The sequence below is a fragment of the Rodentibacter heidelbergensis genome (genome assembly GCF_002000125.1).
Classification (GTDB): domain Bacteria; phylum Pseudomonadota; class Gammaproteobacteria; order Enterobacterales; family Pasteurellaceae; genus Rodentibacter; species Rodentibacter heidelbergensis.
Genome location: NZ_MLHH01000009.1, coordinates 1 through 105814 on the forward strand (window position 1 = coordinate 1; position 105814 = coordinate 105814).

Sequence of the window (105814 nt, forward strand, 5' to 3'; positions counted from 1 at the left end):
AGTGCTGAAAGCATCTAAGCACGAAACTTGCCTTAAGATGAGTTCTCCCACATGAAAGTGTGTAAGGGTTGTTTAAGACTAAGACGTAGATAGGTGGGGTGTGTAAGTGTAGTGATATATTGAGCTAACCCATACTAATTGCCCGAGAGGCTTAACTATACAACGCTCAAGTGTTTTTACGGAAGTGTGAAGGAAGTGGAATAACACAAGCGTAGACAAAGCGAAGTAAGACGAAAAAGTCAAATGAAGCATAAAGCTAAACAAAGTAAAACTAAACAAAGCAAAGAAAAGAAAAGAGACAGATATCAGCTTGTGAAGGGTAGAGAATAAGAGAAGACAAACGAGCAAATAAAGAAGAACGATTTGTGAGTATCAGTTATCGAAGAATTATCCCGGCGGCGAGAGTGCGGTGGTCCCACCTGAATCCATTCCGAACTCAGAAGTGAAACGCTGTAATGCCGATGGTAGTGTGGGGAATCCCCATGTGAGAGTAGGGCACCGCCGGGTACAAATTGAGATTAGAATTAAGATTAAGAAGAATTGAAATTAAGATTAAAATTAGAAGAGTAGACAAGACATCCCCTGAGCAGAGTGCTTGGGGGATTTTTTATTGGTTGGAACAAAAATAAAAGACAAAAGATAAAAGACAAAAGATAAAAGACAAAAGGTAAAAAATAAAAGTGGTATAGGTGTAATAGGGACTAAAAGCATTACAAATATTGCAAGCATCATAAACATCACAAAATAACTACCATAAGTGCTATAACTATCATATAAGCATTGTCAGCACTGTAAGAACCATAAATATCGATACCAATAGCAGGGTTCTCTCTCATAGTTTTAATCAATCAGTCAATCGATCTTCCGCACTTACTCTTCAATTTACTGAATCTATCAATGCAAAAACTCTAGAAAAACTGACTGCACTTTATCCTTTTTCTGCCTTTGCCAAAACTTCTTTGTGGGCTTTAATCAAATTTATAAAAGGTTGGGCGAAGCGTTCTAATTTTATAGCTCCCACGCCGTTAATTTGTAACATTTCAATATTTGAGGTGGGCATATATTGTGCCATTTCTTGCAATGTTGCATCATTGAATACGATATAAGGGGGGATATTTTCTTTGTCGGCAATTTGTTTGCGTAAAAAACGCAGGCGGGCAAAGAGATCTTTATCATAATTGATAATATGGTGTCGTTGAGGATTGTGAGCGATTTTACTGATTGAGGAAATGCGTGGCATGGCAAGCTCTAGGGGAATTTCTCCTTTGAGTACGGGTTTGGCATTTTCTGTGAGTTGTAATGTGCTGTTAAATTCGCCAATGACTTGTTGTATCAAACCAAGGTGAATGAGTTGACGGATCACCGATTGCCAATGTTCCTTGCTCTTATCTTTACCAATACCATACACACTGAGTTTATCATGCTGCCGTTCGAGAATTTTTTGATTGTGCATACCCCGCAGAACGCCAATCACATATTGCGTACCGAAACATTGTCCCACACGGTAAATAGTGGACATCACTTTTTGCGCATCCACTAAACCGTCATATTTTTTCGGTGGATCTAAACAAATATCACAGTTATTACAGGGTGTTTGGCGACGCTCACCGAAATAATTCAGCAACACCAAACGGCGACAGGTTTGGCTTTCGGCAAACTCACCGATAGCTTCTAATTTGTGTTGTTCGATTTGTCGTTGAGGGGTTTCCGGTTTCTCAAATAAGATTTTTTGTAACCAAGCATAGTCTGCTGGTTCATAGAATAATACGGCTTCGGCAGGTAAATCATCCCGCCCGGCACGCCCGGTTTCCTGATAGTAAGATTCAATACTGCGTGGTAAATCAAAATGTGCCACGAACCGTACATTAGATTTGTTGATTCCCATACCAAAGGCAATGGTGGCGACGACCACTTGCACATTATCACGTTGAAAATCTTGTTGTACACGCTCACGTTGTGCGGTCTCCATTCCTGCATGGTAAGCAGCAGCCGCGATCCCTTTATGGCGTAAACTTTCGGCTATTCGTTCAACTTTATTACGACTGTTGCAATAAACGATACCGCTTTTGCCTTTTTGAGCCTGCACAAAGCGGGCAAGTTGCTCCATTGGTTTAAATTTTTCTTCTAACGTATAGCGGATATTGGGACGATCAAAACTTCCAATGTATTGGTAGGGAGATTGTAGTTTTAGATGAGTGAGAATATCTTGCCGAGTGGTATGATCGGCCGTGGCGGTGAGTGCCATAATAGGCGCATTGGGGAAACTGGATTTTAGCCCACCAAGTTGGGTATATTCGGGGCGAAAATCATGTCCCCATTGGGAAATGCAATGTGCCTCATCAATAGCGATAAAACTGACTTGGCAATAGGAAATCAGCTGGAAAAAGCTGTTTGTCATTACTTTTTCCGGTGAGATATAAAGCAGTTTAAGGCTTCCTGAAATCAGCTTATTTTGGACTTGTTGTTGCTGTTCTAATGTTTGACTGGAATTGAGAAAATCGGCTTCAATTCCGTTGGCCTGTAATTGATCCACCTGATCTTTCATCAATGAAATGAGGGGGGAGATCACAAGCGTCAGTCCATCAAAACAAAGCGCCGGAATTTGATAACAGAGTGATTTACCGTTCCCCGTTGCCATCACTACCAGCGCATCTTGTCCATTCAGTGCTGCATTGATAACGTCTTCCTGTCCTTTGCGGAAAGATTGATAGCCAAACACCGAATTTAGCACCGAAAGTGCGGTCGGTTTTTCCGGTGTTTTTGTAAGGGGGGAACGGTGGGGCATATTAGAATTGGACAACTTCACCGTGTGCAGCACAGGCTTGCGTTAAGCTCTCCCAAAATGTTTTTCCATCATTGGAAATCCATTCGCCATTTTTGAAAGCAAAATGAAAACCACCTAATTTACTGGCAAGCCAGAGTTCAAATAAAGGTTCTTGTTTGTTGACAACAATTTGCGTGCGATTGCCAAAGGTCATTGTAAATACCGCACCTTGGGTTTCACAATCCACATCAGCACCTTGTTCTTCTAATTCTTCCTCAATTTTTTGCCAAATTTGTTCAATATTTTGATGAAATTCTGCAACATTCATAAAGTTTTCCCTGTAAATCTGATAGAATGCGGCAAATTATAAAGCCTTTTGCCCCCTAGTGAAAGGCGGATTTAACGATGAGTGAGAGAGAAAAAATGAAAAAATTATTATCCATTTTAATCTTAAGTGCAGTTTGTGCGTTAGCAACCGGCTGTGGTGTGAAAGGCCCTTTGTATTTTCCGGAAAAAGAGCAACCACAACAAAATCAATAATTGGTGAGATACAAAATGAATTTTTTCCAATATCAAAATAATCAACTCTATGCGGAACAGCTGCCGGTACAACAGCTTGCAGAACAATTTGGCACACCGCTTTATATTTATTCCCGAGCAACACTAGAACGCCATTGGCATGCCTTTAATGATGCTTTAGGTTCACATCCCCATTTAATTTGTTTTGCCGTGAAATCTTGCCCTAACATTGGAATATTAAGTGTCATGGCAAAACTTGGGTCAGGTTTTGATATTGTTTCCCAAGGGGAGTTAGAACGTGTATTGGCAGCAGGTGGTGAGCCATCAAAAGTGGTGTTTTCCGGCGTGGCAAAATCTCGTGAAGAAATTAAGCGTGCCTTGGAAGTGGGAATTCGTTGTTTTAATGTGGAATCGGTGTCTGAACTTCATCACATTAATCTCATTGCCGGTGAAATGGGGAAAATTGCACCGATTTCCTTGCGTGTAAACCCTGATGTCGATGCACACACACACCCCTACATTTCTACCGGTTTAAAAGAAAATAAATTCGGCGTTAGTGTGGATGAAGCCCGTGAAGTTTATAAGCTGGCTGCAAGCCTACCGAATGTGAAGATTACAGGAATGGATTGCCATATCGGCTCACAACTTACCGAATTACAACCCTTTTTAGATGCGACAGATCGTCTTATTGTGTTAATGGAACAACTTAAACAAGATGGCATCACCCTCTCGCATTTAGATTTAGGGGGCGGTTTAGGGGTGACTTATACCGATGAAAATCCACCGCACCCAAGTGAATATGCCAAAGCGTTATTAGATAAATTAAAGGATTACGCCGATCTGGAGATCATTCTTGAACCGGGGCGGGCCATTACCGCGAATGCAGGCATTTTGGTGGCAAAAGTCCAGTATTTAAAAAGTAACGAAAGCCGCAATTTTGCCATTACGGATACGGGGATGAACGATATGATCCGTCCGGCCTTGTATGAAGCCTATATGAATATTGTGGAAATTGACCGCACTTTGGCTCGCCCAAAAGCGGTTTATGATGTGGTGGGGCCGGTGTGTGAAACCTCAGATTTTTTAGGCAAACAGCGTGAACTGGCGATTGCAGAAGGCGATTATATTGCACAATGTTCCGCTGGTGCTTATGGGGCGAGTATGTCTTCCAACTATAACTCCCGCCCACGCACTGCAGAAGTGCTCGTAGATGGTGATAAAGCACATTTAATCCGCCGCCGTGAAAGTTTACAAGAACTTTGGGCATTGGAATCGGTGGTTTAATCCTCCCTTGAAAAGAAAGTGCGGTTGAAAACTGAGAGATTTTCAACCGCACTTTTCACAGATAGAGCACTATCTCAGCCTATTTCACAATATCTCCTTTTAAGGCCACACCACTAATTAGATGACCTGCATGACATTCGTATTCCGTACGGCTTTTAAAGGTGTTCTTTTTATAATAGCTCACGATATTTCCAACTTTTGTTGCTCCTTTTGATGCGGCTTTATCTTGTAGTTGTTTGACTGCAGATAAAAAGACCCATTGACAGGCTTCTTTGTCAGTTTTATTCGCCGCATTGGTTTTTTTATTCGTAACGGCATTGGCTAACACGACTTTTCCTGGAGCAGGTGTGCCGAAATAAAGTTTGATGTTGGGATTGAGTACTTCTGCCGCTTCTGGTGATTTTAACGCTTCATTAATCGAAAAATGATGGGTCGTATCGCGGGGTGCACAAGCTGCAAGAGTGAAAGCAGATATCATAATGACAAGTTTGGTTCTTAATTTCATAGGAATTCTCCAGTGTTGATGAGTGAAAAGGAGATCTTTACAGCAGATCACTGCTAAGTATAACATTTTTATAACTATTTAAAATTATCCACATTGCTTTCAATGAATTAGCTAGGTAGAATTAGCCAGCTTTAAAACGTTAATTAAAGGAGAAAAGATGAAAAAACTTATTTTAGGCGTCACTGTACTTTTCTTATCCGCCTGTTCTGCCGGTGGGGTTGATGAAGATAATTTAAAACCTGTGGATCGTGCTTTAAACGTCAAACATGTTTGTGTTAAAGGAAGCACTCGTGGCGCGCCGGATCAATTTGTGGCAAGTTTAAAAACGAGTTTACAAAAGAAAAACATTACCTCTGAGTCCATTGTTAATCCTAAGGATTCGAACTGTGATTATATCTTGGCCTTTGGTGCTAAGGGTAACCGTAATATTTTGGCAAAAGCAAAACTGCGCTTAATCGAAGTTAAAAATCAAAATGAAGTGGGGTTTGTGCTTTATGTTCGTAAAGGTGATGAAAAAGAGCGTGTAGCAACAGTGGGATTACAGGGACAAACCGACACAATAATTGGACAATTATTCAAAGATTATTAATCATGCCAATTTGCCGTTTTTCATTCAACATTAAAAACTGGGCGATAGCTTGTAATAAACAACTTGATGCAGATGATTGGAAAAAAGGAGAGGCTTTTTGGTTTAAAAATGCGGTTAATTTTGCAGAAGTATCGCCTAAATTAGCATTTTTACCGCCATTAAAACGTCGCCGATTAAGCCCTTCTGCACGTTTATTTTTTGAATCAGCCTGGGAATTATTAGGCGAAAATAAAAATATTCCTGTTGTTTATGCTTCTTCCAATGGGGAAATTGATCGTAATTTCGATCTTTGGCATCGTTTATTGACAGAGGGAGAAACCTCTCCTACCTCTTTTAGCCTTTCGGTACATAACGCCTTAGTGGGGCAATGGTCTGAGCTTGGCGGCGTAAAGGCTGAAATTACAGCACTCACTGCGCAACAAGATAATTTAGAGATTGCTTTATTAGAAGCCTATTTATTGTTGAATGAAGGAATAAATCAGGTATTAGTTGTTGTGGCAGAATCCCCTTTAAGCGAGTCTTATAATGCCTCACCTTGTTATCGTCAGCCTTTTTCCTATGCATTAAGTTTAGTTGTAGAAAAAGGCAATGATTACACATTGTTACTCGATGAGAATAACGGTGAATCTTTAGGCTTAGACAATGCGTTAGCTTGGGTTCAACATCAGTATCTTGATGCGAAAAAATGGCAAACGAAAAGTAGTGCAAAAGGAACATGGCAATGGGAAAGAAATTAGATTGGCTACGTCGTTTTATTGCCACTGCATTTGGTTTTCTTTTTTGGGGTGTGGCAGGCACCTTATTTCAGCTCTATCTTTATCCTTATGCGAAAAATAGCAAAGAAAATACTTTGGCAACCCAGCTCAAGATTCGCCGCCTTGTCAGTAAAATTTGGGCCTATTTCATCCGATATTTATCCGTTTCAGGTGTACTGGAGGTGAAATATCAAGGTTTTGAACGTTTAGGCCGTCAGGGGCAACTGGTATTGGTTAATCATCCTTCATTACTTGATGTGGTATTGATTCTCGCTAAATCCCCTGATCTGAATTGCATTGTCAAGAAAGAGCTATTAAATAATCCCACCATGAGAAACCAAATTTTAGCCTGTGGTTTTCTGCCAAATACGGAATCACTGGAACTTTTGGAAGAATGTGATGAAGTGCTAAAAGAACAAGCGCTCTTGCTTTTTCCGGAAGGAACAAGAACCGGTTGGGATGGAGAGGTCAAACTCAATAGAGGGGCGGTTTCTATTGGTTTGCGTAGCGCAAGTGTGATTACCCCGATAGTGATTAAAATGAATCCTCTTAATTTTAAAAAAGGGCAACCCTGGTATCAGCTACCGAAAAAACGTATTCAATATGAGCTAGTGGTAGGAGAGGATATCGATCCGAAAGAATGGCTAGCGGAAAAACCACTACCGATCGCTTCTCGGCGATTAACCGAACATTTACAACATTATTTTAATTCTCAAACTAAGGATAATAAAAATGACGCTTGAACAACAACTTAAACAATTGATTATTGATAGCCTTGCCTTGGAAGATATGTCTATCGATGATATTGAAGATAATGCCGTACTTTTTTCTGATGAGGGATTAGGGCTTGATTCGGTTGATGCACTTGAACTTGGCTTGGCCGTTCAAAAAAACTTTGGTTTACAACTCGATAGCGAACAGAATCAATTGCGTGAGCATTTTGAAAGTGTTGCAACATTGGCGCAATTTATTCGTAGTAAAAAAGGGGAAATGTGATTGTGACTGAACAAGAAATTAGAGATTTACTGAGCGAAGCGCTGCAATCCTTGTTTGAGATTGAGCCGGAACGGATTAAACCGGAAACGAATCTTTATGAAGAATTGGAAATTGACAGCATTGATGCTATTGATTTGATTGACCATATCAAACGAAAAACGGGGCATAAATTGCAGGCGGAAGATTTTCGCAATGTACGCACCGTAAATGATGTGGTGCAAGCCGTGTTAAAACAACAAAGCGCTGTGTAATGTTTGCTTATTTACCTTCAGATCTCGTTGCTCATCAACCTGCATGGACTTATGCAGACTTTGAGCAACGGGCTTTTCAAATTTCGGCTGAGCTTCGCCATCGCCAGTTTCATTCTATTGCTGTTTGGATGGAGGATGGGGCTAAGTTAGCCTGTCTGTTACTCGCAGCATGGCATGCCAATGTGCGTGTATTATTTCCCCCTAATTTTACGGAAGAAAGTATTCAGTGGGTAAATCATCATGCTCAATGTTGGATTACTGACTGTGACATCGATTTAGAAAACGCTTTTCAATTTGATGAATTCGCTTCTTCGCCGACACAAAAAACAGCACAAAATCGACCGCTCTTTGAACTTAACAATCAAACAGAAATCTGGTTAAAAACCTCAGGGAGTACTGGTGAACCAAAGACGATTGTTAAAACTGCGCAACAAATGTGGTTAGGCGCCCATGTGCTTGCACAAGCTTTGCCTTTTACGAATGGTAATGCAATTACCGCTATTAGCACGGTGAGTATTCAGCATATTTATGGTTTAACTGTGCATATTATGATGTCATTGGTGAAAGGCTGGCAGATTGGACGTATCCAACAGTTTTATCCGGAATGTATTCTTTCCCAATCCAAGCAATGCCAATCGGCTGTGGTGGTGAGCAGTCCATCAATGTTGGCGAGTATGGAATGGCAACAAGCCAAATTGCCACAAACAATGTGCGGGATGATTTCATCGGGTGGAATGTTGGCAGAGGATTTATCACAAACTATCCGTCAGTATATCCCTCTTGTTGAAATTTACGGGAGTACTGAGACAGGGCCGATAGCGGTTCGTGAAGATATCGGCTTATGGCAGCCTTTACCTGAAAGCCGAATTGGTACCAATGAGCAAGGCGAATTATGGATTGAGGGAAGTTGGCTTTCCCAACGAGAGCAAACGGCTGATGTCGTACAGTTTGAAGAGAGGGGTTTTCGCTTACTTGGGCGTTCAGATCGTATTGTGAAAGTTGGGGATAAGCGAATTTCTTTGGTGAGCGTGGAAAACACATTAACCCAGCATCCGTGGGTTAATGATTGCTATATTGCCAAGCATCCGGAGAAAAAACGTTTAGCCTCTTGGGTGGCTCTCAATCAAGAGGGCATTACGTTCCTACGGGAAAAGGGTCATCGCGCATTAATTCAAGTCTTAAAATCAACGCTTAAATATGCGCAAGAAGAAGCGGCAATCCCACGCTTTTGGCGTTTTACCGATAGTTTACCCCGTAATACCCAATCAAAAATAAATAAACTGGAATTTAACCGCACTTTCTTGGAAGATTGTAAAACGCCGCTTTGGTTGGAAGAAAAAAGTGAAGAGGAGCGCTTTCAGGCCTTGGGAAAAGTCCCCCTAGATTTGGTTTATTTGAAAGATCATTTTGCTGAATTTCCTCTTGTGCCGGGGGTTGTCGAGTTACAATGGATTTTTGAAAAAATGACAACATTGATACCTGCCCCTTTTTATTGCTCTCACATTGATAAACTCAAATTTCAGAAATTCCTTCGGCCTGCCGACCAGTTTGTTTTAACACTCAAATGGGATGAGGCAAAAGGCAAAGTGACTTTCCGGCTGACAACTGACAATGACGTTTGTTGCAGTGGTGTTGCTGTGATTGCGTGTTAGGTTGTGCTAATGAAAGCCCTTATCAATGTCGCTTTATTTTTTGTCAGTCTTGCTTATCCCATTTATTGGTTATGGGGTGGGGATTTACAAATTTTAGTTGCTCTCCCTTTTATTATTGGTTTTTTTTGGGGGCTAAAAGGGCTTTATGAACAATCCCTGATGCGCTATTTCTCGTGGGGGATGGCGTTATTACTTGCAATCATCAGCATGACTAAAAGTAGCGAGATGATGTATGGCTATCCAATAATGATAAACGGCCTGATGCTAATTATTTTCGGTGCAAGTTTATGGCAAAAACAAACAATTATTGAGCGCTTTGCCCGTGTGCAAACCCCAAATCTGAGTGAAAAGGGGGTAGGGTATACGCGTAAAGTGACTTGGTTTTGGTGTGGCTTTTTTCTCTTCAATATTGTTATTTCTGGCCTAACGATTTATGCGGATTTACTTGATTATTGGGCACTATATAACGGTTTTATTTCATATCTTTTAATGGGAATATTGATGGTGGGAGAGTGGATTGTTCGCCAATATATGAAGAAACATCATGAAGAATAATTTTACCGATGATCAATTTATTGCATTAAATCCTGAGTGGAAATGGGCGGATTTTGTCGCTCGTTCACAACAAATCACCCAACAACTTAAGCAAGATGGCGTAAATTCTGTTGCCTTTTGGTTTGATGATGCTGCCAGTTTTGCTTGTACGATGTTGGCTTGTTTTAATGCCCATGTTCGTATTTTGCTGCCACCTAATTTGTTAGCAGAAAACCAACATTGGATTGCCAAACACAGCGATTTTTTATTTGATGATAAGCGATTTGAAACCTATGGCATATTGCAAAAAGTGAGCGAAAATCGACCGCTCTTTGATTTCAATAATCAAACCGAAATTTGCTTGAAGACTTCCGGTAGCAGCGGTGAACCCAAAGTTCTTTGCAAAACCGCTCAGCAAATGTGGATGGAATCACAAGCCATTATTTCTTCGATCCCTTTTAATACACCGGATTTCCATGTGGTCTCAAGTGTTTCAGCTCAGCATCATTATGGATTGTCTTATCGTATTATGTTGCCTTTGGCTATGGGGTGGTCTATTGGTCGTCAACAATTACCTTATCCTGAGTATATGATAGCGGAAAGCCGCTATGCCCCAAAATCCCTTTGGATCAGCAGTCCTGCATTATTGAGCCACTTAAATACAGCCGATTTACGTTTTGCAGATATTTATCTTGGTGGCATTATTTCAGCCGGTGGGGTACTACCTGATCACATTGGTAATGGGTTGCGGGAAAAATTGAATACACTTGTTGTGGAATGCTATGGTAGTACAGAAACCGGCGCTATTGCTTTTCGAGCAAATGATGGGCTTTGGACACCCACCCGCCAGACGAAAGTTGGATTGAATGAACAAGGTGCATTGTGGGTAAATTCGCCATGGCTTAATCAGCCGGAACAAACCGCTGATGCAGCAGAATTACAGGGACAACAATTTAAGCTGTTAGGACGGATTGATCGTATCGTCAAGTTTGGGGATAAGCGAATTTCACTCGTCAATATTGAACAACACTTGTTGCAACACCCTTGGGTGTCAGATTGTTATATTGCTCCGCATCCCGAGAAAGCCCGTCCGGCTGCATGGGTCGCTTTAACAGAGAAAGGGATTTCTATTTATCATCAACAAGGGCGGGTTGCATTCATTGAACAACTTCGCTATTTTTTGATGAAATCACAAGAGGTAGCGGGCATACCCCGTTTTTGGCGTTTTGTGCCGTATTTGCCTCGTAACAGCCAATCTAAAATTAGTCGGGCTGATTTTAACCAAACTTTTCTCAATCAACAGGACGATAACTTGTGAGCAATAAGGTACTTGCCGTCATTCCTCATTACAATCATGCCGATACTTTGGGTGATGTCGTGCAACAGTTTTTAGATCTTGGTTTACCTGTATTGGTGGTGGACGATGGATCTTCCCCTGCACAACAAAGACTATTGGAAACCTTAGAAAATCAAGAAGGCGTGACGGTCTATTTTCGCTCACAAAATGGGGGGAAAGGGGCTGCAATGAAAAGTGGCTTTGAGCAGGCCTATAAAATGAATGTTGATTATGTGGTGCAAGCTGATGCGGATGGACAACACCATTTAGCGGATGTGAAAACGATGATCGATAAAATGCAAGAAAATCCGACTGCACTGATTTGCGGAAAGCCGATTTATCGAGAAGATGCACCTAAATCCCGTCTTTATGGACGTAAGATTACTGATTTTTGGAATGCGATTCACACTCACTCTTTTGATATTAAAGATGGTATGTGTGGTTTTCGCCTTTATCCTCTCAAACCTTTAAAAAAGCTATTGGAAAATGAATCCCTTGGCGATCGAATGGATTTCGATATTGAGATTTTGATTAAGGCCCATTGGTATCAAATTCCTTTGATTTGGGTGGAAACCCCGGTGCGTTATAATCCCGGCGGGGTATCGCATTTTCGAGCTTGGCAAGATAATTGGCTCATTAGTAAAATGCATACTAAACTCTTTTTTGGCATGTTGGCTCGTTGGCTTTCCGGAAAAAAACTATGAGCGAACAACAATCCCCACAAAATATGACCCATTGGGCAAAACAACAAGAGCGAGGCAATCGTTTTTTCTTAAATCTCACTCGATTGATTGTACAATATTTGCCCTTGTTTGCGATTCGTGTTGTGACGTTTTTTGTGGTTTGCTATTTCTTCATTACCTCAAAAACGGCACGCCAAAATATTCGCACTTATCAGCACTATCTTCAGCAAACTTATCCCAAGGTAAAACTGCCGGCCTTTTCGGTTTTTCGCCAGTTTCTAGCTTTTGGTGAATCCATTACGGATCGTTTTGCTGTGTGGCAGCATAAAATCACTTATCAAGATTTAATTGTTGATGATGCTGATAATCTCTATCGGGATATTCGAGAAAGTCAGCAACATCGAGGGCAGCTGCTACTTTGCTCACACTTTGGCAATATTGAAGTTTGTCGTGCTTTAGTAGACGATGGCCACCACCCGAATTTTCATTTAAATGTGTTAGTACATAGTCGCCATGCAGAAGCATTCAATCAAGCTTTAGTCAAAGCCGGAGCCAGTGAGTTGTCACTAATTCAAGTAGAAGATTTAGATGCCCCAAAAATGCTCGAGTTACATGAACGCCTAGAGCGTGGAGAATGGATTGCGATTGCCGCTGATCGTATTCCTGTGCGAGGCGATAAAATGACAAAAATTGATTTTCTTGGGCAAGAGGCGGATTTCCCGCAAGGGGCATGGTTTCTTGCAGCCTTGTTAAAAGCACCGATCAATACGGTCTTTTGTTTAAAAGAAAACGGACATTATCGCTTAAAATTACGTCGTTTTTGCACGCCAATCTCAGGGCGCGGTAAAGTGCGTGAAGAAAATATTCGTCAAGCGATGCAACAATATGCCGATAGACTTGCCAAAGAGTGTGAAAACAATCCATTACTTTGGTTTAATTTTTACGATTTTTGGAAAAAATCTGAATGAAAAAACATATTTTCTGTCATCATGTGTCTGAATATGACATCCAATTCTTTGATGTGGATTCCATGGATATTATGTGGCATGGCCACTATGTGAAATACCTTGAAATGGCACGTTGTGCCTTTTTGGAAGAAATTCATTACACCTATGATGTGATGAAAAAGCAAGGTTACGGTTGGCCAATTGTCCAGTTGAATGTGAAATATGTTCGTCCCGCTTTGTTCCGCCAAAAAATTCGTATTGAACTGAATTTGGTGGAATATGAAAGCAGTCTTCGAATTGATTATGTGATAAGTGATGCCCTTTCCGGTAAAAAACTCACCACCGCAAGTACAACACAAGTAGCCGTGGCGATTGCCAGTGGAGAAATGCAATTTCAAACACCGAAGTGTTGGCAAAGTGCGGTCGAAAATCACCATAGTTTTAAAGCGGAGTAAGGTTATGAAAAAAATGATTTTTCTGTTCACTTTATTAATGAGCACATGGGCGTACGGTTTTTCAGAACAGGCATTGATTAGCCAGTTACAAAGGCCGCAAAGCGTACAAGGGGATTTTGTGCAAGCACGCCATTTAAAAGCCCTTAATCGCCCCATTATGACGGAGGGTAAATTTACTCTCGTAGCCAATAAAGGCTTATTGTGGCAAATGGAAAAACCCTTTAATACACAGCTTCGTGTCACTGAAAAAGGCATTATGCAGTGGAATGGAACACAATGGGTGAATAATGGTAAATTAGGGCAAGCCGAACAAATTCAGCTTTTTTTAGGCCTACTTTCAGGCGATGTGAGTGGGCTAAAAAAACAGTTTAAATTAACGTTAACGGGTAGCTCACAACAGTGGCAAGTAACGCTTGTACCTGATTCTTTATTAATGAAACAGATTTTTAATCAAATCATTATTCAAGGTGATGAGGTGGTGAAAATGATGACACTCGATGAAGCGCAAGGTGACAAAACAGACATCACATTTAAGAATAATCAGATCAACTCACCACTCACTGATTTTGCTCGTCAGGCGTTGCAAGTGCAATGAAAAAATCCACCGTACTTTCTCTTTTTTCAAGTTTCCTTTTATGTGCTGTTTGCGCTTTGTTTGCCTTTTTGGTTCAGCAAGGTAATTGGTTGCAAACGGATCTACAAGCGTTGTTACCGGAAGAACAGGGCTGGCAGCCTCTCCAAGTTCAAGCCGATCAAAAACAAGAGGCTCGATTTAATCAACAGTTGGTTGCCATGGTGGGTCATCAAGATGCACAACAAGCCTTTCAACTTGCGGAAGCAATTGCGCAACAATGGCAAAAAAGCGGTCTTTTTTCACAAATTACTGACAAAATCTCGCCGGATTTAGTCAGATTACAAAGCGAGATTAATACCTTAAAATTCGCCACTTTACCAGCGAAGGTCTCTCGCCAATTACTTGAACAGCCTGAACGCTATTTTCAGCATTATGCTGAACAAATTGTCAATCCTTTTGAAAAAGCTAATTTATTATCTATTGAACAAGATTGGCTTGGTTTTGGGCGTTTTGTATTGGGTACAGCAACCACGGCAATGCAATGGAATGTGGATAATGGGATGCTTTACACAGAAAAAGAGGGGATCACTTGGGTATTGCTGCGGGGGCAGCTGGCTCAAGCCGATAGCATAAAACCTACTTTTTCTTTGCTCGAGGTGGTCGATGAAACCCGCGTTTTGGCAAAGGCGAAGCAAGCAGGGTTTTTGGTGACAGGGGCGGCGCTTTTTGCGGCAGATGCTAAGCAAAAAGCGGAATCGGAAAGTCATATCATGACAGTGTTAGGGATGACATTGATTCTCTTTTTGTTAGCGTTTGTGTTTCGAACATGGCGAATTGTATGGCTATTTTTACCGATCTTGATGGGAATGTTGAGTGGACTTTGTGCCGTTATTTTAGTTTTCGGACAGGTACATATTCTGACTATTGTGATTGGTACAAGTCTTGTGGGCGTGTTGATTGATTTTCCTTTGCATTGGCTAGCTTCTTCGTTATTTGCCAAACAATGGCAGGCTAAACAAGCTATGCAATCTTTAGGTTTCACTTTTCTCATTAGCTTATTGATTACCCTTGTTGGTTATGCCTTATTAGGGTTCACTCATTTACCCATTTTGAAACAAACGGCTTTGTTTTCTATTGTGGCGTTAGTTGGTGCAATGCTCACGACAATGTTTATCCTGCCAAGTTTTTTTCAGCGTTGGCAAGCGAAATCCCCTTCCCTTTTATTATTAAAAGTGCGGTCAATTTTGACCATGTTTTTCAATAAGCCCGCTCATAAGCTAAGTGGCTTCCTCTTAGCCATTTTTACCGTAACAGGCATTTATCAAACCCAATGGCGGGATGATATTCGTCAATGGATTGCTTTACCTGAGCAGAGGTTAAATGAGGCACAGAAGATCGCTCAGTTAGCAGGGATTAATTTAAGCAGTCAATATTTGTTAGTGACCGCAGAAAATAACGAAGCATTGTTGCAAAAAGAGAGGGAACTCACCGACCAATTATTTCAACAAGGCTTTGATTTTCAAGCATTGTCCCAATGGCTCATGCCTGAAAAACAACAGCGCGCGTTGGGTGAAAAATTGAGCGAATTACCCCCTGCAAGTTATGAAGTGATGGCTCAAATTGGTATGCCGGTTGAGGAAATCACACAGGCGATTGAAGGGCTTAAAACATTTCAACCCCTTTCCTTAGAAAATGCCTTGCAGACCCACATTGGGCAAGGGTGGCAAACCTTTTATTTAGGTAAACTCGCAGAGAATCAGGTGGCAAGTTTAGTACAAGTTAAACCCAAAAATGGACAATCAGCGAGCGAATTTGCCAATGGCAAAGATATTTTTTGGCAAGATAAACGAGATCATCTTAATGAAGCGTTTGAACATACTCGAGATCAGGCGGCTTGGTTAAAATTGCTTTCTTTTATTTTAGTGGGGGGATTATTGTGGAAGTTTTGGGGACTAAGAAATAGCCTGATGATGTTGTTGCCCCCATTATTCGCCATTTTAATGAGCTTGGCGGTTTTTGGTTGGCTTGGTTTTCCAGTCGGGCTATTTTCATTGTTCGGATTGTTACTGGTTTCCGCCATTGGCGTGGATTACACCGCTTATATGCAAACGGCGAAAGAGCCTTTATCTAACAAGCGGATTGCGATATTATTGAGTGCATTAACCACATTGATTTCTTTTATGTTATTGGGCATGAGCTCCACGCCGGCGGTGGCGATGTTTGGGTTTAGCGTAAGTTTGGGCGTATTGTTTAGCGTAGCAATCACATTTAAATTATTTCGTTAATTTTTGGAGAAAATCATGGAATTATTCGATGTTGCGATTATTGGTGCAGGCCCATCCGGCTCGGTGGCGGCGGCCTTATTACACAAACAAGGCTTAAAGGTTTGTGTGATTGAAAAACAGCACTTCCCTCGCTTTGTGATTGGCGAGAGCTTATTACCTTATTGTATGGAAATGTTAGAGGAGGCGGGGCTCGTTGATGCCGTTTGTGCCGAACCCAGTTTCCAATTTAAAAATGGCGCTGCATTTACTTGGGGTAATCGCTATACCTATTTCGACTTCACGGATAAGTTTACGCCCGGACCGGGAACGACCTATCAAGTTCGCCGTGGTATTTTCGATAAAATTTTAATTGATGAAGTGGCAAAACGAGGCGTAGATGTGCGTTTTGGTGAAGAAGTACAGGCTTTTGATAATACACAAGAAAATGCCTTACTTTCTATTCGTAAGGAAAATGGGGATGTGTATCCTTTGTCAGCCCGTTTTGTATTAGATGCGAGTGGTTATGGACGTGTTTTACCCCGTTTACTGGATTTAGAAATCCCTTCTTGTCTGCCTGCCCGTGTCGCACGCTTTACACATATTGATGACAATATTACCGATCCGGATTTTGATCGTAACAAAATTTTGATTACGACTCACCCGGTACACCGAGATGTGTGGTTATGGCTGATTCCATTTGCCGATAACCGCTGTTCTATCGGTGTGGTTGGGTTACCTGAAACCCTTGAAGGCGATAATGAAAGTGTATTGAAAAAATTTGCGTTGGAATGTCCAATGTTAAAGCGTATTTTAGCCAATGCAAATTGGGATAACGAATTCCCATTCCGCCAAATTCAAGGTTATTCAGCAAATGTAAAAACCTTATTCGGCAAACAGTTTGCTTTATTAGGTAATGCGGCAGAGTTTTTAGACCCTGTCTTTTCTTCAGGCGTTACCATTGCATTACATTCCGCGCGTTTGGCAACAGGATTAATTGTTCGTCAATTAAAAGGTGAAAGTGTGGATTGGAAGGCAGAATTTGCCGATGAATTGATGGTGGGGGTGAATGCGTTTAGAACCTATGTCACTGGTTGGTATGAGGGTTCATTCCAAGATGTCGTTTATGCACGCCACCCACAACCTGAAATTCGCCAAATGATTTCCTCGATTTTAGCCGGTTATGCGTGGGATAAAAACAATCCTTATGTGGCAAAATCGGATACCCGACTAAAAGCTTTGGCAGAAGTTTGTGGTGTCGCTACACAAGATTGATGATGAGAGCCATTTTTTTAGTGAGCTTGACGTGCCTGTTTTTGATGGCATGTTCAAGCCTACCTCGAGTACAAAGTCTTCCGCCGCAACAGAAAACAGAGCGATTCTTTAAGGTCGAGCAGCATGAGAATGGTAAATTAAAACAAGCCACTCTATTGGTTTTATCAGCTCAACCTCAAGCTTGGCGTTGGGTGCAAAGTGATCCTTTAGGTGCGCCTATTGCGCGCGTAATTTTAGATAAAAATGGCTGGCAAAATGACGGTTTTGTGATGCCTAATCAACAAGCAAAACAGTTATTTTCTGCGATTGCTACGGCGTTGAATACCAAGCAGCCGTTGTTTGTATTTAGCCATATTGAGCAAAATTCACAAGGGATCACTTATTTTGTGAATAAAAAACCAGTTTGGCGGATTATCCCTCAAGTATCGGGTATGGAGATTGAACTGCCTGATATGAGTTATTGGTATATTGAAGAACTAAATTAAAAATGACCGCACTTTATTTAAGCCGTCCGGCTATTTTAAGCAGCTTAGGTGAGGGTATTTGTCACCATATCAAAAGTTTATTGGAAGAGGTTGATTCGCCATTAAGCTTATCCGATCACCTATTTCAATCAGAAAATCTTGAAGGCCCGGCTTATATGCTTGGTGCCATTAAAAGCGATTTATGTCCTTTTTCTGTCGATTTGCCCGAGGTGCATCGGAGTCGAAACAACCAAGTGCTGTGGCATTGCCTACAACAAATTGAATCTCTGATTGAGTCTGCTATCAACCAATTTGGTGAAACTCGAATTGCCGTCGTAATAGGTTCTTCTACCACGGGTGTGGACGAAAATATTCCAGTATTTAAATATGAATCTGAACATCCAAATGATTGGTCTGGTGCAACTTTCAAACAGCAACAGCAGTATTTTTCTGCCCCTGCTGATTTTATTGCCCATCAATATGGTTTAAGTGGTTTGGTTTATGGTATTTCGACCGCCTGTACCTCTGGGGCAAAGGCGCTTATCACGGCAGCTCGTTTGCTTAAGGCTCAGTTATGTGATGCAGTGATTTGTGGAGGGGTCGATACCCTTTCCTTACTCACGGTAAAAGGATTTGATTCACTTTCTGTGTTGTCAAATCAACGAACAAATCCGTTTTCTGCTTATCGTGAAGGTATTAATATTGGTGAAGGGGCGGCGGTATTTATGATGAGCCGTGAGCCACTTGATGATAGTACTATACAGCTTTTAGGCTATGGAGCCAGCAGTGATGCCTATCATATGTCCTCACCGCATCCGGAAGGTGAGGGTGCTGTGGCCGCTTTTAATGGGGCGTTAGCTTCAGCGAAAGTCGCCCCCCATGAAATCGGCTGGATCAACTTACATGGCACAGGAACTCTTCATAATGATCAAATGGAATCGCTTGCTGTCAGCTCGGTATTTGGTCATCAAACGCCTTGTACCAGTACAAAGCCTTATACCGGCCATACTTTAGGTGCTGCGGGGGCGATTGAAGCAGCTATTTTATGGGGGATGATTAACCGCTCATTAAACCCAAATGGCCGATTGCCAGCCCAATTATGGGATGAGCAACGAGACCCAAATTTACCGCCAATTGCATTAACGGATTCCTACAGTTATTGGCCAAATAGCAAACGAGTGGGCGCAAGTAGCTCTTTCGCTTTTGGTGGTAACAATACTGTCCTCATTTTAGGAGAAAGCGATGATTGATTTAACTTGTCCGATAACCCATCTTTCTCCTTTACTGCCACATAGTGGAAAAATGGTCATGTTGGAAAAAATTACCGATTTTGGTGAGGACTTTCTGATTGCTGAAATGACGCCGACTGAAGCCTGTTTATTAGTTAAAAATGGAAAATTGCCTACCTATATGGCTGCAGAGATTATGGCACAAGGGATTGCCGCATGGGCAGGCTGTCAATGTGTGAAAGCAGGGTTGCCTATTAGCTTGGGGTATTGGATTGGTTCTCGAAAACTCAAATTTCATGCCCCGTTGGTGACGTTAGGACATCGGTTGCAAATTCATATTCGGCTTTCTATTGAAGATGCCACAGGTTTTGGGGTATTTGATTGTTCCATGACAGATTTAGAAACCAAACAAACTTTAATTGAGGGAGCATTAAACGTGTATCGCCCTCAACCCAACCTTGATGAAAAACACTGAGAAAATTAACCGCACTTTTTAAAGGACAAAGAGAATACCATGCACCAAACTATTTTGATTACCGGCTCTAGCCGTGGCATTGGCAAAGCCATTGCCTTGCGTTTAGCGCAATCGGGATTTGATATTGTCGTACATTGTAGAAGCCGTATTGAAGAGGCTCAAGAGGTTGTTCAAGCCATCAGAAATTTAGGAAGAGAGGCTAGAATACTACAATTTGATGTCGGCAATCGAGAGCAATGTAGTGAAAAATTATTGGCAGATGTCGAAGAACACGGTGCATATTATGGTGTAGTGCTTAATGCGGGCTTAACCCGTGATAACGCTTTCCCTGCCTTGACGGATGAAGATTGGGATACGGTTTTACGCACAAATTTAGATGGCTTTTACAATGTGCTTCACCCGATTATGATGCCGATGATTCGCCGGAGAAAAGCGGGACGCATTGTTTGCATTACCTCTGTTTCCGGTATTATTGGTAACCGAGGGCAGGTAAATTATAGTGCCTCAAAAGCAGGAATTATTGGTGCGGCAAAAGCCCTTGCGGTGGAGTTGGCAAAACGCAAAATTACGGTCAATTGTGTAGCGCCCGGCTTGATTGATACGGAAATTTTAGATGAAAATTTACCGATTGATGAAATTTTAAAAATGATTCCAACAGGGCGAATGGGCGAGCCTGATGAAGTTGCCCATGCTGTTGATTTCTTAATGGATGAAAGAGCAGCCTACATTACCCGACAAGTGATTGGTGTGAATGGTGGCTTGTGTTAGCCCCTTTGTATTAAACCGCTTTGTATTAAACAATTAAGGGCAGAGTGATTTCCGCTCACTTGATAATGAGAGAAAAGATGAAACGAGTTGTTGTAACAGGTATTGGTGCGATTACTGCTTTTGGAAAAGAGTGGAAAGAGGTAAAAGCTGCTTTTCAACGCAAACAAAATGCCGTACAGGCTAAGACAGATTGGTTGGAACGCTACCCTGAATTAGAAGCCCGTTTGGGGGCAGAAATTCACCATTACCAACCACCAACGCATTGGACTCGTAAACAGTTGCGCAGTCTTGGACGGGTTTCACAGTTTGTTGTGGAAGCGAGTGAGCGTGCGTTGGCTAATGCGAATTTATTGGATGAGAACGGTGAGATTTTAGCTTGGCTCAAAGATGGGCGAATGGGGGTGGCTTGTGGTTCATCGACCGGCTCAACCAATGATATTCGAGATGCCGCCGAACTTTTAATGACAGGTAAATCGGATGGTTTTAATGCTAATACCTATGTCAGAATGATGCCTCATACAACGGCGGCAAACATTGGTATTTTCTTTGGTTTAACAGGCCGTATCATTCCTACTTCCAGTGCCTGTTCTTCAGGTAGTCAAGGTATTGGCTATGCCTATGAGGCGATTAAATATGGTCTTATCCCTATGATGTTAGCGGGAGGCGGTGAGGAGTTTTGCCCTTCAGAAGTTTATGTTTTTGACTCCCTTTATGCTGCAAGCCGGAATGTGAATAATCCAAATCAAACCCCTCGTCCTTATGATAAAGATCGTGATGGACTTGTGATTGGGGAGGGTGCAGGAATGTTTGTATTAGAAGAATTAGAGCATGCGCTCGCACGAGGTGCAAATATTATTGCCGAAGTGGTCGGTTACGGGGCAAACAGTGACGGCGCCCATGTTACCCGACCGCAAAAAGACACCATGCAACGTTGTATGGAATTGGCGTTGAAGGATGCTGATTTATCCCCTGAAAAAATTGGTTATGTCAATGGACATGGTACAGCAACAGAGCAAGGTGATATTGCCGAAACACTCGCCACTGAAGCCCTTTTTGGTCATATTCCGATTAGTTCTCAGAAAAGTTATTTAGGGCATACACTTGGTGCCTGCGGTGCGTTGGAATCGTGGTTCTCTATTGAAATGATGCGAGATGGTTGGTTTGCTCCAACCTTAAATTTGGATAACATTGACGAACGCTGTGGCAAGTTGGATTACATTCAAGGAAATGGACGAGAAATTCACACCGATTATGTTATGAATAATAATTTTGCTTTTGGCGGAGTGAATACCTCATTGATTTTTAAGCGTTGGAACGTCTAATTAATAGGTCGGGAAAGCCCGGCCTATTAAATTACCTGTTGTACTATGGATAAAAAATCTCCATTTTCCATGTTTTCTCGATCTTGGCATGGAAAAACAGTCAGTTTTTCGACCGCACTTTCCTTCTCTTTGGCGATCAACCAAAACACCGCCCCCTCTGTTTGATTTTCTCGATTTCCTTCTAACACCCAGCCAACCAACGCTTGTTCGATATCACCGTTGATGAAATCTAACTCAGCGAATTGAAGGGGGTGCCAGATTGTTGTTTGATTAATCGGTAGGAAGATTGAATTACCGACTGTTTGAAAATATTGGGCAAGTTGAAAGGTTGCGGCATTGTTGATATTCGCCATAAAGTCGAGTGGGCTTGGCATGTTGTACTGATTCAGTTGATGAAACATTTTGTCAAATTTACTCGGGGAGTTAAAAGGCGAACCAAGATAAATACCACAATGCGTGTGGATATGGTTTTTGAGTGGTAATGCGCCTAGTAAAGCGAGCTGAGTGAAACGGCTCAATCGCCGACTCTCAATACCTTCGGTTTGGAGTTGGTGGCGGAGGGTTTTATCTGCTATCCCATTGGCAATAAAGGTATTTTTCTGTAATAAATACATCATTCCTCCACGTTGACTATCCAGGCAATATGGCTGCCTCCAAAACCTAAAAAATAATGCAAATAATAACCGCACTTTAGGGCTTTTCCATGAGCAAGCAGTTGATTTGAATCTTTCACTTCCCAAGGTAATTTGGGAAGATATTTCCCATGGAATGCTTGATGAAAAAAGATACTTTCTAACACCCCGCTCGCACCGAGTGTATGGCCCATATAAGGTTTGATTAAAATCCACGCTTTTTGTGGGAAAAGTTCGTTCAACACCTGTTTTTCCATTTCATCACTTTTTCCGCCTACCCCGTGAATTTTGATGCCTTGGATTTGTTCTGCCGATATATTGGCCTTTTTAAGACATTGTTGAAGTAAGGTTTTCAATGAGCTTTCTTGGCTATTAGTCAGATTTTCGTTATCTGTTATACCGCAGACCCCTAAGATCTCGTAGCGGAAAGCCTGATGAGGTTGGGTGGACAATGCCATACATCCGATTCCTTCTCCTAAAACTAGCCCATGAGAGGCAACCATCGGTAAATAAGATAAATCTTGAGAAAGTAAATTCATCGCTTGAAAGTGCTCAAAAGTGAGTCGGTTAAACATTTCAAAACCAATGACTAAGGTTTTTTCTACCTGATGATTTTCCAGCATTTTATAGGCATAGCCAATGGCCTGGGCGGAGGAAGTGCAAGAGGTCGCAATGCTAAAAACTTGAGTTTGATACTGTTCACGCAAATGATCAGCAATTGCCGCTAAACTGTATTCTGTCGGTAAAGCTTGTTGACAAGCAAAACGTGCTTCACAATCACTCATGACATAGGCGGTAGAGCCAAGTAAAATCGGAATCTTTGTCATTTCAGACTTATCCCAACCTGCTTGCTTTAAAGTGCAGTCGATTTGTTGATCAAAATAAGCATAAAGCTGTTCAAGGGAAAGTAACGGTTCTTTAAATGTATTGAAATAAGGCAAGGTGGTTTCTTGCCCTAACATTTTACTCGTGCGTTGCCCTATTTTTTCTGCAAATTGAGCAGATACCCCATTGATATAGACGGTCATTTTTGATGTTGTTCACGAATAAAAGCCGCAAGATCGCGTACGTTCATCATATGTTTACGCACCATTCGATCGCCTTGCAGACGTACTTGAAAATGGGCTTGTAGGGAAACTGCGATTTGCAAGGCATCTAAGGAATCAAGCTGAATACGACTTTGCTCGCCAAATAATGGGTCATTATCATGGAGATCTTCCGGTGAAAATTCATCTTTCTCACTCTCCTGAATAATCAGTTTTTTTAGTTCATACTCAAGTTTTTGAGGTTCTAGGGTAAATTGATAAGCCATCTGTTTTATTTCTTCTGGTTAAAATTTTGCTTGTGTCGTTAATTGTCGTTGATAAATCATTGCAGCGAAGCCTAATGCTACCAAACCAAAAGTGGCTGATTTCCATAGCACTGGTGCAATTTGGTTCAGCTCGTAATGATTCAACAACAAATTTTGAAAACCGTTTAATGCCCAGCCCATTGGGGAGAATTGTGCAACAGTTTGCATCACTTGCGGCATCACATAGACCGGTACCATAATGCCACCAATTGCCGCCATGATGATAATGCCGCCTCCACCTAATACCACGGCATGTTCTGTCGTGCGTGCCACGACACTCACGAATAAACCATAACCCAGTGCAGCAAGGCTTACTGTGCAGGATAATATTGCATAGGGTAGCCAATCGCCAGATAGAGAAAAGGTTGGCATATCTAAGGCGGGGAGGACAAAATAGCCAAGGGCAATCATTCCCACAAATTGTAACTGGTTAATTAAAAAGTAGGGAATCAGCTTTGCGATGATCAAGCTGAATGCAGAAGCACGAGCCATTCTCAATCGGGTAAGCGTGTTGGTTTGCCGTTCCATCGCCATCACATTGGAAAGGGGGATCATAATAAAAAACATGCCAAAAATTAGCCATGCAGGCACACTATGTTGTACCGAATTGGGTTGGGATACCGCTTTTCCTTGACGGTTAAGATAGATTTCTTGCCATAAATCCTTTGCTAAATAATCGTTGATTTGGGCAAATTTTTTATCTAATTCTTTGTTTACTTTGGTTTGAATCTCTTTAATTGGCTTACGTTGATTGTTTTCCAACGTGATGTGATTATCTGCCAAATAATCATTTAATCTCAATTGGGTATAATGCTTTTGTAATATTCCTTTCACCCCTAAAAGCCAACTACGATCGACACTGGGATTGATCCATAATTGCAGATTTTGTTCTTGCTCAAGTTTGGTATTATCAGGGTTAGGATTGACAATTAATAAATCAAATTCACCAGTTTGTAAGGCCTGTTGATAGTGTTCCAATTCGGCGTTATCGGCTTTTTTGATCGCAAGTTTTTCGCTTTCAAGTGCGGTCAAAAATTGACGATTTATCGCATTATCCTCACTGAGTAAGATAATTTCCGAACGGTTGCTTAAGGTATTATCATTGCTGAGTGCGGCGGACATAATCAGCATAAATAAAATAGGCATAATAAACAGCACAGCCACACCGTGAAGATCACGACTTAATAACCGCATTTCTTTAAAAATTGATGTTATTAGCACGTTTTCCCAGCCTTGTTTAAAAAATCCAAATAAAAACGCTCAAGGCTCTGCTCGCCCTTTAAAATATTTTGTATAGAACCTTCATAAATTAATTGCCCTTCATTGAGTAACACTAATTTATCGCATAATTGCTCAATTTCCTGCAAATAGTGGGAGGTATAAATTACTGTTACCCCTTGTTGTTTCAATGCACGAACATTATCTAAAATAAATTGGCGGGATTGTGGATCGATACCCACCGTAATTTCATCGAGAAAAATCACTTTCGGGCGATTAATTAACCCAATGGCAAAATTTAAACGGCGCTTTAACCCGCCTGATAAATGTTTGGCAAGCTTGTTTTTATGCGTGATTAAATCCACTTGTTCCAATAATGTGAGTAAGTAGCCTTGATCTTTCACATCATAAAGTGCCGCAAAAAATTTTAGATTTTCCCATACCGTTAATAAGGGATAAAAGGCAAAATCCTGTGGAACTAAAGAAATTTGTTGGCGTTGCTGCTTATTGAGTTTGGAAGACTGCACACCGTCAAAATAAATCTCCCCTTGTTGTACCGATTGAAGCCCTGCGAGCAATGACATCAATGTGGTTTTACCTGCGCCATTAGGGCCGAGTAGGCCAAGGGTTGACGCTGAATCAATATGAAAATTCACGGCGTTTAGGGCGTTCTTTTCAGCCTTGGGGTAGCGATGCGAGATATCTTTTAATACGATCATGATTTATGTAAGCCTTGCCACAGTATTTCTTCTTTCTGCGCAATTTCTCTCAAAGAATTTGCGATGGTTTTATATTTTTCCATCGTTGGTTTTTTGCATTGCTTCACACAAAGAGTCGCAAATTCTCGCCACATGTCACCGATTTCCGTCATTTGTTCAGAGGCTTGTTTGAATTTTGTCTCTTGGCAGATTTCAGCGGCTTGTTCAAGGAAATAGGCGTAGAGATAACGAAATCCTGCTCCACCTGTGCCGATTTCTTCTTGCATTCGTACGATATGTCCAAGATATAAGCGGTTATATTTTTCACCTTTTTTACAAAGGGCGAGATTTTCGATGGATTTTGCGACTGTCCGAATACCCTTTACCCCCACAAAAAAGAGGGGAGCGAGCATTTGTTTAGCTTGTTTTCGAATAGCTTTGCGCACTAATGTGGGTAAGTCAACTTGAGAAAAATTAGGTGTTTGTTCAAAATAATACATTAACCCTTTTGCCGCTAATGCACCTTTAGCAAAGCGGGCTTTTTGTAAATCTTTCGCAGTACAACGTTGCACGGTTTCAAACACAGGATCGCTGATTAAATATTCATTTTGTGCTTTGCCATAGACCAATAAATTATGGGCATTAAAATGAAAACGCATTTCGGGTGGAAAGTAAGGTAACCAAAATACGGAGGTTTGTAAGCCGACTAACTTGCCATTTTGTAAGGCTTGATCCAATGCCTCCATGCCTTCCGTTTCTGAGCGAAACTTTTGAATTTTTAACCGCACTTTCAGTATTTTCGACACATTTTTAATAATACTTCTCGGTGGCATACGATAAGAAATTAACGGCATTCCGTTGACTTTGATAACCGGTAGATAAACAAACGTCAACGCAGAAGCTAAACCAAAAACCATGGCTTCATTGAGTTTTGCACCGTGAGAGGTTAATAATGTTGACATAACCCCACTTTCACAGTGGGCAGTGTGTTGGTGGTTAAACTGATTCATTTGTAAGGTATTGTAAAAATGAGTATTTATTTCTTTAATTTTAAGAGTTGCTTTATATAAATTTCGCCTTCTTTTTCTTTCTTTAAACGGCGAGCTTCAGCAAATTGCTCATACTCTAAAAAGGCTTTTTCATCTGCTTGTTTTTTAGTGATTGAACCTTTATTTTCTAAGACATGACGATCATTGAAGGCGAGAAAATCATCTAATTTTTGTTCCCAGTCTTTTAAAAAAAACTGTTTTTTACGAGATGCTTGATCTTCTGCAAAATCTAGCCACATAGAAACAATGCGGTTTAACTCAGTAATTTCTGTTTCATTAAGATAGTTTTTTGCAACAATGACATCTTTTTTTGCTACTTCTATGCCTCGGAAATTTGTTAATCCCATATTGGGTAAGTTGGCGTTGGCTCGCTGGAAAATAATTTCTGCTGCGGTTTGATTTGTACAGGCAAAATGTAATTTGTTTTGAATTTTTTGAAAAAATTGTGTGGTTTCTTTAAATGATGGCTGATAGTCTGCAGCCAAAGTAAAAATTTCTCGTACGCGCAGATACATGCGGCGTTCACTGGCACGAATATCTCGAATTTTTTCTAATAAGAGATCGAAATAATCGTCCGCTTGATTTGTCCCGATTGGTGGATTTTTTAATCGTTCTTCATTGAGGACAAAGCCTTTTTGAATATATTCCGTAAGCGTTCGAGTGGCCCATTGGCGGAATTGTGTGCCTCTAACAGAACGAATGCGGTAACCAACAGCAATAATAAGTGGTAAAGGGTAATAGGCTATTTGGCGTTTTATTTTTCTTAGCCCCTCATTTTTAACTGTCAACTGAAAGTTGACGGTTGATATTTCATCAAATTCTTGTTCATTAAAAATAGCCTTAATATGCTTGCTGATATTTTGTTTTGTTGTTTGGTATAACTCGGCTAATTCCTGTTGATTCAGCCATAATTGTTGTCCTAACTCGCGTAAGGTGAATTGAGATAAACCGTCCTCGGTGGTGTAAATAATAATGTCATTATCAGCCATTTTTAATGTCCTCAATACTTATCCCAAACACTTCAGCGTATCGCCCTAATGTTTTATCCGATAATTTCTCAAACAGATTGGGTTTAAAGTGCCGTTTGATTTGCCATTGCCAGAATCCCGTGGCTTGAGCGAGGCTGGTGAGATCGAAGCGGTTGAGGTACATATAATAAAAGAGCGGTGATTTTTCACCACGTTTTACCGCATTGAGTGCATCCTTTGCCAGTTGTTGCAATTCTTCTACCGCCTGTTCTGTGGCGAAGGTTTCCGTATCCCAACCGTTAGAAGTGGCAGTTTGGTAACAGCCGTTTTGTGTCGCGTAAATTACTTTTCGTTGCCCTTTGAAAATTTTACTGTCGTCTTGCGGGATATCATTCACCTCCATCGACTACCTCCAGTAACATAAAACAGGAGGAAAAACGACCGCTCTCCGGAATGTAACAAAGCACTTTTTGTCCGGCAATAAGCGGAAATTTCTCCAAAAATTCTTGCAAAATAATGTAGATGGAGGCTGAGCCTGTATTGCCTTTGGTTTCTAAATTAGTGAACCATTTTTCCTGTGGGATCACAAAGTTGATGTTTTTTAATCCATCAAGCAATTTATCACGGAAGAAGCCTGATGAATAATGTGGCAAAAAGTAGTCGATATCATCCGGATTCAAATGGTATTTATTAATTAAACGAAGTAGGGCGTTTTCTACGGTGCAACGGACAATATTTTCATTAAGCAGTTTGACATCTTGTTTTACTGCCATAAAACTGTGGGTGTCACGGGTTTGTTTATCCACGGTTTTCCAGCTGATAAAACGCTCCCCTTGTAAATCGGCGCCTGCATACATACACACGGGCATTTCGTTAGCATAAGAAATTAACTCAATCCAATGAATTTTGAGGCTCAAACCTTGTAGATTCGGTTGAGCACTGAGATGTACCGCCCCTGCGCCGTCAGAAAGCATCCACCGCAGGAAATCTTTTTCAAAGCCAATTTCAGGTCGAGCGTTGTTGAGTTTTTTTTGGTCGATCTCGGCTTCAAAATGTTCACTACGCATAATGGCAGAGGCCGATTCAGAGGCTACGGCAATGGCATGTTGATGTTCACCGGTACGAATGGCGTTGTAAGCATGTTTCATCGCCGCCATTCCTGCCACACAAACACCAGCAGTGGTGAGTACTTCATAAGCAGGAGCATTGGGGATTAAGCCGTGTACCATCACACCCTGTCCGGGCATAATTTGGTCGGGATAAGAAGTGCCGCAAGCTAAACAGCTGACATCCTCTGCCTTTAAGCCTTGGGCAAATAATCCTTTAATGGCCTCCACTGCTAATTCTGTCCCTGTGTGAGTGGTTTCACGGGTTTGGGGATCAATCGCATAATAGCGGCTTTTAATGGCATTGGAGCGTAAAATCATTTTACGCACACGAGAAGGTAATTCGCCAATTTGGCCTAACACCTGTTCAATTTGGTCATTTTCTATAGGCCCATTAGGCAAAAATGTGGCAATGTGGTTAATGTAAACATCCGTTAAAGCGGTCAAAATTATTCCCCTGAAGGTTTAGCAAAATCGTTTTTTTGTTTGGTTAATTTTTCTTTTAATAAGGGTTTGAGTAAGACTTTAATCAGTGCAGAAATCGGCACGACAGTCAAAATCAGTATAATCAAAAAGGCGATATAAAAATAGAGCATACCCTGGCGAAAACGAGGTGAAATTTGACCGCACTTTATGAGGAGTTTCCCCCATAAATAAAAACTGCGATGCCCCACTTTTTCGCTCATCATTAATTTTTCATCAATTTTCACTGCGCCCATTTTTTGAAATAGGGTATGATCAAGTGGTCTATTATCTGATAAAACCTGTGATAATTTTTTGCCAAAACGTTGCATATCTTGCATTTCTGCTTCGCTAATTCCTGCACTGGGTAACCAAGAAAAATAACGTTTTTTACCGCTTAACATCCAAGCAGGCGTAGTAATAAAACTTTGCCAAGCATTGGACTGATCAGTTTTTACGACATTGGCAATCAATTTGCCACCTTTCTGGGCGATCATTTTTTTCATTTTTTCTTGTGCCATCAACCACATATTACGGCAACCAATTAATGTGATGACCGGCGTATCTTTTAACAGGTTTGCTTGTGTTGATTGCAAAAAGGCAGAAATCGGTTGAGCGGGAGATAAAAACCATACTGTATAGGCAATCACGACTAAATCATATTTTTCACGCTGTAATGGTAGTGGCTCAATAGGAGCAGGCTGTAAATGCACTGATTCAGGAAATTGATTAAAAAAATGCATAAATTTCCAAGGAAAAGGATAAGGCTCACAGGGTTTTATGAGGTGATGTTCTAAATGAATATCATCCTGTTGTAAGGGGGCAAGAAAATGTTCAACAAGACGAGAAAGTTGCCCTGTTTGGGAATAGGAAATGATGAGGATGTTTTGAGATTTTTTTTGCATAGACATGGCGATATCCCATTTAAAAGAGATTCAACTTAATTCTTGATGCTTAAACTTCAACAAATCCCGACGTTCTTTTTTGTTCGGGCGGCGTTCGGGGTGGGGCATCGATAGGGCGTTGTTTTTTCTAGCCCATGCCATTTCTTCCCGTTTTTTCACACTTTGATCTGTTTCACGATAAAGTAATTGTGCCTCGGGTGCGCCACGGCGTTGATCGCTTAACACTAAAACTTCAATTTCTTTTTCTTCATTACCTTGGCGTAATTTTAAAACCGCACCCACTTCCACAATTTTACTAACTTTTGCCCGTTGTCCGTTGTAATGCACTTTTCCCCCTTCAATCATGGCTTTGGCAAGACTGCGGGTTTTATAAAAGCGGGCAGCCCATAACCATTTATCAAGGCGAACGTCTTTTTCTTCCATTTGGGATCTCTCTTTGCTCAATTTGTGATACAGTTTTTGCCCAATGGTATCACAGAATAAAGGAAAAATTATGAAGTCGGATGATCAAAATATGTTGCCCCAAATTTTATCAACACGTACTGTTGCAAAATCCCGTTTATTTGAGATAGAAGCGGTGGATTTACGCTTTAGTAATGGTGAAAAGCGCACTTATGAACGCTTTAAACCGGGGGCGCATCAGGCGGTGATGATGGTGCCGATTGAAGGTGATGCGCTTTTAATGATTCGAGAATATGCGGTAGGGACGGAGCGTTATGAGCTGAGTTTTCCTAAAGGAGGTGTGGATGTGGGGGAAACACCAAAGGAAGCTGCTAATCGTGAATTAAAAGAAGAAATCGGCGTGGGGGCAAAACGCATTGATTTTTTACGCACTGTGATGACAAGCCCAAGTTATATGCGTAACCCGATGCATATTTTTATTGTGCAGGATTTCTACCCTTGCAAACTCGAAGGAGATGAACCCGAACCCTTAGAAGTCGTTCGTTTTCCGTTGGCAAAATTGGATGAATTAATTGCCAATCCGGATTTCAATGAAGCTAGAAATTTGACCGCACTTTATGCTTTGAGAGATTATTTGCGTCATCAAAGGCTGTAAAAGGTAGATGATTATTTCTAATAAAATAGGTGGTTTATTAAACATTTTCTAATTTAATAAAACAAATATTAAACAATGCTTGAGATTTTGGACATTTTTTGCAAAATTGAAGGCCTTATTATTTAACCTAGGGAAAATAGGATGCCTCATTCAAATTTAAAAGAGCTCACTTTTCGTGGGATGATTCTCGGGGCGTTAATTACGGTGATTTTTACCGCATCTAACGTCTATTTAGGCTTAAAAGTCGGGATGACTTTTGCCTCTTCCATTCCGGCTGCCGTGATTTCTATGGCAGTGTTAAAATTCTTTAAAGATTCCAGCATCTTGGAAAATAACATGGTACAAACGCAGGCTTCTGCGGCGGGGACGTTATCCTCTGTGATTTTCGTTTTACCGGGCTTATTGATGATGGGTTACTGGAATGATTTTCCATTTTGGCAAACCATGTTGATTTGTGCCGCCGGTGGTACATTAGGGGTATTGTTCACCATTCCATTACGTCGTGCGATGGTGGTGAATAGTGATTTACCTTATCCGGAAGGTGTGGCAGCGGCTGAAATTTTGAAAGCGGGTAATCACGATAAAGGCGATACCGGGGTAAAAGATATTGCCTATGGCGGGGTATTAGCCGGCGTGGTAGCCTTTTTAACCAATGGCTTACGGGTAATGGCAGATGGTGCGAGTGCATGGTTCCAAACCGGTAAAGCCGCCTTCCAGTTACCAATGGGCTTCTCTTTGGCGTTATTAGGCGCAGGTTATTTGATCGGTATCGTCGGCGGTATTGCAATACTAGTCGGTTTGGTGCTGACTTGGGGTGTTGCCGTGCCATTCTTTACGATGTCCGGTGATATGCCAACGGAGATGAGTTTGATCGACTTTGCCATGAGTACATGGAAAACCAAAGTCCGTTTTATTGGGGTGGGAACGATTGGTATTGCCGCAATTTGGACATTGTTGGTTTTAATGAAACCGATGGTCGAAGGCATGGTGCATTCTTTCCGTATGTTAAAAAGCGGTCAATCAGAATCCGATCACCGTATTGATATCGACCTTTCGCCAAAAACCATGATCTATATCCTGATTGCGACCGTGGTATTGATTGTGATTTCATTGCATCACTTTATCGCTGCAGCGCCGATTTCACCGGAACTGGCGATTTTATTAGTGGTAGTTTGTACTTTCTTGGCGGTATTTATCGGCTTTTTTGTGGCCGCGGCTTCCGGTTATATGGCGGGATTAGTTGGGTCTTCATCCAGCCCCATTTCCGGTATCGGGATTATCTCGGTCATTGTCATTTCGCTTGTGCTAGTGTCTATCGGTAATGCGACTGGCTTGTTTGAAACTACCGACGGTCAGAAATTTTTAACTGCACTGACACTCTTTACCGCCTCTATCGTGCTGACCACGGCAACGATTTCTAATGATAATTTGCAGGATTTAAAAACCGGTTTGTTAGTTGAAGCCACACCATGGCGTCAGCAAGTGGCATTGATCATTGGTTGTTTTGTCGGCGCACTAGTGATTGCACCGGTATTGGAGATTTTATATCACGCTTATGGTTTTAGTGGGGCATTGCCTCGGGCGGATATGGATCCAACCCAAGCGCTTTCTGCACCACAAGCCACGATTATGACAACTATCTCACAAGGGATTTTTACCAACCAATTAGAATGGACATACATTTTAACCGGTGTGGGGTTAGGGGCGGTGTTAATTGTTATTGATGCCTTCTTGAAAAAAGTGAGTAATAAAGCCTTTGCATTACCGGTATTAGCGGTGGGGATTGGTATTTATTTGCCCCCATCCATTAATACACCGGTAGTGATTGGGGCTTTCTTAGCCTGGTTCATTAACCGCCATATTGCCAACTATGCTGCACGCACCGGCAATCAACAAATCTCCGCTAAAGCAGAACGTTTTGGAACGCTTTTCTCCGCAGGTTTGATCGTAGGGGAAAGCCTTATGGGCGTGATCCTAGCCTTTGTGATTGCCGCTTCCGTCACCTCCGGCGGTTCTGAAGCGCCACTTGCACTTCATCTTGAAAATTGGGACCGCATCGGTGAAATATTGGGTTTAACCGTATTTGTTGCAGGGATCATTATTTTTGCTTCTCGTGTATTGCGTGCGAAAAAATCTGATTAATCCCTAAAATTCCTTTAAAATAGGCTATCCTTTCACGATAGCCTATTTTTTTATGAAACCTTATTTTAGAACATTAATTTTATTTCCTCTTATTTTACAAGGATTAGCCACAGCGCTATTTTGGTTTTTGGGCTGGGATCTTGAACCTGTTCCTTTTTATCGATACCTCACGGTCGCCTTTTTTCTTGCAACGATCCCGGCTTTTTTGATTGCGTTCGTCGCTACAACATTTCGGTATGTCCGCCATAATATCGTTTCCATTGTCTTATGTTCATCATTAATTAGCTTTTTTTATTGTAATATCGCCTCTTATTTTTATTTATTCATGATGAATGAAACAGAGGCATCCATTTGGGAATGGGTCATTCAAGATGGATTAGTGTTGGGATTATTAGGTATGTGCGGTATGGTGTTTTATTCTCTCTTTGTTCTACCATTTTTATTACCCAAAACGAAATCGTGATGAAAAATATTATCGGGAGGTTTTATGTTGCCACTCAATGAACATTTACTCAATCAGGTTTTACTGATTGCTTATCAAGCGGGTAGTCATCTGCAACGTTTTTATCAACAGCATGTTGATGTTCAAATTAAAGAAGATAATACACCGGTTACCGAAGCGGATCTTTTTGTCAGTCAATTTTTAACGGAAAAACTGACCGCACTTTTCCCTCATACACCGGTGCTTTCCGAAGAACATGGCCATATTTCTTTTGAAGAACGCCAAACATGGAAAGAATATTGGCTTATCGATCCCCTCGATGGTACACAACAATTTATTAATCGTACCGATCAATTTTCTGTGCTAATTACCCTCGTTCGCCACAACAAGCCTGTATTAAGTGTTATTCACGCCCCCATATTATCCCTTACTTATTATGCCATGGCGGATTTTGGTGCTTTTAAAAGGCAAGGTGAGCAGGTGAAAAAACTGGGTAAAAACACCGTGGATTTTAACCGCACTTCTTCTTTTCCCACATTACGCATTGCGGTGGGCGCCACCACTTCGCAAGAAAAAGTGCGGTCAATGTTATCGAAGGATTTTGCTTGTGAGTTTGTCGTGCTAGGCTCTAGTAGTTTGAAAAGTGCTTTAGTAGCCGAAGGTGAGGTGGATTGCTACATTCGTTTAGGGCAAACCGGTGAATGGGATACGGCAGGGGCAGAAGTGTTGCTGAGAGAAACAAATGGACAGATTTTTGATCCTCATTTTGCCCCGCTCACTTATAACCAACGAGAAACAATGATTAATCCGCATTTTGTGATGGTGGCAGATCGCAACATAAATTGGGCTTCTGTCTTTCAATTTAATTGATTGGTTTGAGGGGGGATTTTCGCTAGAATACGGCATTACTTCTTTATTACTCGGTATTTTACAAGGAATCATTATGCAAACTGAAAACAGCTGTATCGTCATTTTTGGCGCATCCGGTGATTTAACCCATCGAAAACTTATTCCGGCACTTTATAATCTTTTTAAAATCGGGCGCTTGGGCGAGCATTTCTCCGTACTGGGTGTGGCGCGTTCTGAACTCAATGATGAAACCTTTCGCCAAAAAATGCGTGAAGCGTTGATTAAAAATGAAGATACCACTGATGAAACCCTCGATGAATTTTGTCGTCATCTTTATTATCAGGCTGTGAACACAGCTGATGCCGCTGATTATGCTAAATTGGTTCCCCGTTTGGCGGATTTACACCACCAATATCAAACCGATGGCAATACGCTCTATTATATGTCCACCCCACCAAGCCTCTATGGTGTGATTCCCGAATGTTTGGCTGCACATGGTTTGAATACGGAAGAAAATGGTTGGAAGCGTATTATCGTTGAGAAACCTTTTGGTTACGATGAAAAAACCGCACAGGTGTTAGATGTGCAAATTCACCGTTTCTTTGAAGAGCATCAAATTTATCGTATCGATCATTACTTAGGCAAAGAAACCGTTCAAAATTTACTAGTGTTACGTTTCTCTAATGGCTGGTTTGAACCGCTTTGGAACCGTAACTTTATTGATTATGTGGAAATCACCGGAGCGGAATCCATTGGTGTGGAAGAGCGGGGTGGCTATTATGATGGTTCCGGTGCTATGCGGGATATGTTCCAAAATCACTTATTACAAGTGCTTGCTATGGTTGCCATGGAACCACCTGCCATTATTAATGCCGATTCCATGCGTGATGAAGTGGCAAAAGTGATGCACTGTTTACGTCCGCTTACCCAAGAAGATGTCGAACACAATTTAGTATTAGGGCAATACATTGCCGGTGATGTGAATGGCGAAAGGGTGAAGGGGTATTTAGAAGAAAAAGGCGTACCGGCAGATTCACGCACAGAGACCTATATGGCGCTGCGTTGTGAAATCGAAAACTGGCGTTGGGCGGGCGTGCCTTTTTATGTGCGTACCGGTAAACGCTTACCTGCTCGTGTCACAGAAATTGTGATCCATTTTAAAACCACACCTCACCCTGTATTCAGCCAAAATGCCCCGGAAAACAAACTCATTATCCGTATTCAACCGGACGAAGGCATTTCCATGCGTTTTGGTTTGAAAAAACCGGGGGCGGGTTTTGAGGCAAAAGAAGTTTCGATGGATTTCCGCTATGCCGATCTTGCTGGTGCACAAGTATTGACCGCTTATGAACGTCTATTGCTAGATGCAATGAAAGGCGATGCGACACTCTTTGCCCGTACCGATGCCGTTCATGCAGCTTGGCAATTTGTTCAACCAATTTTGGATTACAAAGCCAATGGTGGACGAATTCATGAATATGAGGCAGGTACTTGGGGGCCGGTGGCAGCCGATAAACTAATTGCCCGACAAGGCAAAGTATGGCGAAAACCCAGTGGTTTGATGAAGAAAAAAGTTTAATTTATTATTTCTTCCCCCCTCTCATGGTGAGCGGGGGATCATTTAAGAGAAAATCCAATGAATACGATCACTTTCCCCTCCGCTCAACATGCCGTGGAAAAAATAGCACAAGAATTTGTGATTTATAGTCAATTATCCCACCCCGTGCACATTTCGCTTTCCGGTGGTTCTACTCCCAAACTTTTATTCAAGGCTCTGGCACAATCCCCTTATGCGGCGCAAATCCGTTGGCAAAATCTCCATTTTTGGTGGGGGGATGAGCGTATGGTTTCGCCGCAAGATCCTGAAAGTAATTATGGCGAAGTGCAAAAATTGTTATTTGATCATATCCCAATTCCTGCTGAGAATATTCATCGAATTCGTGGTGAAAATGAACCGAATGTTGAGCTAAAACGTTTCCAAGAGGAACTCAGTGCGGTCATTCCTGATGGTGTTTTTGACTGGATTATTTTAGGCATGGGGGCAGACGGACACACCGCTTCCTTATTTCCACATCAAACTCATTTTGATGATAAAAACCTCGCAGTGATAGCAAAACACCCAGAAAGCGGGCAAATCCGTATTTCTAAAACTGCAAAATTCATTGAACAGGCAAAACGCATTACTTATCTTGTAACAGGCGAAGGCAAAGCGGAAATTTTAAAAGAAATCCAAACCACACCGGCGGAGGACCTCCCTTATCCGGCAGCGAAAATTAAAGCGAAAAATGGGGTGACGGAGTGGTATTTGGATAAAGCGGCGGCGAAGTTATTATAGTGGAAATTTTAGCCCATATTTTGACCGCACTTGTGGCAGTTGAACATTTTTACATTCTCTATTTAGAAATGTTCGCCATTGAAGGAAAAAGCGCCAAACGCATTTTCGGTTTAACGGATGAGTTTATCGCCCAAAAGAAAGTGAAGGTGATGTTTGCCAACCAAGGCCTATACAACGGCTTTCTGGCGGCAGGAATTCTCTTCGGTTATGTGATAAACCAAATGTTGGTGATTTATTTCTTTTTAGTTTGTGTGATAATTGCCGCCATTTTTGGTGCAATCACAGCAAATAAAGGCATTTTGGTAAAGCAAGGGTTACCGGCGGTGTTAGCGTTGGTTTTGCAGATTGTTGCAAACAGTTAATCAAGTGAATGAGGAAAAATGGAAAAGTTAAATATCTCTACATTGGAAAATGCATTTATTTCATTAGAAGCGACTTTACTTAAATTAGCTGATGAGAAATGGTTTAATCAGCAAGATGATATTGTTCAGGATACACTTGTTGCAGGAGCGATTCAGAAATTTGAATTTGTCTATGAACTGAGTATTAAAATAATGAAACGTCAGCTGAAATTGATGTCTGGAACGCCTGAGGAGATTGATAATACTGATTTTCGTGATGTGTTGCGTAGCAGTGCCAAAGCGGGATTAATTGATGATGTAGAGTCATGGATTTTTTATCGAAAAATGCGTAATGTGACTTCACATACTTATGATCAAAATAAAGCTCAGGAGATTTACCAGAATATTCAATCTTTCCTTGAGAGTGCTAGAAGCTTAATTAAACAGTTGGAAAAACAGCAATGATAGATATTGAACCCAAACATCTTGCTATTGTACAAGATATTTTACGAACTCACTTGGCAGGCTATGAAGTGCGGGCATTTGGTTCAAGAGTGAAAGGTACAGCACGCAAATTTTCGGATTTGGATTTGGTGGTCATGACTGAAAAGCCCCTCTCATTACGGATTTTTGCTGAGGTCAGCGAAGCCTTTAGCGAAAGCGATCTCCCTTATAAAGTGGATGTGCTTGATTGGGCGACAACGTCCGAAAGTTTTCGAGAAATTATTGAACAAAAGTATGTCATTATTTCTAGTAATGAATAAACAGGAATTAAAAGAAAAAAGTGGGTAATATCCCCTAAAAAATCAACAGGAGCAAAAAATGTCACAAAAAGGCGATATCGGCGTGATTGGACTCGCCGTGATGGGGCAAAACCTCATTTTAAATATGAACGACCATGGGTTTAAAGTGGTGGCGTATAACCGTACCACGTCAAAAGTGGACGAGTTTTTACAAGGGGCAGCGAAAGGTACAAACATTATTGGGGCGTATTCCTTGGAAGACTTGGCGTCTAAATTGGAAAAACCAAGAAAAGTGATGCTGATGGTGCGTGCGGGCGAAGTGGTGGATCAATTTATTGATGCACTATTACCGCACTTGGAAGAGGGCGACATCATTATTGATGGCGGCAACTCTAACTATCCGGATACTAACCGCCGTGTGAAAGCCTTAGCGGAAAAAGGGATTCGCTTTGTGGGTTCCGGAGTATCGGGCGGTGAAGAGGGCGCTCGCCATGGGCCTTCCATTATGCCGGGTGGTAACGAGGAAGCATGGCAATATGTCAAACCGATTTTACAAGCGATTTCTGCCAAAACCGATAAAGGCGAGCCGTGCTGTGATTGGGTTGGAAAAGAGGGGGCAGGTCATTTTGTTAAAATGGTGCATAACGGCATTGAATATGGCGATATGCAACTGATTTGCGAAGCCTACCAATTCTTAAAAGACGGATTAGGCTTAAGCTATGAGGAAATGCAAAACATTTTCGCTGAATGGAAAAAAACGGAGCTGGATAGCTATCTGATTGATATTACAACAGATATTTTGGGCTATAAAGACACAGACGGCACACCGCTTGTAGAAAAAATCCTGGATACTGCCGGACAAAAAGGCACGGGTAAATGGACGGGCATCAATGCCCTTGATTTTGGCATTCCATTAACCTTAATCACCGAATCGGTGTTTGCCCGTTGTGTTTCTTCTTTCAAAGATCAGCGTGTGGCGGCAGAAAAATTATTTGGTAAGACTATTGGCAAGGTGGAAGGCGATAAAGCCGTTTGGATTGAAGCGGTGCGTAAAGCCTTACTTGCCTCAAAAATTATTTCTTATGCACAAGGCTTTATGCTGATTCGTGAAGCCTCCGAAAACTTTGGTTGGGATATCAATTATGGCGCAACCGCATTATTATGGCGTGAAGGCTGTATTATCCGTAGCCGTTTCTTAGGCAATATTCGTGATGCCTATGAGGCCAACCCGGATTTAATTTTCTTAGGCTCGGATGCTTATTTCAAAGGCATTTTAGAAAATGCCATGAGCGACTGGCGTAAAGTGGTGGCAAAATCCATTGAAGTGGGTATTCCGATGCCTTGTATGGCTTCTGCGATTACCTTCTTGGATGGTTACACTTCCGCCCGTTTACCGGCGAATTTATTGCAAGCCCAACGTGATTATTTTGGTGCGCACACCTACGAGCGTACAGATAAACCGCGTGGTGAGTTTTTCCACACCAACTGGACGGGGCGTGGTGGTAACACCGCTTCCACCACCTATGATGTGTAATTGGTAAAACGCAAGATAAATTGACCGCACTTTAAGCAAAGTGCGGTTTCTTTTTTTAACTCATTTTGGAGAGAACTATGCTATCTCAAACTCGTTTGGCACAATTAGCCGAAATGGAAAACATACTGGATGAAGCCAATGAATTTTTGGCTGAGGCAGAAAATTTTCTTGAAAAATGGCAAACCTTTTTACCGAAAATGAAACGTTTAGAACGTTATTATTTTGAAGGGGATTGGATGGCGGATTTTGAAGCCTATGAGCAAGGGGAAACCCCTAAAACCCAGTCTTGTGGCGTGCTTTCAGAAGATCTTGTTTATAATGCCAGTACCGATCAACGAAGCCTTGCTATTGAATATTTAAAATTGATAACGACAATTTTGGATCAATAAAAATACAGAAAACCGAGCACACTTTGCTTTCTTGTCAAAACAGACAGGAAAGTGCGGTCATTTTTTTCAAAATTTTCTGAGAAATAATCAAAGTAATTTCTGTTTTAACGTAGTAAACTAGAGCGGTGATTAGCCCGAGGAGATAACGATGAAACCTTACCTTATTGCCCCTTCTATTCTTTCCGCGGATCTCGCCCGCCTTGGTGATGATGTTCAAAATGTGCTTAATGCCGGTGCAGATCTCATTCATTTTGATGTGATGGATAATCACTATGTGCCTAATTTGACTTTTGGTCCCGCTATTTGTCAGGCTTTGCGTGATTATGGCATTACCGCCCCTATTGACGTGCATTTAATGGTGAAACCGGTGGATCGGCTTATCCCTGATTTTGCCAAAGCTGGAGCAAATTATATTACTTTCCATCCGGAAAGCTCTGAGCATATTGACCGCTCTTTACAGTTGATTCGTGATCACGGTTGTCAATCTGGTTTGGTGTTTAACCCTGCCACACCACTGAGTTATTTGGATTATGTATTGGATAAAGTGGATATCATTTTGTTGATGTCGGTTAATCCGGGATTTGGCGGACAATCTTTCATTCCCGCAACGTTGAAAAAATTACAACAAGTCAGAAAAATCATTGATGACAGCGGTTTTGATATTCGTTTAGAAGTGGATGGTGGTGTAAAAGTCAATAATATTGCAGAAATTGCCGCTGCCGGTGCGGATATGTTTGTCGCAGGCTCAGCGATTTTTGACAGCCCGGATTACAAACAAGTGATTGCTCAAATGAGAGATCAGCTTTCCACTGTCCGTGGCTAATTGAGAATTTTTAGTTTCCTTATTGTTGTATAAAAAAGAGAGATTAAATGAAAACACAATTTAAATTGATCGGCTTTGATTTAGACGGCACACTTGTTAACAGCTTGCCGGATTTAGCCCTATCCGTCAATTCGGCCTTAGCCGAATTTGATTTACCTCAAGCGCCGGAATCTTTAGTGTTAACCTGGATTGGCAATGGAGCACCTGTGTTGATTGCCCGCGCATTAGATTGGGTAAAAGCACAAACCGGTAAAACATTAAACGAAGCAGAGGTAGAAGAAGTTAAAGCACGTTTCAACCACTATTATGGTGAAAACCTTTGCAATGTGAGCCGCCTTTATCCCAATGTGAAGGAAACCTTAGAAGCGTTAAAAGCGAAAGGTTACACTTTAGCCGTAGTAACAAATAAACCGACCAGACACGTTCAACCGGTGTTGGCAGCCTTTGGTATCGATCACTTATTTAGTGAAATGCTCGGCGGGCAGTCTTTACCGGCAATCAAACCGCATCCGGCACCACTTTATTATTTGTGTGGCAAATTCGGCATTGAGCCTCGCCAACTCTTATTTGTGGGTGATTCTAAAAACGATATTTTGGCCGCTCATGCAGCAGGTTGTGCCGTTGTGGGACTAACCTACGGTTATAACTATAACATTCCAATTAGCGAATCAAATCCGGATTGGGTGTTGGATGATTTTGGTCAATTATTAAAGATACTTTAATCGTTCTCAAAAGTGCGGCGAAAACAACCGCACTTTTACCCAACCTGACCCTCGTCCACTTGAATTTATCAAACCCACCCCCATATTACCCCAAATTGTCGAAATAGAATTAGAGAGAAGATATGAACGCCAAAAGAACACAACGCACGATGCCCGTATTGCCATTACGAGATGTCGTGGTTTTCCCTTATATGGTGATGCCGCTTTTTGTAGGGCGTGCTAAATCCATTAATGCTCTTGAAGAAGCGATGAATGAAAATAAACAGCTTCTTCTGGTTTCACAAAAACAAGCAGATTTAGAAGAACCAACCGTTGATGATGTGTTCGATGTGGGCACCATTGCCAATATTATTCAGCTTTTAAAATTACCTGACGGTACGGTAAAAGTGCTTGTAGAAGGTCAGCAACGGGCAAAAATTAATCATCTTGAGGAAGGAGAGCAATTTTTTTCCGCAAAAATCACACCGATTGACACCCTTTATGGTAATGAAAAGGAAGTGGATATTGTAAAAAATGCGGTCTTATCCGAGTTTGAAAATTACCTGACATTGAATAAAAAAGTGCCGGCTGATGTGTTAGGCGCACTACAACGGATTGATGATGCCGATCGCTTGGCAGATACCATGGCGGCACATTTACCGGTGAGTGTTCGTCATAAACAAAGTGTGTTGGAATTGGCTGATGTTCAAGAACGTTTGGAATATTTGTTAGGGATGATGGAATCGGAAGCGGACATTCTACAAGTAGAAAAACGCATTCGTAGCCGTGTGAAAAAACAAATGGAAAAAAGCCAACGTAACTATTATTTGAATGAGCAAATTAAAGCCATTCGCAAAGAAATGGACGAGGGTGAAAGCGAGGACACCATTGATGAAGTGGAACAGCTTCGTCAAAAAGTGGATGCGGCAAAAATGCCGAAAGAGGTTCGTGAGAAAGTCGAAAGCGAATTACAAAAACTCAAAATGATGTCAGCCATGTCCGCAGAAGCCACAGTGGTGCGTAGCTACATTGAATGGATGATCCAAGTGCCATGGCATCAACGCACGAAAGTGAAAAAAGATATCACCAAAGCGCAACAAATATTAGATGCGGATCACTATGGTTTAGATCGGGTGAAGGAACGCATTTTAGAATATCTTGCGGTGCAAGCACGCCTTAATAAAATCAAAGGGCCAATTCTTTGCTTAGTCGGCCCACCGGGTGTGGGAAAAACCTCGCTTGGTCAATCTATTGCTAATGCAACAGGGCGCAAATATGTGCGTATGGCATTAGGTGGCGTGCGGGATGAGGCAGAAATTCGTGGTCATCGCAAAACCTACATTGGTGCATTACCGGGCAAACTCATTCAAAAAATGGCAAAAGTTGGGGTGAAAAACCCTTTATTCTTACTTGATGAGATCGATAAAATGGCATCGGATATGCGTGGCGATCCGGCTTCTGCCTTATTAGAAGTGCTTGATCCAGAGCAAAACACCACGTTTAACGATCATTATTTAGAAGTGGATTATGATCTTTCCGATGTGATGTTTGTGGCCACCTCAAACTCCATGAATATTCCGGGGCCGTTGCTTGACCGTATGGAAGTGATTCGCCTTTCCGGTTATACGGAAGATGAAAAACTCAACATCGCCATGCGTCATTTGTTACAAAAACAAATTGAACGTAACGGTTTGAAGAAAGGGGAATTGGTGGTAGAAGAAAGTGCGATTTTAGACATTATCCGCTATTACACCCGAGAGGCCGGTGTGCGTAATTTGGAACGGGAAATTTCCAAAATTTGCCGCAAAGCGGTGAAAAATTTATTGGTCAATCCGAAGTTGAAATCGCTCACCGTTAATTCAGATAATCTTCATGATTATCTTGGCGTGAAACGCTTTGAATTTGGCAAAGCGGATACGCAAAATCGCATAGGTGAAGTCACCGGTCTGGCGTGGACAGAAGTGGGCGGTGATCTGCTCACCATTGAAACAGCTTCTGTGGTGGGTAAAGGTAAGTTAACTTTCACCGGCTCTTTGGGGGATGTGATGAAAGAATCTATCCAAGCCGCGATGACGGTGGTACGTTCCCGTGCTGATCGACTTGGCATTAATCCTGAGTTCCACGAAAAACGTGATATTCATATTCATGTACCGGATGGTGCAACACCAAAAGACGGCCCAAGTGCAGGGATCGCCATGTGTACGGCGCTGGTATCTTGTTTAACGGGCAACCCAGTGCGTGCGGATGTGGCAATGACAGGAGAGATCAGCTTGCGTGGTAAAGTCTTGCCAATCGGCGGCTTAAAAGAAAAACTCTTGGCTGCACACCGTGGTGGGATAAAAACCGTATTAATTCCAAAAGAGAATGTGAAAGATTTGGAAGACATTCCGGATAACGTGAAACAAAGTCTTGCGATTCATGCGGTAGAAACCATTGATGAAGTGTTGGGCTTGGCACTTGAAAACCCACCTGAAGGGATTGAATTCGTCAAAGTGGAAGCCAAACCGAAAACACCACGTCGTAAAGCCGCCACGAAAACCACAAGAGCGGTCAATTAATTCAATATTTTTTAAAGGCTTGTGAAAACAAGCCTTTTTTGTTTGTATTAAATTTTAATTTTTTGACAATTCAAATAAAAAGTTAAAAAAATGTGATTCAGCTGTTTTTGAAATGAAAATTTTGTTTTGGGATTCAGTGAAAAATATGCGAATATAAAGCCTATTCTTTAAACAATAAAAGGGATATGCCTATGTCATCAACCGTTTCTCAGAAAAACAGTCGAATTCAACATTTTTTAAAAGGGGTGGAATGGCTCGGAAACTTACTGCCACATCCTGTGATTTTATTTATGTTGATGTGCGCTATTTTGATCTTGCTTTCAGCTATTTTGCATTATTTTGATGTGAGTGTTGTCGATCCACGACCTAATCATTCCGGTGATATTGTGGTGAAAAGCCTACTTAGCCAAGAAGGGCTTGCTTATATGGTGAGTAGTTTAGTGAAAAACTTCACCGGTTTCGCTCCACTTGGTACGGTTTTAGTGGCAATGCTGGGGGTATCCATTGCTGAATCTTCAGGTATGATTTCTGCGGCCTTGAGGGGACTTGTCGTGGGGACACCGAAAAAATTGGTAACTTTCACCATCGTCTTCGCTGCGGTGATCTCAAATACAGCGGCAGAATTGGGTTATGTGGTCTTAATTCCTCTCGCCGCCATGATTTTTCATGCACTTGGCCGTCATCCGCTAGCAGGGATTGCCGCCGCCTTTGCCGGTGTTTCAGGCGGATATAGTGCGAACTTGCTATTAGGCACCGTGGATCCGCTTTTATCAGGAATTACCCAAGAGGCCGCCCGTTTAATTGAGCCTAATTATGTGGTTGGCCCTGAGGCAAACTGGTATTTTATGTTTGTGAGTACATTTTTAGTGAGTATTTTGGGCTATTTAGTCACTGAAAAAATCGTTGAACCACAGCTTGGAAAATATAATCCTCAAGATGCCGATGATCCTACTATTCTCAACAATAAAGTGGAAAAATTAACCGCAAATGAGAAAAAGGGCTTAATGTGGGCCGCAATTGCAATGATCATTTTTTCCTTACTTCTTGCTTGGACCATTGTTCCTGAAAACGGTATCTTACGCCACCCTAAAACAGGACTTGTCGCAGGTTCACCTTTCTTACATGGCATTGTGGTTTTTATTTTTATCTTTTTTGCCATTCCCGGCTACATCTATGGACGAGTGACCGGTTCAATGAACTCTTCTCAAGATATTGTCAAATCGATGTCGAAAGGAATGGCTTCAATGGGGATGTATATTGTATTAGTCTTCTTTGCGGCACAGTTTGTGGCATTTTTTAAGTGGACGAACTTAGGTTCAATTGTGGCGGTAAAAGGAGCGAATTTACTGATTGAACTTGGCTTAACCGGCCCTGTGCTTTTTATCGGTTTCATCTTAGTTTGTGCTTTTATCAATTTGATGATTTCCTCCGCTTCCGCCCAATGGGCATTAACCGCTCCTATTTTTGTTCCAATGCTGATGTTAGTCGGGTATGCACCGGAAGTGATCCAGGCAGCCTATCGTATTGGTGATTCAACAACGAATATTATCACACCGATGATGAGCTATTTTGGCTTAATTATGGCAGTCGCAGTACGTTATAAAAAAGATACAGGCGTAGGGACACTCATGGCGATGATGATTCCTTATTCATTTATTTTCATTATCGGCTGGGTCACCCTTTTCTACCTCTGGGTTTTCGTATTTGGTTTACCTGTCGGCCCGGGTTCATTGACATATTTTTCAGTGAACTAAGAGTGGAAAATTGATAATAAATAGGCTCTCAATGTGAGAGCCTATTCTTTTACTAATAAGATATTCTAACTTATTTAAATGAAAGCCGTAGATCAACGCCTCTCTTTTAAAAAATTTTCCGTTGTATTTTATAATGGCATAAAATAACACAAAATATCTTCCAATCTATCCACTATCATGCTTAAACTTCCTCCGCTTTCTCTCTACATCCATATTCCTTGGTGTGTGCAGAAATGTCCTTATTGTGATTTTAACTCCCACGCGCAAAAAGGTGAGATTCCCGAAAAAGACTATATCTCTCACTTGTTGCAAGATTTACAAGCGGATCTGGTGCGTTTTCAGGAAAGTATTCAAGGCCGTCAGTTACATTCCATTTTTATTGGCGGTGGCACGCCGAGCTTGTTTTCGGCAGAAAGTATCGGGTATTTATTGGGTGAAATAAAAAAACAGATTTCCTTTGAAAAAGAGATTGAAATCACCTTGGAGGCCAATCCGGGGACGGTTGAAGCGGAACGTTTTAAAGGCTATATGGCTGCGGGGGTGACGAGAATTTCCATGGGAATTCAAAGTTTTAACGATGATAAACTGCAGCGTCTTGGGCGAATTCATAACGCAGAAGAAGCCAAAAGTGCGGTCAATTTGGCGAAAGTTTCTGGGCTGCAAAGTTTTAATTTGGATTTGATGCATGGGCTACCTCATCAAACCTTGGATGAGGCTTTAGCGGATTTACGCCAAGCCATTGAACTTGCGCCCCCTCATCTTTCTTGGTATCAACTCACCATTGAGCCGAACACGATGTTTGCCTATCGTCCTCCAAGACTGCCTGATGAAGAGGCACTTTGGGCTATTTTTGAACAAGGACACCAATTACTCACTGAGGCAGGCTATCAGCAATATGAAACGTCTGCCTATGCCAAACCGGGATTTCAATGTCGACACAATATGAATTATTGGCGTTTTGGTGATTATTTGGCGATAGGTTGTGGCGCACACGGAAAACTCACGTTTCCTAACGGGAAAATTTTGCGTTTTTCTAAAACCAAACACCCGAAAGGCTATTTGAGAGGGGAGTATCTTTATGAGGAAAAAAACGTTCCCGAAATTGACCGCCCTTTTGAATTTTTTATGAACCGTTTCCGTTTATTGGAAGCCGTGCCGAAAGCGGAGTTTGAGGCTTACACGGGGCTCGCACCCGGTATGGTTAAAGCGCAGATGGATCTTGCCCTTCAACAAAACTATATCGTAGAAACCCAAACTGCTTGGCAGATCACCGAACATGGAAAATTATTTTTAAATGAGCTGCTCACTTTGTTTTTAACAGAGGATTAACCCATGTTATTTTTTCATGATGGCTCATCAAAATTTGCACTTGTTTATTTAATTTGTGCGTATTAAAGTAACGCAATCGTTTACTTCTGAAAAAGAGGAACAGAAATGGATCAATTAGAAATGAAAAAGCTCGCTGCCCAAGCCGCTTTAAAATATGTTAAAGCGGATACCATTGTAGGGGTGGGAAGTGGTTCAACAGTCAATTGTTTTATTGAGGCCTTAGGGGCAATGAAGCATCAAATTCAAGGTGCGGTAGCGGCCTCAAAGGCTTCTGAAGAATTGCTTCGTAAACAAGGCATTGAAGTGTTTAGCGCCAATGAAGTGTCAGGGTTGGATATTTATGTGGACGGCGCTGATGAAATTAACCCGCAAAAAATGATGATTAAAGGCGGCGGTGCAGCCTTGACGAGAGAAAAAATCGTAGCTGCCTTAGCGAAAAAATTTATTTGCATTGTGGATGAGAGCAAGCAAGTGGATGTGTTGGGTTCAACCTTTCCATTACCGGTGGAGGTGATCCCCATGGCTCGTTCACAAGTAGGCAGAAAATTAGCCGCCCTTGGCGGGGCGCCGGAATACCGTGAAGGTGTGGTGACGGATAATGGTAATGTAATTTTAGATGTACATAATTTTGCCATTTTAAACCCAGTGGAAATGGAAAAAGAACTCAATAATGTTGCAGGCGTAGTCACCAATGGCATCTTTGCTCTGCGAAGTGCCGATGTTGTGATCGTGGGCACGCAGGAAGGGGCAAAGATCATTGATTAATCAATAAAAATAACTCATAAGGAAAGCAAACATGACAAATAAAGTTTCACTCGACAAATCAAAAATCAAATTTGTATTGCTTGAAGGCGTGCATCAAAGTGCGTTAGATACACTGCATGCGGCAGGCTATACCAATATTGATTATTACAAAAAAGCCCTTGATGGTGATGAGTTAAAAGCGGCTATTAAAGATGCACATTTTATCGGCTTGCGTTCTCGTACCCATTTAACGGAGGAAATGATTGATGCCGCACCAAAACTCATTGCGGTGGGCTGTTTTTGTATTGGCACGAATCAGGTTGATCTGAATGCAGCAAAAGCACGAGGTATTCCGGTCTTTAACGCCCCTTTTTCAAACACCCGTTCTGTCGCAGAATTAGTCTTAGGGGAAATTTTGCTTTTGATGCGTAATGTACCGCAAGCCAATGCCGAAGTGCATCGTGGGGTATGGAATAAATCCGCCACCGGCTCGCACGAGGTGCGGGGCAAAAAATTAGGGATTATCGGTTATGGGCATATCGGTTCTCAATTAAGTATTATTGCGGAATCCTTAGGGATGGATGTGTATTTCTACGATATCGAAAACAAACTGCCCCTTGGCAATGCCAAACAGATTGCGACCTTGGAAGAGTTGTTAAGCAGTTGTGATGTGATCTCTTTACATGTACCGGAATTACCTTCAACCCGTAATTTAATGAGTGCAGAGCGTATTGCACAGCTAAAACCGGGGGCTATTTTAATCAATGCGGCACGGGGTTCGGTGGTGGACATTGATGCCCTTGCCCAAGCCCTAAAAGAGGGGAAAATTCATGGGGCAGCAATTGATGTTTTCCCGGTTGAACCGGCATCAATCAATGAAGAATTTGTTTCGCCATTACGTGAATTTGATAATGTGATTTTAACCCCGCATATTGGTGGCTCTACTGCAGAAGCACAAGAAAATATCGGTTTTGAAGTCGCCGGAAAATTTGTGAAATATTCCGACAATGGTTCTACCTTATCTTCAGTGAATTTCCCAGAAGTGTCTTTACCGGAACATGCCGGCACCAAGCGTTTATTACATATTCACGAAAACCGCCCGGGTGTGTTAAACAAACTCAACCAAATCTTTGTGGAAGCCAATATTAATATCGCCGCCCAATATTTACAAACTGATCCGAAAATCGGTTATGTGGTGGTGGATGTGGAAACAGAAGATACCGAGCCGCTCTTGGCGAAATTGCGTGAAATTGACGGCACAATCCGAGCGAGAGTGCTTTATTAAAAGGTCAAAAGTGCGGTTGATTTCAACCGCATTTTTCATTTCATACCGTCCATAAAAAATCGAGGGAATAAGCATCTTATTCCCTCGATTTAAATGGTTATCTTCTCAGTGGTTAGCTTTATTTAAACGCCACTCTAGCATTTCTAAATAACCGCATCCAAGCGCCATCTTCGCTCCAATTTTCCGGATACCACGAGTTGCTCACCGCTCGGAATACCCGTTCAGGGTGCGGCATCATAGCGGCAATTCGACCGTCCACATTGGAAATGGCGGTGATCCCTAAAGCCGAACCATTTGGGTTAGCCGGATAGGTTTCCGTCACATTCAAGTTGTTATCAATATATTGTGCCACAATTAAATTTTGTGCTTGAAGTGCGGTTAAATTTTCCGGTGTTTTGAATTCAACCCGTCCTTCACCATGAGAAACCGCGATCGGCATATGGGAACCTGCCATACCTTGGAACCACAAAGAGTGGGTGTCGTTGATTTTCACTAAGCCGACACGGGCTTCAAAACGTTCGGATTTATTACGCACAAAACGTGGCCAGTTTTCTGCCCCCGGGATGATTTCCGCAAGGTTGGAGATAAACTGACAACCGTTACATACCCCCAAAGAAAGGGTGTTTTCATTGGCAAAGAATTGGCTGAATTGATCCCGTAATTGCGGATTGAACAAAATCGATTTTGCCCAGCCGCCACCTGCCCCAAGCACATCTCCATAAGAGAAACCGCCACAAGCAACCATGGCATTGAAATCATTTAGATTGTAACGTCCTGCCATTAAATCACTCATGTGAACATCAATAGCGGCAAAACCGGCACGGTCGAAGGCTGCTGCCATTTCCACATGGCTATTGACCCCTTGTTCACGAAGCACCGCAACCTTCGGTTTGGCTCCTTTGGCAATATAAGGGGCGGCAATATCCTCATTCGGATCATAGCTTAGGAAGGCCGATAATCCTTTGTTTTGCGGATCTTTTTTCGCTTCAAACTCTTGGTCGGCACATTCCGGATTATCACGCAAACGTTGCATTTGATGAGTTAATTCCGCCCAAATACCCCGCAATTCAGAACGTTTTTCACAGAGTAATTTTTTATTGCCTCGTGCGATTTCGATTCGATCATCGCTGGTTACCGCCCCGAGTTCGTGTGTCAATGGTAATAAATTGTGGGCATTTAAAATTTCACGCACAGCGTTTAATTCGCTTTCTGCCACTTGAATGACCGCTCCCAGTTCTTCGTTAAATAATACCGCAAGATCATTATCGCCTAGGGCAGAAATATCCACTTCGATACCGCAGTTTCCGGCAAAGGCCATTTCTGCGAGGGTGACGATTAAGCCCCCGTCAGAGCGGTCGTGGTAAGCCAATAATTTACGCTCTGCCACCAAAGTTTGCATGGCATCAAAAAACTGTTTCAATGTTTTCGCATTTTCCACATCTGCCGGTTTATCACCCAGTTGTTTATAAACCTGAGCAAGTGCGGTCGCTCCAAGGCGATTTTTACCTTCACCCAAATCGATCAACAAGAGGCGGGAAGATCCTTTATCGGTACGCAGTTGTGAGGTGACGGTTTTACGCACATCTTCCACTCGAGCAAAGGCACTGATGACTAAAGAAAGTGGAGCGGTGACGGTTTTCTTCTCACCATTTTCTTCCCAAGTGGTTTTCATCGACATGGAGTCTTTTCCCACCGGAATGGTGAGGCCAAGTGCAGGACAAAGTTCTTCACCGACGGCTTTCACCGCTTCATAAAGTCCGGCATCTTCTCCCCTGTGGCCGGCCGCCGACATCCAGTTGGCGGAAAGTTTAATGCGTTTCATCTCACCAATGTTGGTGGCGGCGATATTGGTGATGGATTCAGCCACGGCCAAACGGGCAGAAGCCGCAAAATCAAGTAAGGCCACAGGCGCACGTTCACCCATTGCCATGGCTTCACCGTGATAGCTATCAAGGCTTGCAGTGGTGACTGCCACATCGGAAACCGGAATTTGCCATGGGCCGACCATTTGATCCCGTGCCACCATACCGGTGACAGAGCGGTCGCCAATGGTAATGAGGAAGGTTTTTTCTGCCACCACCGGTAAACGTAACACACGGTGCAGGGCTTCTTTCAGCACAATATTCTCTTGTAAAACAGGGGGATTTTCGACCGCACTTGATTGCACATTGCGGGTCATTTTCGGTGTTTTACCGAGTAGCACATTCATTGGTAAATCAATCGGATTATTGTTGAAATGGCTATCGTGCAAGGTTAAATGTTGTTCTCTCGTGGCTTCACCAATCACCGCAAAAGGCGCACGTTCACGTTCGCAAAGTGCGGTAAATAAATCCAGTTTTTCCGGAGCAACGGCTAACACATAGCGTTCCTGTGATTCGTTACACCAAATTTCAAGCGGGGACATCCCTTTCTCATCGCAAAGAATGGAACGTAAATCGAATTTTCCGCCCCGCTCGCCATCGTGTACCAATTCCGGCATGGCATTGGATAAACCGCCTGCTCCCACATCATGAATAAATAAAATGGGGTTCTCTTCACCGAGTTGCCAGCAACGGTCGATCACCTCTTGGCAGCGGCGTTCCATCTCAGGGTTTTCCCGTTGAACGGAAGCAAAATCTAAATTTTCCTTTGATTTACCGCTATCCATTGAGGAAGCCGCACCGCCACCCAAGCCGATATTCATCGCCGGGCCGCCTAAGACGATAAGTTTTGCGCCCACAGGAATTTCGCCTTTTTGTACATGTTCGGCTCGAATATTGCCGATACCGCCTGCCAGCATAATGGGCTTGTGATAACCCCGCACTTCTTCACCGTTAAAACTGTTTACTTTTTCTTCATAAGTACGGAAGTAGCCAAGTAATGCAGGGCGACCAAATTCATTATTAAATGCCGCTCCCCCTAACGGGCCTTCAATCATAATATCGAGTGCTGAAGCAATGCGGTTAGGTTTGGAAAGTGGATTTTCCCAAGGTTGCTCAAAGTTTGGGATCACCAAATTTGACACGGAAAAGCCGGTTAATCCTGCTTTGGGTTTTGCTCCACGACCGGTTGCGCCTTCATCACGAATTTCCCCGCCGGAGCCGGTTGCCGCCCCCGGGAAAGGGGAGATCGCTGTTGGGTGATTGTGGGTTTCCACTTTCATTAAAATATGCGCATCTTCATTGTGGTAGCGATATTGTCCGTCTTGGTCGGCAAAGAAACGCCCCACTTTAGAGCCTTCCATTACTGCCGCATTATCTTTATAAGCGGAAAGCACGAAATCCGGGGTTTTCTCAAAGGTATTTTTAATCATTTTAAACAAGGATTTGTCTTGTTTTTCACCGTCAATCACCCAATCGGCATTAAAGATTTTGTGGCGACAATGCTCGGAATTCGCTTGAGCGAACATATAAAGCTCGATATCGTTCGGGTTGCGTCCAAGTTTGGTGAAATTGTCCACCAAATAATCGATTTCATCTTCTGCCAAAGCAAGCCCCAACTCAATGTTGGCGGTTTCTAAGGCTTTTCGACCACCGCCTAAAATATCCACTGTGGTAAAAGGTTTTGGCGCTTGATGGTGGAATAACATTTCGGCCTCTTTGGCATCCCGCACGACGGTTTCCATCATGCGATCATGTAAAAGTGCGGTCAATTTTGGCAGTGTTTTTTCATCTAAGGGTTGGTTAAATGCAAAGTAATAGGCAATCCCCCGCTCAATTCTCGCCACTTCTTTTAACCCACAGTTGTGAGCGATATCTGTCGCTTTAGATGACCAAGAAGAAATCGTACCGAAACGTGGGATAACAATAAAGGTTTCCCCTTTTGCTTCGTGTTCTGCCAAGGTTGGGCCGTAATGGAGCAAGGCTTTTAGTTTGCTTTCCTGTTCGCCGGAAAGTGTGCTATTCAGTTCTACAAAATGGATATACTCGGCATAGACAGAGCGCACCGCTAATCCGTTTTGCTGGAATTTTTGCATTAAGCCATGGATACGGAATTCGGAAAGAGCAGGTGAGCCACGAAAAATTTGAAACATAAGGATTCCCTTTGAGTGAATAGAAATAAAAATTGTGCGCCATTATAAAGGAAAAGGGTATAAAACGAAAACGTTTGCGTGTTGTTTTAGCGCATTCTTTATTAAGGCGTTTTTGTGTAAAATATGTCCGTTTTTTTATTGATAGGAGAAAGCAATGTCTTACCAAGTTGTACTTGATTTTTGGTTTAGTGAGGAAACAAAGCTTTTTTGGTTTGCAAAAAGTGAAGAATTTGACCGCCAAATTCGTGAACAATTTTATGCGTTGTGGCAGCAAGCCGCACAATCGGAATTAAGCCATTGGCGTGAAACCGTGCAGGGGCGATTGGCTGAAATTATTGTGCTAGACCAGTTTTCACGCAATTTACATCGTGATAGCCCGTTGGCATTTGCCCAAGATAATATGGCTATTGCACTGGCTCAAGAAGCCATCAAACAGCCTGAATTTAGCAAGATGACCGTGCGTGAACGTCATTTTATGCTGATGCCGTTAATGCACAGTGAAAGCAAAGTGATTCACGAGCAAGCCGTGCCTTTATTTAAACAATTTGGTCCCGAAGAAAGCGTGGATTTTGAATTAAAACATAAAGTGATTATTGACCGCTTCGGTCGTTATCCTCATCGAAATGCCGTGTTAGGACGGGAAAGTAGTGCAGAAGAAATTGAATTTTTAACCCAACCGGGATCGAGTTTTTAAATCATAAAACGTTAAAGCAATCATATTCTCCATTGAGCGGTCAGCGCAATGGAGATTTTTATATCAAAAATAAAGTTGGGAAGTGGTTATGATTGGATCATTAAAGGTTTTCTAAACGAGCAATTAACCGCTTAGCGTGATCGTTAGCGATAGCCTGCACATTAGATAGCGCTTTTGCATCACTGACGCCTTCAATGTAAAGTATGCCGTGTGAATAAACCGGTTCTTGCCAGCACATTCCACAGAGTTTTGCAGTGTCCATAAAGGCAGGATAGAAGGCATTGATTCTATGGGCGTGATTACCATCGTATTCATCGGCACCCCCGCCTGTGGTGAAGGACAAAATGAATTTTTTTCCCCGTAATTTGTCGCCTTTACTGCCGTAAGCGAAGTCGTGCAACAATACATCATCAATCCATTTTTTAAGTAATGCAGGCACGTTATACCAATACATCGGGAATTGCCATACGATGATATCGGCTTCCACCAGAGCAGCTTGTTCTGCCGCAACATCAAAATGATAGTTTGGATAAAGACTATCCAATTTTCGAATATTGATTTTTTCACCAAAATGGGCTTGGAGTTCATCTAAAATCAGTTTATTGCCAACGGAAATGGATAAGTCAGGATGCCCGCTGATGAGGGTGATTTTTTTCATAATTTTTTCCTCTGCTTTTTAATTTAAAGAAATAGCCTATGTTGTGCTATCGACATAGGCTATATTTTTGACAAAAAGTCGATTAAAAATGACCGCACTTTACTTCATATATTTGGCGAAGAAATCGAGGACAACTTTCGGTTCACGTCCAAACCAGTTGTAACCGTCTTTAAAGCGTCGGGTTGTTCCTTCGATCCAAAAGATTTCTTTTTCTTTCGATGCCAATAAATCAAAGGTTTTTTGTCCATCTTCCGGATTGCGTGTCCAAGCATCATCTTTTACTTGAACAATGAGTGTCGGCATATGCACAAAAGGAGCGGTCAGATGTGGTGTCATTTCTGCTGCGGTGAATCCCCCCATACGAAGCAGTTCCAAATCAATCAATTCTTGATATTGTTGCACGCCCTGCAATTCGGAGAAAGCATCATAAATTGCCGCCATGGAAACCACCATTGGGCTTACCATACATTTTACGTTAGCAAACAACTCAGGGCGTTCTTTAATCGCTCGATATTGTGAGTTACCGCCCATACATTGGCTGTATAAACCGACGGTCATTTTGCTCAGTTCAGGGTGGGCATCGACCCATTTTTTCACGCCGACACAATCACGCCATTCCCAGTTACCAATGCCGCTGATACCGCCATTCGCTGCCCCACTGTTGCCATGATTGCGAATATCGTAAGTTAAGACATTATAGCCGGCATCGGTTAAGTGTTTGTATTGGATAACAAAATCGATTTCTACCGCATCAAACCCGGCCCATGGCATACCGAAATGCCCCGGGAAACCAGAACGGCACATGGGTAATGCGTGGTTGAAAATAATGAGTTTATCGGATTTTTCTTTAGCGGGAATATACCAGGCTTCTAAAGGTACACCGTCATCAGAGGGAATGACGAGTTCTTCATAGGCCATACCATATTCATCAGGGGTTTTAAAAATGAAGCTACGAAGTGGACGGACGATTGCTGCTAACCCTTTCACTTTTTCATAATCTTCTGCTGAAATGGTTTTTTCTTGTTCAAAGGCTTTTGCTAAACGTTCCGGTGACATTCTCATAGTCGTTCTCCTGTTCATTTTTCAAATCATTTTGTCATTTAGACAAGCGCATTATATCGAAAATTATGTGCAATATAATTCCTTATTATGGATTTTATTATTCCTCTTTGAGGTTTAATCATATAGTATCGCCTCAAGCAACAAATGAGAGATAAGTGAAATGATGAATAAACTGGAAATATTACGGATTTTTTGTAGTGTGGCTGAAACTTTGCATTTTCGTGAAACGGCAAACCGTCTTGCGTTATCTCCTCAAGTGGTATCAAGGGCAATTGGCACATTGGAAAAAACACTTGGCGAAGTGTTGTTTCAACGCAGTACAAGACAAGTTAAATTGACGGATTTCGGTGAAGCGTTTTTACCACAAGCGCAACAGCTTATTGCTGATGCAGAACGGTTGTTTAGCTATCGAAAATCATTAAACACACAGGAAATTGCAGGGATAGTCCGAATTGCCGTGCCTGAAATCCCGTTAATGCAAGCGGTGCTGGAAAAAGTGTTGGCAAAAGCCGCCGCTTATCCTGATTTGCGGCTACATTGGCAAGCAAGATTGACGGTAGAAGATGTGGTGAATGAACAAATTGATGTGGGTTTTCGTTTTGGCATGCCTGATGACAATCGGCTTATTATTCGTAAAGTCGGTTTGGTCGAAGATTGTATTGTGGCATCGCCAACGCTTTTAGAACGCTGCGGGCATCCGGAAAACTGGCAAGACCTCAAAAATTATCCGCTGAGTGCCTTATTCAATCCCAACACCGGGCGGGCTTATGCGTGGTATTTGTCCCACAAAACGCAGTTTATCCCTCCTCGTCCGAAGTTTACCGCTACCTGTATTGCCGATGAGCTTACGGCTGTCCGACAAGCCCAAACCATCGCCTTTTTGCCACGTTTTCTCTGTGCACCCTATCTAAAAAGTGGTGAATTGGTGGAGCTTTTCCCCGAACTTGCCCGCAAACAATGGACAGCTTATGTTTATCGCCCATACAGAAATGTCACTCATCCTCGTGTAAAAATCGTATTTGATTGGTTGGTGGAAAGTATTGAAGCGCTTTTAAGAGAAAAGAAATAGCGATATTGTGTTTATCTTTGTGAAATAGGCATTGAAAGTGCGGTTACAAAAAACGTTGTTCTTTTTGACCGCACTTTTGTTTAGATTTGATAATCTTCTTTTAATAAATGGCGATAGGCATAGAGATAAGAAGCGCCCACGAAAGCGGCACCTCCGGTGACATTGCCAAGAAAAACCGGGATCATATTGAGAAAAAATGCTCCCCAAGTGATTTCTGCACCGGCAAAAATGCCGGCAGGAATAATAAACATATTGGCGACAAAATGTTGTAAGCCGATAAGCACGAAAATCATTACGGGAAACCACATGGCAAGAATTCGACCTGAGGTTTGTTTCGCCCCAAAATAAAACCAAATTCCCATACAAACCATCCAGTTACAAGCTATGGCTGAAACGAAAGCTCGGAAAAAATCCATTTGTACTTTGGCTTCGGCAATGGCGATGGTTTTTGCACTCGCCATGCCCTCAGCCAAGCCTACATAATGCCCTAAGAAAAATGCCATAAACAGTGCGCCGGCCAGGTTGCCAAGGCTGACGATGCCCCAGTTTTGGACTAATTTTTTGAAACTGACACGTTTGCTCAGACGTCCTAATGCCATCATCATCATGTTTCCGGTGGCGAGTTCTCCTCCGCCAATCAGAATACAGATTAAACAAATAGGAAAGACAGCAGCCCCTAATAAAGTCGCAAGTCCGCTCCATTCAGAGGGAATACCGCTTACTACTTTTAAATAAGCCATATAGCCGAAACTGACATAGCCCCCTCCTAAAAAACTGAGAATAGCGAGCGTTTTAAGATGTCCTTGTGATTTGGCATAACTTTTGTCAATGACATCTTGTAATATTTCATGAGGGTAAAGATCACGACTATTCATTGGATTTCCTTTTTATTAATAACGGATTGATTATTCAATATGCCCACATATTTCGCATTCGCAATGCCTAAAAAAATGGCAAAGAGAAGACTTTGCCATTGGGGGGGAATCAGGCGAAAGGCTGTAATTCAGGATTTATCGGGGTTTCTGCAATATTATTGACGTAGTTACATAATGTGGCGAGGCTGATGCCAAGGAGCACATCAATGGCATTTTCTTGTGTGTAACCTGCATCAAAAAAGGCTTGGAGTTGTGCTTGGGTTAGTTTCGCTTTTTGTAAGATAACGGCAAGGGTAAAGCGGGCAAGGGTATCTAGTTTTTCATCACTTTCAATGCGTGCGGTGGCACGAATTTGATTGACAAGATCTTCTTCTAACTTTAATACTTTCAAGGCAATTTTCGTATGACCTGCCACGCAGAACCCACAACCGTTCACCACCGCCGCAGTGATTTGCACCACCTCACGTTCTGTGGCATTAAGGCTGTTTCTGCCATTAATCCCGCCCACGGTACGGTAGGTTTCTAAGGCTGTTGGGGCGTTGGCTAACACTCCGATTAAATTGGGAATAAATCCATTGGCGTTATTCACTGCGGTTAAGGCTTCTTTGGCAGCAGTCGGTGCGGTTTCAATGGTGTGAATGGTAAATTGAGACATAAAAAACTCCTATCGAAAAATAACTTGCCTATTTATCGTACGAAAGGTGTTTAAATTTTGGAAAGAAATAAAGGCTATTTGATAGATAAAAAAGTTATAAGTGTGAAAATCAGCCTAATTGTTCCACAGAGGCTTTATTTTAGGAAAACCATTTCCCCCTTTTCTGTTGCCATTAAAATGGAGGCATAATCGGTTCGCCAATCGCCTAATACAATACGTTTTTTGCCTTCCTCATGATGAATGGCTTCACGGTGGGTGTGTCCATGAATTAAGCAAGGGGCATTAAACCGTTGCATTTGGGCTAAGGTGAAAGGGCGGTTTACATCCATAATGTCATCGGGTTTTTGGGCTTTGTCTTTCCGGCTTTTCGCTCGAATTTTCTCTGCGATTTTTAACCGCACTTTTAGGGGTAAATGAAGAAAGAGCCATTGTCGCCATTTTTGATGGACTTTTTGTCGAAATTGTTGGTATTTCACATCATCAATACACAGGGTGTCGCCGTGGCAAAGCAGGGTAGGCACACCGTAAAGATTAATTATGTGATAATCAGGCAACAAGGTCATGCCGGTTTCTTTTGCAAAGCGTTTTCCAATCAGGAAATCACGGTTGCCGTGGGTGAAATAACAAGCAATGCCTTGTGCCGTGATCTGTTTAATCGAATTTTTCACTTGAATGATGAGGGGGGATTGTTCATCATCACCAATCCAAAAATCAAATAAGTCCCCCAAAATGTAAACTGCCTCTGCCGTTGGGGCGAGATTTTGCATAAAGTCGAGGAAAAGTGCGGTCAATTCCGGCTGTGTTTCTCTGAGGTGAAGATCTGAAATGAAATAGGTCTTTTTCATAAAATTTCCGTAAATTTTTGCCTAGATTAGCACAAAATCCCTTCTAATTTGCTATACTTTTGCGAAATTTTCTCATAGGTATTGATATGTTAAAACTGGCTCGAATTCTCGTTGTGGTGGTGTGTTGTATTTTAATTTGTGTCCTTGGCACGATCTATTCTTTTATCCGCTTTAAAAATCCAAGTAATGTGAGTGTGGTTGCACGATGGTTCGGGCGTTTGTCGCCATTGTTTGGTTTACAGGTGGAACACCGTTTCCCGAAAAACACGGCAAATATTGGGCGTGCAATTTATATTGGAAACCACCAAAACAATTACGATATGGTGACCATTTCTTATATGGTGTTGCCTCGAACAGTGAGTGTGGGGAAAAAAAGCCTAATTTGGATCCCTTTTTTTGGCATTTTATATTGGGTGACGGGAAACGTTTTTTTGGATCGGGAAAATCGTTCTAAAGCCCATAGCACAATGTCACAGTTGGCGGAGCGCATTAATAAAGATGATCTTTCCATTTGGATGTTCCCGGAGGGAACTCGTAGCCGTGGGCGAGGGTTACTCCCTTTTAAAACAGGGGCTTTTTATGCGGCGATCGCTGCTGGTGTGCCGGTTGTTCCGGTGGTGTGTTCTACCACCCATAATAAAATTGATCTCAATCGTTGGGATAATGGTAAGGTCATTTGTGAAATGATGGAACCGATTGATACAAGCGGTTATAGCAAAGAAAATGTCCGTGATTTAGCGGTATATTGCCATGATTTAATGGAAAAACGCATTGCCGAATTAGATGAAGAAATTAGGCAAGCCCAGCAGGATAAGGAAAGCCAACATGCTTAAACTTTCCCGCCGCCAGTTACTAAAAACAAGTGCCATTTCCACCGCACTTTTTTCTGTGCCAACCCCTTTAATGGCCGCCACACGATCAAAATTAGTGGTGCCACCCTTGGTTGAAGTGCGTCGTGGTCGCCCGATTATACTGACGATGGAAGAAATGGGCTATCGGTTAGATGGTGAGCACCAAGTTAGTGTGTGGGGTTTTAATGGCAATTATTTAGGGCCGACCATAAAAATTAAGTCGGGCAGTTTTGCAAAACTGAATTATCACAATAATTTACCTCAACACGTTTCTCTTTCTATTCAAGGGTTGCAGGCTTCCGGCGAGCTGTTCGGCGGTGCGGCTCGGGTATTAAAAAAAGGGGAGTCTTGGGCGCCGATTGTGCCGATTAATCAACCGGCTGCCACTTGTTGGTATCGTTCTGCGACATTGGCTAATTCTGCCTATCAAACCTACCGTGGTTTGGTGGGAATGTGGTTGATTGAAGATGAGCACAGCGTTAAATCAGCTCTTCCCCGTAAATATGGAGTGGATGATATTCCGTTGATTTTACAAGATATGGAATTTAATCGTGAAGGGTTGCAGCTATTCAAACAAAATCAACCGCACTTTGTGGGCAACCGCTTATTGGTTAATGGCTTGGAAGCCCCTTATTTAGATGTGCCTCGAGGGTGGGTGAGATTGCGTTTGCTCAATGCCTCTTTGGCGCGAGCCTATGAATTACGTTTGGATAATGATCAAGATATCACGGTGATTGCAAAAGACTTAGGCTTTCTTCCACAGGGGAAAGAGGTGAAATCCTTTATTTTAGCCCCCGGAGAGCGGACGGAAATCCTCGTCAATTTAAGTGAGGGGGGCAATGTTTCGCTGATTTCCGGGCATAAACGGGGTATTTTTGACAAAGTGAAACAGATTTTTTCTGCAGATGGCGAGTTAGTGGAAAATACCGTGTTGGAATTACGCCCTCAGGGAGATTTTTCCGCGTTTGCACAAAAAATGGCGGTTAGTTTTGAAACGGATGCTGTTTCCATGCGAAAAGCGGTGGTGGCAGGCGAACGGGAGTTTGTATTGGATGTTTCCAATGGGTTAATCAATCAAAAACGTTTCGATCCGCGTCGTGTGGATGTGGTGGCGAAACAAGGTTCGGTTGAACGGTGGATTATCAACGCCTCTTTACCTGTTGGGTTTACCATTCAGGGTGCAAAATTTATCATTGAAAGTGATGAAAAAGGTGTGCCGGAAGAAAGTGAATTAGCTTGGAAAGACACGGTCTGGGTGAGAGGAAAAACGCAAATTTTGGTGCGTTTTGACCAACCTTCTTCTAATACTTACCCGTTTATCTTTGGTGCATCGAACCTGATGCTGGCCGATATGGGCTGTATTGGCACGATGATTGTGCAATAAACGGGTGTTATTTATTTCGTTTGATGAATAAAAAGGAAAGGAAAATGAAAAAAACATTAGGTTTAATGGTGAGTGCAACAGCACTATTGGGTGTCATAAACCTTGCGCAAGCAACTGGTGAGGAAAATAAAAAAGAGGAAAAAACGGATTTACCGGAAATTTATCTTTCCGTGTTTAATACTTCCACAGAAGTTTTTACAGATCTTAAAACCACGACACTATCTCGCAGCAATCCTAACCTTCAACTTTGTTGGGTCGCACAGGGGCAATTTGGTCAAACAGTGAGCGTAGTGGAAACATTGAAAGCACCGAAAAAACAAAACGTAGTGGCAAATGGTTCAGAAGTCTCCACGTCAAAAAATGGGAGAGAGAATGTTATCCGCAGTACCTTAAATGCATCTGAGCAAGGCCACTTAGTGAGATGCTGGCGTTTTGATGAGTCCGATCCTTTAGGAAAATATAAGTTAAAGGTTCAAATTTTGGAGAAGAGTTATCCTGACTTTTCTTTCACTGTGGCAAAATAAGTATAAGCCAAAATGGATAATCATAGCGTGGATTATCCATTTTTTTCAATAATGGGGCGGTGGCGTTTCTTCCGCTTGACTGGCAATATTTGAGGGTTGGAAATCTTTTAATTTATTCGCCATATAACGCAATTGTAGCTGCATTCTATCCATATCAAATTGCTGTTGCACCAATGCCTGATTAAGTTCTTCTAGTAATTGTTCTTGAAATGCCACTTTTGTTTCAAGCTCGGTAATACGATTTTCTAACATTTGTTGAATTTGCATAATTTTTCTCTAAATTTTAAAAAAAAGTTGAGAATAGCTTAAATCCGATTTAATCTATCCGGCACTTTTCTATTATAAGGGATTAATAATCATGTTAAAAATTCAAAAAATGTCATTTGCTGCATTAATGATAAGTGCGGTGGTTTCCGGCACAGTTTTGGCAGATGAAAAGACGGATGCAAAGTTCAACGATGAGGTTTCTTATGCCTTAGCGGCTTATTCCATGACGCAAGCAAAAATCATGGCAGAGCAAGGTGAAATTAAATTAAATGAAGCGCAGGTAAATAAAGCGGTAGAAGATGTATTAAAGGGTAAATTTACCGAGCAAAAAATTGGTGAATTGAGCCAAACATTAGAGCAGTTTCAACAAAAAGTGATAGCGCGCGAACAGGCGAAAATGAAAGAAATTTCACAAAAGGCACAAGAGGAAGGGGATAAATACCGTGCTGAATTTGCCAAAAAAGAAGGCGTGAAAACCACGAAATCCGGTTTGTTATATCGCATCGTTGAAGCAGGAAAAGGTGAGGTGATTAAGCCAACGGATACGGTGAAAGTGCATTACACCGGTAAGCTACCAAATGGTGAAGTCTTCGATAGTTCTATTGGTCGAGGGCAACCGGCAGAGTTTCGTTTAGACCAGGTGGTGAAAGGCTGGACAGAGGGACTTCAGCTGGTGAAAAAAGGCGGAAAAATTGAATTAGTTCTTCCACCGGAATTGGCTTATGGTAAACAAGGTGCAGGCGCATCAATTCCACCTAATGCAACACTGTATTTTGATGTTGAAGTGCTAGATGTCAATCCAAAAACAAAATAATGAATGATTTAAATGGAAGCACAAGCATTGGCTTGTGCTTTATTATTAATTTTATGGCACAAAGTGCGGTCATTTTGAATGTCGATTAGGTCTTGCTTATGTTATATCACAAACATATTTTCACTGATGAAGATCGCACAATTTTGAATTCTTACAAAGCGGTGGTCGATGGGGTCAGTGCGCTTATCGGCGAGCATTGTGAGATTGTTTTACATTCTTTAGAAGATATTGAACACTCCGCAATTTGTATTGCTAATGGGCATAATACCAACCGTCAGGTAGGCTCGCCTATCACGGATTGGGCATTGCGTTCGTTGCGTAATATGCAAAGTGAAAGTGTGTCACAGCCCTATTTTACGCGATCAAAGGGCAATGTTTTGATGAAATCCGTCACGATTGCTATTCGAAATAAAAATCAGCGAATGATTGGATTGCTCTGTATTAACATTAATCTTGATGTGCCTATCTCACAGTTTGTTCAGTCTTTCATGCCGGCAATGAAAGCGGAAGAAACTTCATCGGTTAATTTTGCCAGCTCTGTTGAGGAACTGGTTTCTCAAACGATTGAGAAAACCGTAGAAGAAGTGAATACGGATCGTGGCGTCGCCAATAACAATAAGAACCGCCAAATTGTGGTGTCCCTCTATGAAAAAGGGATTTTTGATATTAAAGATGCAATTAATTTAGTGGCAGAGCGTTTAAATATTTCCCGTCATACCGTTTACCTTTACATTCGTCAAATTAAACAAGATCAAGAATAATGAATTATGTGCTTGCAGTAAAAAGCCCGATTTACGGTAAACAAGGGGCTTATCTTGCCTATCAATTTGCAGAAGCATTAGTTAAAAAAGGGCATACCATTACACAAATCTTCTTTTTTCAAGAAGGGGTGAGCAATGGTAATGCCTTTGTTTATCCTGCAAATGATGAAACCCATCTGCAGCAATATTGGCAGCTTTTTGCTAAGCAGAATGCCATTCCTTTGCATTTATGTGTGGCCGCCTCACAACGTCGTGGCATTGTCGATAGCATGACGGCAAAAGAGAGCGAAAATCATAATCTGGCAGAGGGCTTTGTGATTGCCGGTTTAGGGGAATTTATGGCGGCAGTATTAAAATCAGACAGGCTTATCACATTATGAAAATGGCTTTTTTATTTCGCACTGCACCTCATGGTTCTTCCGTTGCAAGAGAAGGATTAGATGCGTTATTAGCCGCCACGGCATTTTGCGAAGAAGACGAAATTGGCGTATTTTTTATTGATGATGGTGTGTTTAATCTATTGAATGGACAGCAGCCGGAATGGTTATTGCAAAAAGATTTTATTCGCACCTTTAAATTATTAGATTTATACGGCATTGAACAACGTTTTGTTTGTCAAAATTCCCTTGAAAAATTAAAAATAGATAAAGATAGTTTCATTTTATCCGTAGAAAAAATTGATCGCACTTTGCTGATGACAAAATTACATCAAGCAGAGAAAGTGCTCACGTTTTAAAGGGGAAAGTATGCTCTATTGTTTTTCTCAAGCACAGTATGGCTGCGATGAATTGGTCGATCTTCTTGCGTGTGTAACAGAAAATGATGCGGTGGTGCTTTGGCAGGATGGGGTTTTGCTTGCGGTTAAATATCTCCAGTATTTTGCATGTTGTAAAGGGCAATGTTTTATTCTTGAAACAGATACTTCGGCAAGAAATTTGACCGCACTTTTGCCAAAAGAAAACCCAATTCAATTAATTTCTTTAATGGATTTGGTGGACATTACCGAGCAATATTTTCCTCAAATTGCACTATAAAAAGTGCCTCTCTTTAATTTTCCTTTCATGGCATAAAATCTTATTGATTAGATGAGTGCTTTATGCTATATTCCGCCACCTCTTACCCGTTTATTATGGTGTAAGTAGGTTCGTCCCGAAAAGGGTGTTTTTTTAAACTTAACGGAGCACTAATATGATCCAAGAACAGACTATGCTGGATGTTGCTGATAACTCAGGCGCTCGCAGCGTAATGTGTATCAAGGTTCTAGGTGGATCGCACCGTCGTTATGCTGCTGTTGGTGACATCATCAAAATTACCGTAAAAGAAGCGATTCCACGCGGTAAAGTGAAAAAAGGTGATGTATTAAAAGCAGTTGTTGTGCGCACCAAGAAGGGTGTTCGTCGCCCAGATGGATCAGTCATTCGCTTCGATGGTAATGCCTGTGTCATTTTAAACAATAACACAGAGCAACCAATCGGTACTCGTATTTTTGGACCGGTGACTCGTGAACTTCGTTCTGAGAAGTTTATGAAGATCATTTCTTTGGCACCAGAAGTACTGTAAGGAGAAGTGACAAATGGCTGCAAAAATTCGTCAAAACGATGAAGTAATCGTGCTTGCTGGTAAAGACAAAGGCAAGCGTGGCAAGGTAACTAAAGTGTTACCAAACGGTAAAGTATTTGTTGAGGGTATCAACATTATCACTAAACATGAAAAACCGGTTCCTGCATTAGGAAAAGCGGGTGGTTTAGTGAAAAAAGAAGCAGCAATCGATGCTTCAAATGTTGCGATTTTCAATCCAAAAACAAATAAAGCTGACCGTGTAGGTTTTAGATTTGAAGAAGGTAAAAAAGTCCGTTTCTTTAAATCTAACAATGAAATTATCTAACAAACTGGAGTAATGCGATGGCGAAACTGCATGATTACTACAGAGATCAAGTAGTAAACGAATTAAAAAATAAATTCGGCTACAAATCTGTCATGCAAGTCCCACGAATCGAAAAGATTACCCTGAATATGGGTGTGGGTGAAGCATTGACCGATAAAAAATTGCTAGACAACGCAGTAGCGGATTTAACAGCAATTAGCGGTCAAAAACCTTTAGTAACCAAAGCTCGCAAATCTGTTGCAGGCTTTAAAATCCGTCAGGGATATCCAATCGGTTGTAAAGTAACACTACGCGGTGAGCGTATGTGGGAGTTCTTTGAACGTTTAATTACAATTGCTGTTCCACGTATCCGTGACTTCCGCGGTTTAAGCGCGAAATCATTTGATGGTCGTGGCAACTACAGCATGGGTGTGCGTGAACAAATCATCTTCCCTGAAATCGACTACGATAAAGTAGATCGTGTGCGTGGTTTAGATATCACTATCACAACCACTGCTAAGAATGATGAAGAAGGTCAAGCACTACTTGCTGCCTTTAATTTCCCATTCCGTAAATAAGGCAGGTTATTATGGCTAAACAATCAATGAAAGCACGCGATGTAAAACGCGTTAAATTGGCTGAAAAATTCTATGCTAAACGTATGGAATTGAAGAAAATTATTTCTGATGTCAATGCCTCTGACGAAGATCGTTGGAATGCAGTGTTAAAGTTACAATCTTTACCACGTGATTCTAGCCCATCTCGTCAACGTAACCGTTGCCGCCAAACCGGACGTCCTCACGGCGTTCTTCGTAAGTTTGGTTTAAGCCGTATTAAGGTTCGTGAAGCTGCAATGCGCGGTGAAATCCCAGGCCTTAAAAAAGCAAGTTGGTAATATACCACTTTATTTTGGAATCGGAGAAAAAGCACAATGAGTATGCAAGATCCAATCGCAGATATGTTGACTCGTATTCGTAACGGTCAGGCTGCGAACAAAGTTGCGATCAGTATGCCTTCATCCAAGCTAAAAGTGGCAATCGCCAATGTATTAGCTGCTGAAGGTTATATCGAAAGCGTTAAAGTTTTAGATGGTGCAAAACCTGAATTGGAAATTACATTAAAATATTTCCAAGGTAAACCAGTTGTAGAAAGTATCCAACGTGTAAGCCGTCCTGGTCTTCGTATTTATAAACGTAAAGACGAATTACCAAAAGTGATGGGTGGTTTAGGTGTTGCTGTTGTTTCTACATCTAAAGGTGTTATGACTGACCGTGCAGCTCGTCAAGCGGGTTTAGGCGGTGAGATCATCTGTTACGTAGCTTAATAGAGAGGTAGGAAAATGTCTCGTGTTGCAAAGGCACCTGTTAATATTCCTGCCGGTGTTGAGGTTAAACTTGACGGTCAGCTATTAACAGTAAAAGGTAAAAATGGCGAGTTATCTCGCAAAATTCATAACTCAGTTGAAGTTAAACAAGATAATGGTCAATTAACTTTCTCTCCGCGTGAAGGTTTTGTTGAAGCCAATGCTCAATCGGGTACGGCTCGTGCATTAGTTAATGCAATGGTTATCGGTGTTACTGAAGGCTTCACTAAGAAATTAGTATTGGTGGGTGTAGGTTACAGAGCCCAGCTTAAAGGCAATACAGTTGCATTAAGTTTAGGTTATTCTCACCCAATAGAGCACACTTTACCAACAGGTATTACTGCTGAATGTCCTTCTCAAACAGAAATCGTATTGAAAGGGGCTGATAAACAGTTAATTGGTCAAGTTGCAGCCGATATTCGTGCTTATCGCCGTCCTGAGCCTTACAAGGGTAAAGGTGTACGTTACGCTGATGAAGTGGTGCGTATCAAAGAGGCTAAGAAGAAATAATTAAGGTAACACTATGGATAAGAAATCAGCTCGTATCCGTCGTGCAGCTCGTGCACGTCATATGATGAAAGAGCAAGGTGCAACCCGTTTAGTGGTTCATCGTACTCCACGTCATATTTATGCACAAGTTATTGCACCAAACGGTTCAGAAGTGCTTGCCGCCGCTTCAACTGTTGAGAAAGCAATTCGTGAGCAAGTAAAATATACCGGTAACAAAGATGCCGCTGCAGTAGTGGGTAAAGCTGTTGCAGAACGTGCTTTAGCAAAAGGCGTACAAGCTGTCGCTTTTGATCGTTCCGGTTTTAAATATCATGGTCGTGTCCAAACTTTAGCGGACGCTGCTCGTGAAGCTGGTCTACAGTTCTAATGAGGTAAATTGAGATGTCAAACATCGAAAAACAAGCTGGTGAACTGCAAGAGAAGCTAATCGCAGTAAACCGTGTATCAAAAACTGTAAAAGGTGGTCGTATTATGAGCTTTACTGCATTAACTGTAGTAGGTGATGGTAACGGCCGTGTAGGTTTTGGTTATGGTAAAGCGCGCGAAGTTCCGGCAGCGATCCAAAAAGCGATGGAAAAAGCACGTCGCAATATGATTAATGTCACTTTAAATGAAGGTACTTTACAACACCCGGTTAAAGGTGTTCATACTGGTTCGCGTGTATTTATGCAACCAGCGAGTGAAGGTACCGGTATCATCGCGGGTGGTGCAATGCGTGCAGTATTAGAAGTTGCGGGTGTACGCAATGTACTTTCTAAAGCGTATGGCTCAACCAACCCAATCAATGTTGTTCGTGCAACGATTGATGCATTAGCAAATATGAAATCACCGGAAATGGTTGCTGCGAAACGTGGTAAAACCGTTGATGAAATTTTGGGGTAATTAATAATGGCTAAAACTATTAAAGTAACACAAGTTCGTAGCTCAATTGCTCGTTTACCGAAGCATAAGGCTACCTTGCGTGGTCTCGGTCTTCGCCATATGCACCATACTGTTGAGTTAATTGATACACCTGCAGTGCGTGGTATGATTAACCAAGTTTCATACATGGTTAAAGTGGAGGAGTAAGGGATGCGTTTAAATACTCTATCTCCGGCTGAAGGTGCAAAGCACAGTGCTAAACGCCTTGGTCGTGGTATCGGTTCAGGTTTAGGCAAAACAGGCGGACGTGGTCACAAGGGACAAAAATCTCGTACCGGTGGCGGTGTTCGTCGTGGTTTTGAGGGTGGCCAAATGCCACTATACCGTCGTTTACCGAAATTTGGTTTTACTTCAATGAAAGCCGCTGTTACAGCAGAAGTTCGTTTGAATGAATTAACCAAAGTAGAAGGTAATATCGTAACTTTAGAAACATTAAAAGCTGCGAATGTTTTAACTAAAGATATTCAATTCGCTAAAGTTATTTTAGCAGGAGAAGTGAAATCTGCGGTGACTGTTCGTGGTTTACGTGTGACTAAAGGAGCAAAAGCAGCAATTGAAGCTGCTGGCGGTTCAATTGAGGAATAATTAGCAAATGGCTAAACAACCAGGTTATCAAACCAGAAGTACTAGTAGTGGTAAAAGTGAGTTAAGAAGTCGCTTACTTTTTGTTTTAGGCGCACTTATCGTTTACCGTATTGGTTCGTTTATTCCGGTCCCTGGTATTGATGCAGCCGTGCTCGCTCAATTAGTTGAACAACAAAAAGGCACCATCATTGATATGTTTAACATGTTCTCTGGTGGTGCTTTGAGCCGAGCTTCCATTCTTGCGTTAGGTATTATGCCGTATATTTCGGCGTCTATCGTGATTCAATTGTTAGCAACGGTATCTCCGGCTTTAGCCGAATTAAAGAAAGAAGGTGCAGCGGGTCAGAGAAAAATTACCAAGTATACACGTTATGCAACGGTGGTTTTTGCAACGATTCAAGCTGTAGCGATTTCTACTGGCCTACCGAATATGTTACCCGGATTGGTTCCTAATATAGGATTTGGATTCTATTTTACTTCTGTGGTGAGTTTGGTTACCGGAACTGTGTTTTTAATGTGGTTAGGTGAACAAATTACAGAAAGAGGAATTGGTAATGGGATTTCTATTTTGGTTTTTGGTGGTATCGTAGCGGGTTTACCTTCAGCTATTCTGCAAACAATTGAGCAGGCTCGTCAAGGGCAAATGCATCCATTAGTTCTTTTACTAATTGCAGCAATTGTTTTCGCGGTAACTTATTTTGTTGTTTTCGTGGAAAGAGGACAGCGTAGAATTCGCATTGAATATGCTAAACGTCAGCAAGGGCGTCAGATCTTAGGTGGACATTCAACACACCTCCCATTGAAAGTGAATATGGCAAATGTCATGCCGGCAATTTTTGCGTCAAGTATTATTCTATTTCCGGCTACACTAACACAATGGTTTGGTCAAAATGATAAATTTGAATGGTTGAATAATTTATCTATGTTGTTAAACCCAGGTCAGCCTCTTTATTTGCTTGTTTATGCAATTGCAATTATTTTCTTCAGTTTCTTCTATACAGGGATGCAATATAATCCGCGTGATACAGCAGATAATTTAAAGAAATCTGGTGCATTTATTCCAGGGATTAGACCAGGCGAACAAACATCTCGTTATATTGATAAAGTCATGACCCGTTTAACTTTAATTGGTGGTCTTTATGTAACGTTTGTATGTTTAGTTCCCTATATCATGACATCGGCTTGGGATGTTAAATTCTACTTCGGTGGAACATCGTTATTAATCGTTGTCGTTGTAATTATGGATTTCATCGTGCAAGTTCAGAGTCACTTAATGTCGTCTCAATATGAATCTGCCTTGAAAAAAGCAAACCTCAAAGGTTTCGGACAATAATTGTCCAATTAACATAAAAGGATAAGCAATGAAAGTTCGTGCTTCCGTAAAGAAAATGTGTCGTAACTGTAAAATTGTTAAACGTGAAGGTGTTGTACGTGTATTATGTAGCGACCCTAAACATAAACAACGTCAAGGTTAATTGAACGCTTTTTCTTGCAAAGAACCGGTTGAGTAGTTTATACTACTCAGCTCATTTATGTCCTTGATATTCTGTTTGAGTATCCTGAAAACGGGCTTTTCATGATCAGAATATCAATTAATTTAAAAATAGGAGTGCATAGTGGCCCGTATTGCAGGCATTAACATTCCTGATCACAAACACACTGTAATCGCTTTAACTGCCATTTACGGTATCGGTAAAACTCGTTCAAAAGCTATTTGTGCTGCAGCGGGTATTGCTGAAGATGTTAAGATCAGAGAATTGTCTGAAGAGCAGATTGACAAACTGCGTGACGAAGTTGGTAAATTTACCGTTGAAGGTGATTTACGTCGTGAAGTAACACTAAACATCAAACGTCTTTTAGACCTAGGTTGTTACCGTGGTTTACGTCATCGTCGTAGTTTACCGGTACGTGGTCAACGTACTAAAACGAATGCGCGTACCCGTAAGGGTCCTCGTAAGCCGATCAAAAAATAGTCGGGGTAAATAATGGCTAAAACACCAGTTCGTGCACGTAAACGTGTAAAAAAACAAGTTGTAGATGGCGTTGCACATATTCACGCATCTTTCAATAATACAATCGTTACTATTACTGACCGTCAAGGCAACGCTTTAGCATGGGCAACTGCTGGCGGTTCAGGTTTCCGTGGTTCTCGTAAATCTACTCCGTTTGCTGCACAGGTTGCGGCAGAGCGTTGTGCTGAAATCGTTAAAGAATTCGGCTTAAAGAACTTGGAAGTTATGGTTAAAGGTCCGGGTCCGGGTCGTGAGTCAACAATCCGTGCATTAAATGCAGCGGGTTTCCGTATCACGAACATTACCGATGTGACTCCGATTCCTCATAACGGTTGTCGTCCACCGAAAAAACGTCGTGTTTAATAATGGCGTAGCAGGATAATTGGAGAAAGAAAATGGCAAGATATTTGGGTCCTAAACTCAAGCTCAGCCGTCGTGAAGGCACTGATTTGTTCCTCAAATCAGGCGTGCGTGCGATTGATTCAAAATGTAAGATTGATACAGCACCAGGTCAACATGGTGCTCGTAAGCCACGTTTATCTGACTATGGTAGTCAGTTACGTGAGAAACAAAAAGTTCGCCGTATTTATGGTATTTTAGAGCGTCAGTTCCGTAACTACTATAAAGAAGCAAACCGTTTAAAAGGTAACACAGGTGAAAACTTATTAGTGTTACTCGAAGGTAGATTGGATAACGTTGTTTATCGCATGGGATTTGCAGCAACGCGTGCAGAGGCTCGTCAATTGGTGAGCCACAAAGCGATTGTTGTAAATGGTCGTGTTGTGAATATTCCATCTTTCCAAGTTTCAGTTAATGATGTTGTTGCTGTTCGTGAAAAATCTAAAAAACAAGCTCGTATTAAAGCATCGTTAGAATTGGCAGAACAAAGAGAAAAACCGACTTGGTTAGAAGTTGATGCTGCTAAAATGGAAGGGGTATTTAAACGTATTCCTGAACGTTCCGATTTATCAGCAGATATTAACGAACATCTGATCGTTGAGCTTTACTCTAAATAATAGTTAAGCTTAAAAGCAAAGAGAGGATAAAATGCAGGGTTCTGTTACAGAATTTTTAAAACCACACTTAGTTGATATTGAGCAAATTAGCACAACACATGCTAAGGTGATCCTTGAACCGTTAGAACGAGGTTTTGGTCATACGCTAGGAAATGCATTACGTCGTATCCTTCTCTCTTCAATGCCGGGTTGTGCTGTCACTGAGGTAGAGATTGATGGCGTATTACATGAATATAGCAGTAAAGAAGGCGTTCAAGAAGATATTCTTGAAGTGCTTTTAAACCTTAAAGGTTTAGCGGTTAAAGTACAGAATAAAGATGATGTTATTCTGACACTAAATAAATCTGGAATTGGCCCTGTTGTTGCAGCAGATATTACCCATGATGGTGATGTTGAAATTGTAAATCCGGATCATGTAATTTGCCATTTAACCGATGAAAACGCATCTATTAGCATGCGAATTCGTGTTCAACGTGGTAGAGGATATGTATCGGCTTTATCAAGAACTCAAACAGATGAGCGTCCAATTGGCCGTTTATTGGTTGATGCTTGTTATAGCCCGGTTGACCGCATTTCTTATAATGTGGAAGCCGCCCGTGTGGAACAACGCACAGACTTAGATAAATTAGTCATTGAGTTGGAAACAAACGGAACATTAGATCCAGAGGAAGCAATTCGTCGTGCTGCAACGATCTTAGCAGAGCAACTCGATGCATTCGTTGATTTACGTGATGTTCGTCAACCTGAAGTTAAGGAAGAAAAACCGGAGTTTGATCCGATTTTATTACGTCCTGTTGATGACTTAGAGTTGACAGTTCGTTCTGCTAATTGTTTGAAAGCAGAAACAATTCACTATATCGGTGACTTAGTACAGCGTACAGAAGTTGAGTTATTAAAAACGCCTAATCTTGGTAAGAAATCCCTTACTGAAATTAAAGACGTACTCGCTTCCCGTGGTTTGTCACTTGGTATGCGCCTTGAAAATTGGCCACCGGCAAGTATTGCCGAAGATTAATTTGTGGTCATAGGTTAAGATTTTTCTGAGAAGGATGAGATCATGCGCCATCGTAAGAGTGGTCGTCAACTAAACCGTAATAGCAGTCATCGCCAAGCGATGTTCCGTAACTTAGCAAGTGCTTTAGTTAGTCACGAAATTATCAAGACAACTTTGCCTAAAGCTAAAGAATTACGTCGTGTAGTTGAGCCGTTAATTACATTAGCAAAAGAAGACAGCGTTGCAAACCGTCGTTTAGCATTCGCTCGTACCCGTAACATTGAAACTGTTGCAAAATTATTCAATGAATTAGGTCCACGTTTTGCTAAACGCCCGGGTGGTTATACCCGTATCTTAAAATGTGGTTTCCGTGCAGGTGATAATGCACCAATGGCTTACATTGAATTAGTTGATCGCCCAGAAGTTGCAGAAACTTCTGCGGAGTAATCATTAAAAATAAAAAGCTCGCATTTTGCGAGCTTTTTTGTAGTTGTAGTTTGGCTTACTCTGTCTAAAAGCGTGTTAACCGTTAATTTAATAGTTAATCATGTGTTATTCGTACTGAGCAATGTAAAAATGCTCAAGCATGTTGCCTACTATCCAATATATTTATTTCGGTAGAAATTTAAACATTTAGGGACTATTCCTCTTTGAACACTTGATTTCGCATAAATTTATGCGGTTGTGTGTATTTGTATCATGAGGATTCCGTTCGTATTTTATTCCTTATTATTCTTAATTCTTAGATTGGCACTGATTTGCCTTCGTTCCCTCGTTCCAGTCTATCTTTCTTTGCAGTGATACCAAAAAATCGTTTATATTCACGGGAAAACTGCGAAATGCTTTCATAACCGACCAAATTAGCAGCCTCAGCAATAGCATATTTTTCTTGTAAAATAAGCATCCTCGCTTGTTGTAAGCGGATTTGTTTTTGGAATTGCATCGGACTAATTCCTGCAATCATTCGGAAATGTTGACGAAATGATGAGGCACTCATTAACGCCCTTTCAGCAAGGCTGGCAAGCGTATTTTTTTCTTGTGGATTTTGTTTTATCCAAGCCATGACCTCAAGAATTTTATGGGTTGTTGTTCCATCTTTGAGTAACTTAACCAGTTCAGGATGGGCATGAAAAAGTCTTAACGCAATTTCGTGTTTTATCAGGCTGGCAAGAGGTTGAGTGAGACCTGTTTCTTGTAGGGTATCGACAAGCCTGGAAAGATCTTCGAGGAGTTTCTTATTCGCATTAAATACACTAAAAATAGGGTTGGCTGTTTCTTTGTTTATTTCCTGATTATTCAAGGCTAATTCACAAGCGAGATGAGCAAGTTGGTTGAAATCAAATTCCAATGCTAGGCCTAAAAAAGGTTTATCGGATGAACATTCGGGGATATAGGCAAATCCCGATAGATTGGCGCCAATAAATAAAACTTGCCCGGTTTCATAGCAAATAGGCTTATCACCAAGTGTAATTTCCTTTCGCCCCTGTAATGCAACGACAATGCCTAGAGGTTGTACACAAGGTAAAGAATAATAAGGTGTATCATGACGGTAGAAACTCAGTCCCTCAATTTGGCTATAAACTCGTCCCTCTTTTGGAAGATAAGGTAAAATTTTATGGATGAGTTCTTGATAAAGTGCGGTCAGATTTTCCGCATTTTTTGTACTTGCCATTTTCTGCAATTGATAAGAAATTCAAATGCAAGAAATTCTAGCAAAGTTTCTATTGAAAAGGGATTTTGACAATAAGGATCTGTCAAAAAAGGCAAGGAAAATATCATTTTAGGCAAATGGAATAATCTATTTTTCGTTATAATGCGTGCCGAATTTATTCGGAGTGATATTAACAAATTAGGAGTTTTAAACATGACTGAATTAAGCAAACAACCTGTACGCGATTTTGCAGAGCATAATGCTTATTTCCCTTCAGAATATTCATTATCACAATACACCAGCCCAAAAACTGATTTTGATGGACTGAAATTTGAAACCGCTTACCGTGGTGATAAAAAAGTGTTGATGATTGCCACAGACGAACGCTATTTACAAATGCAAAACGGCAAATGGTTCTCAACGGGCAATCACCCCGTAGAAACCTTGTTACCGATGCTTCACATTCACAAAGCCGGTTTTGAAATTGATGTAGCGACACTTTCAGGTAACCATGCGAAATTTGAGATGTGGGCAATGCCGGCAGAAGATCAGGCGGTGGCTGAGATTTATAATGAATACCTGCCAAAACTCGATAAACCGGCAAAATTAGCGGATATTATTGATGAGGTTACGGCAGAAAATTCACCTTATGTTGCGGTATTAATTCCGGGTGGACATGGCGCATTTAACAAAATTCCTAAAAGCCGTGAAGTAAAACGTGTTTTAGATTGGGCAATGGCAAATAACAAATTTATCATCACACTTTGCCATGGGCCGGCCGCTTTAGCCGCCGCAGCAATCGATAAAGCGGACAGCGACTTCCCGTTCAAAGGCTATGAACTTTGTGTATTCCCTGATGCATTAGATGAAGGGGCGAATATTGATATTGGTTATATGCCGGGGAAATTACCTTGGTTGTTGGCCGCCCGTTTAGAGCAATTGGGAATGAAAGTGATGAACCAAGGCATTAGTGGTCAAGTTCATAAAGATCGCAATTTGCTGACGGGGGATAGCCCACTTGCCGGTAATCGATTAGGTATTTTAGCCGCAGAAGAATTATTAAAATCAGTAGGTTTAAAATAATTTCTGACTGAATGCCGTTGTTATCAACGGCATTTTTGTATCCCAATACGTAGGGAAGTCATGTCGAAGCGATAATAAATCTTGTCGAAAAATGACCGCACTTTTTATCGAAATCTTCAGTTTTACTCTTTTTGTAAGGGGAATTCTATGAACCAAATGAAACGTATCAATATGCACTCACCCGGCGATCCCTGCGTATTATTTATTGAAAACGCAGACATTCCTGAGCCGAAATCGGATGAATTACTTATCAAGGTTGCCTTTGCCGGGGTTAATCGTCCGGATGTGATGCAACGTCAAGGGTTGTATCCCATGCCAAAAGGGGTTAGCCCAATTATGGGATTGGAATTATCAGGCGAAGTGGTGAAAGTGGGGGAAAAGGTTCAACATTTTAAGCTAGGTGATCGGGTTTGTGCCTTAACCGATGGCGGCGCTTATGCGCAATACTGCGTGGTGAAAGCGGCGCAAACACTCCCCATTCCACAAGGGTATAGCTTGCAAGATGCCGCTATGTTGCCGGAAACTTTTTTCACAGTTTGGGCAAATCTTTTTATGAAAAAACAGATGAAAAAGGGAGAGAGCTTATTGGTTCATGGTGGGACGAGTGGGATTGGCATCACCGCTTTAGCGATTGCGAAAAGTTTGGGTATCAAAACCTTCTCTACGGTGGGCAATGCAGAAAAATGCCATGTGGTGGAACAACTTGGCGCAACGGCAATTAATTATAAAACAGAAAATTTTGTCGAGGTGATTCGGCAACACCAAGAGGGCGTTGATGGCATCTTAGATCTTGTCGGGGCTCGATATTTTGATCAAAACCTTGAAATCTTGAATAAAGATGGCCGAATGTTTCTCATCGGTTTTATGGGGGGCGCTATTGCTAAAGAGGTCGATTTGCTCAAAATTGCAGTAAAAAGAGCGATCATCACCGGTTCGACCATGCGGGCCAGAACAAGTGAAGAAAAGGCAGAAATTGCCCAATCATTGCGTGAAAATGTATGGGAAAAATTGGCTAAAGGAGAAATAGCGAAACCGCTTTTACATCAATGCTACGATTTTCATGCCGTCGCACAGGCTCATACAGAAATTGATAAAGGCACCCATATTGGAAAAATTCTGTTAGCATTTTAAGGTTTAGTCATTGCAGGGTTTATGCCGCACTAACCAAACCGATATAGCTTAAAATACCGTAAAAAATGACCGCACTGATAATAAGCAATCGTACTGCCTGTTTGGGATATTTTCTATGCAATTGATAAAGCAAGCGTGCAACAATGGCGAGGATAAAAGGATAGATCCAAAAAAAGGTCAAAAAAAGCTGAATTTGCCCTTCGCTTAATGCCGGGTTTTTCGAAAAAGCGGTAGAAAGCAGTAAAGCCAACGGCCAAAGCAAAACAGGCAGACAAAAAGCAGCAAGTCCCCAAGCAAATGGACTAAATGTGGTAGGCATTGATGAACGTTTCATAATTGTCATGTCATGTAAGGAGAGGGAAGAATATAGCAAATGTTGCTCATCTTGGATAGCCATTCTTTCGCTTTGCTTTCATTGCCTTGAAGTGGTAGAGTATTCGCAATTTTTTCGATCCGCTAGGATACCGTATTGAAATACGATCTCAATCGGGCAAGAAAATACGTCGAAAACCTAGATAAACGCCGTTTAGAACGTGCTTTGTCAACTTCCGGTGACGGATTACAACGCGTGTTGTTTTTGCTCCCTTTATTACTTCAATTAAATCATCCACGTTTACCCGGTTATGTCGTGCAAGCTCCTTGTGGCATTGCCGGTTTTTGCCTGTCTGATTACCAACAACAATTTCTTTTGACGGAATACCCGACATTTTATGATCAAATTAAGCCGCAAATTTATGGTATTACCCCCGCTGTTTTAGGTTTGTATGTGATGGGGAGCTTCGGTTCAATCAGTCAAACGAGTTATTCTGATTTAGATACTTGGATTTGCCATGCGGACAATTTGACGGAAGATGAACGGGATTTATTAATGGAAAAAGCCCAAAAAATTAAAGAATGGGCAATGCAGTTTGACGTCGAAATTAATTTTTATCTGATGGATCAGCAACGCTTTCGTAAAACGCACAATGCAGATTTGCTGACTAATGAAAACAGTGGTTCGGCACAATATATGTTACTTCTTGATGAGTTTTACCGCTCAGCAGTGCGTTTGGCAGGAAAGCCTTTGCTTTGGTTGCACTTGTGGGTTGATGATGAGGCGGATTATGAAAAAGAGGTCGAAAAACGAATAAGAGAAGGAGAGCTTGATCCGCAAGATTGGGTGGATTTTGGCGGCTTAGGCCAATTTTCCTCAAAAGAATATTTTGGTGCCAGTTTGTGGCAGCTTTATAAAGGAATTGATTCGCCTTATAAATCGGTACTCAAAATTTTATTATTGGAGGCTTATTCTAAAGAATACCCCAACACCCGCCTCATTGCCCGCCAGTTTAAAGAAGATTTATTCTCGGGAAATACGACACCGGCACATCATTTTGATCCTTATATTGCGATCCTCAATAAAGTGACGGATTATCTGACCGCACTTTCTGAATTTAAGCGTCTTGATTTTATCCGCCGTTGTTTTTATATCAAAGTAACAGAAGATCTAACGCCTTATAAAATCAGTAATTGGCGTATTAATTATATACGCATTTTAGCGCAAGAATGGGGCTGGAATTCAGCGTTGATCCAAGAGCTAAATCAGCGACCGTTTTGGAAAATCAAACGGGTTAAAGAGGAACATGAGAATTTAGTCAAATTTTTAATGATGAGCTACCATAGTTTAATGCACTTTGCCCGTAAGCATAAAATCAGCTCAAGCATGGTTCCTCAAGATATTAATATTCTGACCCGAAAACTCTATACGGCATTTGAAGAATTGCCGGGGAAAATCATTTTGCTGAATACGCAAATTTCCCGTAATTTATCGGAGCCTCACCTTTCTTTCTTGGAAGTGAGAGATAATAAACACTTTAAAGACGGCTGGTATTTTATCAACAAACCGCCAAGTGAAATGATGTTTTCTGAAGACCGAGTGATTGAATACAGTGAAAGTCTGAATACCTTGGTGGCTTGGGCTTATTTTAATCGATTATTGACAGAGGACACGGAAATTCATTTATTCAGCCATTCTGTTGATATCGAAACCTTGCGACATTTTGTCACGGATTTACGTCAGTCTTTTTCTCGCCATTTGCCGGCGCCGGCAAGTGATGCGTTGGCGGCCACGTCTTGTGAAATTCGTCATATTGTCATTGCTGTCAATTTAACCACCGATCCCACCTCGTCAATTGTTGAATTTAAAGACAAGCTTTCAGCCAGTGACTTATTTAGTTTTGGTGCATTGGAACAAAATTTAGTGGGGAGCATTGATTTTACTTATCGTAATATTTGGAATGAGATTCAGACATTGCATTTTGAAGGGGCTAATGCGGTTTTAGTTGCCCTAAAAGTGCTTTCCAATAAAATTCACCAAGGTGGAAAAGGCCCGAGTTCCGTGAAGGTATTTTGTTATAGTCGGCATTATCGCCAAGCCTTGCGTGATCTTGTAAGAGGATTGGTGAACCGCTGTATTAGTATTCAACTTGGCGATAGCCAAATGCCGAGTATCCCTCGTTTGCGTGTTGCGGGAAAAAACTGGCAATTCTTCTTTGAAGAAAATGGCATTAGTTTGCAAGAAGTCGAAAATGATCCGCAAAGTGCGGTTGATTTTGATGACGTTTTGAAAACCCCGATAGAAGAGAAATCGGAAGATTTTGATGAAAACCGTCAACATCCTGCAGAAATGGATCTTTTTGCAAGCGAGGGTTTTTTACAATTTTTCTTTGAAGATAACAGCGATGGCACGTTTAATGTGTATTTATTGGACGAGGCCAATCATTTAGAAATCTATCGCCATTGCGATGGCGTGAAAGATGACAAAGTCAGACAAATTACCCAGCTTTATCAAAGCTCTAGCCTTGAGGGCGAAAATCCCTATCATATTGAATCGGGGGATTTTAATTATCCACAGTTTTATCAAATCCAACACACTCATCAAGGGGCAATACAAATTCTGCCTTTTAAATATCGGCGAAATGTACAATAAAACGATTGTGATGAGATAAATGAATGGTGAAGTACTTGGAAGCGAAGTGAAATCCCCATAAAATAGTGCCATTTTTTTAAAGTGAATGTTGAGATAACCTCATCACTTAGGAGTGAAAAATATGCAAGAAAAGTTAAATGTTTTACTCATTGACGACCATCCATTAATGCGTCGTGGTATTAAGCAATTGCTTGAATTAGACGAAAAATTTAATGTCATTGCAGATGCCGGCAGTGGTACTGAGGGCATTTCTTTGGCATTACAAACCTCACCGGATCTCATTATTTTAGATCTTAATATGAAAGGGCTATCAGGTTTGGATACGCTAAAAGGTTTACGCGCAGAAGGTGTGGACGCCCGCATCATTATCCTCACCGTTTCCGATGCCAAAAGTGATATTTTTGCATTAATTGATGCCGGGGCAGACGGTTATCTTTTAAAAGATACTGAGCCGGATACATTGCTTGAACAAATAAAACGTATTGCACAAGGCGAGGTGATTTTAAGCGATTCAATTAAAGATTTACTGATTGAGCGTGAATATCGTCAAGAACCGATGGATTCTTTAACGGATCGTGAAAAAGGCATTTTAAGCCTAATTGCAACCGGGTTATCCAATAAACAAATTGCAAGTCAGTTATTTATTTCTGAAGAAACGGTCAAAGTCCATATCCGCAATTTATTGCGTAAACTCAATGTCCATTCCCGTGTTGCGGCAACAGTATTGTATTTTGAATATAACAGACATTAATAAAATTAGCTCAAAATGAGTACAGGCTGCGATGTCGGTATGATGCCGTGAACAGAAGATTATTTTAGGTTGAACTTTTTAAAATCCCTTATGTCAGATAAAGCAACAAAAGCTTGCTGTCTTGGATATTAAGGCGTGTTAGACATAGCATTAGGAGAAATATGGCTGAACAGCTAACCGATCAAGCTTTGGTAGAAAGGGTACAGCAAGGCGATAAAAAAGCCTTTAATTTGTTGGTTTCGCGGTATCAAAATAAGGTGGCAGGGTTATTGACCCGCTATGTTTCGCGTAATGATATTCCCGACGTTGTGCAGGAATCCTTTATAAAAGCCTATCGTTCCATTGAATCTTTTCGGGGCGATAGTGCATTCTACACTTGGCTATATCGAATTGCCGTCAATACGGCGAAAAACTACTTAACGGCACAAGGGCGTCGCCCGCCAAGCGAAGATATTCTCGCAGAGGATGCCGAAAACTATGATGCGGGTATCCACCTTCGTGATGTGGACACCCCGGAAAATGAAATGTTATCCGGTGAGTTGGAAAAAATCGTCTTTGATACCATTCATACGATGCCGGAAGAGTTAAAAACGGCGATCACTCTTCGAGAATTAGAAGGTTTAAGTTACGAAGATATCGCACAAATTATGGATTGTCCCGTAGGCACTGTACGTTCTCGAATTTTCCGTGCTCGTGAAATTATCGAAAACAAAATACAACCGCTTATGCAACGTTAGAATAAAGTGGAGTTTGAAATGCAAAAAGAGCAACTTTCAGCCTATATGGATGGTGAACAAGTGGATGCCTTGTTTACCGAAACACTGTGTAATGATAAAGCTTTATGCCAATCTTGGGCGGCTTATCATATGGCTCGAGCCGTCATACGGAAAGAAAGTGCGGTTGTTTTAGGCGCTGATTTTACGGCAAAAATGGCGGATTTGATCGAGAAAGAAGAGATCGAAAAAGTAGCGATAACGCAATCTCAACCGACCGTTGAAGAAGTGAAAAACTTGCCATTTATGCGTAAATTCAAGGCGTTTTTTGCACCGGTTGCACAAATTGCTGTGGCAGCGAGTGTCTGTTTGGTAGCGGTGCTGGGTGTGCAGTCATTTAATGCGAAAAATGATGTGAACAATGTACCGGAAACCCCGATTTTACAAACCTTACCTTTTAATAATTCGGTACAAGAAGTTAGCTATAATGCACCAAATAAAGATGTGGCAACCAGCGATCAAATGGAACAAAAAAACCGCCGCATTGGGGCAATGTTGCAAAACTATGAATTACAGCGCCGTATGCATGCGAATTCATTAAATATTGGCAACAACCAGAAGTAATCATTGAATAAACGTAAACCATTCACCACAACGCTTTGATGATGTGGTGAATTTTTTTATGAATGATTGAAAATTTATGAAGAAAATAGTCTTAAAACTGACCGCACTTTTGTTTACTCTGTTTTGCACAGTTTCCGCCTCGGCAGAAGAAGTGTCACCAAAACAAATTTTAGAAAAAATGGCGCAATCGGTGAACAGTCTTAACTACGAAATTGCCTTTGTGCAAACCTCTTCGACCAATATGGATTCTTTCCGTTATCGTCATATTAAACGCGATAATAAAACCTATGCTCAACTGGTTACCCTTGACGGCGAGCAGCAAGAAATTATTCAGCGTGATAATTTAGTCAGTTATTTTCAATTAGGCTCTCGAGCTTTCACTCTGAATAGTGGCAGTATTGTGGATGCCTTACCCTCGGTGATTCGTAGCAATTTTGATAAATTATCAGAGCATTATGATTTTATTATGATGGGCGAAAATCGAGTTGCCGGTCGTTTCACAGACACTATTCGCATCGTACCTAAAGATGATTTTCGCTATCAATATGTGGTGTTTATTGATGAAGAAAACAGCTTATTATTGCGTAGCGATATGCTCGATCGTGAAGGCAAATTATTAGATCAATTCCGCGTGGTGACGCTTTATATTGACGATCGCCTTAAAGGATTGACGGATTATTTGAATAAAGTTTCAATGCCACCGTTATTAAATGAAACCCCTAATAGTGTTTCTTCCCTTAGCTGGAAAGCCGATTGGTTACCGAGTGGGTTTACAAAAATCCGCCATAGCCAAGATTTATTTGAAAGTGAAATCATTGATAGTGCATTATTCAGTGACGGATTATTCACCTTTACCCTCTATGTAACAAAGGCAGAAAATCCACAACCAAAGCAGGATCAAACCTGGAAACAGGGCGAATATACCCTATATAGCGAAGTCATTGGCGACAAAGAAATTACCTTTATCGGACAACTCCCTATTGCTACGGCAAAACGAATCGTACAGGAAGTGAAATTTTCCCAATAATTGCGGTATGATATCGCCGTTACACAAAATAAAAAAATGGGACGCCAATAGGCGTCCGTTTTATAAGAAACGAAAATAACCTTATTGGTAATCAGCCTATTGTGGGTTTCTGACCAATAAACCAATTATCCCTTTAGTGAAAGTTATGAAAAAATCTCCTCTCAAATTGACCGCACTTTTACTTTCTCTCTCGGCATGGCCAGTATTTGCCGAACAAACCGTCGATATTGATATTCAAGGCATTAAAGGGGAGCGTGCTATTCGCAACACCGCATTGAATGTTGAGCTCATCAGCAAAGAAGAAATGGATGGTTCTGACCGCTATAAACAGCTTGTCATTGATGCTGTTGATAAAGGCTTACGGGTATTTGGTTATTATGATTCTTCCGTCACCTTTGAATTGAAAAAGCGAAAAGGTGAACGGGATTTGCTTATCGCCCATGTCAAACCGGGGGAACCCACACGCATTGCGGGGGTAGAGGTCAAAATTGAAGGGGAAGCGGCGCAAGATGAACATTTTGAGGCATTACGCAAAAATTTACCTAAAGAGGGGGAATTGGTTGAGCATCAAAAATATGATGAGTATAAAAGCAGTATTTCAACCCTTGCCCTTGCCCGCGGTTATTTAGATGGAAAATTTTCCGTTTCCCGTTTAGAAATCAGCCCGGAAACCTATCAAGCCTGGTGGCGTATGCTATTTGATAGTGGGGTGCGTTATCATTATGGTGAAATCACATTCAATAATACGCAAATTCGTGAAGATTATTTGCAAAATATGTTGAAAATTAAACCGGGTGAGCCTTATTTGCTCAGTCAACTTTCTACCTTGTCTAATGATTTTTCCTCAACTAACTGGTTTAGCTCAGTATTATTGCAACCGCAGGTTGATGAAGAAAATAAAGTGGTGAATTTAGAGGTGTTGATGTATCCACGCAAAAAAAATGCCATGGAATTAGGTGTCGGCTTTGCCACCGATACCGGCCCGCATTTACAGATTGGCTGGACAAGGCCTTGGATTAATGATCGTGGACACAGCTTTCGTACCAATCTTTATGTGTCTTCACCAAAACAAACCCTTGAGGCGGTTTATAAAATTCCCCTATTAAAAAATCCGTTAAATTATTATTACGAATTTTCCGGTGGGGTGGAAAATGAGGATGATAACGACACGAAAACCACGACTATTACGCTTGCCGGATTGCGTTATTGGAATAATGATGCAGGTTGGCAATATTTTGCCGGTGTGCGGGCGCGTTATGATAAATTTACCCAAGCGGACATTAATGATAAAACCCTACTGGTTTACCCGACCGGCGGGTTTAACCGCACCCGTTTACGGGGGGGAATGTTCCCAACTTGGGGGGATTCGCAAAAAATTACGGTGGATGTGGCTTACAAAGGGCTACTTTCCGATGCGAGTTTTTTTAAAGTGCAAGCCTCAACGGGTTGGATTCGTACTTATGCGGAAAATCACCGAATTATCACTCGTGCGGAAATCGGCTATTTACATACCAAAGATATTCACAAAATTCCGCCCGCACTTCGTTTTTTTGCTGGGGGCGATCGTAGTGTGCGTGGTTACGGTTATAAAAAAATCTCACCGAGAGATCAGAATAATAAACTCGTAGGGGGTTCCCGTTTACTCACCGGATCTTTTGAATATCAATATCAAGTTTATCCCTCATGGTGGGGGGCAACCTTTGTGGATGCAGGCCTTGCTGCAAATCGTTTTAGCAATGAAGAATTACGCTATGGCGCAGGTGTTGGGGTGCGTTGGGCATCGCCGGTGGGGGCGATTAAATTCGATATTGCGACCCCTATTCGTGACAAAGATGACAGTAAAAATATTCAATTCTACATTGGTTTAGGCACAGAAATTTAGGGGAAATTATGTCAGAACAAGAAATCAAAGTGCAAGAAAAGCCGCCTGCTCAGCCTACACCAAAAAAGAAAAAATCCTACTTACGCAAAGTGTTGTGTGTCACAAGTGCGGTCATTTTTGTGCCGGTTTTTACACTGGTGGGCGCACTTTCTTTTGATGCGGGTCAACGAGGCTTGCTCCAATTGGCGGATAAACTGCTTGATAGTCTTTCCATTGAGCAAATCGAAGGTGGGTTACAGCAAGGGCTAGTTTTGCAAAATGTACGTTACCAAAGCGAAGGCGTTGATACCCGCATTGCCCAAGCACGTTTACAAATGGATTTTGGTTGCCTCATTTCCGGCAAAATTTGTGTGGAAGAGATGGCTGTCAATCAGCCGGAGATCCTCATTGATAGCTCAAAATTACCGCCATCGGAACAAGAGCCTCGGGAACGTTCACCAATGAAAAAAGTGCGTTTACCCGTCAGTTTTGAGGTGAAAAATCTCAGGTTGGATCAACTCAATTTTCAATTGGATCAAACCCATATTGCCCTTAAGCATTTTCAAAGTGCAGTCAGTTTAAATAATGAAGCGGGATTAACATTAGCGCCGACTGAAATCAATGTCCTTAACATTAAAAGCGTTCAACTAGACCAACCTGAAAAATCAGTATCAGAAAAGAATAATCAACCGATAGATTGGGCTGCGATTGAGCAAAATTTAACCCCAGCATTTTTAGGCAATATCACGGAAGTCAATTTACCCTTTGATCTGCATATTCCAAGCCTTAGTGCGAAAGATTGGCATTATGTGGTGCAAAATGAACAGGGGGAAACATTACAGCAGATCACACTTTCCGCTTTTCTTTTGCAAGCCGATGCCACGGGGCATCTTGCTCAAGTGCAGAAATTGGCATTAGACAGTTCGTTAGGCAATGTGACAGCCCAAGGCTCACTACAACTTAACGGTGATTTTCCTGTGGATTTCACCCTCACTTCCTCACTCAATGCGTTTAAAGCCAAAGACAAAGAAATCTTACCGAAAAGCGATATTACGCTTTCGCTTTCCGGTGCATTGAAAAAAACAACATCCCTTGCTTTAACCACAAAAGGGGTATTAGATGCCGAGCTCAATGGCGAGGTGAAATTGGCAGAGGAAAAAATGCCGTTAAACCTTACGCTGAATGCCAGCAAAGGAAACTATGCTTTCGCTGAAAATTTACCGCCACTTAAAATCAAGGATGTCAGGTTAAATGTTAGCGGTAATCTCTTGGATTATCAGGCAAAACTTAGGGGGAATGTGGAAGGGATGACGCATATTCCTGCAACGGATTTATCCCTTGATGTGAAAGGAAAATTGTATGAGGTGGACATCAACGAATTACATCTCAAGGCATTGGAGGGTACGGCAAGATTAACCGGATCGGCAAGCTGGAAAGCAGGGGCGAAATGGGAAGCGGAAGCGAATTTGAATAAAATGAATATTCGCCCTTATGTGCCAACGATTCCGGCGGTATTATCCGGTCAATTGGTGAGCTCAGGGGCGGCGAGTACGGCAGGCTGGCAGGTGGATATTCCTCATATTGATTTAACCGGTAGCCTCTCCCAGCGTCCGCTCAGTTTGAAAGGTCAGGTCTTTTTAAGTGATAAGACTTTACTTAATATCCCTGAATTGTTGCTTAATTATGGCGATAATCGGATCTATGCCAAAGGTGTATTGAGTGAACAATCGGATCTGCTATTCGATATTCATGGGCCGAATTTGCAGGGATTATACGGCGATTTAAGCGGTTCATTGATTGGTAAAGGAACACTTAAAGGGGATTTGGTGGCCCCTGATGTGAAGCTGGATCTTAATGCCAAAAATCTTCACTGGCAGAGCCTTGATATCGCCAATGCCATCGTTCAAGGCGAGGTGTCGAGTGCACCGTTGGTGAAAGGAAATCTGCTCGTTAAAGGGGGCAATCTTCGTTATGGCGAAGCAGTGGCAATACGCTCGGTGGATTTCACTCTCTCGGGTGATGAAAAAAAACACCAACTCAGCCTGCGTTCTCAAGGTAAACCGGTAGCGGCAAATTTACAAATCTCGGGTAATTTTGACCGCACTTTACAGCAATGGAAAGGCACGTTAAGTCAAGTGCAAATTGACACCCCAATTGGAGAGCTAAAACCTACTCAACCTATTCCGCTGACCTATGATAATAAAACCATACAAGCCACAATTGGGGCACATTGTTGGGTGAATAGCGAATTTGACTTGTGTTTTCCGCAATCTTTTAACGCAGGTAAAAAAGGGGAAATTCCATTTAACCTGAAGCGAATTAATTTGAATTTAGTGAATAAATTGATTGAGCAGGATAGCCTAAAAGGGCAACTAAGAAGCGAAGGAAAAGTGGCGTGGTTTAGTGATAAACCTTTTGTGTTAAATCTTGCGCTAAATGGCGATAATCTCGCTTTAGCACAGAAATTGGATTACCGCACTTTTAAATTGGCTATTCCACAACTTAGGCTCAATGCGGAGATTCAAAATAATAATCTGATATTAAAATCGGACATTAATGTTCAAAATCAAGGTCGTATTCGTACGGATTTAAAACTCAATGATTTAAGTGGCACCCGTCAGCTTGGTGGTACATTTAACATTGAGGGTTTAAATTTAACTTTATTCAATCAACTATTTAGCCAAGGCGAAAATATCAGTGGCGATATCACTTCGTCACTGAGTTTTGGGGGAAATCTTGAAAAACCTTTGTTAAACGGCAATGTTGATCTTCGAAATGTGAAAACCACCTTAAAAATGTTACCTTTTAAGGTGACAAATGGCGAAGTGGCCCTGCGTTTTTCCGGCACCCATTCAACCTTGCAAGGTCATATCCAAACCCCGGAGGGGCAGCTGAAAATGAGCGGACAGGCCGATTGGACGAATATCGCCAATTGGCGAACAGAAGTTCGGGCTGAAACAGAAAACTTTAAACTTGATCTTCCTGCAATGGGAAAACTTCGCCTTTCCACCAATGTGCTGGCGAAAGCCACCCCCCAATTATTGGAATTATCGGGAAACGTTGCCATTCCTTGGGCAAGAATTAAAATCGACAGCCTACCGGATAATGCTGAACCGGTGAGTGAAGATGAAGTCATTTTAAACGGGCCACGGAAAAGTAAACCGGAATTAATTAACCGTGAGTTTGCCTCAACCACCCAATCCGGTATGGCGATTCGTTCTGATCTTAAGATCAACATTGGTAATGATGTGCATTTTGATGCCTATGGGTTTAAATCGAATTTGGAGGGAGTTCTTTCGGTTAAACAAGAAAAAGGACGCTTAGGGCTATATGGACAAATTGACCTCAAAAACGGGCGTTATGCCTCTTTTGGACAGGATTTGGTCATTCGCAAAGGACAAATTCACTTTTCCGGTTTGCCTTCACAACCTATGCTGAATATTGAGGCGATTCGTAATCCGGAAGCGATGGAAGATAACAAGGTTACTGCAGGGGTAAAAGTGATTGGGGTGGCGACCAATCCGGAAGTCACGGTGTTCTCTGAACCGGCAAAACCACAGGATCAAGCCCTTTCTTATTTATTAACCGGGCGTTCTTTGGAAAACAGTGGCGAAGCAGGCTCAGCCGGCTCGGTGGGGGCGGCTTTACTGGGAATGGGCTTAGCGAAAAGCGGTAAATTTGTGGGCGGAATTGGCGAAGTCTTTGGTATTCAAGATCTCAATCTTGGCACAGCCGGTGTCGGAGATAGCTCAAAAGTTCAGGTGAGCGGGAATATTGGTAAAAATCTCCAAATAAAATATGGCGTTGGGTTATTTGACGGATTGGCGGAGGTGACTTTGCGTTATCGCCTGTTGCCACAACTTTATTTCCAATCCATTTCAAGCACCAACCAAGTGTTTGATTTACTTTATCAGTTTGAATTTTAGGAACCATTAATGAATAACGAAATACAATTTGAACAAGAGATATTGCCTCAAGGGCGAACCAATGTGCGTGAAATTGCGGCTATCGATCTCGGCTCGAACAGTTTCCATATGATTGTGGCACGCATTATGAACGGCTCTATTCAAGTGTTATCACGCTTAAAACAAAAAGTGAAATTAGCCGAAGGGCTTGATGAAAATGCTGTACTAAGCCAAGAAGCCATTACCCGAGGTGTCAATTGTTTAGCGTTGTTTGCAGAACGTTTGCAGGGTTTTGCACCGGAAAATGTGAATGTGGTCGGCACCTATACCCTAAGAAGAGCGGTCAATAATGACGAATTTTTACGTCAAGCGGCGGCGGTTTTTCCTTACCCGATTAATATTATTAGCGGGCAAACAGAAGCGAAAACTATTTATGCCGGGGTGTGCCATACTCAGCCGGAAAAAGGCAGAAAATTGGTGGTGGATATTGGTGGCGGATCGACGGAAATGATTGTAGGTGATGATTTCACCCCCATTATTGCGCAAAGTCGTCATATGGGTTGTGTAAGTTTTGCTTCACAATATTTTAAGCATGGTGAAATTTCTCAAGAAAATTTTGAAAAAGCCTATCAAAGTGCGGTCAATAAAATTGAAGATTTAGGCTGGGAATATCGCAATCTGGGTTGGCAATCCGTGTTAGGTTCTTCCGGTACGATCAAAACCGTACATCAAGTGATTGCCGCCACCTTAGATCCGAATGGCATCATCACCAAAGCCCGTTTGAATGATTTAGTTGAGCAAACCTTACAGGCCCGCCATTTTGATGAATTAAATCTGATTGGATTAAACCCGGATCGGGCGGATGTTTTTGTGCCGGGATTGGCGATTTTAAGCGCGGTGTTTGATGTATTTCATATTGATAATATGCGTTACTCAGACGGTGCATTGCGTGAAGGGATGATTTACAGCCTTGAGAAAAATTTCCAAGTGGCGGATATTCGTGCCCGCACAGCATGGGGCTTAACAGAACAATTTGATATTGATACCGCTCAAGCCCACCGCACAGCAGGCAGTGCCAATTTACTGGCTCATCAATATACACAATGGCGCAACCCAATATTGCTGGAGGAAATGCAAAGTGTCTTGCTTTGGGCTGCACGGCTTCATGAAGTGGGGCTTGTTATCAACCATAAAGGCATGCAAAAACATTCAGCCTATATTCTACAAAATATGGAATTACCGGGCTTTGACAGGGAACAACAACGTTTGCTTGCCTTGCTTGTCCGTGTGCATATTGGTGTCTTAAAATCCTCGGATATCATCCCATTTGCCCGTTATGACGAGCAAGATGTGTTGGCATTAATTCGTTTATTACGCCTTGCGGTGATCTTAAATAAATCCCGCCAAGCCACAGAGAAAACCCAGACAATCACCCTCAAAACCCTCCGTCATCCGACCGATTGGGTATTAACATTTGAACCCGCCTATCTTGAGCGTAACCCTCTAATTTGGAATGAACTTCGCCAAGAAAGCCACAATTTAAAAGAGTTGGAATTGGGATTGGTGTTTAATTAACACTGCATAAATACTGAGTTTTTAGTGGGAATATTGCGTATTTTTATATTTGATAAATAGATGAAAAATTCATAGAATTAATTTTCGTTAAAGCAAGGTATATAGATAAATGAAGGGGGGAGTTATGAGCGTAAAAGATACCGCACAGCGTGTTCTAGATGCTTTTTGGGATCGTAACATTCCTGTAAATATTGATGATATTGCCCAAAAAATGGGAGTTGAAGTTTGTTATTTACCTACATTACCGGGTGGTGAAGATATTTCCGGACGTTTTGATATTGTCAATGGTACCCCAACTTGTACTGTTCGTAGCACGGATGTTTTACAGCGCCAACGTTTTACTCTCGCACATGAATTAGGGCATTTTGCATTAAATCATGGTGGTGGATTTCGTGATAATTCAGCTTCTTTTAACATCGCTAACTATGATCAAAGAGAGGTTGATGCCAATGCCTTTGCGGCAGAATTGGTGATGCCGACAGTGGCAATAAATTATGCGATTGATAGGTTGAATATCCAATCGATCAATGAATTAGCTGAATTATTCAATGTGTCGGTTCCTGCAATGACTTATCGTTTGAAGAATTTAGGTATTCTACTAAATTAAGGAAAAATTATGGTAGATAATAAAGGTATACATATTCCACAAGACAACCTCAAAAGTGAGAATTTTGTTGGCGCAGAAAATAATCAAATTCCTCCAACTAATCCACAACTTACGAAAGGTCCGGTTATTAATCCTCAGGATTTAATTGATTACGAAAAAGAACGCCGGCTTTTATTTAAATGTGCTTTTTGGGTGGCTATTGTTATTATCTTCGCCTTGTATACAGGATTTGCTTTTTGGATTTTCCGTCAGGCGATGAGTTATCACATTCATGATAATGTCTGGCATATCGCAGTGATTTTGGTGGTGCCTCCAACCACATTGCTTTTCCTATTATTGAAAGTGTTATCAAGACAGCAATCGACTGAATCCTCAGGTTATTCACCGCTTGCGGAGTTCGGAAATCAGCTACTTAATGTATTAAGAGAGTTTCTAAGTAAAAAATAGTCATGAGATTTTATTTCAAATCAAATATATAAGGGGCGATAATTATTGCTCCTTATATATTTTAGGCTGTGCTAATAATAATGAATGAACATTCGCCAAAAAATAGGTTTGTTCAGCATGGGGAATGTGAAAAGGAATGAGGGAAAGTAAATCTTCGTGAATTTTTAAAACTTGTGGAAAATTGACCGCACTTTGGATTTCTTCAAACATTTCTTGATAAAGTGGGGAAGCGCAGCCGCCACGTTCAATTCGCCCTAGGCTACAGGCAATATGGAATAATAACGTATCCACGAGGGCGGAATTGACATCGACTTTCCAATAATGCTCTAGGCGATCACGCAACTGAAAGACCACATCAATAATCGGTTGATTGATCTGATTGCGTAATTTCCACCGTTCAAGCTGATTAAGCAGTCGCATTTTTATTTCTGTTCCTCTAAAATCTCCACCCATAATCTACCGCACTTTATATCAAGAAAACAGTGCAGGGATCACAAATTTGGCATAAAGCTTAAAATAGTTAAGGAAGAAAGAAAACGATGATAGATAATAGCCTTTTCAATCACTATGAAGGATTGATTTTTGATATGGATGGCACACTCATTGATACCATGCCGGTACATGCCAGAGCTTGGTCAATGGTAGGCGAGCAGTTTGGTTATGAGTTTGATAGCCAAATTATGTATCAATTAGGTGGGGCGACAGTCAGCACCATTGCCTCCGCTATTATGGAGAAAGCCGGTATGCCACCCCATCGCCTTGATGAAGTGATCGCCGCAAAACGGAAGCTTTCTTATCAATTAATCCCGACAGAATCCACTTTGCTCCCAACGTTTGAAATCGTTCGACATTATCATCAGAAAAAATCGATTGCATTAGGCTCGGGATCGCACCGTCAGCTTATTAATATGTTGATGGATAAACTGGCGATTGCCCCTTATTTTGATGCGATTGTCAGTGCTGATGATGTAAAAGCACACAAACCCGATCCTGAAACCTTTTTACGTTGTGCCCAATTAACCGGTGTAAAGCCCCAAAATTGCATTGTGTTTGAAGATGCCGATTTAGGCGTTCAGGCGGGGTTGAATGCGGGTATGGACGTTTTTGATGTGCGTACTCAACAAATTATCAAGGCATAATCATGACTGAATATGAAAAAATGATGGCAGGTTTAGTGCGTTATATACAAATTTATCAACCCGAACGCTAAATATGGATTGGCTGTCTTTCGACTTCTGGGTAAATAGTTGGCAACATTATCCGCTTTGGTTAATGTTTATCAGTGCATTTTTAAGTGCCACGGTACTACCCGGTAATTCAGAAGTGGTGTTTGTTACCTTGGCAATTTCTAAACTAACCTTTCATTCGCTGTTCAGTGCGGAGGTTTTAGGGCTGGTTTTTATCGCCACATTGGGAAACGGTTTAGGCAGTCTTACGACTTATGGTATTGGGCGTTGGTTTCCCAAATTTGAAAGCCAAAATGACCGCACTTTATGGGTAATGGAAAAGCTTCGCCGTTATGGGGCGGTGGCATTATTGCTGAGTTGGTTGCCGATTGTGGGCGATTTATTTTGTGCCGTAGCAGGGTGGTTACGTTTAAATTTCATAGCAAGTTGCCTTTTTATTTTTATTGGTAAACTGGTGCGTTATGTGGTTTTATTGTTTCTCAGCGCCCCATTCTTATTATAGAATGCCATAAAAAAGCCCTTCAACGAGTGAAGGGCAAATAACCTAAGGAACCAATTTTATTAAAAACAACTACAAGTTGCTTGTTCTCTAAGACTAAAGACTTGCTTGAAAGTTCATAAAAAATGAAAGATTTTTTGAATTAAAATTCAACCAATTGATTTATAAGGAAAAGTTATGCCATTACTTGATAGTTTTAAAGTGGACCACACGAAAATGAAAGCCCCTGCCGTGCGTATTGCCAAAACCATGCGTACACCAAAAGGGGATGATATCAGCGTTTTTGATTTACGCTTCTGTCTTCCTAATAACGAAATTCTCCCACCAAAAGGTATCCATACCCTTGAGCATTTATTTGCCGGTTTTATGCGTGATCATTTAAACAGCGAGCAGGTAGAAATTATTGATATCTCCCCGATGGGCTGCCGCACCGGGTTTTATATGTCATTAATCGGCACGCCGAACGAACAACAAGTGGCACAAGCTTGGCTTGCTTCTATGCAGGATGTGTTGAACGTTAAAGATCAATCCGCTATCCCTGAATTGAATATTTACCAATGCGGGAGCTATAAAGAACATTCCCTTGAGGAAGCCCACGATATTGCGAAAAAGGTTATCGCTCGTGGTATTGGTGTGAATAAAAACGATGATCTTTCCCTTGATGATGCCTTGTTAAAGTAAGGAGATAATATGACAACCCTTGGTACGGCATTAAGCCCAAATGCCACAAAAGTGATGATGCTTGGCTCCGGCGAATTAGGCAAAGAAGTGGTGATTGAATTGCAACGCTTAGGCGTGGAAGTGATCGCAGTGGATCGCTATGAAAATGCGCCTGCCCAGCAAGTGGCGCACCGAGCCTATACCATTTCGATGTTAGATGGTGAGGCATTGAAAGCACTGGTGGAAAAAGAAAAGCCTGATTACATTGTGCCGGAAGTGGAAGCCATTGCGACCGCAACCCTCGTGGAATTAGAGCAAGCCGGTTTTAATGTTGTACCAACCGCAAAAGCCACCCAGCTCACTATGAACCGAGAAGGGATTCGCCGCTTGGCTTCAGAAGAATTGGGCTTGCCAACCTCGGCTTACCAATTTGTAGATAACTTTGAGGATTTTCAACGTGCGGTTGAAAAAATCGGTATTCCTTGTGTGGTTAAACCGATAATGTCTTCATCCGGTCATGGACAAAGTATTTTGAAATCAAAAGCGGATCTCCAAAAAGCTTGGGATTATGCACAAGAAGGGGGCAGAGCCGGTGCAGGGCGGGTGATTGTCGAGGGATTTGTTAAATTTGATTATGAAATCACCTTGCTAACGGTTCGCCACATTAATGGAACAAGTTTCCTTGCCCCTATCGGACACCGTCAAGAAGACGGGGATTATCGTGAATCTTGGCAGCCACAAGCCATGTCGGCGATAGCTTTACAAAAAGCACAATCTATTGCCGAAAAAATTACCACCGCATTAGGCGGACGGGGCATTTTCGGTGTGGAAATGTTTGTTTGTGGTGATGAGGTGATTTTCAATGAAGTTTCTCCACGTCCGCACGATACCGGAATGGTGACCTTAATTTCACAAGAATTATCTGAATTTGCCCTCCATGCTCGAGCGATTTTGGGCTTACCTATCCCTGAAATCAGCCTTATCAGCCCATCAGCCTCCAAAGCGATTGTGGTGGAGGGAAAATCAACGAATATCCAATTTAGCGGTATTGATAAAGCCCTTGCTGAACCGCACACCAATATCCGATTATTCGGTAAAGGTGAGGTGAATGGGCATCGGCGTTTAGGGGTGATCTTGGCAAGAGATCTTTCCGTGGAAAAAGCTTTAGAGAAAGCCAAACGGGCCTATGAGCAGTTAGAAGTGAAATTGTAATTACTATTTTTAAGCGATGAAAGAGCGATCATATTGATCGCTTTTTTTATGGGATAAATTCGCCGAATAATGTCAATTTTGTAAAGAAATTGTAATTAACATTAAATTTATGAACTTTAAATTCGGCTTTCAGACTAATTTTTGTTTTTCGTTAAGGCCGATTTTATCGGGAAAATAAAATCAGCTTTAGACGATAACTTTTTTATTATTTGAAGAATAAACGATTTCTAACGAGAGATGATCTCTCTTTATCAAAGGGTTGGAATTCGTGCGTTCAAAAGCCGATAACAAAAGCGTGTTATTTACATTTAAAATACAAAAGGAAAACATATGAAAAAATATTTCGCAGAATTTTTTGGTACATTCTGGCTGGTATTTGGTGGTTGTGGTAGTGCGGTATTAGCAGCAGGTATTCCTGAACTGGGTATCGGCTACATGGGTGTTGCATTTGCTTTTGGATTAACCGTATTGACCATGGCTTATGCCGTTGGCCATATTTCAGGCGGACATTTTAACCCGGCGGTATCCATTGGTTTATTTGTCGGTGGCCGCTTTAATGCGAAAGATCTCGTTCCTTACATTGCCTCACAGGTTTTAGGGGCGATTGCAGCAGCGGCGATTCTTTACCTTATTGCTTCCGGTGCACCGGGATTTGATGTTACCGCCGGATTTGCCAGCAACGGATATGGTGAACATTCGCCACATGGTTATAGTTTAGTGGCAGCATTATTAATTGAAGTGGTATTAACGGCGTTTTTCTTAATCATCATTATGGGCGCGACAGATAAACGTGCGCCGGCAGGTTTTGCGCCAATTGCTATCGGTTTGAGTTTAGCGTTAATTCACTTAATCAGTATTCCGGTAACCAATACCTCTGTTAACCCGGCCCGTTCCACCGGTGTGGCGTTATTCCAAGGTAGCTGGGCAATTGAGCAATTATGGTTATTCTGGGTTGCGCCAATTGTGGGAGCGGTTATTGGTGCTTTAGCTTACCGTTTTATTTCAGAAGAAAAATAATTCTTCGTAAAAATAGCCTATAAAATCAGTCTGCCCCTAAAAGCTCGGGTTGATTATCCGATAAATTTAGGGGCAGATTTTTTTATGCTTTGCGAACCAATGCACAAACCGCTATTTCAATAAAACTAGGGATTGGCTAAATTTACCGCACCTTCATAGCCAAGCTGTCGCCAAGCCTCATACACGGTAACGGCCACCGCATTGGATAAATTCATACTGCGACTATTGGCGGTCATCGGAATTCGGATTTTTTGCTCCATAGGTAGGGTGTCTAAAATCGACATTGGAATACCCCGGGTTTCAGGGCCGAACATTAAATAATCTCCCTGTTCAAAGGTCACTTGGCTATGGGCCGGTGAACCTTTGGTGGTGAGGGCAAATAACCGCTTCGGTTTTTCATTTTCTAAAAAGGCCTCAAAGGTTTTATGGCGTTTGATATGGGCAAATTCGTGATAGTCCAATCCCGAACGGCGAAGTCGCTTGTCATCCCAAGTGAAACCGAGGGGTTCGATTAAATGCAGACGAAAACCGGTGTTGGCACAAAGGCGGATAATATTGCCGGTGTTTTGCGGAATTTCAGGCTCATATAACACAATATCTAACATAATTTCTCTCAATTTTGATATAAACGATAGCTCACCATTCCGGTGGTTTTTTCTTTTAATAATGTCCAATGTTCAGGTGTGCTGAAGTGACTGTCTTTTTCCGTTTCCACATAAATGAGGGCATTGGGATACAGCCAGTTATTTTCGGTAAGTAGTCGGATCGCTTGTTCAGCCAAACCAAAATGAAAAGGCGGATCAAGAAACACCACATCAAAGTGCGGTTGATTTTGCACTTGTTTTAAAAAATCTAAACAACTTTGATTGAACACTTGCGCTTGTTTTTCCGTGCATTTCAACGTTTGCAGATTTTTTTTCAGTTGATGGGCAACGATTTTGTCTTTTTCTAAAAAGGTCACTTTTTCGGCTTGACGGGAAAGGGCTTCAATCCCTAACGAACCGCTGCCGGCAAAACCGTCTAAACATTTTGCCTGATGAATGTAGGGCATTAACCAATTGAATAAGGTTTCTTTGACACGATCACCGGTGGGGCGTAACCCTTCGGCGTTTAACACAGGTAATTTCCGTCCACGCCAAAGTCCGGCGATAATACGAACTTCGCCTTTTGGCGATTGTCCTTGCGATTTTTTCATAAAGAAGCGGATTTTTAGTGAAAATTCTGCTTAGTTTAGACGATTTTTTGCTAGAATGAACCACATTTTTATCGGATAGCATTGAAGAGAACGAGTTATGGCGGAAGAAAAGAAAAAAGGCGGATTTTGGTCATCATTATTTGGGCGTAATAAAAAACAAGAAACCCCACCGCTTGAGCCGGTTATTGAAGAAGAAAAAATCGAGGGAACGACCGTAGAGAACGTTGTCGCCGCCCCTGCTGAAAAGGCAACAGAAGCCACAACAGAAATCCCAACAGAAACAGTAGAGGCAGCCGAAAGTGCGGTCGTTTTTGAGAAAGTTTTAACGGAAGAAGCACAAAAAGATGAGCTAACCCCGGCTGAAATAGACAAGATATCAGACATTTCCACCGCACAGAATGATTTACCTGAGGAAATCATTGCCCCTGAAAATGTGGAAGAAAATCGAACGGTTGAAGTTGCAGAAATTGATGCGGATATCGTTGAAGAGGTGAAGCAAGAATTTTATCCCGAAACCGCATCGGAAAGCGTTTCGGAAGAAGCGGGAGAAGCATTATCACAAACGCCAAGTGAAATCCGTGAAAAACCAAGTGAGGGCGGTTTTTTCAGTCGTTTAGTGAAAGGATTGCTCAAAACAAAACAAAATATCGGTGCTGGTTTTCGTCGCTTTTTCTTAGGCAAAAAAATTGATGATGAATTGTTTGAGGAATTGGAAGAACAGCTTCTCATTGCCGATATTGGCGTGCCAACCACCACGAAAATCATTAAAAATTTAACGGAACACGCCAGTCGTAAGCAATTGCAAGATGCCGAATTGTTGTATCAACAGTTAAAAGTGGAAATGGCAACCATTCTTGAACCGGTGGCTCAGCCTTTAACCATTGACAGCCACAAAAAACCTTATGTGATCTTAATGGTGGGCGTAAACGGTGTGGGGAAAACCACCACCATTGGTAAACTTGCCCGTAAATTCCAAGAGGAAGGAAAATCCGTGATGTTGGCAGCCGGTGATACTTTCCGTGCGGCGGCGGTGGAACAATTGCAGGTATGGGGAGAGCGAAATCATATTCCGGTGGTGGCACAAAGTACAGGGGCGGATTCAGCCTCAGTGATTTTTGATGCCATGCAATCAGCTAGCGCTCGCAATATTGATGTTTTAATTGCCGATACCGCAGGGCGTTTACAAAATAAAAATAATTTAATGGACGAGTTGAAAAAAATCGTCCGAGTGATGAAAAAATATGATGAAACCGCCCCTCATGAAATTATGCTCACGCTTGATGCAGGAACGGGGCAAAATGCTATCAGCCAAGCAAAATTATTTAATGAAGCGGTCGGTTTAACCGGTATTTCTCTCACAAAATTAGATGGAACGGCAAAAGGTGGGGTGATTTTCGCCATTGCCGATCAATTTAACTTACCGATTCGCTATATTGGTGTCGGCGAAAAAATTGAAGATTTGCGTGCGTTTAATGCGACAGAATTTATTGACGCATTATTTATCCACGAAGAAGAATAAGGACAGATCGTGATTAAATTTTCTAATGTATCCAAAGCCTATCACGGTGCAACCCAACCGGCGTTGCAAGGGCTGAATTTTCATTTACCGGTCGGCAGTATGACCTATCTTGTCGGCCATTCCGGTGCGGGAAAAAGCACCTTGCTCAAATTGATTATGGGCATGGAAAAAGCCAACGCAGGGCAAATCTGGTTTAATGGGCATGATATCACCCGCCTGTCAAAATATGAGATTCCTTTTTTACGCCGCCAAATTGGCATGGTTCACCAAGATTACCGCTTATTAACCGATCGAACCGTGGTAGAAAATGTCGCATTACCACTGATTATTACGGGGATGAACCCGAAAGATGCGCATTCTCGTGCAATGGCCGCGCTTGATCGTGTGGGGCTTCGTAACAAAGCCCATTATCTGCCACCACAAATTTCAGGTGGTGAACAACAGCGGGTGGATATTGCCCGTGCCATTGTGCATAAACCGCAACTTTTATTGGCCGATGAACCCACCGGCAATTTGGATAATGAGCTTTCTTTAGGGATTTTTAACCTTTTTGAAGAATTTAACCGCTTGGGTATGACGGTGTTAATTGCCACTCACGACATTAATCTTATTCAACAAAAACCAAAACCTTGTTTAGTGTTGGAACAAGGCTACTTACGTTATTAAGGAAAAACCATGAGCCGATCAACTGATGCATCTTTTTTCGTACAAACGGCTTACACCTTACGAGCCGTATGGGCAGATTTGTGGCAACGCAAATTCGGTACATTGCTGACGATTTTGGTGATTGCCGTTTCGCTCACCATTCCAACGGTCAGCTATCTCATGTGGAAAAATTTACATTTAGCCACCACACAATTTTATCCGGAAAGTGAACTCACCATTTATTTACACAAAAATTTAACGGAAGAAGATGCGAATTTAGTGGTGGAAAAAATCCGCCAACAAGAAGGGGTGGAAAGCCTCAATTACGTTTCCCGCCAAGAAAGCTTAAAGGAATTTAAAAGTTGGTCCGGGTTTGGTGAAGAATTGGATATTCTGGATGACAACCCCTTGCCTGCCGTGGTGATGGTGAAACCCACGAGTGAATTTAATGCGTCTGAAAAACGGGAAAGCCTGCGTGCCAATCTCGATAAAATTAAAGGCGTGCAAGAAGTCCGGTTAGATAATGATTGGATGGAAAAATTGACCGCACTTTCATGGCTGGTGGCACATGTGGCAATTTTTTGTACGGTGTTAATGGCGATTGCCGTGTTCTTAGTGATTGGCAATAGCATTCGTTCTGATGTTTATAGCAGCCGAGCAGATATTGATGTGATGAAATTATTGGGTGCGACAGATCACTTTATTCTCCGCCCTTTCCTTTACACAGGGATGATTTATGCCCTATTAGGCGGACTTGTTGCTGCTATTTTTAGCAGTTTTATCATCGGCTATTTCACCTCTGCGGTGAAATATGTTACCGATATTTTTGCCGTGCAGTTTGCCTTAAACGGCTTGGCTGCTGGCGAATTGATTTTTCTCTTGGTGAGCTGTTTAATCATGGGCTACATCGGCGCATGGATTGCCGCCAAAAGACATATTGCTTTGATTGATAATCGGTAACCGTTGAGATTAATTAAAGTATGCTGGATTTTGAGGTGATTTCATCGGTCTTGTGCAAAATCTGAAGATTAATCATCTCTAAAATATAAAAATAGCACTCATCAATTGAGTGCTATTTTTTTGCTTCTTTTGAACAGATTTGAATCCGTTAAAATCTCAGTAAGGTTTGAAGATTCCCCCTCTTTATTCAATCTTTCCTATCAAGTTTTGGCAAACCCTTCCTAAAACCGCTGAAAATCCGGTGGTAGCCTTTTATTTTCCACTTCTTGGAAAGCATATCAGACCTCTTTTAACTTATTGATTTAAAACCTAATTTGCGGGGGGGGGGGCTGGTTGGACAAGTTGTTGTATTGATAATCATTATCAGGCTTTGATATAAAAAGCCCGCTTCACAGGCTATGTGAAGTAATAAAAATGGAATTATTAAAATTGTATTATCTCCAGGAGACAAACAACTTATGAAAAATTTACCTAAGAAGAACACATTGGCATTGGCCTTATTGGTTGGCTTAACATCCGGTTATTCCGCCGCACAGATGCCGGGGCAGAATAATGCCCTTCAAGACGTTGTACGACAACTCATTGCAAACGAGCAGAGAATAGCGACCACAGAAGGCGATCTCACTGTAGTGCAAGATAAAGTCAATACAGTGATACTACCAAGAATGGATGCTGTGGAACAACAAGTGAATGATGTGCAAACACAGTTAAATAACGAAGTGAATAACTTAAAAATGAGTAGAAAAGCGCTGGGAGATCTACTTACTGATGCACGCGAGAAAATCATAGCATTAGAGCCTCAAGTTACTGATCTCACCACGCAAGTTACAGACCTCGCCAACAATCAAAACACCATGGAAGCCAACTTGGCTGATCTCACCACGCAAATTCAACAGTTAGATACCACTCAATTAGATACCAAGATAGATGGGCTTACCCAACGGTTAGATACCATTGAACCGAAAGTTCAGGCACTCGATGGTATCGCTGATTTAGTGACTGATGTTCAACGGGTGGTTAATGACAACACTCGGGTGCTCACTAAATTGGGTAATGATTTCCAAGCTGAAAATCAGAACTTGAGAGCAGAACTTGCCACCACAAACCAAAATGTGACCCAAAATACCAATGCTATTCAAGGATTAACAACAGGTATTCAAGGGCTAAGTACCGGGCTTCAAGGGTTAACTAGCGAGGTTCAGGATTTATCCACCAAAGTTCAGGGCTTAGATCAGAAGTTAGATACTGAAATTAATCAACTTGATAGTAGAGTGGGCAATCTCGCCGGCACTGTCGCTCAGGTTGAGCAAAAATTAGGTGATAATGACACAAGAATGGATGAGTTAGAGGAACGCATTACACAAAATCATCAAAGTATTGCCACAAACGAAGGCCTTGTTTTACAGAATAAAGCGAATATCGATCAAAACAAAACCGATATTGCGGAAAATAAAGCTATGATCCAACAATTCTTGGCGACGCCAAATGGTAATAACCTTACCGGCATTGTAGACAATAAAGCGAAGATTGATGAAAACCGTGCGAATATTGACAAAAATACCAAGGCGATTGAGCAAAACAAAGCCGATATTGCCGCAAATCAAGGAAATATTACGCAAAATACAGCAGGGGTTGATCAAAATAAAGCGGATGTCGCCAAAAACAAAACTGATATTGCGACCAATAAAGGTAATGTGGCGAAAAATACAGCAGGTATTGATAAAAACAAAGCAGATGTTGCGAAAAATAAAACCGATATTACGGCAACGAAAGCGAATGTGGCAAAAAATACCGCAGACATTGCGGCAAATAAAGCAACCTTGCAAAAATTCTTGGCTTCTAACCATAGCCTAGCGGGTGTGGCAGAAATCCGTAAGGATATTGCGAGTAATAAAGCGCGTATTGGCAAATTGGAAAGCCGTGTTAATAAACTTGAGAAGAAAATGGACCGCTCTTTTGCAACACAAGCTGCATTAACCGGGTTGTTCCAACCGTATACGGTGGGTAAATTTAATTTGAGTGCAGCAGTGGGGGGCTATAATTCAAAAACGGCTGTCGCTGTGGGAACGGGCTATCGTTTCAGTCCAAATGTGGCAGCGAAAGCGGGCATTGCCATCGCAGATGCTAACACTATCAGCTACAATGCCGGTGTGAATTTTGAGTGGTAATCGTTAATTCATACTGAAGATAATAATGAACCGGCTTCTTTTGGGAAGCCGGTTCTTTTTTATGAAGATTTATCAATGATATTTTGCGAGCCTGTTAACTCATGAATAATGAATTACCAGCCTTTCGCTACGCCATCTTTAAAGTGTTTTTTCGCTTCTTGATACACTTCTTCGGTTTGATAAGCTTTTACAAAGTCTTGCACGGCTTTGCTATCTTTGTTGTCTGTGCGGGCAACGATGATATTCACATACGGCGAATCTTTATCTTCTACAAAAACACCGTTATCTTGTGCATTTAGCCCCACTTGACCGGCATAAGTGTTGTTGACCACCGCTAAATCCACATCATCTAATGCACGGGCTGCAATGGAAGTGTCTACTTCGGTGATGTTTAAATTTTTTGGATTTTCAACAATATCCAACACTGTTGAGAAAAGGTTATTCGCATCTTTTAATTTAATTAACCCTTGTTTTTCAAGAAGAATTAATGCACGGCCACGGTTGCTCGGGTCATTTGGCACAACGATTTTTGCCCCTTCTTGTAATTCATTCACATTTTTAATTTTTTTGGAATAGCCCGCTAACGGGTAAACAAAGGTATTGCCTACGATAACCAAATTATTGAGGTTTTTGGCTTTAGAATCTTCGTCTAAATAAGGTTTGTGTTGCATCGCATTGGCGTCTAAATCACCGGTAGAAACGGCGGTGTTAGGCAAAGCATAGTCGTTAAATTCAACAAATTGCACCTCTAAACCATATTTTTCTTTTGCTACTTTGGCGGCAATTTCAGCCACTTGGTGTTCCGGGCCTGACATGACGCCCACTTTTATTTTAGCAGGTGCTGATGTGTTAGTTTGTGCTTTGTCATCTTTACAGCCGGTTAACACAAGGGCTGAGGCGATAGCAGTGATTGCAAATAAGCTTTTTAATTTCATAAGATTTCCTTCCTGTGAAGTGGTGAGTGTTGTGGTTAAATTAACGGTGATCGACTTTCTTCGCCAAAGTGTCACCGAGTTTTTGGCTAATCATCACGAAAAGCACGATAATAATTGTGGCGACCCAAGTCACATAGGGCATATTACGATAGACACCGTAGTTGATAGCAAGGCTGCCTAGCCCGCCGCCACCTTGTGTTCCCGCCATGGCGGAGTAGCCCACGAGGGTAACCAGGGTGAGGGTGATGCCGTTGATTAAGGTTGGCAAGGCTTCCGGTAAATAAAATTTACGCACAATTTGCCATTTGGTCGCCCCCATAGCTTGCGCCGCTTCAGTGAGGCCGTTTGGGATTTCCATTAAGGCATTGGCCGTTAAACGTGCCACGAAAGGCATGGCGCAAATGCTAAGTGGAATAATCGCCGCCGTCGTGCCAAGCACCGTGCCGACAATAAAACGGGTTACCGGCAGTAAAATTAACAGCAAAATAATAAAGGGAATTGAACGACCAATATTAATAATGGTGTTTAACACAAAGTGTGTACGTTGGTTTTGCAGAATTTCACTTTTTCCGGTGAGGAATGTCCATACGCCAAGGGGAATGCCGACAATCATCGCAAGTAATGTGGAGGCAAAACTAATATAGATCGTTTCGTAAGTGGCGGTGGCAACCACGCTCCACATTTGTGGGGTAAGCTGTTGGGTAAATGTTGCCCAGAAATCATTGAACATAGCCGAGTACCTCTACACGAACATTGTTTTCCATTAAATACACTTTAGTTTGAGTAATGGCATCTTCATCACCTTCTACTTCGGCAATGGTGTAACCAAATTTTACGCCGCCGGCATAATCAATTTGGGAGGTGAGAATACTCAGTTCCACACCAAATTTTTTTGAAGCTTGTGAAAGCAAAGGCGCATCGACCGAACGGCCGGTAAATTCAAATTTAATAATCGGGTAGGCTTTACTGTGTTTTGGTGTATCCGTTAAATTTTCCAAATACTCGTCAGGTAAGTTGATATGAAAGGTCGAGCGGATAAAATCTTGCGCTAATTCGGTTTTCGGATTAGAGAAAATTTCCCCCACCGTGCCTTGTTCCACAAGGCGGCCCTGATCAATCACCGCAACCTGATCGCAAATTTGTTTCACCACTTCCATTTCATGTGTGATAAGCAAAATCGTAATGCCTAAAGTGCGGTTGATTTCTTTTAATAATTTGAGAATGGATTGTGTGGTCGCAGGGTCTAATGCACTTGTGGCTTCATCACATAACAGCACTTTTGGGTCGCTTGCTAAGGCTCGGGCAATGGCAACACGTTGTTTTTGTCCACCGGAAAGATTGCTCGGATAGGTATCGCGCTTTTCATTTAGCCCTACTAGGGTTAAAAGTGCGGTGATTTTTTCTTGAATTTTTGCTTTTGGCACGCCTTCCAGTTCTAAGGGGAGTGCCACATTTTCAAACACGGTGCGTGAACTGAGTAGGTTGAAATGCTGGAAAATCATGCCAATATGACGGCGGGCATGCACCAGTTCTTGGTCGGAAAGTTGGGTGAGTTCGATGCCATCCACCACCACCGATCCGCTTGTGGGTTTTTCTAGCAAATTGACGCAACGAATAAGCGTACTTTTCCCGGCACCGGATGCGCCAATGACGCCACAAATCTGCCCTTTTTCAACATTTAATGAAACATTATCAAGTGCGGTCAATTTTTTGCCCGGCAACTCAAAAATCTTCGTAATGTGACTCAGGTTAATCATATAAGCCTTTGTTTTTTGCGATGATAAAATATATTTCGGTATTCTAGATGTCTAGATTGCTGTGTCAATATGTGGCGGGATCTTTTTTAGACAGATTGGTTATAACTTATAGTTTGCCAATTGTTCTGATTAAAGGGATAATTTTGCAGCAAAATCTGGTGAGGGATAGGAAAGTGAATAAAGCCATTTTTTTAGATCGGGATGGCACATTAAACATTGATTATGGTTATGTGCACGAGATCGATCATTTCAAATTTATCGAAGGGGCAATTGACGCATTAAGAACGTTAAAAGGCATGGGCTATTTGCTGGTGTTGGTGACAAATCAATCAGGCATTGCCCGTGGTTATTTTTCTGAAGATCAATTCTTGCAACTCACGGAATGGATGGATTGGTCGTTGGCAGAGCAAGGCGTGGATTTAGACGGTATTTATTATTGCCCTCATCATATTCAAGGCAAAGGGGAATATCGTGAAGATTGCGACTGTCGCAAGCCGAAATCGGGAATGTTGCTGCAAGCCATAAAAGAATTGAAGATCGATCCAACTAAATCGGTCATGATTGGCGATAAAGTGGACGATATCAAAGCCGGAATAGGGGCAAAAGTGAAAATGAACGTGTTAGTGCGTTCGGGGAAATCCGTGACAGTGGAAGGGGAGCGGCTAGCGGATTATGTGTTGAACTCCATTGCGGATTTGCCCCACCTTTTAACAAGTTTAGTAAAACCGCAAAATTGATCTTATTTTGAAGGGATCGCTTCACTTTTAACCAAAAGATCGTTTTTTTCGATTTTTTTACAAAAACCACTTGCGCGGCATAAAAAAATGCCTATAATGCACGGCACACAACGACGCACTGTTGTGAAGAAGTTTAGTTTTACAGTGCGTCGTTGTTTTTTGCTCTTTAACAACGAATCAGACAATCTGTGTGG

The 105814-nt window shown here is 41.7% G+C and carries 118 protein-coding genes and 2 rRNA genes; 90 read left to right on the forward strand and 30 right to left on the reverse strand.

Going from position 1 to position 105814, the window contains the following annotated elements:
• Both BKK48_RS04050 and rrf read left to right on the forward strand, forming a co-directional pair.
• Positions 1 to 159, forward strand: a 23S ribosomal RNA gene (locus tag BKK48_RS04050); the annotation flags it as partial.
• 232 nt (positions 160 to 391) lie between these two features.
• Positions 392 to 507 (forward strand): 5S ribosomal RNA (gene rrf / locus BKK48_RS04055).
• A 421-nt stretch (positions 508 to 928) separates the two neighbouring features.
• Here the strand turns inward: rrf and recQ are convergent.
• Positions 929 to 2785 carry a DNA helicase RecQ gene (gene recQ / locus BKK48_RS04060; RefSeq protein WP_077426892.1) on the reverse strand — a complete coding sequence of 619 codons (1857 nt, stop codon included), beginning with the start codon at positions 2783 to 2785 and terminating at the stop codon, positions 929 to 931.
• 1 nt (position 2786) lies between these two features.
• Positions 2787 to 3092: an iron donor protein CyaY gene (gene cyaY, locus BKK48_RS04065; RefSeq protein ID WP_077426893.1), complete on the reverse strand. Its 306-nt coding sequence runs from the start codon at positions 3090 to 3092 to the stop codon at positions 2787 to 2789.
• A 95-nt stretch (positions 3093 to 3187) separates the two neighbouring features.
• Between cyaY and lptM the strand changes: the two genes are divergently transcribed.
• A complete protein-coding gene (lptM, locus tag BKK48_RS10090; protein ID WP_077426994.1) occupies positions 3188 to 3304 on the forward strand; it encodes an LPS translocon maturation chaperone LptM in 117 nt (38 codons plus the stop codon).
• A gap of 15 nt (positions 3305 to 3319) precedes the next feature.
• The gene (lysA, locus tag BKK48_RS04075) at positions 3320 to 4567 is read left to right on the forward strand and encodes a diaminopimelate decarboxylase (RefSeq protein ID WP_077426894.1); all 1248 of its coding nucleotides are present in this window, start codon (positions 3320 to 3322) and stop codon (positions 4565 to 4567) included.
• A gap of 79 nt (positions 4568 to 4646) precedes the next feature.
• On the opposite strand, the gene BKK48_RS04080 is transcribed toward lysA, so the two are convergent.
• Positions 4647 to 5072 (reverse strand): excinuclease ABC subunit A, encoded by a 426-nt coding sequence (locus BKK48_RS04080; RefSeq protein WP_077426895.1) that lies wholly within the window; start codon positions 5070 to 5072, stop codon positions 4647 to 4649.
• 157 nt (positions 5073 to 5229) lie between these two features.
• Between BKK48_RS04080 and BKK48_RS04085 the strand changes: the two genes are divergently transcribed.
• The 19 genes from BKK48_RS04085 to BKK48_RS04175 all read left to right on the forward strand — a co-directional run bounded on the left by BKK48_RS04085 (position 5230) and on the right by BKK48_RS04175 (position 21638).
• Complete coding sequence (locus BKK48_RS04085) at positions 5230 to 5661, forward strand: hypothetical protein (RefSeq protein WP_077426896.1); 432 nt, start codon at positions 5230 to 5232, stop codon at positions 5659 to 5661.
• A gap of 2 nt (positions 5662 to 5663) precedes the next feature.
• The gene (locus BKK48_RS04090) at positions 5664 to 6398 is read left to right on the forward strand and encodes a beta-ketoacyl synthase chain length factor (RefSeq protein ID WP_077426897.1); all 735 of its coding nucleotides are present in this window, start codon (positions 5664 to 5666) and stop codon (positions 6396 to 6398) included.
• The gene (locus BKK48_RS04095) at positions 6383 to 7159 is read left to right on the forward strand and encodes a lysophospholipid acyltransferase family protein (RefSeq protein WP_077426898.1); all 777 of its coding nucleotides are present in this window, start codon (positions 6383 to 6385) and stop codon (positions 7157 to 7159) included. Before BKK48_RS04090 ends, BKK48_RS04095 begins: the two co-directional genes overlap by 16 nt.
• Positions 7149 to 7412 carry a phosphopantetheine-binding protein gene (locus tag BKK48_RS04100; protein ID WP_077426899.1) on the forward strand — a complete coding sequence of 88 codons (264 nt, stop codon included), beginning with the start codon at positions 7149 to 7151 and terminating at the stop codon, positions 7410 to 7412. Before BKK48_RS04095 ends, BKK48_RS04100 begins: the two co-directional genes overlap by 11 nt.
• A gap of 2 nt (positions 7413 to 7414) precedes the next feature.
• On the forward strand, positions 7415 to 7663 hold the full coding sequence (locus BKK48_RS04105; RefSeq protein WP_077426995.1) for an acyl carrier protein: 249 nt from the start codon (positions 7415 to 7417) through the stop codon (positions 7661 to 7663).
• Positions 7663 to 9315 carry an ApeI family dehydratase gene (locus tag BKK48_RS04110; RefSeq protein ID WP_077426900.1) on the forward strand — a complete coding sequence of 551 codons (1653 nt, stop codon included), beginning with the start codon at positions 7663 to 7665 and terminating at the stop codon, positions 9313 to 9315. The genes BKK48_RS04105 and BKK48_RS04110 overlap by 1 nt, the downstream gene beginning before the upstream one ends.
• A gap of 9 nt (positions 9316 to 9324) precedes the next feature.
• The gene (locus BKK48_RS04115) at positions 9325 to 9870 is read left to right on the forward strand and encodes a COG4648 family protein (protein WP_077426901.1); all 546 of its coding nucleotides are present in this window, start codon (positions 9325 to 9327) and stop codon (positions 9868 to 9870) included.
• Positions 9860 to 11167, forward strand: coding sequence for an AMP-binding protein (locus tag BKK48_RS04120; protein ID WP_077426902.1), 1308 nt, complete (start codon positions 9860 to 9862; stop codon positions 11165 to 11167). The genes BKK48_RS04115 and BKK48_RS04120 overlap by 11 nt, the downstream gene beginning before the upstream one ends.
• Positions 11164 to 11889: a glycosyltransferase family 2 protein gene (locus BKK48_RS04125; RefSeq protein ID WP_077426903.1), complete on the forward strand. Its 726-nt coding sequence runs from the start codon at positions 11164 to 11166 to the stop codon at positions 11887 to 11889. The genes BKK48_RS04120 and BKK48_RS04125 overlap by 4 nt, the downstream gene beginning before the upstream one ends.
• A complete protein-coding gene (locus BKK48_RS04130; RefSeq protein WP_077426904.1) occupies positions 11886 to 12836 on the forward strand; it encodes an LpxL/LpxP family acyltransferase in 951 nt (316 codons plus the stop codon). The genes BKK48_RS04125 and BKK48_RS04130 overlap by 4 nt, the downstream gene beginning before the upstream one ends.
• On the forward strand, positions 12833 to 13270 hold the full coding sequence (locus BKK48_RS04135) for an acyl-CoA thioesterase (protein WP_077426905.1): 438 nt from the start codon (positions 12833 to 12835) through the stop codon (positions 13268 to 13270). The genes BKK48_RS04130 and BKK48_RS04135 overlap by 4 nt, the downstream gene beginning before the upstream one ends.
• A 4-nt stretch (positions 13271 to 13274) precedes the next feature.
• Positions 13275 to 13865 carry a LolA family protein gene (locus tag BKK48_RS04140; RefSeq protein ID WP_077426906.1) on the forward strand — a complete coding sequence of 197 codons (591 nt, stop codon included), beginning with the start codon at positions 13275 to 13277 and terminating at the stop codon, positions 13863 to 13865.
• The gene (locus BKK48_RS04145) at positions 13862 to 16129 is read left to right on the forward strand and encodes an MMPL family transporter (RefSeq protein ID WP_077426907.1); all 2268 of its coding nucleotides are present in this window, start codon (positions 13862 to 13864) and stop codon (positions 16127 to 16129) included. The genes BKK48_RS04140 and BKK48_RS04145 overlap by 4 nt, the downstream gene beginning before the upstream one ends.
• A gap of 15 nt (positions 16130 to 16144) precedes the next feature.
• Positions 16145 to 17380 carry an NAD(P)/FAD-dependent oxidoreductase gene (locus BKK48_RS04150; protein WP_077426908.1) on the forward strand — a complete coding sequence of 412 codons (1236 nt, stop codon included), beginning with the start codon at positions 16145 to 16147 and terminating at the stop codon, positions 17378 to 17380.
• Between the two features lie 44 nt (positions 17381 to 17424).
• Positions 17425 to 17865, forward strand: a complete 441-nt coding sequence (locus BKK48_RS04155; protein WP_244154855.1) for a hypothetical protein — start codon at positions 17425 to 17427, stop codon at positions 17863 to 17865.
• 2 nt (positions 17866 to 17867) lie between these two features.
• Positions 17868 to 19094 carry a beta-ketoacyl-ACP synthase gene (locus tag BKK48_RS04160; RefSeq protein WP_077426910.1) on the forward strand — a complete coding sequence of 409 codons (1227 nt, stop codon included), beginning with the start codon at positions 17868 to 17870 and terminating at the stop codon, positions 19092 to 19094.
• Entirely contained in the window at positions 19087 to 19548 is a 462-nt protein-coding gene (locus BKK48_RS04165) for a hotdog family protein (RefSeq protein ID WP_077426911.1), read from the forward strand. The genes BKK48_RS04160 and BKK48_RS04165 overlap by 8 nt, the downstream gene beginning before the upstream one ends.
• 39 nt (positions 19549 to 19587) lie before the next feature.
• Positions 19588 to 20316, forward strand: a complete 729-nt coding sequence (gene fabG / locus BKK48_RS04170; protein ID WP_077426912.1) for a 3-oxoacyl-ACP reductase FabG — start codon at positions 19588 to 19590, stop codon at positions 20314 to 20316.
• Between the two features lie 77 nt (positions 20317 to 20393).
• Entirely contained in the window at positions 20394 to 21638 is a 1245-nt protein-coding gene (locus tag BKK48_RS04175) for a beta-ketoacyl-ACP synthase (protein ID WP_077426913.1), read from the forward strand.
• 26 nt (positions 21639 to 21664) lie between these two features.
• On the opposite strand, the gene BKK48_RS04180 is transcribed toward BKK48_RS04175, so the two are convergent.
• From BKK48_RS04180 to hslR, 11 genes are read right to left on the reverse strand one after another with little or no spacing between them, the layout of a single operon-like run.
• Positions 21665 to 22255, reverse strand: coding sequence for a hypothetical protein (locus BKK48_RS04180; protein ID WP_077426914.1), 591 nt, complete (start codon positions 22253 to 22255; stop codon positions 21665 to 21667).
• Entirely contained in the window at positions 22252 to 23298 is a 1047-nt protein-coding gene (locus BKK48_RS04185) for a beta-ketoacyl synthase N-terminal-like domain-containing protein (protein WP_077426915.1), read from the reverse strand. The genes BKK48_RS04180 and BKK48_RS04185 overlap by 4 nt, the downstream gene beginning before the upstream one ends.
• On the reverse strand, positions 23295 to 23582 hold the full coding sequence (locus BKK48_RS04190; protein ID WP_077426916.1) for a phosphopantetheine-binding protein: 288 nt from the start codon (positions 23580 to 23582) through the stop codon (positions 23295 to 23297). The genes BKK48_RS04185 and BKK48_RS04190 overlap by 4 nt, the downstream gene beginning before the upstream one ends.
• 18 nt (positions 23583 to 23600) lie before the next feature.
• Entirely contained in the window at positions 23601 to 24815 is a 1215-nt protein-coding gene (locus tag BKK48_RS04195) for an ABC transporter permease (protein ID WP_244154856.1), read from the reverse strand.
• A 20-nt stretch (positions 24816 to 24835) separates the two neighbouring features.
• Positions 24836 to 25558 (reverse strand): ABC transporter ATP-binding protein, encoded by a 723-nt coding sequence (locus tag BKK48_RS04200; protein ID WP_077426918.1) that lies wholly within the window; start codon positions 25556 to 25558, stop codon positions 24836 to 24838.
• Positions 25555 to 26547 carry a BtrH-related acyltransferase DarH gene (gene darH, locus BKK48_RS04205; RefSeq protein WP_077426919.1) on the reverse strand — a complete coding sequence of 331 codons (993 nt, stop codon included), beginning with the start codon at positions 26545 to 26547 and terminating at the stop codon, positions 25555 to 25557. The genes BKK48_RS04200 and darH overlap by 4 nt, the downstream gene beginning before the upstream one ends.
• Positions 26548 to 26573: 26 nt before the next feature.
• Positions 26574 to 27575: a virulence RhuM family protein gene (locus BKK48_RS04210; protein WP_077426920.1), complete on the reverse strand. Its 1002-nt coding sequence runs from the start codon at positions 27573 to 27575 to the stop codon at positions 26574 to 26576.
• Positions 27568 to 27957: a DarG family dialkylresorcinol biosynthesis protein gene (locus tag BKK48_RS04215; protein ID WP_077426921.1), complete on the reverse strand. Its 390-nt coding sequence runs from the start codon at positions 27955 to 27957 to the stop codon at positions 27568 to 27570. Before BKK48_RS04215 ends, BKK48_RS04210 begins: the two co-directional genes overlap by 8 nt.
• Positions 27944 to 29107: a beta-ketoacyl-ACP synthase III gene (locus BKK48_RS04220; RefSeq protein ID WP_077426922.1), complete on the reverse strand. Its 1164-nt coding sequence runs from the start codon at positions 29105 to 29107 to the stop codon at positions 27944 to 27946. The genes BKK48_RS04215 and BKK48_RS04220 overlap by 14 nt, the downstream gene beginning before the upstream one ends.
• A 2-nt stretch (positions 29108 to 29109) precedes the next feature.
• Positions 29110 to 30027 (reverse strand): hypothetical protein, encoded by a 918-nt coding sequence (locus BKK48_RS04225; RefSeq protein WP_077426996.1) that lies wholly within the window; start codon positions 30025 to 30027, stop codon positions 29110 to 29112.
• A 30-nt stretch (positions 30028 to 30057) separates the two neighbouring features.
• The gene (hslR, locus tag BKK48_RS04230; RefSeq protein WP_077426923.1) at positions 30058 to 30450 is read right to left on the reverse strand and encodes a ribosome-associated heat shock protein Hsp15; all 393 of its coding nucleotides are present in this window, start codon (positions 30448 to 30450) and stop codon (positions 30058 to 30060) included.
• Between the two features lie 70 nt (positions 30451 to 30520).
• Between hslR and nudE the strand changes: the two genes are divergently transcribed.
• The 18 genes from nudE (at position 30521) to serA (ending at position 49053) form a co-directional block, all read left to right on the forward strand.
• Positions 30521 to 31084 carry an ADP compounds hydrolase NudE gene (nudE, locus tag BKK48_RS04235; RefSeq protein WP_077426924.1) on the forward strand — a complete coding sequence of 188 codons (564 nt, stop codon included), beginning with the start codon at positions 30521 to 30523 and terminating at the stop codon, positions 31082 to 31084.
• A gap of 141 nt (positions 31085 to 31225) precedes the next feature.
• On the forward strand, positions 31226 to 33226 hold the full coding sequence (locus tag BKK48_RS04240) for an OPT family oligopeptide transporter (protein ID WP_077426925.1): 2001 nt from the start codon (positions 31226 to 31228) through the stop codon (positions 33224 to 33226).
• Between the two features lie 52 nt (positions 33227 to 33278).
• Entirely contained in the window at positions 33279 to 33689 is a 411-nt protein-coding gene (locus BKK48_RS04245; protein WP_077426926.1) for a hypothetical protein, read from the forward strand.
• Positions 33690 to 33713: 24 nt separating this feature from the next.
• Positions 33714 to 34538, forward strand: a complete 825-nt coding sequence (cysQ, locus tag BKK48_RS04250; protein WP_077426927.1) for a 3'(2'),5'-bisphosphate nucleotidase CysQ — start codon at positions 33714 to 33716, stop codon at positions 34536 to 34538.
• Positions 34539 to 34611: 73 nt separating this feature from the next.
• Positions 34612 to 36096, forward strand: a complete 1485-nt coding sequence (gene zwf / locus BKK48_RS04255; RefSeq protein ID WP_077426928.1) for a glucose-6-phosphate dehydrogenase — start codon at positions 34612 to 34614, stop codon at positions 36094 to 36096.
• Positions 36097 to 36153: 57 nt separating this feature from the next.
• Positions 36154 to 36852: a 6-phosphogluconolactonase gene (pgl, locus tag BKK48_RS04260; RefSeq protein ID WP_077426929.1), complete on the forward strand. Its 699-nt coding sequence runs from the start codon at positions 36154 to 36156 to the stop codon at positions 36850 to 36852.
• Positions 36852 to 37214: a DUF1304 domain-containing protein gene (locus BKK48_RS04265; RefSeq protein WP_077426930.1), complete on the forward strand. Its 363-nt coding sequence runs from the start codon at positions 36852 to 36854 to the stop codon at positions 37212 to 37214. Before pgl ends, BKK48_RS04265 begins: the two co-directional genes overlap by 1 nt.
• An 18-nt stretch (positions 37215 to 37232) precedes the next feature.
• A complete protein-coding gene (locus tag BKK48_RS04270; protein ID WP_077426931.1) occupies positions 37233 to 37658 on the forward strand; it encodes a nucleotidyltransferase substrate binding protein in 426 nt (141 codons plus the stop codon).
• Positions 37655 to 37957 (forward strand): nucleotidyltransferase family protein, encoded by a 303-nt coding sequence (locus BKK48_RS04275; protein ID WP_077426932.1) that lies wholly within the window; start codon positions 37655 to 37657, stop codon positions 37955 to 37957. The genes BKK48_RS04270 and BKK48_RS04275 overlap by 4 nt, the downstream gene beginning before the upstream one ends.
• A gap of 58 nt (positions 37958 to 38015) precedes the next feature.
• A complete protein-coding gene (gnd, locus tag BKK48_RS04280; protein ID WP_077416753.1) occupies positions 38016 to 39470 on the forward strand; it encodes a decarboxylating NADP(+)-dependent phosphogluconate dehydrogenase in 1455 nt (484 codons plus the stop codon).
• Positions 39471 to 39547: 77 nt separating this feature from the next.
• The gene (locus BKK48_RS04285; protein WP_077426933.1) at positions 39548 to 39859 is read left to right on the forward strand and encodes a DUF4298 domain-containing protein; all 312 of its coding nucleotides are present in this window, start codon (positions 39548 to 39550) and stop codon (positions 39857 to 39859) included.
• A gap of 148 nt (positions 39860 to 40007) precedes the next feature.
• Complete coding sequence (gene rpe / locus BKK48_RS04290) at positions 40008 to 40682, forward strand: ribulose-phosphate 3-epimerase (RefSeq protein WP_077426934.1); 675 nt, start codon at positions 40008 to 40010, stop codon at positions 40680 to 40682.
• A gap of 47 nt (positions 40683 to 40729) precedes the next feature.
• The gene (locus BKK48_RS04295) at positions 40730 to 41404 is read left to right on the forward strand and encodes a phosphoglycolate phosphatase (RefSeq protein WP_077426935.1); all 675 of its coding nucleotides are present in this window, start codon (positions 40730 to 40732) and stop codon (positions 41402 to 41404) included.
• A gap of 122 nt (positions 41405 to 41526) precedes the next feature.
• A complete protein-coding gene (lon, locus tag BKK48_RS04300; RefSeq protein ID WP_077426936.1) occupies positions 41527 to 43941 on the forward strand; it encodes an endopeptidase La in 2415 nt (804 codons plus the stop codon).
• Positions 43942 to 44132: 191 nt separating this feature from the next.
• Positions 44133 to 45695, forward strand: coding sequence for an AbgT family transporter (locus tag BKK48_RS04305; protein ID WP_077426937.1), 1563 nt, complete (start codon positions 44133 to 44135; stop codon positions 45693 to 45695).
• 177 nt (positions 45696 to 45872) lie between these two features.
• The gene (gene hemW / locus BKK48_RS04310) at positions 45873 to 47024 is read left to right on the forward strand and encodes a radical SAM family heme chaperone HemW (RefSeq protein WP_077426938.1); all 1152 of its coding nucleotides are present in this window, start codon (positions 45873 to 45875) and stop codon (positions 47022 to 47024) included.
• A 105-nt stretch (positions 47025 to 47129) separates the two neighbouring features.
• Positions 47130 to 47789 (forward strand): ribose-5-phosphate isomerase RpiA, encoded by a 660-nt coding sequence (rpiA, locus tag BKK48_RS04315; protein ID WP_077426939.1) that lies wholly within the window; start codon positions 47130 to 47132, stop codon positions 47787 to 47789.
• Positions 47790 to 47820: 31 nt separating this feature from the next.
• On the forward strand, positions 47821 to 49053 hold the full coding sequence (gene serA / locus BKK48_RS04320; protein WP_077426940.1) for a phosphoglycerate dehydrogenase: 1233 nt from the start codon (positions 47821 to 47823) through the stop codon (positions 49051 to 49053).
• A gap of 118 nt (positions 49054 to 49171) precedes the next feature.
• Here serA and purL read toward each other — a convergent pair whose 3' ends face one another.
• Complete coding sequence (gene purL, locus BKK48_RS04325; RefSeq protein ID WP_077426941.1) at positions 49172 to 53065, reverse strand: phosphoribosylformylglycinamidine synthase; 3894 nt, start codon at positions 53063 to 53065, stop codon at positions 49172 to 49174.
• 154 nt (positions 53066 to 53219) lie between these two features.
• Between purL and BKK48_RS04330 the strand changes: the two genes are divergently transcribed.
• Positions 53220 to 53759: a DUF924 family protein gene (locus tag BKK48_RS04330; RefSeq protein ID WP_077426942.1), complete on the forward strand. Its 540-nt coding sequence runs from the start codon at positions 53220 to 53222 to the stop codon at positions 53757 to 53759.
• Positions 53760 to 53859: 100 nt separating this feature from the next.
• On the opposite strand, the gene BKK48_RS04335 is transcribed toward BKK48_RS04330, so the two are convergent.
• Together BKK48_RS04335 and BKK48_RS04340 are read right to left on the reverse strand one after the other, a co-directional pair.
• Positions 53860 to 54417: an NAD(P)H-dependent oxidoreductase gene (locus BKK48_RS04335; RefSeq protein ID WP_077426943.1), complete on the reverse strand. Its 558-nt coding sequence runs from the start codon at positions 54415 to 54417 to the stop codon at positions 53860 to 53862.
• Positions 54418 to 54516: 99 nt separating this feature from the next.
• Positions 54517 to 55479, reverse strand: a complete 963-nt coding sequence (locus tag BKK48_RS04340; protein WP_244154858.1) for an alpha/beta hydrolase family protein — start codon at positions 55477 to 55479, stop codon at positions 54517 to 54519.
• 160 nt (positions 55480 to 55639) lie between these two features.
• On the opposite strand from BKK48_RS04340, the gene BKK48_RS04345 reads away from it, so the two are divergent.
• Positions 55640 to 56548 (forward strand): LysR family transcriptional regulator, encoded by a 909-nt coding sequence (locus BKK48_RS04345; protein ID WP_077426945.1) that lies wholly within the window; start codon positions 55640 to 55642, stop codon positions 56546 to 56548.
• An 80-nt stretch (positions 56549 to 56628) separates the two neighbouring features.
• Here BKK48_RS04345 and BKK48_RS04350 read toward each other — a convergent pair whose 3' ends face one another.
• The 3 genes from BKK48_RS04350 to lpxH form a co-directional block, all read right to left on the reverse strand.
• Positions 56629 to 57423: a formate/nitrite transporter family protein gene (locus BKK48_RS04350; RefSeq protein WP_077426946.1), complete on the reverse strand. Its 795-nt coding sequence runs from the start codon at positions 57421 to 57423 to the stop codon at positions 56629 to 56631.
• A gap of 109 nt (positions 57424 to 57532) precedes the next feature.
• Positions 57533 to 58078, reverse strand: a complete 546-nt coding sequence (locus BKK48_RS04355; protein ID WP_077426947.1) for a carboxymuconolactone decarboxylase family protein — start codon at positions 58076 to 58078, stop codon at positions 57533 to 57535.
• A gap of 134 nt (positions 58079 to 58212) precedes the next feature.
• Entirely contained in the window at positions 58213 to 58923 is a 711-nt protein-coding gene (gene lpxH, locus BKK48_RS04360) for a UDP-2,3-diacylglucosamine diphosphatase (RefSeq protein ID WP_077426948.1), read from the reverse strand.
• 86 nt (positions 58924 to 59009) lie between these two features.
• On the opposite strand from lpxH, the gene BKK48_RS04365 reads away from it, so the two are divergent.
• The 3 genes from BKK48_RS04365 to BKK48_RS04375 are packed head-to-tail and all read left to right on the forward strand — an operon-like array spanning position 59010 to position 61682.
• Complete coding sequence (locus BKK48_RS04365; RefSeq protein WP_077426949.1) at positions 59010 to 59756, forward strand: 1-acylglycerol-3-phosphate O-acyltransferase; 747 nt, start codon at positions 59010 to 59012, stop codon at positions 59754 to 59756.
• Positions 59749 to 61158, forward strand: a complete 1410-nt coding sequence (locus tag BKK48_RS04370) for a multicopper oxidase domain-containing protein (protein ID WP_077426950.1) — start codon at positions 59749 to 59751, stop codon at positions 61156 to 61158. Before BKK48_RS04365 ends, BKK48_RS04370 begins: the two co-directional genes overlap by 8 nt.
• A gap of 44 nt (positions 61159 to 61202) precedes the next feature.
• Positions 61203 to 61682: a hypothetical protein gene (locus BKK48_RS04375; protein WP_077426951.1), complete on the forward strand. Its 480-nt coding sequence runs from the start codon at positions 61203 to 61205 to the stop codon at positions 61680 to 61682.
• A gap of 45 nt (positions 61683 to 61727) precedes the next feature.
• Here the strand turns inward: BKK48_RS04375 and BKK48_RS04380 are convergent, their stop codons facing one another.
• Positions 61728 to 61949 carry a SlyX family protein gene (locus tag BKK48_RS04380; protein ID WP_077426952.1) on the reverse strand — a complete coding sequence of 74 codons (222 nt, stop codon included), beginning with the start codon at positions 61947 to 61949 and terminating at the stop codon, positions 61728 to 61730.
• Between the two features lie 91 nt (positions 61950 to 62040).
• Here BKK48_RS04380 and BKK48_RS04385 point away from each other — a divergent pair, with 91 nt between their 5' ends.
• The 22 genes from BKK48_RS04385 (at position 62041) to rplQ (ending at position 73236) form a co-directional block, all read left to right on the forward strand.
• Positions 62041 to 62763, forward strand: coding sequence for an FKBP-type peptidyl-prolyl cis-trans isomerase (locus BKK48_RS04385; RefSeq protein ID WP_077426953.1), 723 nt, complete (start codon positions 62041 to 62043; stop codon positions 62761 to 62763).
• Positions 62764 to 62861: 98 nt separating this feature from the next.
• The gene (locus BKK48_RS04390; protein WP_077426954.1) at positions 62862 to 63524 is read left to right on the forward strand and encodes a helix-turn-helix transcriptional regulator; all 663 of its coding nucleotides are present in this window, start codon (positions 62862 to 62864) and stop codon (positions 63522 to 63524) included.
• Positions 63524 to 63904 carry a sulfurtransferase complex subunit TusD gene (gene tusD, locus BKK48_RS04395; protein ID WP_077426955.1) on the forward strand — a complete coding sequence of 127 codons (381 nt, stop codon included), beginning with the start codon at positions 63524 to 63526 and terminating at the stop codon, positions 63902 to 63904. The genes BKK48_RS04390 and tusD overlap by 1 nt, the downstream gene beginning before the upstream one ends.
• The gene (gene tusC / locus BKK48_RS04400; RefSeq protein WP_077426956.1) at positions 63901 to 64260 is read left to right on the forward strand and encodes a sulfurtransferase complex subunit TusC; all 360 of its coding nucleotides are present in this window, start codon (positions 63901 to 63903) and stop codon (positions 64258 to 64260) included. The genes tusD and tusC overlap by 4 nt, the downstream gene beginning before the upstream one ends.
• Positions 64261 to 64270: 10 nt before the next feature.
• Positions 64271 to 64558: a DsrH/TusB family sulfur relay protein gene (locus BKK48_RS04405; RefSeq protein ID WP_077426957.1), complete on the forward strand. Its 288-nt coding sequence runs from the start codon at positions 64271 to 64273 to the stop codon at positions 64556 to 64558.
• A 154-nt stretch (positions 64559 to 64712) separates the two neighbouring features.
• Positions 64713 to 65084, forward strand: coding sequence for a 50S ribosomal protein L14 (rplN, locus tag BKK48_RS04410; RefSeq protein WP_077415353.1), 372 nt, complete (start codon positions 64713 to 64715; stop codon positions 65082 to 65084).
• 13 nt (positions 65085 to 65097) lie between these two features.
• Positions 65098 to 65409, forward strand: coding sequence for a 50S ribosomal protein L24 (gene rplX / locus BKK48_RS04415; RefSeq protein ID WP_077426958.1), 312 nt, complete (start codon positions 65098 to 65100; stop codon positions 65407 to 65409).
• Between the two features lie 17 nt (positions 65410 to 65426).
• Positions 65427 to 65966, forward strand: a complete 540-nt coding sequence (gene rplE, locus BKK48_RS04420; protein ID WP_018356926.1) for a 50S ribosomal protein L5 — start codon at positions 65427 to 65429, stop codon at positions 65964 to 65966.
• Between the two features lie 11 nt (positions 65967 to 65977).
• Positions 65978 to 66283 (forward strand): 30S ribosomal protein S14, encoded by a 306-nt coding sequence (gene rpsN / locus BKK48_RS04425; protein WP_077426959.1) that lies wholly within the window; start codon positions 65978 to 65980, stop codon positions 66281 to 66283.
• 36 nt (positions 66284 to 66319) lie between these two features.
• Positions 66320 to 66712: a 30S ribosomal protein S8 gene (gene rpsH, locus BKK48_RS04430; RefSeq protein ID WP_077426960.1), complete on the forward strand. Its 393-nt coding sequence runs from the start codon at positions 66320 to 66322 to the stop codon at positions 66710 to 66712.
• A gap of 15 nt (positions 66713 to 66727) precedes the next feature.
• On the forward strand, positions 66728 to 67261 hold the full coding sequence (gene rplF, locus BKK48_RS04435; protein WP_077426961.1) for a 50S ribosomal protein L6: 534 nt from the start codon (positions 66728 to 66730) through the stop codon (positions 67259 to 67261).
• Positions 67262 to 67274: 13 nt separating this feature from the next.
• Positions 67275 to 67628: a 50S ribosomal protein L18 gene (gene rplR / locus BKK48_RS04440; RefSeq protein ID WP_077415362.1), complete on the forward strand. Its 354-nt coding sequence runs from the start codon at positions 67275 to 67277 to the stop codon at positions 67626 to 67628.
• A gap of 14 nt (positions 67629 to 67642) precedes the next feature.
• On the forward strand, positions 67643 to 68143 hold the full coding sequence (gene rpsE, locus BKK48_RS04445) for a 30S ribosomal protein S5 (protein ID WP_077426962.1): 501 nt from the start codon (positions 67643 to 67645) through the stop codon (positions 68141 to 68143).
• A 6-nt stretch (positions 68144 to 68149) separates the two neighbouring features.
• Complete coding sequence (gene rpmD, locus BKK48_RS04450; protein WP_005543631.1) at positions 68150 to 68329, forward strand: 50S ribosomal protein L30; 180 nt, start codon at positions 68150 to 68152, stop codon at positions 68327 to 68329.
• A 3-nt stretch (positions 68330 to 68332) separates the two neighbouring features.
• Complete coding sequence (gene rplO / locus BKK48_RS04455; protein WP_077426963.1) at positions 68333 to 68767, forward strand: 50S ribosomal protein L15; 435 nt, start codon at positions 68333 to 68335, stop codon at positions 68765 to 68767.
• Positions 68768 to 68774: 7 nt separating this feature from the next.
• Positions 68775 to 70100: a preprotein translocase subunit SecY gene (gene secY / locus BKK48_RS04460; protein ID WP_077426964.1), complete on the forward strand. Its 1326-nt coding sequence runs from the start codon at positions 68775 to 68777 to the stop codon at positions 70098 to 70100.
• Positions 70101 to 70128: 28 nt separating this feature from the next.
• On the forward strand, positions 70129 to 70242 hold the full coding sequence (gene rpmJ / locus BKK48_RS04465) for a 50S ribosomal protein L36 (RefSeq protein WP_005625868.1): 114 nt from the start codon (positions 70129 to 70131) through the stop codon (positions 70240 to 70242).
• A gap of 141 nt (positions 70243 to 70383) precedes the next feature.
• Positions 70384 to 70740, forward strand: a complete 357-nt coding sequence (rpsM, locus tag BKK48_RS04470; RefSeq protein WP_059366018.1) for a 30S ribosomal protein S13 — start codon at positions 70384 to 70386, stop codon at positions 70738 to 70740.
• 12 nt (positions 70741 to 70752) lie between these two features.
• Complete coding sequence (rpsK, locus tag BKK48_RS04475; RefSeq protein WP_005543603.1) at positions 70753 to 71142, forward strand: 30S ribosomal protein S11; 390 nt, start codon at positions 70753 to 70755, stop codon at positions 71140 to 71142.
• A gap of 32 nt (positions 71143 to 71174) precedes the next feature.
• Positions 71175 to 71795: a 30S ribosomal protein S4 gene (gene rpsD / locus BKK48_RS04480; RefSeq protein WP_077421667.1), complete on the forward strand. Its 621-nt coding sequence runs from the start codon at positions 71175 to 71177 to the stop codon at positions 71793 to 71795.
• A gap of 31 nt (positions 71796 to 71826) precedes the next feature.
• Positions 71827 to 72810, forward strand: coding sequence for a DNA-directed RNA polymerase subunit alpha (locus BKK48_RS04485; protein WP_077426965.1), 984 nt, complete (start codon positions 71827 to 71829; stop codon positions 72808 to 72810).
• Positions 72811 to 72852: 42 nt separating this feature from the next.
• Positions 72853 to 73236 carry a 50S ribosomal protein L17 gene (gene rplQ / locus BKK48_RS04490; RefSeq protein ID WP_077415382.1) on the forward strand — a complete coding sequence of 128 codons (384 nt, stop codon included), beginning with the start codon at positions 72853 to 72855 and terminating at the stop codon, positions 73234 to 73236.
• Between the two features lie 295 nt (positions 73237 to 73531).
• On the opposite strand, the gene BKK48_RS04495 is transcribed toward rplQ, so the two are convergent.
• Positions 73532 to 74461, reverse strand: coding sequence for an AraC family transcriptional regulator (locus tag BKK48_RS04495; protein WP_077426966.1), 930 nt, complete (start codon positions 74459 to 74461; stop codon positions 73532 to 73534).
• 192 nt (positions 74462 to 74653) lie between these two features.
• Between BKK48_RS04495 and hchA the strand changes: the two genes are divergently transcribed.
• On the forward strand, positions 74654 to 75523 hold the full coding sequence (hchA, locus tag BKK48_RS04500; protein ID WP_077426997.1) for a glyoxalase III HchA: 870 nt from the start codon (positions 74654 to 74656) through the stop codon (positions 75521 to 75523).
• 147 nt (positions 75524 to 75670) lie between these two features.
• A complete protein-coding gene (locus BKK48_RS04505) occupies positions 75671 to 76654 on the forward strand; it encodes an NAD(P)H-quinone oxidoreductase (protein ID WP_077426967.1) in 984 nt (327 codons plus the stop codon).
• A 19-nt stretch (positions 76655 to 76673) separates the two neighbouring features.
• Here the strand turns inward: BKK48_RS04505 and BKK48_RS04510 are convergent, their stop codons facing one another.
• Complete coding sequence (locus tag BKK48_RS04510) at positions 76674 to 76988, reverse strand: DUF5389 family protein (RefSeq protein WP_077426998.1); 315 nt, start codon at positions 76986 to 76988, stop codon at positions 76674 to 76676.
• Positions 76989 to 77123: 135 nt separating this feature from the next.
• Here BKK48_RS04510 and BKK48_RS04515 point away from each other — a divergent pair, with 135 nt between their 5' ends.
• The 10 genes from BKK48_RS04515 (at position 77124) to BKK48_RS04560 (ending at position 91129) form a co-directional block, all read left to right on the forward strand.
• A complete protein-coding gene (locus BKK48_RS04515; RefSeq protein WP_077426968.1) occupies positions 77124 to 79619 on the forward strand; it encodes a class I adenylate cyclase in 2496 nt (831 codons plus the stop codon).
• 121 nt (positions 79620 to 79740) lie between these two features.
• Positions 79741 to 80370, forward strand: a complete 630-nt coding sequence (locus tag BKK48_RS04520) for a response regulator (protein WP_077426969.1) — start codon at positions 79741 to 79743, stop codon at positions 80368 to 80370.
• A 161-nt stretch (positions 80371 to 80531) separates the two neighbouring features.
• Positions 80532 to 81107: an RNA polymerase sigma factor RpoE gene (gene rpoE, locus BKK48_RS04525; RefSeq protein WP_077426970.1), complete on the forward strand. Its 576-nt coding sequence runs from the start codon at positions 80532 to 80534 to the stop codon at positions 81105 to 81107.
• Between the two features lie 18 nt (positions 81108 to 81125).
• Positions 81126 to 81707 carry a sigma-E factor negative regulatory protein gene (locus BKK48_RS04530; RefSeq protein WP_077426971.1) on the forward strand — a complete coding sequence of 194 codons (582 nt, stop codon included), beginning with the start codon at positions 81126 to 81128 and terminating at the stop codon, positions 81705 to 81707.
• 76 nt (positions 81708 to 81783) lie between these two features.
• A complete protein-coding gene (rseB, locus tag BKK48_RS04535; RefSeq protein ID WP_077426972.1) occupies positions 81784 to 82734 on the forward strand; it encodes a sigma-E factor regulatory protein RseB in 951 nt (316 codons plus the stop codon).
• A 145-nt stretch (positions 82735 to 82879) separates the two neighbouring features.
• Entirely contained in the window at positions 82880 to 84616 is a 1737-nt protein-coding gene (tamA, locus tag BKK48_RS04540; RefSeq protein WP_077426973.1) for an autotransporter assembly complex protein TamA, read from the forward strand.
• A gap of 8 nt (positions 84617 to 84624) precedes the next feature.
• Positions 84625 to 88521, forward strand: coding sequence for an autotransporter assembly complex protein TamB (gene tamB / locus BKK48_RS04545; RefSeq protein ID WP_077426974.1), 3897 nt, complete (start codon positions 84625 to 84627; stop codon positions 88519 to 88521).
• 9 nt (positions 88522 to 88530) lie between these two features.
• Positions 88531 to 90075: an exopolyphosphatase gene (ppx, locus tag BKK48_RS04550; RefSeq protein ID WP_077426975.1), complete on the forward strand. Its 1545-nt coding sequence runs from the start codon at positions 88531 to 88533 to the stop codon at positions 90073 to 90075.
• Positions 90076 to 90199: 124 nt separating this feature from the next.
• On the forward strand, positions 90200 to 90682 hold the full coding sequence (locus BKK48_RS04555) for an ImmA/IrrE family metallo-endopeptidase (RefSeq protein WP_158074350.1): 483 nt from the start codon (positions 90200 to 90202) through the stop codon (positions 90680 to 90682).
• Between the two features lie 9 nt (positions 90683 to 90691).
• A complete protein-coding gene (locus BKK48_RS04560) occupies positions 90692 to 91129 on the forward strand; it encodes a hypothetical protein (RefSeq protein ID WP_077426977.1) in 438 nt (145 codons plus the stop codon).
• 42 nt (positions 91130 to 91171) lie between these two features.
• On the opposite strand, the gene BKK48_RS04565 is transcribed toward BKK48_RS04560, so the two are convergent.
• Entirely contained in the window at positions 91172 to 91549 is a 378-nt protein-coding gene (locus tag BKK48_RS04565) for a PRD domain-containing protein (protein WP_077426978.1), read from the reverse strand.
• Positions 91550 to 91668: 119 nt separating this feature from the next.
• On the opposite strand from BKK48_RS04565, the gene BKK48_RS04570 reads away from it, so the two are divergent.
• The 5 genes from BKK48_RS04570 (at position 91669) to aqpZ (ending at position 95704) form a co-directional block, all read left to right on the forward strand.
• Entirely contained in the window at positions 91669 to 92268 is a 600-nt protein-coding gene (locus BKK48_RS04570; protein WP_077426979.1) for a beta-phosphoglucomutase family hydrolase, read from the forward strand.
• Positions 92269 to 92341: 73 nt separating this feature from the next.
• Positions 92342 to 92818, forward strand: coding sequence for a YqaA family protein (locus BKK48_RS04575; protein WP_077426980.1), 477 nt, complete (start codon positions 92342 to 92344; stop codon positions 92816 to 92818).
• A 174-nt stretch (positions 92819 to 92992) separates the two neighbouring features.
• Positions 92993 to 93496: an S-ribosylhomocysteine lyase gene (luxS, locus tag BKK48_RS04580; RefSeq protein WP_077426981.1), complete on the forward strand. Its 504-nt coding sequence runs from the start codon at positions 92993 to 92995 to the stop codon at positions 93494 to 93496.
• Positions 93497 to 93505: 9 nt separating this feature from the next.
• A complete protein-coding gene (gene purT, locus BKK48_RS04585) occupies positions 93506 to 94687 on the forward strand; it encodes a formate-dependent phosphoribosylglycinamide formyltransferase (RefSeq protein ID WP_077426982.1) in 1182 nt (393 codons plus the stop codon).
• A 330-nt stretch (positions 94688 to 95017) separates the two neighbouring features.
• Positions 95018 to 95704: an aquaporin Z gene (gene aqpZ, locus BKK48_RS04590; protein ID WP_077426983.1), complete on the forward strand. Its 687-nt coding sequence runs from the start codon at positions 95018 to 95020 to the stop codon at positions 95702 to 95704.
• Positions 95705 to 95829: 125 nt separating this feature from the next.
• Here aqpZ and trmL read toward each other — a convergent pair whose 3' ends face one another.
• Together trmL and rsmD are read right to left on the reverse strand one after the other, a co-directional pair.
• The gene (trmL, locus tag BKK48_RS04595; RefSeq protein ID WP_077426984.1) at positions 95830 to 96309 is read right to left on the reverse strand and encodes a tRNA (uridine(34)/cytosine(34)/5-carboxymethylaminomethyluridine(34)-2'-O)-methyltransferase TrmL; all 480 of its coding nucleotides are present in this window, start codon (positions 96307 to 96309) and stop codon (positions 95830 to 95832) included.
• Between the two features lie 8 nt (positions 96310 to 96317).
• On the reverse strand, positions 96318 to 96899 hold the full coding sequence (gene rsmD / locus BKK48_RS04600) for a 16S rRNA (guanine(966)-N(2))-methyltransferase RsmD (protein WP_077426985.1): 582 nt from the start codon (positions 96897 to 96899) through the stop codon (positions 96318 to 96320).
• A gap of 97 nt (positions 96900 to 96996) precedes the next feature.
• Here rsmD and ftsY point away from each other — a divergent pair, with 97 nt between their 5' ends.
• The 4 genes from ftsY (at position 96997) to BKK48_RS04620 (ending at position 102191) form a co-directional block, all read left to right on the forward strand.
• Positions 96997 to 98418, forward strand: a complete 1422-nt coding sequence (gene ftsY, locus BKK48_RS04605) for a signal recognition particle-docking protein FtsY (RefSeq protein ID WP_077426986.1) — start codon at positions 96997 to 96999, stop codon at positions 98416 to 98418.
• 9 nt (positions 98419 to 98427) lie between these two features.
• Positions 98428 to 99084, forward strand: a complete 657-nt coding sequence (gene ftsE / locus BKK48_RS04610) for a cell division ATP-binding protein FtsE (protein ID WP_077426987.1) — start codon at positions 98428 to 98430, stop codon at positions 99082 to 99084.
• Positions 99085 to 99093: 9 nt separating this feature from the next.
• Positions 99094 to 100023, forward strand: a complete 930-nt coding sequence (ftsX, locus tag BKK48_RS04615) for a permease-like cell division protein FtsX (protein ID WP_077426988.1) — start codon at positions 99094 to 99096, stop codon at positions 100021 to 100023.
• A 458-nt stretch (positions 100024 to 100481) separates the two neighbouring features.
• Positions 100482 to 102191, forward strand: coding sequence for a YadA-like family protein (locus tag BKK48_RS04620; protein ID WP_077426989.1), 1710 nt, complete (start codon positions 100482 to 100484; stop codon positions 102189 to 102191).
• A 113-nt stretch (positions 102192 to 102304) separates the two neighbouring features.
• Here the strand turns inward: BKK48_RS04620 and BKK48_RS04625 are convergent, their stop codons facing one another.
• The 3 genes from BKK48_RS04625 to metN are packed head-to-tail and all read right to left on the reverse strand — an operon-like array spanning position 102305 to position 104883.
• The gene (locus tag BKK48_RS04625) at positions 102305 to 103126 is read right to left on the reverse strand and encodes a MetQ/NlpA family lipoprotein (protein ID WP_077426990.1); all 822 of its coding nucleotides are present in this window, start codon (positions 103124 to 103126) and stop codon (positions 102305 to 102307) included.
• A 40-nt stretch (positions 103127 to 103166) separates the two neighbouring features.
• Complete coding sequence (locus BKK48_RS04630) at positions 103167 to 103856, reverse strand: methionine ABC transporter permease (RefSeq protein WP_077426991.1); 690 nt, start codon at positions 103854 to 103856, stop codon at positions 103167 to 103169.
• Entirely contained in the window at positions 103846 to 104883 is a 1038-nt protein-coding gene (metN, locus tag BKK48_RS04635; RefSeq protein ID WP_077426992.1) for a methionine ABC transporter ATP-binding protein MetN, read from the reverse strand. Before metN ends, BKK48_RS04630 begins: the two co-directional genes overlap by 11 nt.
• A gap of 173 nt (positions 104884 to 105056) precedes the next feature.
• Between metN and gmhB the strand changes: the two genes are divergently transcribed.
• The gene (gene gmhB / locus BKK48_RS04640) at positions 105057 to 105620 is read left to right on the forward strand and encodes a D-glycero-beta-D-manno-heptose 1,7-bisphosphate 7-phosphatase (protein WP_077426993.1); all 564 of its coding nucleotides are present in this window, start codon (positions 105057 to 105059) and stop codon (positions 105618 to 105620) included.
• A gap of 2 nt (positions 105621 to 105622) precedes the next feature.
• Here gmhB and BKK48_RS10015 read toward each other — a convergent pair.
• Positions 105623 to 105814, reverse strand: a 192-nt coding sequence (locus tag BKK48_RS10015) for a hypothetical protein (protein ID WP_143538789.1), incomplete at its 5' end; no start/stop codon positions are given.

Bases quoted from the DNA above. Each gene is read 5' to 3' on its own strand.
- lon (WP_077426936.1), top strand. From the start codon at position 41,527: ATGAACGCCAAAAGAACACAACGCACGATGCCCGTATTGCCATTACGA.
- metN (WP_077426992.1), bottom strand. From the start codon at position 104,883: ATGATTAACCTGAGTCACATTACGAAGATTTTTGAGTTGCCGGGCAAA.
- secY (WP_077426964.1), top strand. From the start codon at position 68,775: ATGGCTAAACAACCAGGTTATCAAACCAGAAGTACTAGTAGTGGTAAA.
- rplE (WP_018356926.1), top strand. From the start codon at position 65,427: ATGGCGAAACTGCATGATTACTACAGAGATCAAGTAGTAAACGAATTA.
- BKK48_RS04130 (WP_077426904.1), top strand. From the start codon at position 11,886: ATGAGCGAACAACAATCCCCACAAAATATGACCCATTGGGCAAAACAA.
- BKK48_RS04520 (WP_077426969.1), top strand. From the start codon at position 79,741: ATGCAAGAAAAGTTAAATGTTTTACTCATTGACGACCATCCATTAATG.
- BKK48_RS04380 (WP_077426952.1), bottom strand. From the start codon at position 61,949: ATGCAAATTCAACAAATGTTAGAAAATCGTATTACCGAGCTTGAAACA.
- hslR (WP_077426923.1), bottom strand. From the start codon at position 30,450: ATGGAAGAAAAAGACGTTCGCCTTGATAAATGGTTATGGGCTGCCCGC.
- rpiA (WP_077426939.1), top strand. From the start codon at position 47,130: ATGGATCAATTAGAAATGAAAAAGCTCGCTGCCCAAGCCGCTTTAAAA.
- rplO (WP_077426963.1), top strand. From the start codon at position 68,333: ATGCGTTTAAATACTCTATCTCCGGCTGAAGGTGCAAAGCACAGTGCT.
- BKK48_RS04530 (WP_077426971.1), top strand. From the start codon at position 81,126: ATGCAAAAAGAGCAACTTTCAGCCTATATGGATGGTGAACAAGTGGAT.
- BKK48_RS04625 (WP_077426990.1), bottom strand. From the start codon at position 103,126: ATGAAATTAAAAAGCTTATTTGCAATCACTGCTATCGCCTCAGCCCTT.
- BKK48_RS04340 (WP_244154858.1), bottom strand. From the start codon at position 55,479: ATGAGAATGTCACCGGAACGTTTAGCAAAAGCCTTTGAACAAGAAAAA.
- BKK48_RS04135 (WP_077426905.1), top strand. From the start codon at position 12,833: ATGAAAAAACATATTTTCTGTCATCATGTGTCTGAATATGACATCCAA.
- BKK48_RS04570 (WP_077426979.1), top strand. From the start codon at position 91,669: ATGATAGATAATAGCCTTTTCAATCACTATGAAGGATTGATTTTTGAT.
- BKK48_RS04165 (WP_077426911.1), top strand. From the start codon at position 19,087: ATGATTGATTTAACTTGTCCGATAACCCATCTTTCTCCTTTACTGCCA.
- rseB (WP_077426972.1), top strand. From the start codon at position 81,784: ATGAAGAAAATAGTCTTAAAACTGACCGCACTTTTGTTTACTCTGTTT.
- BKK48_RS04560 (WP_077426977.1), top strand. From the start codon at position 90,692: ATGGTAGATAATAAAGGTATACATATTCCACAAGACAACCTCAAAAGT.
- BKK48_RS04485 (WP_077426965.1), top strand. From the start codon at position 71,827: ATGCAGGGTTCTGTTACAGAATTTTTAAAACCACACTTAGTTGATATT.
- BKK48_RS04295 (WP_077426935.1), top strand. From the start codon at position 40,730: ATGAAAACACAATTTAAATTGATCGGCTTTGATTTAGACGGCACACTT.
- BKK48_RS04565 (WP_077426978.1), bottom strand. From the start codon at position 91,549: ATGCGACTGCTTAATCAGCTTGAACGGTGGAAATTACGCAATCAGATC.
- BKK48_RS04100 (WP_077426899.1), top strand. From the start codon at position 7,149: ATGACGCTTGAACAACAACTTAAACAATTGATTATTGATAGCCTTGCC.
- BKK48_RS04620 (WP_077426989.1), top strand. From the start codon at position 100,482: ATGAAAAATTTACCTAAGAAGAACACATTGGCATTGGCCTTATTGGTT.
- purT (WP_077426982.1), top strand. From the start codon at position 93,506: ATGACAACCCTTGGTACGGCATTAAGCCCAAATGCCACAAAAGTGATG.
- BKK48_RS04305 (WP_077426937.1), top strand. From the start codon at position 44,133: ATGTCATCAACCGTTTCTCAGAAAAACAGTCGAATTCAACATTTTTTA.
- tusD (WP_077426955.1), top strand. From the start codon at position 63,524: ATGAATTATGTGCTTGCAGTAAAAAGCCCGATTTACGGTAAACAAGGG.
- BKK48_RS04405 (WP_077426957.1), top strand. From the start codon at position 64,271: ATGCTCTATTGTTTTTCTCAAGCACAGTATGGCTGCGATGAATTGGTC.
- trmL (WP_077426984.1), bottom strand. From the start codon at position 96,309: ATGTTAGATATTGTGTTATATGAGCCTGAAATTCCGCAAAACACCGGC.
- lysA (WP_077426894.1), top strand. From the start codon at position 3,320: ATGAATTTTTTCCAATATCAAAATAATCAACTCTATGCGGAACAGCTG.
- BKK48_RS04270 (WP_077426931.1), top strand. From the start codon at position 37,233: ATGGAAAAGTTAAATATCTCTACATTGGAAAATGCATTTATTTCATTA.
- BKK48_RS04330 (WP_077426942.1), top strand. From the start codon at position 53,220: ATGTCTTACCAAGTTGTACTTGATTTTTGGTTTAGTGAGGAAACAAAG.
- lpxH (WP_077426948.1), bottom strand. From the start codon at position 58,923: ATGAAAAAGACCTATTTCATTTCAGATCTTCACCTCAGAGAAACACAG.
- purL (WP_077426941.1), bottom strand. From the start codon at position 53,065: ATGTTTCAAATTTTTCGTGGCTCACCTGCTCTTTCCGAATTCCGTATC.
- BKK48_RS04225 (WP_077426996.1), bottom strand. From the start codon at position 30,027: ATGCAAAAAAAATCTCAAAACATCCTCATCATTTCCTATTCCCAAACA.
- tamA (WP_077426973.1), top strand. From the start codon at position 82,880: ATGAAAAAATCTCCTCTCAAATTGACCGCACTTTTACTTTCTCTCTCG.
- BKK48_RS04370 (WP_077426950.1), top strand. From the start codon at position 59,749: ATGCTTAAACTTTCCCGCCGCCAGTTACTAAAAACAAGTGCCATTTCC.
- rpe (WP_077426934.1), top strand. From the start codon at position 40,008: ATGAAACCTTACCTTATTGCCCCTTCTATTCTTTCCGCGGATCTCGCC.
- BKK48_RS04085 (WP_077426896.1), top strand. From the start codon at position 5,230: ATGAAAAAACTTATTTTAGGCGTCACTGTACTTTTCTTATCCGCCTGT.
- ftsX (WP_077426988.1), top strand. From the start codon at position 99,094: ATGAGCCGATCAACTGATGCATCTTTTTTCGTACAAACGGCTTACACC.
- BKK48_RS04575 (WP_077426980.1), top strand. From the start codon at position 92,342: ATGGATTGGCTGTCTTTCGACTTCTGGGTAAATAGTTGGCAACATTAT.
- darH (WP_077426919.1), bottom strand. From the start codon at position 26,547: ATGAATCAGTTTAACCACCAACACACTGCCCACTGTGAAAGTGGGGTT.
- hemW (WP_077426938.1), top strand. From the start codon at position 45,873: ATGCTTAAACTTCCTCCGCTTTCTCTCTACATCCATATTCCTTGGTGT.
- BKK48_RS04495 (WP_077426966.1), bottom strand. From the start codon at position 74,461: ATGGCAAGTACAAAAAATGCGGAAAATCTGACCGCACTTTATCAAGAA.
- BKK48_RS04190 (WP_077426916.1), bottom strand. From the start codon at position 23,582: ATGGCTTATCAATTTACCCTAGAACCTCAAAAACTTGAGTATGAACTA.
- serA (WP_077426940.1), top strand. From the start codon at position 47,821: ATGACAAATAAAGTTTCACTCGACAAATCAAAAATCAAATTTGTATTG.
- gnd (WP_077416753.1), top strand. From the start codon at position 38,016: ATGTCACAAAAAGGCGATATCGGCGTGATTGGACTCGCCGTGATGGGG.
- rpsD (WP_077421667.1), top strand. From the start codon at position 71,175: ATGGCAAGATATTTGGGTCCTAAACTCAAGCTCAGCCGTCGTGAAGGC.
- cyaY (WP_077426893.1), bottom strand. From the start codon at position 3,092: ATGAATGTTGCAGAATTTCATCAAAATATTGAACAAATTTGGCAAAAA.
- BKK48_RS04385 (WP_077426953.1), top strand. From the start codon at position 62,041: ATGTTAAAAATTCAAAAAATGTCATTTGCTGCATTAATGATAAGTGCG.
- BKK48_RS04160 (WP_077426910.1), top strand. From the start codon at position 17,868: ATGACCGCACTTTATTTAAGCCGTCCGGCTATTTTAAGCAGCTTAGGT.
- fabG (WP_077426912.1), top strand. From the start codon at position 19,588: ATGCACCAAACTATTTTGATTACCGGCTCTAGCCGTGGCATTGGCAAA.
- BKK48_RS04090 (WP_077426897.1), top strand. From the start codon at position 5,664: ATGCCAATTTGCCGTTTTTCATTCAACATTAAAAACTGGGCGATAGCT.
- BKK48_RS04080 (WP_077426895.1), bottom strand. From the start codon at position 5,072: ATGAAATTAAGAACCAAACTTGTCATTATGATATCTGCTTTCACTCTT.
- rpsE (WP_077426962.1), top strand. From the start codon at position 67,643: ATGTCAAACATCGAAAAACAAGCTGGTGAACTGCAAGAGAAGCTAATC.
- BKK48_RS04185 (WP_077426915.1), bottom strand. From the start codon at position 23,298: ATGACCGTCTATATCAATGGGGTATCTGCTCAATTTGCAGAAAAAATA.
- BKK48_RS04505 (WP_077426967.1), top strand. From the start codon at position 75,671: ATGAACCAAATGAAACGTATCAATATGCACTCACCCGGCGATCCCTGC.
- BKK48_RS04275 (WP_077426932.1), top strand. From the start codon at position 37,655: ATGATAGATATTGAACCCAAACATCTTGCTATTGTACAAGATATTTTA.
- BKK48_RS04150 (WP_077426908.1), top strand. From the start codon at position 16,145: ATGGAATTATTCGATGTTGCGATTATTGGTGCAGGCCCATCCGGCTCG.
- tusC (WP_077426956.1), top strand. From the start codon at position 63,901: ATGAAAATGGCTTTTTTATTTCGCACTGCACCTCATGGTTCTTCCGTT.
- rplR (WP_077415362.1), top strand. From the start codon at position 67,275: ATGGATAAGAAATCAGCTCGTATCCGTCGTGCAGCTCGTGCACGTCAT.
- ftsY (WP_077426986.1), top strand. From the start codon at position 96,997: ATGGCGGAAGAAAAGAAAAAAGGCGGATTTTGGTCATCATTATTTGGG.
- rplX (WP_077426958.1), top strand. From the start codon at position 65,098: ATGGCTGCAAAAATTCGTCAAAACGATGAAGTAATCGTGCTTGCTGGT.
- BKK48_RS04145 (WP_077426907.1), top strand. From the start codon at position 13,862: ATGAAAAAATCCACCGTACTTTCTCTTTTTTCAAGTTTCCTTTTATGT.
- BKK48_RS04115 (WP_077426901.1), top strand. From the start codon at position 9,325: ATGAAAGCCCTTATCAATGTCGCTTTATTTTTTGTCAGTCTTGCTTAT.
- BKK48_RS04630 (WP_077426991.1), bottom strand. From the start codon at position 103,856: ATGTTCAATGATTTCTGGGCAACATTTACCCAACAGCTTACCCCACAA.
- cysQ (WP_077426927.1), top strand. From the start codon at position 33,714: ATGTTGCCACTCAATGAACATTTACTCAATCAGGTTTTACTGATTGCT.
- rpsN (WP_077426959.1), top strand. From the start codon at position 65,978: ATGGCTAAACAATCAATGAAAGCACGCGATGTAAAACGCGTTAAATTG.
- rplF (WP_077426961.1), top strand. From the start codon at position 66,728: ATGTCTCGTGTTGCAAAGGCACCTGTTAATATTCCTGCCGGTGTTGAG.
- BKK48_RS04095 (WP_077426898.1), top strand. From the start codon at position 6,383: ATGGGAAAGAAATTAGATTGGCTACGTCGTTTTATTGCCACTGCATTT.
- BKK48_RS04155 (WP_244154855.1), top strand. From the start codon at position 17,425: ATGGCATGTTCAAGCCTACCTCGAGTACAAAGTCTTCCGCCGCAACAG.
- rpmJ (WP_005625868.1), top strand. From the start codon at position 70,129: ATGAAAGTTCGTGCTTCCGTAAAGAAAATGTGTCGTAACTGTAAAATT.
- BKK48_RS04350 (WP_077426946.1), bottom strand. From the start codon at position 57,423: ATGAATAGTCGTGATCTTTACCCTCATGAAATATTACAAGATGTCATT.
- BKK48_RS04140 (WP_077426906.1), top strand. From the start codon at position 13,275: ATGAAAAAAATGATTTTTCTGTTCACTTTATTAATGAGCACATGGGCG.
- luxS (WP_077426981.1), top strand. From the start codon at position 92,993: ATGCCATTACTTGATAGTTTTAAAGTGGACCACACGAAAATGAAAGCC.
- BKK48_RS04355 (WP_077426947.1), bottom strand. From the start codon at position 58,078: ATGTCTCAATTTACCATTCACACCATTGAAACCGCACCGACTGCTGCC.
- BKK48_RS04200 (WP_077426918.1), bottom strand. From the start codon at position 25,558: ATGATCGTATTAAAAGATATCTCGCATCGCTACCCCAAGGCTGAAAAG.
- aqpZ (WP_077426983.1), top strand. From the start codon at position 95,018: ATGAAAAAATATTTCGCAGAATTTTTTGGTACATTCTGGCTGGTATTT.
- lptM (WP_077426994.1), top strand. From the start codon at position 3,188: ATGAAAAAATTATTATCCATTTTAATCTTAAGTGCAGTTTGTGCGTTA.
- BKK48_RS04335 (WP_077426943.1), bottom strand. From the start codon at position 54,417: ATGAAAAAAATCACCCTCATCAGCGGGCATCCTGACTTATCCATTTCC.
- BKK48_RS04285 (WP_077426933.1), top strand. From the start codon at position 39,548: ATGCTATCTCAAACTCGTTTGGCACAATTAGCCGAAATGGAAAACATA.
- BKK48_RS04245 (WP_077426926.1), top strand. From the start codon at position 33,279: ATGAAACCTTATTTTAGAACATTAATTTTATTTCCTCTTATTTTACAA.
- rsmD (WP_077426985.1), bottom strand. From the start codon at position 96,899: ATGAAAAAATCGCAAGGACAATCGCCAAAAGGCGAAGTTCGTATTATC.
- BKK48_RS04195 (WP_244154856.1), bottom strand. From the start codon at position 24,815: ATGCGGTTATTAAGTCGTGATCTTCACGGTGTGGCTGTGCTGTTTATT.
- BKK48_RS04375 (WP_077426951.1), top strand. From the start codon at position 61,203: ATGAAAAAAACATTAGGTTTAATGGTGAGTGCAACAGCACTATTGGGT.
- zwf (WP_077426928.1), top strand. From the start codon at position 34,612: ATGCAAACTGAAAACAGCTGTATCGTCATTTTTGGCGCATCCGGTGAT.
- rpmD (WP_005543631.1), top strand. From the start codon at position 68,150: ATGGCTAAAACTATTAAAGTAACACAAGTTCGTAGCTCAATTGCTCGT.
- BKK48_RS04510 (WP_077426998.1), bottom strand. From the start codon at position 76,988: ATGAAACGTTCATCAATGCCTACCACATTTAGTCCATTTGCTTGGGGA.
- tamB (WP_077426974.1), top strand. From the start codon at position 84,625: ATGTCAGAACAAGAAATCAAAGTGCAAGAAAAGCCGCCTGCTCAGCCT.
- rpoE (WP_077426970.1), top strand. From the start codon at position 80,532: ATGGCTGAACAGCTAACCGATCAAGCTTTGGTAGAAAGGGTACAGCAA.
- BKK48_RS04210 (WP_077426920.1), bottom strand. From the start codon at position 27,575: ATGGCTGATAATGACATTATTATTTACACCACCGAGGACGGTTTATCT.
- rplN (WP_077415353.1), top strand. From the start codon at position 64,713: ATGATCCAAGAACAGACTATGCTGGATGTTGCTGATAACTCAGGCGCT.
- BKK48_RS04180 (WP_077426914.1), bottom strand. From the start codon at position 22,255: ATGATGTATTTATTACAGAAAAATACCTTTATTGCCAATGGGATAGCA.
- ppx (WP_077426975.1), top strand. From the start codon at position 88,531: ATGAATAACGAAATACAATTTGAACAAGAGATATTGCCTCAAGGGCGA.
- BKK48_RS04120 (WP_077426902.1), top strand. From the start codon at position 9,860: ATGAAGAATAATTTTACCGATGATCAATTTATTGCATTAAATCCTGAG.
- BKK48_RS04390 (WP_077426954.1), top strand. From the start codon at position 62,862: ATGTTATATCACAAACATATTTTCACTGATGAAGATCGCACAATTTTG.
- BKK48_RS04365 (WP_077426949.1), top strand. From the start codon at position 59,010: ATGTTAAAACTGGCTCGAATTCTCGTTGTGGTGGTGTGTTGTATTTTA.
- pgl (WP_077426929.1), top strand. From the start codon at position 36,154: ATGAATACGATCACTTTCCCCTCCGCTCAACATGCCGTGGAAAAAATA.
- BKK48_RS04555 (WP_158074350.1), top strand. From the start codon at position 90,200: ATGAGCGTAAAAGATACCGCACAGCGTGTTCTAGATGCTTTTTGGGAT.
- BKK48_RS04110 (WP_077426900.1), top strand. From the start codon at position 7,663: ATGTTTGCTTATTTACCTTCAGATCTCGTTGCTCATCAACCTGCATGG.
- rpsK (WP_005543603.1), top strand. From the start codon at position 70,753: ATGGCTAAAACACCAGTTCGTGCACGTAAACGTGTAAAAAAACAAGTT.
- hchA (WP_077426997.1), top strand. From the start codon at position 74,654: ATGACTGAATTAAGCAAACAACCTGTACGCGATTTTGCAGAGCATAAT.
- BKK48_RS04240 (WP_077426925.1), top strand. From the start codon at position 31,226: ATGCCTCATTCAAATTTAAAAGAGCTCACTTTTCGTGGGATGATTCTC.
- BKK48_RS04215 (WP_077426921.1), bottom strand. From the start codon at position 27,957: ATGGAGGTGAATGATATCCCGCAAGACGACAGTAAAATTTTCAAAGGG.
- rpsH (WP_077426960.1), top strand. From the start codon at position 66,320: ATGAGTATGCAAGATCCAATCGCAGATATGTTGACTCGTATTCGTAAC.
- BKK48_RS04345 (WP_077426945.1), top strand. From the start codon at position 55,640: ATGATGAATAAACTGGAAATATTACGGATTTTTTGTAGTGTGGCTGAA.
- recQ (WP_077426892.1), bottom strand. From the start codon at position 2,785: ATGCCCCACCGTTCCCCCCTTACAAAAACACCGGAAAAACCGACCGCA.
- rplQ (WP_077415382.1), top strand. From the start codon at position 72,853: ATGCGCCATCGTAAGAGTGGTCGTCAACTAAACCGTAATAGCAGTCAT.
- BKK48_RS04175 (WP_077426913.1), top strand. From the start codon at position 20,394: ATGAAACGAGTTGTTGTAACAGGTATTGGTGCGATTACTGCTTTTGGA.
- nudE (WP_077426924.1), top strand. From the start codon at position 30,521: ATGAAGTCGGATGATCAAAATATGTTGCCCCAAATTTTATCAACACGT.